The organism is Nannocystis pusilla (assembly GCF_020073745.1).
GTDB classification, from domain to species: domain Bacteria; phylum Myxococcota_A; class Polyangia; order Nannocystales; family Nannocystaceae; genus Nannocystis; species Nannocystis radixulma.
In genome coordinates, this window is sequence record NZ_JAIRAU010000052.1 from 1 (window position 1) to 115,343 (window position 115,343).

81 protein-coding genes and 1 pseudogene (1 of these 82 running past the window's edge) are annotated in these 115,343 nt (G+C 71.2%); 39 read left to right on the forward strand and 43 right to left on the reverse strand.

Annotated elements, in window-relative coordinates:
• Positions 1–2,015 (reverse strand): annotated as a pseudogene (locus K7C98_RS36780) (hypothetical protein); the annotation flags it as partial.
• A 347-nt stretch (positions 2,016–2,362) separates the two neighbouring features.
• On the opposite strand from K7C98_RS36780, the gene K7C98_RS36785 reads away from it, so the two are divergent.
• Together K7C98_RS36785 and K7C98_RS36790 are read left to right on the forward strand one after the other, a co-directional pair.
• On the forward strand, positions 2,363–2,866 hold the full coding sequence (locus tag K7C98_RS36785; RefSeq protein ID WP_224196557.1) for a PaaI family thioesterase: 504 nt from the start codon (positions 2,363–2,365) through the stop codon (positions 2,864–2,866).
• Positions 2,867–3,452: 586 nt separating this feature from the next.
• Positions 3,453–8,357, forward strand: a complete 4,905-nt coding sequence (locus tag K7C98_RS36790; RefSeq protein WP_224196558.1) for an AAA family ATPase — start codon at positions 3,453–3,455, stop codon at positions 8,355–8,357.
• Positions 8,358–8,441: 84 nt separating this feature from the next.
• Here K7C98_RS36790 and K7C98_RS36795 read toward each other — a convergent pair whose 3' ends face one another.
• A complete protein-coding gene (locus tag K7C98_RS36795; protein WP_224196559.1) occupies positions 8,442–9,581 on the reverse strand; it encodes a DNA topoisomerase IB in 1,140 nt (379 codons plus the stop codon).
• Between the two features lie 928 nt (positions 9,582–10,509).
• Here K7C98_RS36795 and K7C98_RS36800 point away from each other — a divergent pair.
• The 3 genes from K7C98_RS36800 to K7C98_RS36810 are packed head-to-tail and all read left to right on the forward strand — an operon-like array spanning position 10,510 to position 13,100.
• On the forward strand, positions 10,510–11,532 hold the full coding sequence (locus tag K7C98_RS36800) for a D-alanine--D-alanine ligase family protein (RefSeq protein ID WP_224196560.1): 1,023 nt from the start codon (positions 10,510–10,512) through the stop codon (positions 11,530–11,532).
• Between the two features lie 38 nt (positions 11,533–11,570).
• Complete coding sequence (locus K7C98_RS36805) at positions 11,571–12,617, forward strand: D-alanine--D-alanine ligase family protein (RefSeq protein WP_224196561.1); 1,047 nt, start codon at positions 11,571–11,573, stop codon at positions 12,615–12,617.
• A 9-nt stretch (positions 12,618–12,626) separates the two neighbouring features.
• Complete coding sequence (locus K7C98_RS36810) at positions 12,627–13,100, forward strand: hypothetical protein (protein ID WP_224196562.1); 474 nt, start codon at positions 12,627–12,629, stop codon at positions 13,098–13,100.
• A 15-nt stretch (positions 13,101–13,115) separates the two neighbouring features.
• On the opposite strand, the gene K7C98_RS36815 is transcribed toward K7C98_RS36810, so the two are convergent.
• Positions 13,116–14,339 carry a GNAT family N-acetyltransferase gene (locus K7C98_RS36815; RefSeq protein WP_224196563.1) on the reverse strand — a complete coding sequence of 408 codons (1,224 nt, stop codon included), beginning with the start codon at positions 14,337–14,339 and terminating at the stop codon, positions 13,116–13,118.
• A gap of 182 nt (positions 14,340–14,521) precedes the next feature.
• On the opposite strand from K7C98_RS36815, the gene K7C98_RS36820 reads away from it, so the two are divergent.
• The 4 genes from K7C98_RS36820 to K7C98_RS36835 all read left to right on the forward strand — a co-directional run bounded on the left by K7C98_RS36820 (position 14,522) and on the right by K7C98_RS36835 (position 20,388).
• Positions 14,522–15,919 (forward strand): CotH kinase family protein, encoded by a 1,398-nt coding sequence (locus tag K7C98_RS36820; RefSeq protein WP_224196564.1) that lies wholly within the window; start codon positions 14,522–14,524, stop codon positions 15,917–15,919.
• A gap of 24 nt (positions 15,920–15,943) precedes the next feature.
• Complete coding sequence (locus K7C98_RS36825) at positions 15,944–16,441, forward strand: hypothetical protein (RefSeq protein WP_224196565.1); 498 nt, start codon at positions 15,944–15,946, stop codon at positions 16,439–16,441.
• 460 nt (positions 16,442–16,901) lie between these two features.
• Positions 16,902–18,134, forward strand: coding sequence for a cytochrome P450 (locus K7C98_RS36830; protein WP_224196566.1), 1,233 nt, complete (start codon positions 16,902–16,904; stop codon positions 18,132–18,134).
• A 154-nt stretch (positions 18,135–18,288) separates the two neighbouring features.
• Positions 18,289–20,388, forward strand: coding sequence for a prolyl oligopeptidase family serine peptidase (locus tag K7C98_RS36835; RefSeq protein ID WP_224196567.1), 2,100 nt, complete (start codon positions 18,289–18,291; stop codon positions 20,386–20,388).
• Between the two features lie 22 nt (positions 20,389–20,410).
• Here K7C98_RS36835 and K7C98_RS36840 read toward each other — a convergent pair whose 3' ends face one another.
• Complete coding sequence (locus tag K7C98_RS36840) at positions 20,411–21,361, reverse strand: quinone oxidoreductase family protein (RefSeq protein WP_224196568.1); 951 nt, start codon at positions 21,359–21,361, stop codon at positions 20,411–20,413.
• A 363-nt stretch (positions 21,362–21,724) separates the two neighbouring features.
• Between K7C98_RS36840 and K7C98_RS36845 the strand changes: the two genes are divergently transcribed.
• Positions 21,725–22,573: an ATP-grasp domain-containing protein gene (locus K7C98_RS36845; protein ID WP_224196569.1), complete on the forward strand. Its 849-nt coding sequence runs from the start codon at positions 21,725–21,727 to the stop codon at positions 22,571–22,573.
• Positions 22,574–22,918: 345 nt separating this feature from the next.
• Positions 22,919–24,826, forward strand: coding sequence for an IgGFc-binding protein (locus K7C98_RS36850; RefSeq protein WP_224196570.1), 1,908 nt, complete (start codon positions 22,919–22,921; stop codon positions 24,824–24,826).
• 2 nt (positions 24,827–24,828) lie between these two features.
• Here the strand turns inward: K7C98_RS36850 and K7C98_RS36855 are convergent, their stop codons facing one another.
• Positions 24,829–25,392 (reverse strand): sugar O-acetyltransferase, encoded by a 564-nt coding sequence (locus tag K7C98_RS36855; RefSeq protein WP_346660331.1) that lies wholly within the window; start codon positions 25,390–25,392, stop codon positions 24,829–24,831.
• 302 nt (positions 25,393–25,694) lie between these two features.
• Between K7C98_RS36855 and K7C98_RS36860 the strand changes: the two genes are divergently transcribed.
• Both K7C98_RS36860 and K7C98_RS36865 read left to right on the forward strand, forming a co-directional pair.
• The gene (locus K7C98_RS36860; RefSeq protein WP_224196571.1) at positions 25,695–26,111 is read left to right on the forward strand and encodes a hypothetical protein; all 417 of its coding nucleotides are present in this window, start codon (positions 25,695–25,697) and stop codon (positions 26,109–26,111) included.
• A 446-nt stretch (positions 26,112–26,557) separates the two neighbouring features.
• Entirely contained in the window at positions 26,558–29,029 is a 2,472-nt protein-coding gene (locus K7C98_RS36865; RefSeq protein ID WP_224196572.1) for a PAS domain S-box protein, read from the forward strand.
• Between the two features lie 143 nt (positions 29,030–29,172).
• Here K7C98_RS36865 and K7C98_RS36870 read toward each other — a convergent pair whose 3' ends face one another.
• Both K7C98_RS36870 and K7C98_RS36875 read right to left on the reverse strand, forming a co-directional pair.
• Entirely contained in the window at positions 29,173–29,592 is a 420-nt protein-coding gene (locus K7C98_RS36870; RefSeq protein ID WP_224196573.1) for a hypothetical protein, read from the reverse strand.
• A gap of 364 nt (positions 29,593–29,956) precedes the next feature.
• On the reverse strand, positions 29,957–30,544 hold the full coding sequence (locus K7C98_RS36875) for a hypothetical protein (RefSeq protein ID WP_224196574.1): 588 nt from the start codon (positions 30,542–30,544) through the stop codon (positions 29,957–29,959).
• A 10-nt stretch (positions 30,545–30,554) separates the two neighbouring features.
• On the opposite strand from K7C98_RS36875, the gene K7C98_RS36880 reads away from it, so the two are divergent.
• The 3 genes from K7C98_RS36880 to K7C98_RS36890 all read left to right on the forward strand — a co-directional run bounded on the left by K7C98_RS36880 (position 30,555) and on the right by K7C98_RS36890 (position 34,296).
• A complete protein-coding gene (locus K7C98_RS36880; RefSeq protein ID WP_224196575.1) occupies positions 30,555–31,001 on the forward strand; it encodes a hypothetical protein in 447 nt (148 codons plus the stop codon).
• A 315-nt stretch (positions 31,002–31,316) separates the two neighbouring features.
• Entirely contained in the window at positions 31,317–32,438 is a 1,122-nt protein-coding gene (locus K7C98_RS36885; protein WP_224196576.1) for a hypothetical protein, read from the forward strand.
• A 385-nt stretch (positions 32,439–32,823) separates the two neighbouring features.
• Positions 32,824–34,296: a PAS domain-containing sensor histidine kinase gene (locus tag K7C98_RS36890; protein WP_224196577.1), complete on the forward strand. Its 1,473-nt coding sequence runs from the start codon at positions 32,824–32,826 to the stop codon at positions 34,294–34,296.
• Between the two features lie 268 nt (positions 34,297–34,564).
• Here the strand turns inward: K7C98_RS36890 and K7C98_RS36895 are convergent, their stop codons facing one another.
• The 3 genes from K7C98_RS36895 to K7C98_RS36905 form a co-directional block, all read right to left on the reverse strand.
• Positions 34,565–34,789 carry a hypothetical protein gene (locus K7C98_RS36895; RefSeq protein ID WP_224196578.1) on the reverse strand — a complete coding sequence of 75 codons (225 nt, stop codon included), beginning with the start codon at positions 34,787–34,789 and terminating at the stop codon, positions 34,565–34,567.
• A gap of 160 nt (positions 34,790–34,949) precedes the next feature.
• A complete protein-coding gene (locus K7C98_RS36900; protein ID WP_224196579.1) occupies positions 34,950–36,749 on the reverse strand; it encodes a c-type cytochrome domain-containing protein in 1,800 nt (599 codons plus the stop codon).
• A 139-nt stretch (positions 36,750–36,888) separates the two neighbouring features.
• Positions 36,889–38,265: a sigma 54-interacting transcriptional regulator gene (locus tag K7C98_RS36905; RefSeq protein ID WP_224196580.1), complete on the reverse strand. Its 1,377-nt coding sequence runs from the start codon at positions 38,263–38,265 to the stop codon at positions 36,889–36,891.
• A 162-nt stretch (positions 38,266–38,427) separates the two neighbouring features.
• Between K7C98_RS36905 and K7C98_RS36910 the strand changes: the two genes are divergently transcribed.
• Together K7C98_RS36910 and K7C98_RS36915 are read left to right on the forward strand one after the other, a co-directional pair.
• Positions 38,428–39,381: a tetratricopeptide repeat protein gene (locus tag K7C98_RS36910; protein ID WP_224196581.1), complete on the forward strand. Its 954-nt coding sequence runs from the start codon at positions 38,428–38,430 to the stop codon at positions 39,379–39,381.
• Between the two features lie 10 nt (positions 39,382–39,391).
• On the forward strand, positions 39,392–40,165 hold the full coding sequence (locus tag K7C98_RS36915; RefSeq protein ID WP_224196582.1) for a hypothetical protein: 774 nt from the start codon (positions 39,392–39,394) through the stop codon (positions 40,163–40,165).
• Between the two features lie 144 nt (positions 40,166–40,309).
• Here K7C98_RS36915 and K7C98_RS36920 read toward each other — a convergent pair whose 3' ends face one another.
• The 3 genes from K7C98_RS36920 to K7C98_RS36930 form a co-directional block, all read right to left on the reverse strand.
• Positions 40,310–41,416, reverse strand: coding sequence for a hypothetical protein (locus K7C98_RS36920; protein WP_224196583.1), 1,107 nt, complete (start codon positions 41,414–41,416; stop codon positions 40,310–40,312).
• A gap of 47 nt (positions 41,417–41,463) precedes the next feature.
• Entirely contained in the window at positions 41,464–43,623 is a 2,160-nt protein-coding gene (locus tag K7C98_RS36925) for a serine/threonine protein kinase (RefSeq protein WP_224196584.1), read from the reverse strand.
• A 551-nt stretch (positions 43,624–44,174) separates the two neighbouring features.
• Positions 44,175–44,873, reverse strand: a complete 699-nt coding sequence (locus K7C98_RS36930; protein WP_224196585.1) for a peptidylprolyl isomerase — start codon at positions 44,871–44,873, stop codon at positions 44,175–44,177.
• A 547-nt stretch (positions 44,874–45,420) separates the two neighbouring features.
• Here K7C98_RS36930 and K7C98_RS36935 point away from each other — a divergent pair.
• The 6 genes from K7C98_RS36935 to K7C98_RS36960 all read left to right on the forward strand — a co-directional run bounded on the left by K7C98_RS36935 (position 45,421) and on the right by K7C98_RS36960 (position 53,148).
• Entirely contained in the window at positions 45,421–45,792 is a 372-nt protein-coding gene (locus K7C98_RS36935) for a hypothetical protein (protein ID WP_224196586.1), read from the forward strand.
• 144 nt (positions 45,793–45,936) lie between these two features.
• On the forward strand, positions 45,937–47,184 hold the full coding sequence (locus K7C98_RS36940; RefSeq protein ID WP_224196587.1) for an MFS transporter: 1,248 nt from the start codon (positions 45,937–45,939) through the stop codon (positions 47,182–47,184).
• Complete coding sequence (locus K7C98_RS36945) at positions 47,153–48,463, forward strand: glycosyltransferase (RefSeq protein WP_224196588.1); 1,311 nt, start codon at positions 47,153–47,155, stop codon at positions 48,461–48,463. The genes K7C98_RS36940 and K7C98_RS36945 overlap by 32 nt, the downstream gene beginning before the upstream one ends.
• The gene (locus K7C98_RS36950) at positions 48,463–49,530 is read left to right on the forward strand and encodes an ABC transporter substrate-binding protein (protein WP_224196589.1); all 1,068 of its coding nucleotides are present in this window, start codon (positions 48,463–48,465) and stop codon (positions 49,528–49,530) included. The genes K7C98_RS36945 and K7C98_RS36950 overlap by 1 nt, the downstream gene beginning before the upstream one ends.
• A 514-nt stretch (positions 49,531–50,044) precedes the next feature.
• Positions 50,045–51,793, forward strand: coding sequence for a DUF1592 domain-containing protein (locus tag K7C98_RS36955; RefSeq protein WP_224196590.1), 1,749 nt, complete (start codon positions 50,045–50,047; stop codon positions 51,791–51,793).
• Between the two features lie 8 nt (positions 51,794–51,801).
• Positions 51,802–53,148, forward strand: a complete 1,347-nt coding sequence (locus tag K7C98_RS36960) for a DUF1552 domain-containing protein (RefSeq protein WP_224196591.1) — start codon at positions 51,802–51,804, stop codon at positions 53,146–53,148.
• A gap of 39 nt (positions 53,149–53,187) precedes the next feature.
• Here the strand turns inward: K7C98_RS36960 and K7C98_RS36965 are convergent, their stop codons facing one another.
• The gene (locus K7C98_RS36965) at positions 53,188–54,771 is read right to left on the reverse strand and encodes a hypothetical protein (protein ID WP_224196592.1); all 1,584 of its coding nucleotides are present in this window, start codon (positions 54,769–54,771) and stop codon (positions 53,188–53,190) included.
• A gap of 661 nt (positions 54,772–55,432) precedes the next feature.
• Between K7C98_RS36965 and K7C98_RS36970 the strand changes: the two genes are divergently transcribed.
• A complete protein-coding gene (locus tag K7C98_RS36970) occupies positions 55,433–55,840 on the forward strand; it encodes a hypothetical protein (RefSeq protein WP_224196593.1) in 408 nt (135 codons plus the stop codon).
• Between the two features lie 456 nt (positions 55,841–56,296).
• Here K7C98_RS36970 and K7C98_RS36975 read toward each other — a convergent pair whose 3' ends face one another.
• The 6 genes from K7C98_RS36975 to K7C98_RS37000 are packed head-to-tail and all read right to left on the reverse strand — an operon-like array spanning position 56,297 to position 63,302.
• Complete coding sequence (locus K7C98_RS36975) at positions 56,297–58,114, reverse strand: hypothetical protein (protein WP_224196594.1); 1,818 nt, start codon at positions 58,112–58,114, stop codon at positions 56,297–56,299.
• Positions 58,111–59,244: a class I SAM-dependent methyltransferase gene (locus K7C98_RS36980; RefSeq protein WP_224196595.1), complete on the reverse strand. Its 1,134-nt coding sequence runs from the start codon at positions 59,242–59,244 to the stop codon at positions 58,111–58,113. Before K7C98_RS36980 ends, K7C98_RS36975 begins: the two co-directional genes overlap by 4 nt.
• Positions 59,241–60,287, reverse strand: coding sequence for an acetylserotonin O-methyltransferase (locus tag K7C98_RS36985; protein WP_224196596.1), 1,047 nt, complete (start codon positions 60,285–60,287; stop codon positions 59,241–59,243). The genes K7C98_RS36980 and K7C98_RS36985 overlap by 4 nt, the downstream gene beginning before the upstream one ends.
• Positions 60,284–61,237 carry a TenA family transcriptional regulator gene (locus tag K7C98_RS36990; RefSeq protein WP_224196597.1) on the reverse strand — a complete coding sequence of 318 codons (954 nt, stop codon included), beginning with the start codon at positions 61,235–61,237 and terminating at the stop codon, positions 60,284–60,286. Before K7C98_RS36990 ends, K7C98_RS36985 begins: the two co-directional genes overlap by 4 nt.
• Entirely contained in the window at positions 61,234–62,127 is an 894-nt protein-coding gene (locus K7C98_RS36995; RefSeq protein WP_224196598.1) for an aminotransferase class IV, read from the reverse strand. The genes K7C98_RS36990 and K7C98_RS36995 overlap by 4 nt, the downstream gene beginning before the upstream one ends.
• 53 nt (positions 62,128–62,180) lie before the next feature.
• Positions 62,181–63,302 carry a Glu/Leu/Phe/Val dehydrogenase dimerization domain-containing protein gene (locus K7C98_RS37000; RefSeq protein WP_224196599.1) on the reverse strand — a complete coding sequence of 374 codons (1,122 nt, stop codon included), beginning with the start codon at positions 63,300–63,302 and terminating at the stop codon, positions 62,181–62,183.
• A gap of 192 nt (positions 63,303–63,494) precedes the next feature.
• On the opposite strand from K7C98_RS37000, the gene K7C98_RS37005 reads away from it, so the two are divergent.
• Positions 63,495–64,688, forward strand: a complete 1,194-nt coding sequence (locus tag K7C98_RS37005; RefSeq protein ID WP_224196600.1) for a pyridoxal-phosphate dependent enzyme — start codon at positions 63,495–63,497, stop codon at positions 64,686–64,688.
• A gap of 221 nt (positions 64,689–64,909) precedes the next feature.
• Here the strand turns inward: K7C98_RS37005 and K7C98_RS37010 are convergent, their stop codons facing one another.
• Positions 64,910–65,173 (reverse strand): hypothetical protein, encoded by a 264-nt coding sequence (locus tag K7C98_RS37010; protein ID WP_224196601.1) that lies wholly within the window; start codon positions 65,171–65,173, stop codon positions 64,910–64,912.
• On the opposite strand from K7C98_RS37010, the gene K7C98_RS37015 reads away from it, so the two are divergent.
• The 4 genes from K7C98_RS37015 (at position 65,172) to K7C98_RS37030 (ending at position 72,001) form a co-directional block, all read left to right on the forward strand.
• Positions 65,172–67,343 (forward strand): FG-GAP repeat domain-containing protein, encoded by a 2,172-nt coding sequence (locus K7C98_RS37015; protein WP_224196602.1) that lies wholly within the window; start codon positions 65,172–65,174, stop codon positions 67,341–67,343. The two genes, K7C98_RS37010 and K7C98_RS37015, sit on opposite strands and share 2 nt — an antisense overlap.
• Positions 67,344–67,848: 505 nt before the next feature.
• Complete coding sequence (gene roxB, locus K7C98_RS37020; protein WP_224196603.1) at positions 67,849–70,134, forward strand: rubber dioxygenase RoxB; 2,286 nt, start codon at positions 67,849–67,851, stop codon at positions 70,132–70,134.
• 262 nt (positions 70,135–70,396) lie between these two features.
• The gene (locus tag K7C98_RS37025; protein ID WP_224196604.1) at positions 70,397–71,059 is read left to right on the forward strand and encodes a DUF4360 domain-containing protein; all 663 of its coding nucleotides are present in this window, start codon (positions 70,397–70,399) and stop codon (positions 71,057–71,059) included.
• Positions 71,060–71,284: 225 nt separating this feature from the next.
• Positions 71,285–72,001 (forward strand): DUF4360 domain-containing protein, encoded by a 717-nt coding sequence (locus K7C98_RS37030; RefSeq protein ID WP_224196605.1) that lies wholly within the window; start codon positions 71,285–71,287, stop codon positions 71,999–72,001.
• A 33-nt stretch (positions 72,002–72,034) separates the two neighbouring features.
• Here K7C98_RS37030 and K7C98_RS37035 read toward each other — a convergent pair whose 3' ends face one another.
• From K7C98_RS37035 to K7C98_RS37050, 4 genes are all read right to left on the reverse strand, one after another.
• Positions 72,035–72,721 (reverse strand): DUF4360 domain-containing protein, encoded by a 687-nt coding sequence (locus K7C98_RS37035; protein ID WP_224196606.1) that lies wholly within the window; start codon positions 72,719–72,721, stop codon positions 72,035–72,037.
• Between the two features lie 137 nt (positions 72,722–72,858).
• Positions 72,859–73,527 carry a DUF4360 domain-containing protein gene (locus K7C98_RS37040; RefSeq protein WP_224196607.1) on the reverse strand — a complete coding sequence of 223 codons (669 nt, stop codon included), beginning with the start codon at positions 73,525–73,527 and terminating at the stop codon, positions 72,859–72,861.
• 365 nt (positions 73,528–73,892) lie between these two features.
• Positions 73,893–74,324 (reverse strand): VOC family protein, encoded by a 432-nt coding sequence (locus K7C98_RS37045; RefSeq protein ID WP_224196608.1) that lies wholly within the window; start codon positions 74,322–74,324, stop codon positions 73,893–73,895.
• A gap of 378 nt (positions 74,325–74,702) precedes the next feature.
• Positions 74,703–79,877 carry an AAA family ATPase gene (locus K7C98_RS37050; protein WP_224196609.1) on the reverse strand — a complete coding sequence of 1,725 codons (5,175 nt, stop codon included), beginning with the start codon at positions 79,875–79,877 and terminating at the stop codon, positions 74,703–74,705.
• A 96-nt stretch (positions 79,878–79,973) separates the two neighbouring features.
• Here K7C98_RS37050 and K7C98_RS37055 point away from each other — a divergent pair, with 96 nt between their 5' ends.
• On the forward strand, positions 79,974–80,699 hold the full coding sequence (locus K7C98_RS37055; RefSeq protein WP_224196610.1) for a gamma-glutamylcyclotransferase family protein: 726 nt from the start codon (positions 79,974–79,976) through the stop codon (positions 80,697–80,699).
• Positions 80,700–80,778: 79 nt separating this feature from the next.
• Here K7C98_RS37055 and K7C98_RS37060 read toward each other — a convergent pair whose 3' ends face one another.
• Entirely contained in the window at positions 80,779–81,528 is a 750-nt protein-coding gene (locus K7C98_RS37060; protein WP_224196611.1) for a hypothetical protein, read from the reverse strand.
• A 513-nt stretch (positions 81,529–82,041) separates the two neighbouring features.
• Here K7C98_RS37060 and K7C98_RS37065 point away from each other — a divergent pair.
• Positions 82,042–82,950 (forward strand): hypothetical protein, encoded by a 909-nt coding sequence (locus K7C98_RS37065; RefSeq protein WP_224196612.1) that lies wholly within the window; start codon positions 82,042–82,044, stop codon positions 82,948–82,950.
• Positions 82,951–82,996: 46 nt separating this feature from the next.
• Here K7C98_RS37065 and K7C98_RS37070 read toward each other — a convergent pair whose 3' ends face one another.
• Complete coding sequence (locus K7C98_RS37070; RefSeq protein ID WP_224196613.1) at positions 82,997–84,121, reverse strand: PAS domain-containing protein; 1,125 nt, start codon at positions 84,119–84,121, stop codon at positions 82,997–82,999.
• Between the two features lie 326 nt (positions 84,122–84,447).
• Entirely contained in the window at positions 84,448–84,744 is a 297-nt protein-coding gene (locus K7C98_RS37075) for a DUF4215 domain-containing protein (RefSeq protein WP_224196614.1), read from the reverse strand.
• A 779-nt stretch (positions 84,745–85,523) separates the two neighbouring features.
• Between K7C98_RS37075 and K7C98_RS37080 the strand changes: the two genes are divergently transcribed.
• The 3 genes from K7C98_RS37080 to K7C98_RS37090 all read left to right on the forward strand — a co-directional run bounded on the left by K7C98_RS37080 (position 85,524) and on the right by K7C98_RS37090 (position 90,017).
• A complete protein-coding gene (locus K7C98_RS37080; protein ID WP_224196615.1) occupies positions 85,524–86,684 on the forward strand; it encodes a hypothetical protein in 1,161 nt (386 codons plus the stop codon).
• A 94-nt stretch (positions 86,685–86,778) separates the two neighbouring features.
• Entirely contained in the window at positions 86,779–88,593 is a 1,815-nt protein-coding gene (locus tag K7C98_RS37085; RefSeq protein ID WP_224196616.1) for a Z1 domain-containing protein, read from the forward strand.
• Between the two features lie 20 nt (positions 88,594–88,613).
• Entirely contained in the window at positions 88,614–90,017 is a 1,404-nt protein-coding gene (locus tag K7C98_RS37090; RefSeq protein WP_224196617.1) for a hypothetical protein, read from the forward strand.
• A gap of 34 nt (positions 90,018–90,051) precedes the next feature.
• On the opposite strand, the gene K7C98_RS37095 is transcribed toward K7C98_RS37090, so the two are convergent.
• Positions 90,052–91,785 carry a serine/threonine-protein kinase gene (locus tag K7C98_RS37095; protein WP_224196618.1) on the reverse strand — a complete coding sequence of 578 codons (1,734 nt, stop codon included), beginning with the start codon at positions 91,783–91,785 and terminating at the stop codon, positions 90,052–90,054.
• Positions 91,786–91,790: 5 nt separating this feature from the next.
• Positions 91,791–92,624, reverse strand: a complete 834-nt coding sequence (locus K7C98_RS37100) for a hypothetical protein (protein ID WP_224196619.1) — start codon at positions 92,622–92,624, stop codon at positions 91,791–91,793.
• A gap of 292 nt (positions 92,625–92,916) precedes the next feature.
• On the opposite strand from K7C98_RS37100, the gene K7C98_RS37105 reads away from it, so the two are divergent.
• Positions 92,917–94,413 carry a hypothetical protein gene (locus K7C98_RS37105; RefSeq protein ID WP_224196620.1) on the forward strand — a complete coding sequence of 499 codons (1,497 nt, stop codon included), beginning with the start codon at positions 92,917–92,919 and terminating at the stop codon, positions 94,411–94,413.
• On the opposite strand, the gene K7C98_RS37110 is transcribed toward K7C98_RS37105, so the two are convergent.
• The 7 genes from K7C98_RS37110 to K7C98_RS37140 form a co-directional block, all read right to left on the reverse strand.
• The gene (locus tag K7C98_RS37110; protein WP_224196621.1) at positions 94,410–95,459 is read right to left on the reverse strand and encodes a hypothetical protein; all 1,050 of its coding nucleotides are present in this window, start codon (positions 95,457–95,459) and stop codon (positions 94,410–94,412) included. The two genes, K7C98_RS37105 and K7C98_RS37110, sit on opposite strands and share 4 nt — an antisense overlap.
• Positions 95,460–95,551: 92 nt before the next feature.
• Positions 95,552–96,529: a DUF4265 domain-containing protein gene (locus K7C98_RS37115; RefSeq protein ID WP_224196622.1), complete on the reverse strand. Its 978-nt coding sequence runs from the start codon at positions 96,527–96,529 to the stop codon at positions 95,552–95,554.
• An 8-nt stretch (positions 96,530–96,537) separates the two neighbouring features.
• Positions 96,538–102,405 (reverse strand): RHS repeat-associated core domain-containing protein, encoded by a 5,868-nt coding sequence (locus K7C98_RS37120; protein WP_224196623.1) that lies wholly within the window; start codon positions 102,403–102,405, stop codon positions 96,538–96,540.
• A 30-nt stretch (positions 102,406–102,435) separates the two neighbouring features.
• Entirely contained in the window at positions 102,436–102,876 is a 441-nt protein-coding gene (locus tag K7C98_RS37125) for a hypothetical protein (protein ID WP_224196624.1), read from the reverse strand.
• Complete coding sequence (locus K7C98_RS37130) at positions 102,873–103,124, reverse strand: hypothetical protein (RefSeq protein WP_224196625.1); 252 nt, start codon at positions 103,122–103,124, stop codon at positions 102,873–102,875. The genes K7C98_RS37125 and K7C98_RS37130 overlap by 4 nt, the downstream gene beginning before the upstream one ends.
• 7 nt (positions 103,125–103,131) lie before the next feature.
• Positions 103,132–106,968, reverse strand: coding sequence for a dickkopf-related protein (locus K7C98_RS37135; RefSeq protein WP_224196626.1), 3,837 nt, complete (start codon positions 106,966–106,968; stop codon positions 103,132–103,134).
• 98 nt (positions 106,969–107,066) lie between these two features.
• Positions 107,067–107,681 carry a hypothetical protein gene (locus K7C98_RS37140; protein ID WP_224196627.1) on the reverse strand — a complete coding sequence of 205 codons (615 nt, stop codon included), beginning with the start codon at positions 107,679–107,681 and terminating at the stop codon, positions 107,067–107,069.
• Positions 107,682–107,842: 161 nt separating this feature from the next.
• Between K7C98_RS37140 and K7C98_RS37145 the strand changes: the two genes are divergently transcribed.
• From K7C98_RS37145 to K7C98_RS37155, 3 genes are all read left to right on the forward strand, one after another.
• The gene (locus K7C98_RS37145; RefSeq protein ID WP_224196628.1) at positions 107,843–108,181 is read left to right on the forward strand and encodes a MerR family transcriptional regulator; all 339 of its coding nucleotides are present in this window, start codon (positions 107,843–107,845) and stop codon (positions 108,179–108,181) included.
• A gap of 4 nt (positions 108,182–108,185) precedes the next feature.
• On the forward strand, positions 108,186–108,476 hold the full coding sequence (locus tag K7C98_RS37150) for a hypothetical protein (protein WP_224196629.1): 291 nt from the start codon (positions 108,186–108,188) through the stop codon (positions 108,474–108,476).
• Positions 108,477–109,023: 547 nt separating this feature from the next.
• On the forward strand, positions 109,024–109,731 hold the full coding sequence (locus tag K7C98_RS37155; protein ID WP_224196630.1) for a hypothetical protein: 708 nt from the start codon (positions 109,024–109,026) through the stop codon (positions 109,729–109,731).
• 50 nt (positions 109,732–109,781) lie between these two features.
• Here the strand turns inward: K7C98_RS37155 and K7C98_RS37160 are convergent, their stop codons facing one another.
• The 6 genes from K7C98_RS37160 to K7C98_RS37185 all read right to left on the reverse strand — a co-directional run.
• The gene (locus K7C98_RS37160) at positions 109,782–111,734 is read right to left on the reverse strand and encodes a metallophosphoesterase family protein (RefSeq protein ID WP_224196631.1); all 1,953 of its coding nucleotides are present in this window, start codon (positions 111,732–111,734) and stop codon (positions 109,782–109,784) included.
• A gap of 91 nt (positions 111,735–111,825) precedes the next feature.
• Positions 111,826–113,082: a site-specific integrase gene (locus K7C98_RS37165; protein ID WP_224196632.1), complete on the reverse strand. Its 1,257-nt coding sequence runs from the start codon at positions 113,080–113,082 to the stop codon at positions 111,826–111,828.
• Positions 113,083–113,152: 70 nt separating this feature from the next.
• Positions 113,153–113,383, reverse strand: coding sequence for a hypothetical protein (locus tag K7C98_RS37170; protein WP_224196633.1), 231 nt, complete (start codon positions 113,381–113,383; stop codon positions 113,153–113,155).
• 36 nt (positions 113,384–113,419) lie between these two features.
• Positions 113,420–114,175, reverse strand: a complete 756-nt coding sequence (locus tag K7C98_RS37175; protein ID WP_224196634.1) for a tetratricopeptide repeat protein — start codon at positions 114,173–114,175, stop codon at positions 113,420–113,422.
• Positions 114,172–114,771, reverse strand: a complete 600-nt coding sequence (locus tag K7C98_RS37180) for an RNA polymerase sigma factor (RefSeq protein WP_224196635.1) — start codon at positions 114,769–114,771, stop codon at positions 114,172–114,174. The genes K7C98_RS37175 and K7C98_RS37180 overlap by 4 nt, the downstream gene beginning before the upstream one ends.
• Before the next feature lie 148 nt (positions 114,772–114,919).
• Positions 114,920–115,343, reverse strand: partial view of a hypothetical protein gene (locus tag K7C98_RS37185; RefSeq protein WP_224196636.1) — the end only. It continues 578 nt past the right edge of the window; the window shows 424 of its 1,002 coding nt (coding positions 579–1,002); the start codon falls outside the window, past its right edge; it ends in the stop codon at positions 114,920–114,922.

The following is a 115,343-nucleotide window of genomic DNA, read 5'->3' on the forward strand; positions in this document are numbered from 1 at the left end:
GGGACATGTCGTGAGAGACATGTGACTGCCGCGGCGCGCACGCGCGGATCGGGGTCGCGGAGGTGGCGGTGGAGGTGACGACGGATCTGCCGCCCCGGCAGCGAGGCGAGCGCGCGCAGCACGATGGCGCGGCTCTCGGGATCGAGCGGTCCGGCGTCGAGGTCGAGCAGCAGGTCGGCGAGCACGCGCGCGCCGGCGTCGGCCGCGTCGGCGGCGGCGAGCAGGCAGGCCGGGCGCACGGCCCCGCGGGCATGGAGACGTTCGCCGAGGCGGCGCACGGCCTGCAGGGCGAGCCCGGGGAGCTGCCGCTCGGCCTCGCTGGCGCGCAGGGGGCTCGGCTCGATCCGCAGGGGCTGGCCGTCGCGCTCGACCAACACGCCGGCGACGATCTCGGAGACGATCCGCGCCAGCAACTCGCGCGCGAGCGGCAGCTCGGCGGCCCCGCCGACGCGGCCGAGCCGCTCGAGCGCGCGGACGCTGACCGGCTCGGGCAGGCCGGCGAACAGCAGCTCGAGGTCGATGCGCGCCGGCGGGTGCTCGAGGTCGCGGAGGATCGCCGTGGGCAGCGCCGCGAAGTTCAGGCGCGCGCGCAGCCGGGCGCGCACGGGCGCGTCGGCGTCGACGAGGTGCCACAGCAGCGCGGCGGCCTCGCCCGCGACGTCGCACAGGTGCGGGCGCACGCCGGCCTCGTCGTGCAGCCCGAGGCCCTCGCTCAACGCGGCGATCGCCGCGGCGCCGCCGCGCCAGCGCAGCGCGGCGAGGCTGGCGGACGGCTCGAGTTCGAGGTGCGCGAGCACGACGGCCTCGCTGGTGTGGTCGCCGCGCGGGCCGAGCTCGCGGAGGATCTGCCGCCGCAGTGAACGATCGCCGGCGGCGGCCAGCAGCGCGTGCAGGCGCTGCGGCACCTCGTCGCTGTCGAGCGCGCACAGGAGGGGCAAGAGCCGCGGCCACCGCGGATCGTCGGCCGGCACCGCGGCGAGGCGGCGCAGCAGTGGTTTGCGCGCGGTGAAGCACAGCGCGGCCAGCTCCGCGAGGTCGAGCGTGTGATCGCCGGTCGCCAGCTCGAGCACCGCGGGCAGCTCGTCGTCGCCGACGAAGACGGCGCGGCGGTGCAGCGCGCGCAGGGCCTGCAGGCAGGCCGGGCCGAACAGCAGGAGGTCGCGGCAGGCGAGCGCGAGCCAGGCGGGCAGGGCGTCGCGCTCGCAGCCGGCCATGCCGCGGGCCAGGGCCTCGGCGCGCACCCGCGGGCCGGCGCTGTCGTCCTCGGCCAGCGCGCGGAGGTCGGCGCCGAGATCGCGGGCCGCGGCCACGCGCACCGCGGCGCACGCGACGTCCTCGTCGTCGTCGGCGAGCCGCGGCAGCAGCAGCCCGCGCGGGCAGGGGAAGGCGCAGGCCCACGGCTCGGCGAGCTCGCGCAGGGCGTCGCGGCGGAGCGCCGCATCGCCGCCGGCGAGCAAGGCGACGATCTGCTCGGCCGCCAGCGCCGGGGCGCACAGGCCCGCGTGCAGGCACTCGCGCAGCAGTCGCAGGCCCTCGCGCCGGACGTCGTCGCGCGGGTGACCGCACACGATCGGCAGCAGCGTCGCCGGATCGAGCAGCGCCGCGCCGGCGAGGCCGCGCAGGGCCGCGAGGTCGTGGGCGTCGGCCTCGCGCGCGGCGAAGCCGCCCGGCAGGGCCGCCAGCTCGAGCTGCAGCCAGGCGCGGGCGACCGCGGGCTCGGGGTCGACGGCGCGCCAGTCTGGGAGGACATGTTCTTCGCGCCATGTCCATAAGGTCCGGTACAGCGCCGCCAGGCGCAGATGCAGCGCCGGCGCGAGGCCGGCGAGCGAGGTCGGCAGCAGGGCGGCGAGCTCGGCCAGGGCCTCGGGCTCGCCGGTGGCGGTCAGGCGGGTCTGCAGGAGCAGCAGTCCGGCCGCGCGCGTCGCCGGGTCCGCGAGCGCGGCGCGCAGCCGCTCCGGTAGCGGCAAGGACTCGTCGGCGGGCTCGAACCTGACGTCGCGCGGGCTCGCGGTCACACGGGCATCGTCCCCGAGGTCGCGGCGGGGCGGAGGCCCGCCGCGCGTGAGCCGGCCCACGCGCGCCGCAGGAGATGTCCCCCAGGACAGGTGCAGAACCGCCGCGAGCCGCCCTCGAAGCGCGAGAGCGCACCGATCCCGCGGCGCGCCGGTGCACCTCGGCGATGAGCGGCGCGTCGGGCCGGGCTCGAGCGGCGGCTAAAGGAATGGATATGGCTGATAGAACATGTTTGAAAATGCATGGTGAATAGAACATGCGCGATGGGACATGCCCGCGATCGCCGCCGCGACCGCGCCGGCGCCGCGCGGCTTGCTGCGGCGGCGCGGGAGGGAGTAGGGTGGGAGCGATGACCGACGCAGGCCCGGCCCTCGCCGCCCTCGTCGCGGCCGGCAGCGACGCCGCCGCGGTGGTGGCGATCCTCAACGACCACCGCAGCGCGTTCGACCGCCTGATCGGCCTCCGGTTCACGCTGGCGAGCGCCGACGCGGTCGAGGCCGAGGTGCCCGTCACGCCGCAGCTGCTGCAGCCGTACGGGCTGGTCCACGGCGGCGTCTACGCGACGATCGTGGAGACGCTGGCGAGCTCGGGCGCGGCGCTGTGGGCGGCTGCACGCGGGCAATCGACGGTCGGGCTCGAGAATTCGACGTCGTTCCTGCAGGGCACGCGCGGCGGCACGCTGCGGGCCCGGGCCACGCCGCTGCAGCGCGGCCGTCGCACGCAGGTGTGGAGCGTCGAGATCCGCGACGACGACGGGCGCACGGTCAGCAGCGGCCGCGTGCGCATGCTGTGCCTCGACGGCGGAGCGACCGTCGCCGGCGAGTCGCTGGCCCTGCGCCGCGACGGCGAGTGAGTCATGCTGCGGCCCGGGTGATCCGGGCGTGAGCCGCAGCGCGGCCGGCGAGCCCGGCGTCGACGCAATCGCGGGTGCTGGATCTCATGCGGTCGCGAGCGCGGCGATCGGCGTGAGCCGTCGCGCGGCGGGCGAGCTCGGCGTCTCCGCATTCACGGCTGCCGGATCTCACGTCACCACGTATGCGACAAGTGCGTGCCCGCGGCACCGCGTGCGAGCTCGAAGCGACCTCGACGAGCGCCGCGACCGGAACGTGTTCTTTGCCGGCGACAAGCGAGTGTGTTCCGCCGAGGACGGCGCCCTCGCGGGCATATGCCACGAATGTGCGGTGGGATCGGGCGCGGCGGTAACCTCATGCATACCCCTGCGCGGGCGCATTCGCGGCCCGGGGTTCGCGCTCGCGGACGCGGTCCGCGAGACGCGCACGACGGCGGGCAGTCACCGCGTGGCGCTCGCTACATTCGCGACTCGTCACCGTCGATTCGCCCGGCGAGAGGGCGCTCTTGCGCTCGCTCGACCCTTGTAGGGATCGCGGCAATTGGCCGATGATCGCGCCGCGTTCGCCCACGCGTCGAAAGGATCGTCCTTGTCCACGACCCTGCTCGAGCTCGCTGCTCGCCCGCTCGCCCCGGAGCGCTCCGCCGTCCTGCTGCGCAGCGTCGCCGCCGCCGTACACGCGCTGCACCGCCGGGGTCGCGCCCATCGCCACCTCGCGCCGCGGTGGGTCCGGCTGGCCGGCGACGAGGTGAGCGAGCTCGACGGCGCGGACGAGGGCGCCGATTGGTTGGCCGCGCATCGCCCCGACGAGCTCGCCTACGCCGCGCCCGAATTGTTGCAGCCGACGCTGCACGCGGTCGACCACCGCGCCGACCTCTACTCGCTCGGCGCGCTGTTCTACGAGCTGCTGGTGGGCGTGCCGCCGTTCGCCGCGGTCGACCTGCTCGGCTGGACGCACGCCCATGTCGCCCAGGCCCCGCGCCCGCCGGTCGACGTGCGCCGCGCCGTGCCACCGCCGCTGTCCGACATCGCGCTGAAGCTGCTGGCGAAGTCGGCCGACGAGCGCTACCAGAGCGCGACGGGCCTGATCGCCGACCTCGACCGCTGGCTCGCGGCGGTCGGGCGCGGCGACGGCGACTCGCGGTTCTCGCTCGGCGAGCGCGACGTGCCCGAGCAGCTGCGGATCTCCCAGCGCCTCTACGGCCGCGACGCCGAGCTGCAGCTGCTCGAGGCGGCCAGCGAGCGCGTCGCCCACGGCGCGCCCGAGCTCGCGCTGGTGCGCGGGCCCTCGGGTATCGGCAAGTCGGCGCTCGTGCACGGGCTCGAGCGGCGACAGACCGGCCAGCGCGGCGTGTTCGTCGCCGGCAAGTTCGACCAGTACGACCGCGACATCCCGTACGCCACGCTGGTCAAGGCGTTCAGCGAGCTGGCGCGCCAGCTGCTCGCGGCCAGCGAGGAGCGGCTGACGGCCTGGCGTCAGCGCCTCCAGAGCGAGCTCGGCAACCTCGGTCAGCTCATCATCGACATCATCCCGCAGATGGAGCTCGTGATCGGGCCGCAGCCGCCGGTCCCGCCGCAGCCGCTGCTCGAGGCGCAGAACCGGTTCAACCGCGTGCTGCGCCAGTTCATCGGCGTGTTCGCCCAGCCCGACCAGCCGCTGATCTTGTTCCTCGACGATCTGCAGTGGGCCGACGCCGCCAGCATTCGCCTGCTGCAGCACATCCTCACCCACCCCGACGTGGAGCACGTGCTGGTCGTGTGCGCCTACCGCGACGGCGAGATCGGGCCGTCGCACCCGTGGACGGCCGCGCTGGCGGAGATCCAGAGCGCCGGCGTGCGCGTGAGCGACGTCGTGGTCGCCCCGCTGCCGCCGGTGCACGTCGCCTCGCTGCTGGTCGACACCCTGCGCTGCAGCCCCGAGGCGGCCGTCAGCCTGGGGAACCTGCTCCACGCCAAGACGGCCGGCAACCCGTTCTTCGTCGGTCAGTTCTTGACCATGCTGGCGAGCGAGGGCCTGCTGCACCTCGACCCCGAGCTCGCCGCGTGGCGCTGGGACCTCGCCGCGATCGAGGCCAAGGGCTACACCGACAACATCGTCGCGCTGATGCTCGAGCGCCTGCAGTCGCTGCCCGCGGCGGCCCAGCGGGCCCTCAGCCTGCTCGCCTGCGCCGGCGCCGAGATCGCCCCGGCGACCCTGGCCGCGCTGCTCGGCCGCGACGAGGCCGCGGTGCTGGCCGACCTCGCGCCCGCGCTGACCCACTCGCTGGTGGTCGCGCGCGGCGGGCAGCTGAAGTTCACCCACGACCGCGTGCAGCAGGCCGCCTACAGCCTCACGCCCGAGGCCGAGCGCGCCGGCGTGCACCTGCGGATCGGCCGCGAGCTGCGCGGGCCGCTCGCCAGCGACGTCGCGCCGGAGCGGCTGTTCGCGGTCGTCAATCACCTCAACGCCGCGGCCGCGCTGATCGCCGAGCCGGAGGCGCGCCTCGACCTCGCGCGCCTCGACGTCCAGGCCGGCCGGCGGGCCAAGCAGGCCAACGCCTACAGCTCGGCGCTCGTCTACTTGAAGGCGGCACTCGACCTGTTGCCCGCCGACGCCTGGGACGCGCACTTCCAGCTGACCTTCGACCTCCACCGCGACCTGTCCGAATGCGCATATCTGTGCAACGAGAACGACGTCGCCGAGCGGCTGTTCGACGCCGCCCTCTCGCACGCCCGTGACCCGCTCGAGCGCGCCGAGATCTTCGCGCTGAAGATCAGCCTCTATTACTCGGTCGGGCGCATGCAGGAGAGCATCGACGTCGGCATGCTGGCGCTGCGCGAGCTCGGCGTCGACATCCCGGCCACCTCGGAGGCGCGGCTGTCCGCGTTCGGGCCGATGATCGAGGCGGCGGTGGCGCGCTTCTCGGCGCTCGACATCGAGGCGCTCGAGCACGCGACCTCGGTCGCCGACCCGGCGCGCCGCGTCGCCGCGTCGGTGCTGGTCGGCCTTTTGCCGTCGAGCTTCTACCTCGACATCGTCCTGTTCTCGATCATCATCCTGCGCCTCGTCGAGCTGTCGCTGGTCCACGGCGAGACGCGCGACTCGGTGGTCGGCTACGCCTCGTTCGCGCTGCTGCTGGTGACCGTGCTCGGCGAGCACGACATGTCGGGGCGGATCGCCCGCATGACGCTGCGCCGGCTCGAGCACATCACCGACATGGGCGTGCACGCCAAGGTGCGCACGATCTACGGGTGGTTCACCGGGCCGTGGCACGAGCCGCTGCCGCAGATCCTGGCCCACCTGCGCGCCGGGCAGCAGGCCGGCATCGAGGCCGGCGACCTCTCGGCCTACGGCGCGTTCGCGCTGCTCGGCCAGGACACGCTGCTGCTGTGCCGCGGCGACAGCCTGAGCCAGGTCGAGGAGCAGTGGACGCGTCACCGCGCCAGCTACGTGCAGATGCAGCACGAGATCGCGGTGATGACCACCGAGGTCGTGCTGTCGCAGCTGCCGCGGCTGCGCGGCGCCCGGGTCGACGTCGACGACGCGGTCGAGCCGGGCCCGAAGGTCGTCGGCTCGGCGCTCGGCACCCACCACTATTTGCGCATGCAGCGGCTCTACCTGCTCGGCGACCTGCCCGGCGCGCTGCAGGCCGCGGAGCGGTTCGCCGCGACGAAGGGCAACGGTCTGCTCGGCACCTTCCTCGGCGCCGACGGCGACTTCTACGGCGCCCTCGTGGCCGCCGCGGTCGCCGACCGCGAGCCGATCCGCCGCGCCGAGATGCTCGAGCGCGTGCGCGTGCAGGCGGCCCTGAGCGAGCGGCTCGCCGCGCGCTGCCCGGCCAACTTCCGCGCCCGCGCCGAGCTGCTGGGCGCCGAGCTGCTGCGCCTCGAGGGTCGCAGCGCCGACGCCCTGCCGCGGCTCGAGGCGGCGGCCCGTGCGGCCGCGCAGGACTCGTTCCTCGCGATCGAGGCGATCGCCTGCGAGCGCGCCGGCGAGCTGGCGCGCGCGCTCGGGCTCGGCATCGCCGCGGTCGCCTACTTCGAGCGCGCGCGCGGCCTCTACGCCCGCTGGGGCGCGTCGGCCAAGCTCGCGCAGCTGGCCACGCGGGTGCCCGAGCTGGGGCCGATCACGCCGCCCGGCTCGCAGTGGCTGTCGGTCGACGCGCTCGCGGTGGTCAAGGCCACGCAGGCGCTGTCGGGCGAGCTGATGCAGGACAAGCTGCTCAGCAACCTCATGCACATCGTGCTCGAGCACGCCGGGGCGCAGAACGGCCACCTGCTGCTGCTCGAGCGCGAGCGCCTGGTCGTCGCCGCCGGCGCCCGCACCGGCGACCAGGGCGTCGAGGTCACGCTGCCGGAGCCGCGGCCGCAGGCCGGCGGCGACGGGCTCGCGCTGTCGATCGTGCAGTACGTCCGCCGCACGCGCGAGCAGGTGCTGCTGACCGACGCGCGCACGAGCCCGCTGTTCGCCGCCGACCCGCACCTCGCGCGCGGCCAGGTGCGCAGCGTGCTGTGCGTGCCGATCGTCCGCGGCGGCGGGCTCATCGGCGTGCTCTACCTCGAGAACAACTGGATGAGCGGCGCCTTCACCCCGCAGCGCACGGCCGTGCTCGAGCTGCTGCTGGCGCAGGCCGCGATCTCGCTGGCGGTGGCCTCGCTGTACGGCGACCTCGCCCGGGAGAACCGCGAGCGCAAGCAGGTCGAGCAGGGCCTGCGCGAGAGCGAGGACCGCATGCGCCAGCTCGTGGAGAGCGCCGGCGCGATCCCGTGGGAAGCCGACATCACGGTCGGCCGGATCACCTACATCGGCCCCCAGGTCGAGGCGCTGCTCGGCCACGGCGGCGAGCGCTTCACCGCCGACGCCACCTTCTTGCCCGGCATCACCCACGCGGACGATCGCGACGCGCTCGAGCTGCACCTCACCGGCAGCGGCGGCGAGGCGCGGGAGCTCGAGTTCCGCGTGCGCGCGCAGGGCGGCGAGGAGCTGTGGCTGCACAGCATCCGCGCGGCCCGGCAGGCCCGCGGCGAGGCCCACCTGCGGCGCGGCTTCTTCTTCGACGCCACCGCCCGCAAACGCACCGAGGCCAGCCTGCGCGACAAGCTCGAGATCATCGCCGCGCAGCAGGAGGCGATCCGCCAGCTCTCGACCCCGATCATCGAGGTGTGGGAGGGCGTGGTGCTGATGCCGCTGTTCGGCACGATCGACACCGGCCAGGCCATGCGCATGCAGGAGCTGCTGCTCGACGCGATCGGCCGCCTGCGCGCCCGCTTCGCCATCATCGACCTCACCGGCGTCGAGGTCGTCGACACCGGCACCGCCCAGCACATCATCGGCCTGGTCCGCGCCGTCCAGCTGCTCGGCGCCCGCGGGATCGTCGTCGGCGTCCGCCCCGACGTCGCCTCCTCGATCATCTCGCTCGGCGTCGAGCTCGGCCGGATCTCCACCCTGTCGACCCTGCGCGAGGCGCTGCTGGCCTGCATGCAGGCGGGGCTGCGGCGCAAGGCCGGGGCCTGAGCCGAAATGGCCTCGGGGGCATGACCTGGAGAGCATGCTTTGAAGGGCATGTTCCATGCGACATGTCCATTCGCGCAGCCATGATCACGCGGCCTGGCGCAGCGGCGGCGCGACCCGGCGGACCGGCCGGCGCCGGCGCTGCTTCAGCGAGGCGGCGAGGCGGGCCGGCAGCGTGCGCTCGCCGGCGGTCGCCTGCCACTGCAGCAGCAGGGCGACCGCGCGGCGCTCCTCGGCGCGCAGCGCCGTGTAGGCCCGGGGCCCGCGCGCGCCGGTCGGCAGCGGTACGCCCTCCTCGTAGGCCTCGAGCACGGACGGGTGGATGTAACACTTCTTGCATACGGTCGCGGTGTTGCCGAGGCAGTCGGCGACCCGCTCGATCGCCCGCGTGATCGCCTGCTTGCGCCGGCCCTTGTGCTCCGGCCGCGCCGCTCGCCACAGCTCCTCGGCCGCCAGCACCGTGCCGGCGAACGTGCGGAAGTCCTTGGCGCTGAACTCGCTGCCGGAGCACGCGCGCAGGTAGGCGTTGACGTCGGCCGAGCCGATCGCGTGGTGCTCGCCGGCGTGGTCGTAGAACTGGAACAGCTCCTGCCCGGGCACGTCGCGGCAGCTGCGGACGATCTTGGCCAGGCGGGCGTCGTCGAGGCCGACGCGGTGCAGCTTGCCGCCCTTGCCGCGGAAGCGGAACTCGAGGTGCGCGCCGTGGATCTTCACGTGGCGATCGAGCAGGGTGGTGAGCCCGTACGAATCGTTGGAGTGCGCGTACTCGGGGTTGCCGATCCGGATGTGCGTGGTGTCGAGCAGGCGCACCACCGCGGCGAGCACCTTGTCGCGGTCGAGCGCGGGGCGGCGGAGGTCGCGATCGACGCGGGCGCGGATCGCCGGCAGCGCGGCCGCGAACGCCAGCATGCGCTCGTACTTGGTGCTGTCGCGGACCTCTCGCCAGCGCGCGTGGTAGCGGTATTGCTTGCGGCCGCGGGCGTCGCGTCCGACGGCCTGGATGTGCCCGCGCGGGTCGGGGCAGATCCACACGTCGGTCCACGCCGGCGGGATCGCCAGCTTGCGGATCCGTGCCAGCTGCAGGTCGTCGCGCAGAGGTCGACCTCGCGGGTCGCTATAGGCGAAGCCCTTGCCGACGCGCCGGCGACGGATGCCGGCCTGGGCGTCGGTCACGTAGACGAGCCCGGCGTCGTCGGCGCAAGTCAGCGCATCGGGGGCGGCCGTCATGGTGTTTTCAGCGTAGTCGCCCCGCGGCCGCTGCTGGCTGTGGCGGCGTCGAGGCGACGATGCCGGCCGCTGCGGGAGCAGGGCGTCGCCTCGGGGGCCTGGTGGTCGCAATGTGCGCAGCGACCTCGTCCGCCGCCGCGTCTCATGGTTGTCCGGCGCCGGCGATCCGCGGCCGCGTCGCAGCGGTCCCGGGCGCCGGGTCCGCGACCGGATCTTCTCGAAGAGCCCTCGCCCCGGGAGCCTCCCGCCGGCACGGCGCGAATGGGACGAGCGACGGGCCGCCTGGGGAGAACTGGCGAGGCCGCTCGAGAGGGTCGGTGGCCGCACCTCTATATTAAGAAATTGTCGGCAGCGAGCCCCCGCGAGTCGGACCCGATCCTTCACGATCGGAGGGCGCCGTCGTCGTCGACTGGCGGTCGTGGACGTCCTGCGGGCGCCAGACCGCGTCGCCCCGCTGCCGGTCCGCGTCCGCCCGGCGGTCGTGCCGGCCGAGCTTAAGCGTCGATCTCCGGCTCGGCCCGGTGCCGCGATACCGCGGACCTCGCTCGGGCACATCCGTCGATTCGCGGGCGGAACAGCGTGCACGTCGGCCGCCGCGGTACCTACAATTGCAACAGCGCGCGCCCCGCCGAGAATGGTAAGACATGCGCGAACTCGCACCGGGATGCGCCGGCTCCTGCGTGACCTCCGGAAACCCGCGGTCATCCGGTGTCGCCCCGCGGCAGCGGGCGGCCTTGCGGTCTTGCAAAGTTTTTTCTTTCCACCGGCGGCGACTTGGCTATGGTTCTCGCCGCCGAGACGCCACATTGGAACCTCCGGGTGCATCGTCCGAGTTTTGTTCGCCTGCGGTCGCGGCCGCGGCGGTGGTAGGTCGTTCGTCCCGCCTGGCACAGGGCGTGGTTTCAGCGGAGGTCGTATGCGGCTCGGCTTGACCTTCAATCTCAAGCCCGAGCTCGGTCCGCAGCCCGGCGAGCCGATCGACCGCTTCGAGGAGTTCGACTCGGTGGAGACCGTCGACGCCATCGATCGCGCGCTGCGGGGCCTGGGGCACGAGGTCGAGCGGCTCGGCTGGGGCGCGGGGATGCTGGCCGCGCTCGAGGGGCGGGCGGCGGAGCGCCACATCGACGGCGTGTTCAACTTCGCCGAGGGCGTCGGCGGGCGCGGCCGCGAGTCCCAGATCCCGGCGGTGCTCGAGGTGCTGGGGATCCCCAACACCGGCTCGGGGCCGTTCTCGCTGGCGCTGGCGCTCGACAAGGGCGTCGCCAAGATCTTCGCCGCCGCCCACGGGATCCGCACCGCGCCGTTCCAGATCGTCGGCGCCGACGAGGCGCTCGGGGCGGTGGACCTGACCTATCCGCTGTTCGTCAAGCCGGTCGCCGAGGGCTCGTCGATGGGCATCCGCAAGAACTCGGTGTGCCGCGACGAGGCCGCCCTGCGCGAGCGGGTCGCCCAGCTGCAACGCGACTACCGCCAGGCGGTCCTGATCGAGGAGTTCCTGTCGGGCGACGAGTTCACCGTCGGCGTGATCGGCAACGGCGCCGCGGCCGAGGTGGTCGGCGTGATGCAGGTGACCCCGCGCGAGCCCGACGGCGAGGCGTTCGTCTACTCGCTCGAGGTCAAGCGCGACTACCTCAATCAGGTCCGCTACGTCATGGCCGACGAGCTGCTGCAGTCGGGGCGCCTCGACGCCGCCCGGCTCGACGCCATTCGCACGCTCGCGCTCGACGTCCACCGCGTGTTCGCCTGCCGCGACCTGTCGCGCATCGACATCCGCTGCGACCGGCGCGGCGACCCCAACTTCATCGAGGTCAACCCGCTGCCGGGGCTGCACCCGGTCAGCAGCGACCTCGTCATCATCGCCCGCGGTCACGGCTGGTCCTACGAGCAATTGATCGGCCGGATCATCGGCGCCGCCATCGCCCGCTGGTCCTGCCCCGAACACCCCCATTAGTCGCCTCGCATCCCTCGCATCCCTCGCTGGAGCCCCCCATGCGGATCGCCATCACCTATCACGTCGCGTCTCCCTCGCATCCGCACGGTCAGGCCGGGTCGTTCGGCGCCCACGAGCTGTCGGCGACCGCGCGCGACATCCACGCCGCGCTGGCGCCGGCGCACGACTGCACGCTGGTGCCGATCGGCGACTCGGTGCCCGCCGCGCTCGCCGCCGTCCGCGAGGTCGCGCCCGACGTCGTCTTCAACCTGTGCGAGGGGGCCGTCGGTCGCACCCGCTTCGAGGCCCACCTGTCGCTCGGCCTCGACATGCTGGGGATCCCCTGCTGCGGCTGCGATCCGGTCACGCTGGCGCTCTGCCAGGACAAGCCGTTCGTCAAGCAGTTCCTGCGCCAGACCGGCGTCGCCACCCCGTCCGGGTTCGCCGTCGCTCCGGGCTGCTCGGAAGGACATGTCCTGGAAGACATCCGCGAATTGCTGGCGCGCGCGGCCTCGGGCCGGGTGATCGTCAAGCCCGCGCGCGAGGGCGGCGGCGTCGGCATCGACGGCGACAGCGTGTGCGGCGAGGCCGAGGCCGCGCTGGCCCGGGCCCGCCTGGTGTGGGCGCGCCACCATCAGCCGGCGCTGATCGAGACCTTCATCGACGGCCCCGAATACAACCTCGCGCTCTACCACGCCGGCGCGCGCGGCCTCGTCGCCTTGCCGCCGGGGCAGATCGTGTTCGCGCCGACGCTGGTGCCCGAGCGCCGCGTGGTCGGCTGGACCGCCAAGTGGGACGTCGCCTCGCGCGAGGCCCAGGCCACCATCAGCCGGATCGTCCCCGACCTCGCGCCTGCGCTGCACGCCGAGCTCGTCGCCACGTGCACGCGGGCGGCCACGCTGCTCGGGATGACCGGCTATTGCCGCTTCGACCTGCGCCTCGCCGCCGACGTGGTCCAGATCGTCGACGTCAACGCCAACCCCGACCTCGGCCCGGGCTCGGGCTTCCGCACGGCGCTGGCGGCCGTCGGCATTCCGTTCAGCGAGTTCCTCGGCGAGCTGATCGCCGCCCGGATCCCCGCGGCGCGCCTGGCCCCGGCCGCGTAATTGCTCGCCATGCTGTTCGTGAGCGCGGTCCAGCACAGGCGTCGGCTGAAGGCGACCGATCACGGGCGGTCGGAGGGCTGGGACGTCCTGCTCGCGGACCGCGTGGTCGCGTACCTCGACGATCCACGCTTCGAGGACATGTTCTGGATCAGCTATCGCGTCACGCCGCTCACCGACGACGCCGACCTGGCGGCGCGATTGCTGACGCCGGAGTACTGGCGCTCGGACGAGGGGTGCACGCTGACCTTTCGCAGCCGCGCGCTCGGGGTGTTCGCCCCCAACGCGTTCGCTTCGCTCGGCATGGATGCGCCGGGCCGCGTGGCGATGCGCGCGCTCTACATCACTCCCGAGGTCCTGGCCGCGGCGCCGGGGCCCGCGACCCCGTCGCCCGACGAGACGCTGACCGAGCCGCGCCCTCGAGGCTGGTTCGCCCGTGCATTGCGCGGACTCCGGCGCTGCTTCGGCGGCTCACGGTCGCGGTAGAACTGAGGCACGCGGTCAGGTGCGCGCGAGCACCGGGAAGCGGTCGGGCAGCGCGGGCATGGTCAGGCCGCGCACGAACAGGTAGGCGTCGGCCTCCACCTCGACGGGCTGGGCCTGCGGCCACCACAGGTCGGGGGTGAAACCGAAGCGCAGCGCCCGGATCGGCCGATCGATCAGGCGCGGCAATTGTTCGCGCAGGTCGAACGGCGCGCGCGCGACGATGTCGTCGATGTGCAGGACGTCGCCCTCGATCCTGGCGAACACCCAGGCGTCCTCGCTCAACGCGCGCAGCGGGCTGGCGTAACCGTTGGCGGCGTACCAGGTGGCGATCGAGCCGTAGTCGCGCGCGCCGAAGCGGTCGCTGATCGGCGCAGCGCCGGCGGCCAGGGCCCGGAAGCTCGCTCGCCGGGCCGGATCGGCGAGGTCGACGACGGGCGCGGGAGCGGGGCCCGGGGCGGCGCCGTGCTCGGCTTTGAAGACGTGTTGCGGTCGCGGCGCGAAGCCGAAGCGCGGGTAGAATTGGAGCACCGTCTCGTTGGCGAACAGCAGCACCGGAGCATCGCCGCAATGCGCGAGAGCGGCGGTCATCGTCGCGCGCGCGAGGCCGCGGCCGCGACGCCCGGGCAGGCAGCCGACCGCGCCGAGTTGATAGCCGATGATGTCCCGGCCCTGCACGCGCAGGCGCATGCGGCTGACCGAGGTATTGGCGATCACGCGGCCGTCCTCGACCACCGCGAACGCGCGGTAGTCGTCGCTCCATTCGCCCCACTCGCACCAGCGGCGGAAATCGATCCCGGGGAAGACTTCGGCGATGTACTCACAATACGCGGCCTGCAAGCGCGAGCTGCGCTGGTCGATCATGGCAGGCCGGGCGGGCACGGGCAGAGATTGTGCCGGGACCCCTCGTCGATCAAGCTCATCGTCGGCCGGTTGGTGAAGCCTCACTCCGACGAGGCGGCCGCGAGCGGCTGCGCGGCCGTCCGAGCCACCCTCGCCGAGCGCCTGTGCGAGCGCCTCGGCCACGATCGCCGCCGCCAGCGCCTCGTCGAGCTCACCGTCCTCGAGGGCGCGGCGCACCACCAGAACCAGCGCGTCGATGTGCAGGCCGCTCCCCGGCCGGGCGGGCCTCGTTGTGCGCGAACGGACCGGGGCCCGTCCATCCAGGGAGAGCGGGGCGCGACCGATCCGGCCGCGGACGAGCGCCGGCCTACATGCAGCCGCCTCGGGCCACGCTCGCATGGATCGCCCACATCTCGACCACATGTTCTCACAGCGCAAGCCCCGGGCGGCTTCGCACTCATCACATTTGCCGGATCAATCATCGCACCACGCCCTCCGAGCGAACCCGCGTTCCGGCCCGACCGCGAGCCGGCGTGACGACGCTCCCTTGTCGCGCCCGGACAGTTGTACAGCCTGAGCGCATGCGTCGTGCATCCGCTCTCCCCGTGTTCGTGATAATCGCAGCTTGTACCACACAGGAGCCCCAATCGAGCGCTACCGACAGCGACGCCGCGACGACCTCCGGCGCCGAATCGACCGGCGGCACCACCATCGAGGACGCGACGGCCGGCGCCGCCACCCTCCCGACCGGGGGTACCTCGACCGGCGACGACGGCACCACCGGCGACCACCCTGTGAGCACCGGCACCGGCGCCCCGGACCCGACCACCGGCGGCGAGGATGTGTGGCAGCCGAAGGCGTGCCCGCGGATCTACGGCCAGGAGCTGTTCCCGACCTTCGAGCTCGAGATCGCCGCGGACGAGCTGGCGGAGATCGAGCACGAGTTCGCGGTCGCCGACGACAACAACCTCGAGGAGCACCCGCTGCTCGCGTTCAAGGTCGAGGACACCGTGATCACCGACGCCTCGGTGCGGCTGCGCGGCAACTCCGATCACTGGCCCGACGCGAAGAAGATGCAGTTCGAGGTCTCGTTCAACACCTACGACAAGAAGGGCCGGTTCGAGGGGCTCAAGCACGTGCTGTTCGACGCCGCCGAGTACAACCGCAGCTTCCTGCGCGACCGCCTGGCGCTGGCGATCCTGCGCGACGCCGGGATCGCCGCGCCGTGCGCCAACAACGCCCGCGTCGTGCTCAACGGCACCTACTACGGCCTCTTTACCAGCATCGAGAAGGTCGACAGCGAGTTCCTCGAGCGCAACTTCGAGGACAGCAGCGGCAACCTGTACAAGCGCGGCGGCGGCGGCTCGGGCTGGAAGAAGAAGACCAACGAGGAGGACCCGAGCGAGGCCGACGTCGAGCGGCTCAACGACGCGGAGACCGTCGACGACCTGCTCGCGGTGATGAACCTCGAGCAGGCGCTGCGCGAGTGGGCGGCCGAGGCCGTGATCCCGGACCGCGACGGCGCGTGGGGCGGGGGGCTCAATCAGTACGTCTACAACGACCCGAAGACCGGCTTCGTCGTGATCCCGTGGGACCTCGACGACACCTTCACGCGGCTCGAGCCCGACACCGACCCGTACACCTACATCAAGGAGGGCGACCACGGCCGGCCCTTCTACGACATCGCCACCGCCGACCCGGAGTGGTTCCGCAAGTACGTCGACGCGATCGCGTCCGCCGTGCAGACCGCCTACGACCCCGATGTCCTGCAGGAGCGGATCGACATTTGGGCCGCGCAGATCGCCGACGCGGCGGCCGAGGACCTGAACAAGCCGTTTTCGCTCGAGAAGCACCTCGACCAGATCGAGGACATGCGCGAGTTCGTGGCCGAGCGCCGGCTGTTCCTCGACGACTGGCTCGCCTGCTGGCGCGCCGGCGGGGTCGACGCGGATCACGACGGCCAGTGCGACGGCGCGTGAGCCCGGTTATGCTCGGCCGCGGCGATGGCGAGGCGGCGCGACGAGCAGGCGAATGCGGCGGTCGTCGCGGGCGCGCTCGCGCTGGTGCGCCCGGGGCTGACCGGCTTCGGCGGCAGCCACGATCCGCGCTGGAACCTCGCCTCGTTCCGCGCGGCCTGCCACGCGATGGCGCGCGCGGTCCCCCGCACCGCGCTCGGCGAGTGCGAGGGCCCGCACCAGTCCGCCGAGTACTACCGCGCCCGCGTCGATCACGAGGGCACGCCGCTGTGGCTGCTGCTCAACGCCGCCCAGCCGGTGCTGGCATTCGCGCGATGGGATCAGCGGCTCGACTATCGCTTCGTCGACGCGCCGCTGCTGGCGGCCGCGTTCCACGGCCCGCACGAGCTCGCCACCGCGGCCCAGCTCGAGACGCGGCTCGCGCCGCAGGACTGGGCGACGCGCCTCCACGGCCAGGAGCTGGCGCAGGCGCGGCACTGGCGGCCCGAGCGCGTCGGCGACCTCGTGTTCGGCTGCTGGGACTGAACGGCTCGCCAAACGGAGCGGTCACGCGTGTGCCGCGAGGTGGTCGGCGAAGCGAGTCGAGCCAGCCATGCCGACAACGTAACCGGTGTGCGCGCGCCTGGTGACCCTTCGTTTGGGGGCGAGCGGCCGCAGCAGCGAACGGCCAATCTGTCTTTCGAGACATGTGATTGTCTCGCCGATCGCGCGTGATGGATCTCCGGGGCGATGTCGTGGCGATCAATCACCACAGTTCTCCGCGCCCGCGATTGAGGTGTTCACCGCGGTCGCGCCGCACATCGGGCGCGGACGGTCGGGGAGGGTCGGGACGCATTGGACGGCCGAGCTCCGGGGCTCGTCCGCGCGCAGCGGCTGCCGCGCGCGCGCAGCGGAGCGGCGCTGCGCGCATGCGCGTGCGGTCTCCTGCGTGGCGCGCCGCAGGCTCGCTCTGTCGAGTCCTGCGGGGATGTGCTACGTCGGGCCAATGCTGGAAACAAGCGGCCCGTCCGAGTTGAAGTTCGATCCCTTCGACCCCGCGTTCGTCGAGGATCCCTATCCCACGTACCGTCGATTCCGCGAGCAGGCGCCGATCTACGCGTGGGAGCAGGTCAAGGGGCACGTCGTGTTCCGCTATCGCGACGTCATGGCGCTGATCCGCGATCCGCGGCTCGTCACCGATGGCACGCTGGGGTCAGGCTTCCCGGACGAGCTGCGGGCGGCCTATCCCGACTACGTGGCGATCCGCGAGAACGACCTGTTCATGATGCCGCCGTCGGCGCACGCGCGGGTGCGCAAGCTGGTCACGCCGCTGTTCGGGCCGCGCAACCTCGAGGCGCATCGCCCGCGGGTCACGCAGATCATCACCGACGTGCTCGCCGCGCTGCCGGAAGACGGCGTGATCAACGTGTTCCGCGACTTCGCCCAGACCTATCCGGTGCGCGTGATCGCGGCGATGCTCAACATCCCGTCGGGGTCGGAGCCGGAGTTCCTCGCGTTCGCCGACGCGCTGATCGCCACCATCTTCCCCGGCCTGCCGCCCGAGCAGTTCGCCGGGTACATGCCGGCGGTCTCGCGCGGGCTCGACATCGTGCGGGCGTGCATCGCCGACCGGCGTGAGCGGCCGATGGCCGACGACCTGATGACGCACCTCATCAGCGCCTGCGACGACGCCGATCGCCTGAACGACGCCGAGCTGCTGTCGCTCGTCGGCGGCCTCATCATCGGCGGCTCCGACACGACGGTGCACCTCACGACCTACACGATCCTCGAGCTGCTGCGTCACCCCGACCAGCTGGCGCTGCTGCGCGCCGATCCGTCGCTGGCCCGGCTCGCGCTCGACGAGACGCTCCGCTACAACGCGTTCGGCCGCGGCGGCGGGCTCGCCCGCTTCGTCGATCAGCCGTTCACGTTCGAGGGCGTCGAGTTCCACCGCGGTCAGCCCGTGTTCCTCAACACGCCGTCGGCCTTCCGCGACCCCGAGTTCGTGTCCGACCCCGACGTCTACGACATCCGCCGGCGCACCAATTCGAGCCCGTGGTTCGGCCACGGCCCGCACTTCTGCCTCGGCGCCTCGCTCGCGCGGCTCGAGGCCGAGACGGCGCTGCAGCAGTTCCTGGCCCGCTATCCCACGATCGAGCTGGTGAGCAAGCCGGTCTACGGCAATCACCCGATCTTCCGCGACATCCTCGACCTGCCGGTGCGAGTGTCGACGAAGTGAAGGCTCGCGCGCGCGCGGCCCGGTGAGCGCGCGGGCGGAGCCGGCGCGCTGACGAAACCGGGTTCGATCGACCTGCAGGGCGCGCAGGCCCCCGACGGGCTCCGCTGTCCGCAGCGCGCTGGACAGCGGGGCTGACCCGGGGGATCGTCACGGCATGCTCCGCGTCGCCGCGCTCGCCCTCGGCCTCGCTGCCGCGCCACCGGTCGCCCGCACGGTCGACGAGGTCGTCGTCACCTTGCACGGCGAGCCGCACCGCGACGAGTACGCGTGGCTCAAGGCCGGGCCCGACGACCCGGCCGTGCGCGCTCACCTCGCGGCCGAGAACCGCCACGCCGAGGCCCTGCTGCGCCCGCAGCGGGCGCTCATGCGCGCGCTCGAGCGCGAGATCGAGGCCATCGCCTACGTCGACGACGAGTCCGCCCCGGTGCGCCGCGGCGAATGGCTGTACTGGACCCGCCAGCGCCGCCAGGACGAGCACCCGGTGTATCTCCGCCGCCGCGTCGGCGCCGCGAACGATCGGCCGCCGCAGGTGGTCCTCGATCTGCAGCGACTCGCCCGTGGCCGCGATTTCCTCGACCTCGGCGTCTTCGAGGTCTCGAGCGACGGCCGCGCGCTCGCCTATTCGCTCGACGAGGTCGGCGGCGAGAACTACACGCTCTTCATCAAAAACTTGGAGACGGGGGTGGAGCGGCCCGAGCGGATCGATCGGGTCACCTCCGCGGCGTGGAGCGCCGACGGGCGCGAGCTCGTCTACACCGTGCGCGACGACACCTACCGCTCGTTCGCCCTGCGCGCCCGCACTCTCGGCGGCGACGATCGCCTGATCTTCGAGGAGACCGATCCGCGGTTCGACATCCACGTCGAGCGCAGCCGCTCCGGCGAGTGGCTGATCGCCCGCAGCAGCTCGGCCACCTCCAGCGAGGTCCGGGTCGCTCGCGCCGCCACGCCGGCCGGGCCGTGGACGGTGGTCGCCTACCGCCTGCCCGGACACCTCTACGACGTCGACCACGCGGGCGACGAGTTTTATATCCGCAGCAACCGCGGGGCCCCGCACTTTCGCGTGGTCGCGGCGCCCGAGAACGACCCCAGGCCCGCGCTCTGGCGCGAGGTCGTCGGCGAGCGGACCGGCGTCGCCCTGGCCCACCTCGACGCCTTCGACAGCCACCTGGTCCTGCTGCAGCGCGAGGGCGGCTTCCCGCGCCTGGTGTTCGTCGACCGGGCCACCGGCGCGACCGTGCGCGCCGGCCAGGCCGAGCGCAGCCGCGGCCTGTCCCCGCGGACAGGCGAGATCGTCGACATCAGCCCCGGCGACAACCCCGATCCTGCCGCCACGCACTACCGCGTGCACCTCACCACGGTGCACGCGCCGGACGACACCGTCGACCTCGCGTTCGCCGACGGCTCGGAGACGCTGGTCCACAGCCGGCCGCCGCCGACCGCGTGCGGGCTCAAGGCCGGCGCGTTCGCGTCGGCGCAGGCGAGCGACGGCACCGAGATCCTCTACATGTATTTCGCCGGCACCGGGCCTCACGACGGCCCGCGGCCGATCCTGCTCGAGGCCTACGGATCGTACGGCTTCGCCTGGGACCCCGACTTCGACGCCGCGCGCTGCACTCTGATGAATCGCGGGGTCGACTTCGTGATCGCCTGGGTGCGCGGCGGGGGCGAGCTCGGCGAGCCGTGGCACGAGGCCGGGCGCCGGCGCCTCCGTGACAACGCGGTCGACGACCTGCTCGCGGTCGCGGCCGACCTGATCGACCGCGGCTACACCACCCGCGACATGCTGGCGGTCGCCGGTGACAGCGCCGGCGGGGCGCTGGTGGCCTCGGCGCTCAATCGCCGCCCGGAGCTGTTCCGGGCCGCGGTCCTGCGCGTGCCGTTCCTCGACGCCGTGGGCACGATGGCCGACCCGAGCGCGCCGCTGACCACCACCGAATACGAGGAGTGGGGCGACCCGGCGGTGCGCGCCGACTACGACGCGATCCGCGGCTGGTGCCCCTACGCCAACCTCGGTCCGCGCGCCTATCCGGCCCTGCTGGTCGAATCGTCGCTGGCCGACGCCCGCGTCGCCTACCACGAGCAGGCCCGCTACGTCGCCCGCCTGCGCCGCCTGGCCAGCGGCGGCGGCCCGACGCTGCTGCGCACCGAGACCCACGCCGGCCACGCGGGGCCCAGCAGCCGCCGCGCGTGGCTGCACGGCCGCGCCTTCGAGGCCGCGTTCTTGCTGGCCCAGCTCGGCCGCGCCGGGCGGTGACAGGCTCGCCGGGGCCCGGGTGTCACGCGCTGAAGTCGAGCACCAGCCGACCGCGGACGCCCCCGGCTTCGAGCAATCGATGCGCCTCCGCGGCCTCCGCGGCCGGGAGCACCCTGGCCACGCGCAGGCTCAGCTGGCCGTCCTCGGCTTGCTGGCGCAGGCGCTCGAGCTTCGCGGTGTCGGTGAGCGCCGTGCCGACGAACACCGGGTGCACGACGACGCCGCGCTCCGTCGGACCGCTCCATCCGCGCACTGTCACGATCCCGCCGCCGTCGCGGATCGCCGGCAAGATCTGCTCGTGCAACATGGCCGCGTCGATCACGACATCGACCCCTTGCGGGGCGACCTCGCGGATCCGTCGGGCCAGGTCGTCGCCCCGCTCGAGGATGACATCGGCCCCGAGTCGCTCGACGAGCGCGTGATCGGCCGGCGAGGCGTCGGCGATCACGCGCAGGCCGTCGGCCTTGGCCAGCTCGATCGCGTAGCCGCCGACCGCCCCGGCCGCGCCCGTGACGGCCACGGTCTGACCGGGCTGCAGGCCGAACGCGTCGAGCCCCAGCCGCACCGTGAGCGCGTTCATCAGCAGCGTCGACGCGGCCGCCAGGCTGCTCCCCGCGGGCGCGCGGACGACCGAGGCCGCGGGGGCCACGATCTGCTCGGCGTACGCGCCCTTGTGCGGACCGTAGGGCGTGACGACGGCGACGACCTCGTCCCCGACCTTCAGCCGGCCGTCGCCGCCCGGCCCGACCGCGTCGATGACCCCGGCCGCGTCCATCCCGGGGATGTACGGCGGCGGCGGCAGCTGCGGCGCCAACCGCTTGATCTCTCCGGAGCGCAGCAACACGTCGGTCGGATTGACCGCGGCCGCATGCACGCGGATCCGGACCTCGCCCGCGCCGGGCCGCGGCTCCGGCAGCTCGACGACCTTCAGGACCTCCGGTCCACCAAACTCTTCGACGATGATGGCTCGCATGCGAAAGTTCATAGTCCGCCGCTCAGGTCTCGACAAGGCTCGCGCCTGAACGACTCGCGGATGGCCTGTCCGCACGCATTGATTCTCACGCTTCGAGTCGACGACGTCCGACGTACCGATACGCGCTCGGCACACGATGCTCCGGCGCCGCCGGACTCATCGACAGAATCGGCCGGCGACGGCTACCGGCTGTGACCGCGCACGTCTCCACCGAAGTGGCGGCGCTCGACGGCGACGGGCCGGTCGCGCGCCGGCCCGCCGGTCCCGCCGCGCGTGGCGGACGAAGCATGTGCCGGCAATGCGAGCTCCTCGACAGCGATCGCGGCGCCGACCGGACGCGCTCTCGGTTATGCTCCGCCGGTCATGCGCGTCGCCCTCGCCACCTGCGTCATCAAGCCCGAGCCCGACCCCGACGAGGCGCTGCTGGTCGCCGCCCTCACCGAGGCCGGCGTCGAGCCGCGGGTGCTGGCCTGGGACGATCCGGCGGCCGCCTGGCACGAGGCCGGGCTGTGCGTGATCCGCTCGACCTGGAATTATCCGCACCGCCCCGACGACTTCCTGGCGTGGGCGCGGCGGGTCGCCGGCGTCACGCGAATGTACAATCCGCTGGCGATCGTCGCCGGCAACTATCACAAGAGTTATCTGCGCGGGCTGGCCGATCGCGGCGTCCCCGTGGTCGACACGGTCCACGTCGCGCGCGGCGCGGCGCCCGAGCTGGCGCAGATCCTCGACGAGCGCGGCTGGGATCGCGCGGTCGTCAAGCCGGCCGTCTCGGCCGCGTCGCTGGGCACGTGGCGCCTCGAGCGCGCCGAGGCGGACGCCTGCCAGCAGCGCTTCGCCGAGGACGTGGCTCGCCGGGACACGATGGTGCAGCCGTACATGCGCGCGGTCGAGGGGCCGGGCGAGCGCGCGCTGATCTGGATCGACGGCGCGCTCACCCACGCGATCCGCAAGACGGCGCGGTTCGTCGGCGAGCGCGAGCAGGTCTCGCCCGCCGTCCCGATCGCCGGCGACGAGCGGCGCCTCGCCGAGGTCGCGCTGGCGCCGATCGCCGACCAGCTGCTCTACGCGCGCGTCGACGTGGTCCGCGACGACGACGGCGCGCCGCGGATCATGGAGCTCGAGCTCATCGAGCCCTCGCTCTACCTCGCGGAGCACCCGCCCGCGCTGGCGCGGCTGGTCGCGGCGATCGTCGCCCGGTCGCGCGGGTGAGCCGGCGGGGCGGCGAGAGATGGCGCCAAAGACATGTCTTGTGTGACATGATCGATGAAGCATGTACACGCGGCGGCCCGGCGCAGCTCGTGTTGAAGACATGTCTCATGAGACATGTGTAATGAGACATGTCATCGCGGCGGCCGCGCGGAGCGGTGCGCGGGCGGTTGCGCAGGACATCGGCGTGAATCGGCCTCCGGGCGCCCCGGCGAGGGGCGCGGGGACGAGCGGGCCCGGGCGTTCGCGCGCGGCCGTGACCCGTGCGTCCGCCGCGATCGCGCCGTTTCGCCGGCCCGCCGATGCCGGCCCTTGACCGTGCGCGCGAGCGCAAGGTACCTGCATGCGATGAATCGCGGGAGTGTCGCAATCCTCGGTGTCTCTGCGCTCGTCGTCCTCGCCTGCGGCGACGACGGACGGCCGGCCGACAGCACCGCGAGCAGCGCGCCGGGCACCTCGACCGCGACGATCCCGACCGGCACCACCGACGGCGACGCGAGCAGCGCGACCGCGCCGACCGGCAGCGACGCCACGTCGACGCCGACCACCACCACCGGCAGCACCGATTCGGGTCCGCTGTTCGACCTCGGCCAGGGGCTCGACGTGGCGAAGGCGCTGCAGTGCAGCGCCGACCTGCACGCGGTCGTCGACACGAGCGGGCAGGTCGTCGAGCAGTGCGCGGCCGACCAGGGCTGCGCCGACGCCGAGTGCGTGCCCGCCTGCGACGCGGCGGCCGCCAGCAAGGCCAACTTCGGCTGCGAATTCCAGGTGCCGACGCCGCCGACCTCGCCGTACTTGCCGACGCCGCCGTGCTTCGCCGCGTTCCTCACCAACAGCTGGGGGCATCCGGCCAAGATCGAGGTCACGCGCGACGGCGTCGCGTTCGACCTCGGCGCGTTCGCTCGCGTCGTCACGCCGGGGCAGGCGCCGGAGGACTGGTCGCCGGTCGCGGCCGCCGGCCTCGGGCCCGGCGAGGTCGCGGTGCTGTTCCTCTCGAGTCACCCCAATGCGATCCACCCCGAGACCATGCAGAACCTCAATTGCCCGGTGCCCGACGCCGCCGGCGCGGCGACCCAGGTCGACGCCTCCGGCCGCGGTCTCAGCTTTCACGTCACCTCCGACATCCCGCTGACCGCCTACGACATGGCCCCGTTCGGCGGCGCGTTCTCGTACATCCCGAGCGCCGAATTGCTGTTCCCGACCAGCGCGTGGGGCACCAACTATGTGGCCGTGATGCCGCCCGTGGGCACGCACGTGCCGCCGGGGCCGCTGTGGCTGCAGGTGGTCGGCGCCGTCGACGGCACGAACGTGGAGATCCGTCCGACCGCCGACCTCGAGGCCGGGCCCGACATCGAGGCGGCGCCGGCCGGGGTGGTCCAGGCATTCACGGTCGACGCCGGCGAGTATGTGCAATGGGAGGTCGCCGCCGGGGCGGGCGACGCGTCGGGCACGCTGATCCTCAGCGACAAGCCGGTCGCGCTGCACACCGGCAACCGCTTCTTGCGCCTGCAGCCGATGATGGCCCCCGGCGGCGAGGCGACGCACCAGCAGAACCACTCGGTCACCGCGCTGGGCTATGAATACGTGGCCGCCGCCTACGAGACGCGCCGGGCCGACCTGGCGCCGGAGGCGATCGAGTACCGGGTGGTCGGCGCGGTCGACGGCACGGCGCTGAGCTACGACCCGCCGGTCCCGGGCGCCCCGGCCGCGCTGGCGCAGGGTCAGGTGGTCGACTTCGCGGCCACCGGCTCGTTCCAGATCCGCAGCCAGGACCCCGAGCACCCGTTCGTGCTGTCGCAGGTGATGGACACCTGCAACATCCCCGGCGGCACCCGCCCCGGCGCGACGGCGATGGGGTTCATGCAATTGCTCGGCGACGAGGAGTGGGTGATCCTGCTGCCGCCGGCGCAGTTCCTGCAGGAATACATCTTCTTCACCGACCCGTCGTACGCGACCACCAACCTGGTGATCACGCGCGTCGACGACGGCGACGGCTTCCACGACGTCACCGTCGATTGCCTGGGCACGGTCGGCGGCTGGCAGCCGGTCGGCGGCGATGGCCGCTTCGAGGTCGCCACCGTCGATCTGATCCGCGCCGACGTCGGCGTGAACGGCTGCACCAACGGACAGCACACCGCCGGGAGCGACGGCAAGTTCGGCCTCGTGGTCTGGGGCCTCGACAGCTATTCGTCGTACGCCTATCCGGCCGGCGGCAACGCGATCGCGCTGACCGACCTGGTGATCCCGCCGGGCTGAGCTCAGCGCTCGTCGAGCCGGCGGATCACGCGACAGGGATGGCCGCCGGCGAGCACGCCGGCCGGGATGTCGCGGGTGACGACGCTGCCGGCCGCGATCGTGGTGTCGGCGCCGATGGTGACGCCCGGGCAGACGATCACGCGGCCGCCGAGCCACACGCGGTCGCCGATCCGCACCGGCCGCGCCGACTCGAGTCCCGTCATTCGCTCGGCGGCGAGCAGCGGGTGGGTGGCCGCGTAGATGTGCACCCCGGGCCCGCACAGCACGTGCGCGCCGATCTCGACGGCGGCGCAGTCGAGGATCACGCCGTCGAAGTTCATGTAAAAGCCGTCGCCGACGCTGATGTTCGCGCCGTAGTCGCAGCGGAACGGCGGCTCGATCTCGATGTTCGGACCGCACGCGCCCAGCAGCTCGCGCAGGATCGCCACGCGCGCCGCGGGCTCGTCCTCGCGGGTGGCATTGAACGCGTGCGTCAGCCGACGCGCCGACCGCCGCAGGGCCACCAGCTCGGTGTCGGAGGCCAGGTACAGCTCGCCGGACAGCATCTTCTCGCGTTCGCTCGCCACGCCGGCACTGTGGCCGCGCTCTCGCGCGTGGGCGCGCGAATCGTCGCCAAATGGATCGCGTCCGGCGATGAGTCGACGCGGCGGTCGGCCGGCGGGGCTGCGGCGCAGGGCGCGGAGCTCCACGGCCGGCGCGACGGGCCCGTCCGCGACCCGCGATCGCCCCGAGTCGCAACACGACGGGACTCGAGAGGAACGGCGTTCGATGACCTCGCGCGTGCAACGCCGGCTCGGGCCGACAATTTCATCACCGACGTGGTGACAGGCGTGGCCGCGAGTGGTGTCATAAGATCACGCCCCACGCCATGACGACTTCGCTTCCGTCCCTGAGTCTACCCGTCATCGCCGGGATGACGGCGCTGCTGCTGTCTGCGTGCTCCGAGCCGGACACTCCGCTCCTCGAGCGCGTCGTGCGGATCTCGCCGGACGCCGGCGAAGACGACGAGTACCTCGGTTGCAAGGGGGGCGGTGCGCTCGTCACCGCCGGTGGCGAAGGCTACGTGCTGAACATCGAGCGCGAGTTCGAGAGCGGCTGGTCGACGCGGTACCGCGTGTTCGCGATCACGGACGAGGGGGAGAAGACGGCCGTGCTCGTCGACCACAGCATCGGCGAGAATTTCCTCGCCGGCGAGGACGCGCTCGTGCTGCCGTTCTCGGCGCGAGGGACGAGCTTCGAGCTGCGGGTGAGCGTCGACGGCGACGGCGTCTTCGAGTGCGGCTGATCCGATGAGCGGGTGACCAGCGACGGTCGCGTGGTTGCGAGTCGGCGAGGTTCCGCGTGACCTGTCCGCGAGGACAGCAAGTGTGACGCTCGCTCGCGCAGGTGTGGCTGCTGCGCCTCCCGACTTCATGGTTGAACGAGCATGTCCGATCGAGCATGTGACGCGGGCTGCGCTGCCTGCGCAGATCGGCGCCGGCACGCGGTCTCGCCCGGGTGCCGGCGCGCTGCAGGCGACGCGCGGGCGCGCGGCGTCCTCGCCGGCCGGGAGCCGCGAGCATTCCTCCGACGGCGGCCGGCGAGGCCTCGTTTCGGCCGGGCGCCCGGGACGCACGCGCCCGTCGCGGCCGACGCGTCCGTGCGACGACTCGCAGGACGAGCGAGCGGACGATTTGCTGGGATTTTAACCGTGCCCGCGTCGCCCACGTCCGCAACTGTACAGGCGTCGTCGTGCTGTCGTTCGGCTCAGCAGGTCAACGGAGCGAATTGTTCGACGAGCTGGAACGAGTGGGGCCGTTCCTGTTCTCGCTGCTCGAGAACATCCCGGACATCGTGTGCATGATCTCGGGCGACGGCGTGGTGCACTTCGTCAACCGCGCTCGGCCCGACCGCGCCCCGCTCGAGATGGTCGGCGAGAGCATCTATGAATATTTGGCGCCCGAGTCGCACGAGGCCGCCCGGGCCTGCTTCGCCCGCGTGGTCGAGACGGGCTCGCCGGGGTTGTTCGAGGCGGCCGGCTTCTGCGGCCAGGGCGAGGCGGCACGCTTCGAGACGCGGGTCGGTCCGGTCGAGCACGGCGGCCGCGTGGCCGCGCTGACGCTGATCGCCAGCGACATCACGCAGCGGATCGAGATGGACCGGCGGCTGCGGGACAGCCGCGACGCGCTCGAGTTCGCGATCGCGGCGACCGGCCTGGGTCTGTGGCACGTCGATGTCGAGACCCGCGAATTGGTGTGGGACGAGGGTACGCTGCGGATCTACGGCCGCACGGTCGCGCCGCGCGACTACCGGGCGGGGATCGAGGCCGTCCACCCCGACGATCGCGCCGTCGTCGACGCCGGGGTGCGCGAGAGCCTGAGCACGGGGACGTTCGCCGACCTCGAGTATCGCATCATCCGTCCCGACGGCGGCCTCGTGTGGGTGCTCGCCCGCGGGAAGGCCATCCGCGACGCGAGCGGTCGGGTCATGCGGCTGCTCGGCGGGGTCATCGACATCACGGCGCGCAAGCGGATCGAGGAGGCGCTGCAGAGCAGCGAGGCGCGCTACCGGACCTCGATCGCGGCGCTCGAGGAGGGCATCGTCCTGCAGGACGCCGAGGGCACGATCCACACCTGCAACGCCAGCGCCGAGCGACTCCTCGGCCTCACGCAGGCGCAGATGTGCGGGCGGACGTCGCTCGATCCGCGCTGGCGGTCGGTCCACGAGGATGGCTCGCCCTTCCCCGGCGACACGCACCCGGCGAGCGTCACGCTCAGCACCGGCGAGCCGCAGTCGGGGGTGATCATGGGCGTCCACAAGCCCGGCGGCGAGCTGACGTGGATCTCCATCAATTCGCGGCCGCTGTTCCTGTCGGGGCCGACCGCGCCGAGCGCGGTGGTGACCTCGTTCTTCGACATCACCGAGCGCAAGCGGGCCGAGGCCGAGAACGCGCGGCTGCTGGCCGAAGAGCGGGCGGCGAGGTCGCGCGCCGACCTGCTGGCCGAGACCAGCAAGCTGCTGGCCTCGTCGCTCGACGTCGTCAGCGCGCTCGAGGAGGTCGTCCACCGCTGGGTGACGAGCGCCGCCGACCTGGCGCTCGTCGAGCTGCTCGACGAATGGGGCGAGTTCGGGCCCGCGCACGCGATCGCGATCGCGGCCGACGACGCGACGATCGAGGCGCCTTACCTCGAGCTGCGGCGGCGGGCGCAGTCCGAGCATTGTCCCCTGACCGAGGTCGTGCGCGAGGCCGCGGTGCGCCTCGTCGCCGGTCGCGGCGACGGCGTGGCCGACCCGCTGCCGGGGCTCCCGGCCGGCGAGGGCCTGGCCGAACGCATGCGCTATCGCTCGACGGTGATGATCCCGCTGACCGCCCGGGCCGAGCCGCTCGGGCTGCTGGTGCTCGCCGCGCGCACGCGGACGTTCGGCCCCGACGACCTCGCGCTCGGCGAGGAGCTCGGGCTGCGGATCGCCCAGGCCCTCGACGTCGCCCGCCTGTACGGCGAGATGCAGACATCGCTGCAGAAGCGCGACGAGTTCATCGCCGTGGCCTCGCACGAGCTGCGGACGCCGCTGACGCCGGTGGTGCTGCAGCTCGGGCGCCTGGTGCAGCAGACCCGGCGCAGCGACGCGCTGGCCAGCGCCGAGGTCGAGCCCAAGCTGGAGCGGATGCAGCGGCAGATCGATCGCATGCAGCGGCTCATCGAGGAGCTGCTGGACGTCTCGCAGATCACCCGCGGTCACCTCCACCTCGAGCTCGAGGACCTCGACCTCGTCCCACTCGTGCGCGAGACGGTCGACGGCTTCGCCGACAACCTGGCGCGCGCGGGCTGCCGGTTGCACCTCGAGATGCCGCCCGAGCTGCGCGGCCGCTGGGACCGCACGCGCATCGAGCAGATCATCGGCAACCTGCTCTGCAACGCGATGAAGTACGGCGCGGCCCAGCCGATCGACGTGATCGTCCGCGAGGAAGAGGACGACCGGGTGTCGCTGTCGGTGGCCGACCGCGGGATCGGGATCTCGCTGCAAGACCAGGCGCGGGTGTTCCAGCGGTTCGAGCGTGCGGTGTCGGAGCGGCACTACGGCGGATTCGGCCTCGGGCTGTGGATCACCCGCCACGTCGTCGAGGCGATGGGCGGGACGATCAGCCTGACGAGCACCCCGGGCGTCGGCTCGACCTTCTGCGCGTGCATCCCCCGCCACGGACCGCCCGCGGCGACGACTTGATTCGCGATTGCTCGCGGTCGCGAGGGCCCGCGCGAAAGCGGGCGAGTCGACGCATTGGCGCGCCGTGACGCTTGTTTGCTGCCTGTCTTGACGCGCGACCGGTGTGTGATTGCCTCGCGGCGGTCGTTCGCGGGCGCGATAGGTCAGAATCGGGCGCCGAGGACGAGGGTGCCGCCGTCGAGGAAGCGGGTGGGCGCGACGCCGAGACGCAGCCGCTTCCCGAGCCTGAAGCCGTCGGCGCCGACTCGCTGCGGAAGCCGGCCGTCGCGCACGTACTGCACCGTGCCGACGATGGCCATCGTCAGCGCCGACAACTGCAAGACCCCCGGCAGCGCGATCAAGGACCGTATTCCGTGTTTCCACCCCGCGGGGATCGCCATGAAGGGGCCGACGACCGGGATGTACAGCCGGTAGACGCGTGGGTCGGTCTCGGGTTCCGAGTAGCAGCTCGACTCGAAGCAATACCCCGCGTCGGGGCCACCGGAAACGTCGACCGTCGTGATCGCGGTGGCGCCTACAGTGGCGAGATAGAACGCGCCGAATACGGTCCAGCCGGCGATCATCAGGCCCTTGCGGCGGATTCGCGGCGCGGGGGGCGGGGGGAGCGGGCCTGCGGAGGGCAACGCGTAATAGGACCCCGGCGGCTCCGTCGATGGCGTTTGGACCATGTCCAGAGGAGCATGTGGTGCAGGAGCGGCGAGCGCGTCGGCGGGCGTGAGGCCGAGGGCGAGCGAGACGGCGAGCGGCGCGGCGCGGTGGTGCACGACAGGCCCCGAAGCTGCCCCGAGCGTGCCCCGGGGCCGCGACCGCGTCAAGCGCGTACGCGGTCATGTTCCTCGTTCGACAGCGGGAGCCTCGGAGGGCCCGGCCGTAAACCACCGACAGCGGGTGTGCTCGACATCGGTGCGCGGCTGCCGATCGCGGGTCTCAGCCCGGCGCGGTGCAGCACACCGCGGTGACCGTCGCCGCCGCTCGATACCGGACACGTCCCGGCAATCGCCTTCCCGCGAGCGCGTGTCCAGTGTAGCATGACGGGATGAATTGCTGGCTTCGGACTCGCTGCGCTCCCGCTCTTTGCTGTTTGTTCACTGTCGCCGTCGCCTGCGGTCCGACCCCGGCCAGCGAGACGACGGCCGACACCTCGAGCGGCACCACGCCCGCGGAGTCGAGCAGCGGCGGCACTCTCACGGGGCCGACGACGGGTACGAGCGAGACGAACGCGACGACGCTCGCACCGACGAGTACGACGACGAGCGGCACGACCGGCGAACCGACGGGCACGACGACGGTCGACCCGACGGGTGCGACCACGGCGATCTCGACGACCGGGCCCGGCACGGGATCGACCACCGAGTCGGTGGATTCGACGACGACGGCCGGGTCCAGCAGCAGCAGCACGACGTCCGACACCGGGCTCCCGGCGGTCTGCCCGACGGCCGTCGATTGTCTGCCGGTGTTCTTCGAGGACGAGAACGGCCAAGATACGGACGAGGTGTCGGGCTGATTGCTGTGCAACGAAAGGACCGTGTATTACCGCGAGGTGGCGCTGGACTGCGCCCACGAGGTGTTCTGGCCGGCCTGTGACGGCCAGCCGGGTAGCTGTGCCACCGACGCCGACTGTCCCGGCAACGAGGTGTGCGCCGATGTTTGGGGGTCGTGCGAGTGCGAGAGTCAATGCATGTCGGACAGCGATTGCGAGGACGGCCAGATCTGCATGTGCGCCGGCGGGGGTAACGGCGGCTGGCTCGCGCTCAAGAACTGGTGCGTGCCGGCCGGCTGCGCCGGGCCCGAGGACTGCGCCGACGAGTGCGGCTGCCGCGGCTCCCAGTTCTTCTGCGGCACGCTCGATATGGCCGCCTGCCCGACGCCAGCCGACGAGTGCCACGACAACGCCGATTGCGGCGGCCAGAACTGCGCGTGGGAGCCCCAGGAGCAGCGCTGGACCTGCCAGGAGTGGGGCTTCTGCGAGTGAACCGGCGATACCGGGCGATGCCCCGTTCGCGCGGGGCCATGCGTCCACAATTCAGGAGCGACAGGTAGATATGGGGTCGCGGGCCGTTCACCCGGTGCCACGATAGGATGACAACCTCGTCATGCGCCGAGGCTGGCATTGGGCCCGGGTGCGAAAGCGCTCGGAGTTGCCAGCGGCGCCTGTCCTCGTGAGGTTTATAGGGGGGTCGTCCGGCGAACCGCGCCGCTGCGCCCGTAGCTGCCCGAGAGGCGCCCGGGCCGTACTCGCAGGTGCACTCGACATCGGGCCTCGCGTCTGGATATGGTGTGGGGGACCATGCGATACCCCTCGACTGCTCGTCTCTGTACTGCGCTGCTCGTCGTCGCCTGCGGCGAGACTGACGACAACCGGAACCCGCAACAGACGTCTGCGGGCTCGATCACGGCGGTCCCGGGGATCACGGTGACCGCGCCGGGGACCAGCGAGACGACGGATCCGGGCGGGACGATGGGGGGGACCTCGGACTCGGGCGAGGTGACGGAGACGTCGCCGGCCAACCCGACGGGCAGCGAGGGGGTCAAGTTCGACGTCGGCGAGGAATCCGGCGGTATCGACCCCAACCCGATGACGGGCGAGCCGATGGGCGGCTGTCAGAAGATCGACTTCCTGTTCGTGGTCGACAACTCGGGCTCGATGGCGGAGGAGCAGGCGGCCCTGGCCGCCAGCTTCGACGGCTTCATCACGTCGATCCAGAACACCGTGATGGCGGAGGACTACCACATCATGGTGATCGACACGGACGCGGGGAACGCGTTCCTGCAGGAGTGCCTGGTGCTCTGCTCGTTCTTCCCCGAGTGCGAGGGCTACCCGTGCAACAACCTGCCGCAGCCGACCGGCTGCGACGCGTCGCTCGGGGTCGGGCTCACCAAGGACCCGAGCGACAACGAGTGCGGGATCGTCGGCGGCAACCGCTACATGGTCGACGGCCAGCCGAACCTCGCCAGCACCTTCGAGTGCGTGGCCAAGGTCGGGACCAACGGCGACGGCAGCGAGCGGCCGATGGAGGCGATGGTGACGGCGGTGGGGACGCTCAACAACGCCGGTCAGTGCAACGAGGGCTTCCTGCGCAAGGACGCGCTGCTGGTCGTCACGTTCATCACCGACGAGGAGGACGACGCGGAGTCGAACGGCAACCCCGTCGGCTGGAACGCGGCGCTGGTGGCGGCCAAGTACGGGCTCGAGCAGAACATCGTGGTCCTCGGCCTCATCGGCGACCCCGACCAGCCGAACCCGGTGTGCACCGGCCAGGCCGAGGCGTCGCCGCGGCTGCGACAGTTCGCCGAGTCGTTCACGTACGGCAGCTGGGGCTCGATCTGCTCGCCCGACTACGCGCCGTTCTTCGACGCGGCGGTCAGCGTGATCGACACGGCCTGCGAGCAGTTCGAGCCGCCGGGCTGAGGCCGGCCGGCGAGGGGAGCGGTCCTCCACGAACACGAGCCGCAGGTCTTGATCGCCCTCGCGTACTCGCCGCGAGGTCGCTCTCTCTGCGGGGGTCGACGAAAACACGGACAGCGGCGATGGCAGTTCGCGGTCTCGGGGGCGCGAGGAGCGGCCTGGCGGTGTGCGCCGATTCGTGGTCTCGCTCGCCGGGCGTTTGCCCCGCGCCCGGCGGGCCGCGGTGAATCGGTCGAGATCATCGTCGCCGGTCGCTCGACGACGAGGGCGGCGAGTCGCCCGGGAGCGATGTACCAGTGGCGCCCGAGAGCCGCGGCGTCCGCGGCGCCGCCGCGGCGGTCGCGTGAACTTGCGGCGCTGCCGGACGCGAGGATACTCCTCGACGATGATGGACCGGCAGCACCTGCTGGAGTTCACGCATGAGGCCGTCATTGCGCTCGATGAAGCGGAGCGCATCACGTTCTGGAACCGCGGCGCCGAGCGGTTGTACGGCTGGGCCGCCGCCGAAGCGCTGGGCCAGCGCTTGCCGGATCTCCTCGGCGCCGAGGCATTGCGCGACGCGTCGGTCGCCTTGCGGTCGCTCGGGGGCGGAGAGACGCTGACGCGCGAGTTCGTGTCGCGGCGGAAGGACGGGACGACGAGGTGGGTCGAGGGCAACCGGCGCGCCCTCGTCGACGACGCGGGCCGGCTCGTCGGTTGCGTGGCGGTGCATCGAGACGTCACCGCCCGGAGGCTCGCCGAGACCAAGCTGCGCGAGAGCGAGGCCCGGATGCGCGCGCTCGTCGACGCCTCGCCGCTCGGCATCTCGGTCATGGACCTCGCGGGCCATCCCGTGTTCTACAACCCCAGGTGCGAGGAGCTGCAGGGCCGGAGCTATGCCGAGTCCCGGGGCCGGGGCTGGACGGAGGCGATCCATCCCGAGGACCGTGAGTGGGTGGTGTCGTCCTGGTACGGGGCCGCGAGCGGGGGACAGCCGTGGGCCGAGACCTACCGCTTTTTGCATCGAGACGGCCGCGTGGTCTGGGTGAGCGGCCGCGCGGCGCCGATGTTCGTCGAGGGCGAGCCGGTCGGCTACGTCGGCACGCTCGAAGACATCACGGCGCTGAAGCAGGCGGAGGCGGACCGCGAGCGGCTGCTCACCGCCGAGCACGAATTGCGTGTGCACGCGGAGCGAGCCACCCGCCAACGCGACGAGACGCTGGCCGTCGTCGCGCACGACCTGCGCAACTTCATCAGCGCGATCTTGCTGTCCGTGGCCCGCCTCGAGCGGCCGACCCTCGCGGAGGACGAGCGCGCCCGGCGAGTCAGCGCCATCAAGCGCTCCGCGGAGGCGACGGAGCGCCTCATCCGCGACCTGCTCGATGTCTCGAGGATCGAGGCGGGCACCTTCGCCATCGAACCCGCCCCGGTCGACTTCGCCGCGCTGTTCCGCGGGGTCGTCGAGCTCATGCAGCCGCGAGCCATCGAGCGGGGGGTCGCGCTGGAGTACGTGATCGCCGACGGCGATCTGACGGTGCGCGGCGATCGCAGCCGGCTCACGCAGGTGCTCCTGAACCTCCTCGACAACGCGCTCAAGTTCACGCCGGCCGAGGGGCGGGTGAGCCTGCGGGCCCGCCGGATCGCAGGCCAGGTGGAGGTCACGGTCGAGGACACGGGCCTGGGGATCGAGGCGGAGGTCCTGCCGCACATCTTCGACCGCTACTGGCAGGTCCATCGCACCTCCCGCGCCGGCGCCGGCCTGGGGCTGGCGATCGCCAAGGGCATCATCCAGGCGCACGGCGGCGAGATCTGGGCCGAGAGCACCCCGGGACGCGGGACGGCGCTCCGCTTCACTGTACCCGGTGCTCCCGCGCCGGCGTGACCCCGGGTGAATGTCGATCCACGGTCGTCGGGCGACGTCGTGCGGCGCTCGTGTCGACGCACCGTCGAGTCCATGTATTTTATGACATGTCGCAATGGACATGCCTGAATAGACACGTACACAGACGGACGCGCTCCGTCGTCGCGGGGAGCATGGGCGAAGCCTCGCGCGATTCACACGGCGGGCCACGAAACCGCGCCGGCGTGCGCGCTCGAGTGCCACGAATTGTCGATCGACGACGAGGATCGGACGGCCGTCGACGCGCGGCTCACCGGTGCGCCCGGTGTGGGTATTCGTGGGGGTCGGTGCGGGCGAGGCGGTGGACCGATTCGTTGTGCGCCCTGGCCAGCGCGTCCTTGCTGGCAGCCAGCGCGCGGCTGGCGTCGGCGATGTTGACGACGGTCATGTAGAGGACGAGGAACACGGCGATGGCGCCGAGGAGGCCGCCGACCGAGAACCGATGAGTCGTGGGGCGCGGGTTCCGGGACGTCATGGGATTGCTCGTGGAATCTCCAGGGTAGTCGCCGGGTGAGCGTCGTCAGCTAAAAATACTCTCAACATTCGCGAGCGAGCCCCGCGTGGCCAAGAGGCCCTCGAGCGGCCTCGGGGCGCGGCGGGGCGGGCGCGGCGCCGTGTCGGCCTCGCCTCCTCGGTCACGCGGGAGTGCAGCCGGCGGGCAGGACGTCCTCGCCGGGGAGGAGGACGCACAGGCTGGCCCGGTACAGCCCGGCGAGCTCGTCGCGCGTCATGGTGCCGGCGCGCAGCTTGTCGAACACGCCGTCGAGGGCTCCGAGCTCGAAGCTGAATTCGCGGGGCGTCATGCCGACTTCGGCGGCGACGCGCTCGAGGCCGAGGTTGGCCTCGAACTGCAGCGACAGGCCGTAGATGGGCTCGGGGGTGGGGGAGGTGACGCCGAGCCGGAGCAGGCGGTCCTGGAACTGACGGGCGTCGGCGCCCTGGTCGGCGACGGCGCCGTCGGGGTCGGCGAACAGGAGGTCGATGAGGTCGCGCTCGCCCTGTTGAAAGTTGTTCTCGACCCCTTGATAGAACGCGTAGAACTCGTCGGCCCTGGTGATGATGCCGGCGGAGTGGCACGACATGCACGACACGCCGACGCGGACGACGGCGTCGCGCTGGCCGAGATCCTTGACGACGTTGGTCGGCGCATCGGGGATGAGCTCGTCGGCGGCGTTGGAGATGGCGTAGCCCTGGAGGCCGTTCGGCAGGGTGAAGATCATCTCGCCGCCGTCGGCGACGAAGTCGGTGGGGTTGGTGAAGAGGTTGGCCGCGCCGCTCTCGCCGGCGAAGTCGAAGCTGCGGTAATAATAGGAGCCGAACGAGGGGCCCGAGTAGCGGTCGAAGGCGCGGTTGTTCTGCGAGACGCCCGAGTCCTGGACGATGACGCGGGAGACCTCGCCGGCGGTGACCGCAGCTGCTCGATCGGTCAGGCCGATGAAGGGCAGCCGCTCGAGCGCGGCCACCGAATTGTCGGGCGCGCCGGCGTGCGGGAGCTGCAAGATCTTGTAGTAGAGGTTCAGATCGGGGTCGACGCCCGCGAGCGCGCCGCCGGCGGCGACCTGCAAAAAGCTGTCGGCCGGCTGGAAGGCGAAGGCGCTGCCGGCGAGCGCTCGCAGGTCGTCGGCGGGCCCGCGCTCGAACCCGACGGCGAACGGATTGAACGCGGCGACGGTGTCCCACAGGTCGCTGGTGACGAAGTTGGGGTTGGCGTCCCAGCCGTAGTCCCGCAGGTCGATGCGGAAGATGGTGCGGCGCTCGTCGATCGCGACCGGCTCGGCGAGCGTGGGCTGCAAGGACAGGCTGTTGACGCCCTTGGCGATGGCGGTCCGGTAGAGGTCGAGCTCGCGGTCGCACATGCCGGCGTTGTGGAGATGGGTGAGGGTGAGGTAGCGCGTGTGGATCCGGTCGGCGTCGTCGACCTGCTCGAAGATGTCGCGGCTCATCGCCGCGATCATGTCGTCGAAGCCGACGAAGCCGTTGTCGCAGGCCTGCTCGCCCGGCAGCGCGCCGGCGGTGATCCAGCGGCGCACCAGCTCGATCTCGGCGGCCGAGGGGCGGGCCGCGACGCCGGCGGGCGGCATCGGGTTGGCCTCGTCGGTCAGGCGTTGGTAGATCTTCGAGGCCGCGGGGTCGCCGGCGACGACGAGGCCGCGCTCGACGATCGCGGCCAGGTCGTCGATGATGCGAATGTTGCCGCTGCCCGGGCTGTCGGGCCCGTGACAGTCGACACAATAACTGGCGAACACGGCGCGGGCCTCCTCGGGCAGCGGCGCGGGCGCGTCGGGCAGCTCGGGTTCGACCGCGGTGGTCGAGCCGAGCTCGCCGGTGTCGGTCGCGTCGTCGTCGAGCGGCGCTCCCATGGCGCAGCCCGAGGCGACGACGACGTGCAGCAAGAACGATGAGGCGGCGAGGCGGGTCGAGCTCTGGTCACTCATTCGCGGGACTCCTGTTAGGCCCTGCTTCAGCAAGACCGGAGCCCGGCATTCGCCTGCAATTCTCGGCAGATCGAAATGGTGGCAGGAGCGGGGCCCAAGCGGGCTTGGGGTCCGGCGCCAATGCGCGTTGGGTCGGCGCTCAGGGGCGCAGGCCGAGGCGCTTGAGGGCCAGGCGGAGGCCCTCGGGGGTGAGGCCGGCGGCGCGCGCGGCGAGCACCTTGGTCGGGAAGCGCGCCAGCAGCTCGGTGAAGTAGGCGCGCTCGAATTCGCCGACGGCGGCGGCGTGGGGGTGGAGGAACCACTCGTTGGCGCTGCCGCGCCCGCGCGGCTCGGCGATCAGGTCGAGGTCGGCGGGGGCGATCGCGTCGCCCTCGGCGAGCCAGTAGGCGCGCTCGATGACGCTGCGGAGCTCGCGGACGTTGCCGGGCCAGGTGTGGGCTTCGAGCGCGCGACAGGTCTCCTCCGTCAATACGCGGTGCGCGCCGGACTCGGCGATGCAGGCGGCCAGGAACGCCTCGGCGAGGAACCGGACGTCGCCGTCGCGCTCGCGCAGCGGCGGGACCGCCACGGGGAAGCCGTTGATCCGGTGCCACAGGTCCTCGCGGAATTGGCCCTCGCTGACCATGTGCTGGAGGTCGCGGTGGGTGGCGAAGACGACCCGCACGTCGACGGGCCGCGGCCGGTGCTCGCCGACGCGGACGACCTCCTTCTGCTCGAGGACGCGGAGCAGCTTGGCCTGCAGCTCGAGCGGCAGCTCGCCGATCTCGTCGAGGAACAGCGTGCCGCCGTGGGCCTCCTCGAAGCAGCCGCGGGTGTCGGCGACGGCGCCGGTGAAGGCGCCGCGGCGGAAGCCGAACAGGATGCTCTCGGCCAGCTCGCGCGGGATGGTGGCGCAGTCGCGGGCGACGTACGGCCCGGCGCTGCGCGCGGAGCGGCGGTGGAGCGAGCGCGCGACCAACTCCTTGCCGCTGCCGGTCTCGCCGCTGACGAGCACGCGCGGGTTCTTGTGCTGGGCGATCCGCTCGAGCCGCGCGAACATGGCCCGCATCGCCGGGCTGCGCCCGAGCAGCTCCTCGAACTGGTCGGTGGTCGCCAGCGGCACCTCGACGGCCTCCGCCGCGACCAGCTGGATCTGGGTCTGCCCGGCGCGAAAGACCGTCCCGGGCTCGATCCAGGCCTCGCGCACGCGGTGGGACCCGAGGTAGATGCCGTTGAGGCTGCCGAGGTCGCGCAGGAGGACGCCGCGGCTGGTCCGCACCAGCTCGAAGTGACTGGTGCTGATGTGGTCGTCGGCGAGGACGAGCTCGTTGACCGCCCCGCGGCCGCCCTTGATCGAGAGCTTCTCCTCGAGGTCGACGCTGAGCTCGCGCCCGCGGTCCGGACCCTCGCACACCCGCAAATTGACGCGCCCGAGCCGTCGCATGCTGCGCCCGGGGCCGCGGCCGGTGAGCGGCCGGGTGGGGAGACCTTCGCCGGGATCGGCGCTGGCCGGAGGATCGTCGTCGTGGGTCGTCATGCGTGCTCTCGAACCCCTGTCCTGGTTGGGGCGGCGGCCCAACTCGCGTTGGGTCCGGCGCCGGCGCGGTCTCCCACCGCGTATCATCTATTCGTAACTCATCGATAATTTTGCGCGCGTCGCCAGCTCGAGGGCTGCAACGAGGTCCGGTGAGGTCCCATGATGTACACCGACTTCGAATACCAGCCCACTCGAGCCTTTCGTCGCGACGAGCTGCCGGGGCTCTGCGCGGTGATGGACGGCGAAATTGCCGACGAATCGGCGAGCGCACCGCCGCCGGACAGCCAGGCCGACCGCGATCTGGCGTTCGCCGATTCGCTGGACGCGCAGGGCCGAGCCGAGGCGTCCCGCGGGCGATTTCGAGCGGCCCGCGCCTTTCACGAGCAGGCGATGGAGCTCCGTCGCACGCACCACGGCGAGGCCGACCCACGCCTGCTGTGGTCCTTTACGTGGCTCGGCGAGCTGTCGTACCGCGAGGGGCTGGTCGAGGAGGCGCGGTGGTTGCTCGCGCAGGCCCACCAGATCGCCTGCAAGCGGTTCCAGCCCGATGACCTGCAGTTCGCGGTGACGCTGCACAACCTGGCGGTGGTCGCCCGCAAGGCCGGAGACCACGTCGAGGCGACCCGCCTCGGCGAGCAGGCCCTGGCGATCAAGGTGGAGCGGCTCGGCTGGGAGCACGCCTCGGTGGCGCGCACGCTGTGCACGCTCGGCAATCTGGCCCGCCTCACCAAACGACGCCGGGTCGCCCTGTGCTACTTCGACCGGGCGCGCACGATCTACGAGAAGACCGAGGGCGGGGTGAATGCCGGGCTCGCCACGGCGCTGGTCGGAATGGCGCGAGTCCACACCAGCATGGGCTCGAAGGTGTCGGCGCGGTTCCTGCTCGAGCGGGCGCTGCAGATCCGCGAGGCGGTGTCGGTGCCGCCGGCGCAGAGCGCAGGGGTGCGGGTGCTGCTCAGCCAGGTCCTCGACGACGACGACCGCACCGCGGCGCACGAGCTGGTCCACGCGGCGCTCGACGAGTACGAGCGCCACGAGTCGGCCCGGCCGGAGCTGCTCGAACACCTGCGAGGCCTGGCGCGTGACCACGAATCGCGGCGCAAGGCGGCGAACTGAGGCGACGGCCATGCGCAGAGTGTTCTTCTACACGGTCATCGCGGCGGTCGCGTGGTCCATGGCGGCGCCCCGCGGCGCGCTCGCGCAGGAGACGAGGCCGCCGCCACCCCCGCCTCCGCCGGCGCCGGTCACGGAGGCACCGCCCATCTCGGTGTCGGCTGCTCCTCCGCCGGCGCTGCCGGCGAACGCGGCCGCGCAAACCCCGGCGGCCGCGGCCAGGCCCGCGATGGTCTCGCCGCGCGACGATTCGCGTCGTTCGCTGCGCACGGGGCTCCTGATCGGGAGCGTGGTGACGCAGGCGATCGGGGTGGGCCTCGACCTCGCGACCGCCCGCGCGGTGGCCGACCGCTGCGAGCGCGCTGGCGAGGCGTGCCGACCCGGCGGCGGCGAGATGCTCGGGGTCGGCCTCGGCGCGCTCGCCTCGTACGTGACGAGCTTCGGCCTGGCCGCCGGGCTCGGCTACGTGCAAGGAGGCCTGCGCGCGGCGAGGTCGCCCGCGACCACGATCGGCCGCACCCGCGCGATCGCGTGGGTCGGCGGACTGCTGGTGGGCGCGGGGCTGGTGGGCGCGGCGTGGTCGGGGTTGGAGACCCAGGCGGCCTGTGACAAGGCCGGCTGCGACCCGCAGCGCGCGCTCACGGCAAGCCTGGTGCGCGGGGCGTCGACGCTGTCGGCCTCGCTCGGCGTCGGGATGCTGAGCTGGCGCGAGGGGATGCGTCGGGTCCACACCGGGCTCGCGCTGGGCCCGGGGCGGATCGGGGTCGCGGTGCGGCTGGCGTTCTGAACGAATTTGCGTGGTCTTCGGCGATGTCTGCGCGAACCGACAGGGTCCGCGCAGACATCGTCGCGAGCGCATCGTCGTTGCGACAAGACGCCTCGCGTGTCGCGGGCCGGCGCGGCCGATTCGACGTCGCGCCGCGCTCCCGAGTCATCGTGTCGCCGGCGTCTTCTTGGGGTTTCGCTTCTGCTTGCGGGCGACTGCCGCGACCACCACGTCCGCGATGCGGAGCAAGTCGACGCCGAGTCCACCCTGGATCATCGGATAGGCCTTCCGATAATGGACGGGGGTCGACGTGAGGCGCAAGGTCGGGCACAGCATTCCGCTCAAGAAGCAGACATGGAGGCCGCCTCCGCCGTACGCCCCGGCGAAGTTCGGCTCGTTCATGACGTCGACGCTGACGAGGCCCATGCCGACGGTGACGAACGGGTTGATGGAGAAGCCGGGAAATCGCTTGAACGGGACCAACTGCAGCTCTGCCACGGCTCCAAAGCTGGTCATCCCGCCGTTTCCGGGCCAGTCAGGCTGAGCCGTCACGAACTTGTCCAGGCTCATGCGGCTGAAATACGGGCCGAAGAGGACACCTATCCGTGTGGACCCGCCCGGGAAGTACCTCGCCAGGGCTTCGAGGCGAAGGTACCAGCCACGGTGCGTGAGATGATTGCGCGCGATGTCGTTATCGACGAAAGCAGCGGTGCCTCCCCCCGCCTCGACCCGGAGCGCCAGGTGCCCGAGGGATGTGTTCGTCAGCGGCCCCTTCGGGGTGACCTCGCCGTCGTAGACCACCGAGCCGACGCTCGTCCGCGGGCGCCCCGGCTCGGTCCTGGGGGACTTCCGCTCGTGCTCGGCGAGTTCGGCCTCACCCTCCTTGATCCGTGCGTCGAGGGTCGAGAGCGTCTCCGTTCGATCGGGCGGCACGTGCCTCCTCAATCCTCGCAGCGCCGCGAGGGCCTCGTCCAGCGCCCTCCGCGAGCGTGGATCGCAGCGATAGGATTGACGGTATGCCTCGACCGCCTGAATCACGAGGGGAACCAGGTTGTCCGTCTTGATCTGGAGCTCGGCGCGGGCGATGTCGATTCGCGTGATATGGATCAGCGCTATTTGCTCGGCGATGCGCGCACCCTCCGGATCGGGGACTCCGGGCTGTGTGCAGTGCTTCTGCAGCCGCGCCTCCTCGACACGAGCGGCGCTGTCCAGCGCCTGCACCTGGGCGAGGGCGTCGTTCCCCGCGGCGCAGGCGCGCTCGGGCCAGAGCACGAGGGCGCAGAGGACAAGCGCGATTGGAATATGAGGCGACCATGATTTCATTGCTTCACCGTGTAGCTATAGGAGAACTTGGCCTGGAGGTCTGTCGCGCCCTCGAACGAGCCCACGAGGCTCCTGGCCAGCTTCTCGACGCATTTGTCCTCGTCCAGGGGCACGTGCGGGCCGTTCGGCTCGACATCGAGGATTGCGCCGGTCTTCGTGTCGACGTGGAAGACGATCTGGTACTCGGCGCGATCGAGGCTCGAGAGCACGCTGATCTTGCACTCCGAGCGGATCTTGCCGGCGATACGCCCGGCCATCGTCTTCATCGTCTTGCTGACGGGCGCGGGGGCGGCGGGAGGTTCTTCGTCGATCGCCGGCGGCGATCCAGGGGTGGCTGGATTTGTCGGGACGGTCTTCTCTGGCGGCGTCCGACTGGCGGGCGGGGGCGGTTCGGCGCCCCGGCCCTTGCCTCGGGTCACCGTTCGCCTGGTGTCGGCGCCGGTCGGCTCCGGCTCGACCATCGGAGGCTGGGCCGGCGGCTGGGTGGGCTGGGTGCCCGGCTCTGCGCTCGCTGGGGGCTCGGGCTCGGGGGGCGTCGGCTCCGAGGGCGCCTCGTGGGTGGTTCGAGGATTCGCGGCAGTCGAGGCGGGTGCCGGCTCCGACGGACTCGTCGCGAGTGAAGACGGCGAGCCGGACGTGAGCAGGGCCGAGTCGCCGGGACGTGCGGCCTCCGGCGCGGCTTCGCCTGCAGCGTAGGACGACCAGAGCGTCCACAGGGCGGCGAGGAGGCCGAGACCGCCGATGCCGAACACGACGGCGGCGATCCGTCGCCTCGCGCCGCCGGTGCGCACGAGCCCCGGGACGGTGGCAGAGTCGATGGACATCGACGCGCGCGGGGCCGACTCGTGCGCGCCGGGTCGCGGAAGGTCGGGGGAATCATCCGCACGCGCGATTCGAGGTCCCTCGCGGAGGGGTAGGGGGACCGCCGCGGCTGGCCCGCGGGGATCCTTGATCTGCGTCGGGTCATCGAGCTCCTGGGCGGCGCCGCTCGAGGGGTGGGCAGAGTAGACGAAGACGGACGCGTCCTCGGGTCGGGCGATGATTGGCGCCGCGATGGTGGCGCCGGGGAGCCGCGGGGCGGGCGGTCGCGCCATCACCGTGGGCGAAGATTCGGCGTCCGCGTCGAGGACGCCGACCGGGTCGCCCTCACGGCGGGTGACTGCTTGTGCGTGGTCAGGAGAGCTCGGGAGCGGCGGGGCGGGTCGTGGCGCGGTCTCGGTGGTCGACGGCGGGGGCGGGGGCGACGGGAGGGGCGGCACCGCCTTCGCGGTGGACGCCAGTTCGGGCGCGCGAGAGCGGACGCGGACCGTCGTGGTCTCGTCGCCGTCGACGGGCGAATCCTCGGGCAAGGCCGAGAGCGCGGCAGCGACGCCGCGGGCCTCGTCGAATCGAACCGTGGGCTCGCGCGCCAGGGCGCGGAGGACGATGTCCCGGGCCGCGGACGTCAGGCCGATCTTCTGCAGCGTGACCGCGTTGGCGGCGGTGTTGGCCGCGGGTAGCTGGCCGGTGAGGAGCTCGAACGCGATGACCCCGAGGGCGTAGATGTCGATACGGCGATCCGGGTCCGCGCCGCACAGGTATTCGGGGGCCATGTATGGCAGCGTGCCGAGCAGGACGCCGGCCTGCGTGAGTTCCTGGCGATCCTCGCCGATCGGCTTGGCGACGCCGAAGTCGAGCAGCTTGACGAAGTCGGGGCGACCAGGACGCGGGTCGAGCACGATGTTTTGCGGCTTGAGGTCGCGGTGGATGACACCGCGGTCGTGCATGGCGTCGAGGGCGTCGCAGACCTGCAGGACGATCGCCCGCGTGCGCGCCCACGGGAGCGGGCCGTCGCGCTTCAGCAACGCCCGCAGGTTGGGGCCGCGGAGGTGCTCCATGACGAAGTAGAGGTCGCCGGAAGGGGTCTTGCCGGTGTCCTGGACGCGGACGATGTGATCGTGGTGAAGTGAGCCGATGAGCCGCGATTCGCGGTAGAAGCGGGCGATCTCGGAGGCGTCGAGCCGCGCGGTATTCTGCAGGACCTTGATCGCCACGTCGGTACCGAGGTGGACGTGCCGGGCGCGATACACGGCGCCCATGCCCCCGCGGCCGAGCTCGTCGAGCACCTCCCACCGCTCCGCGAGCACGGTGCCGATCAGCGCCTGGTTACCCGTCATGGGGCGAGAGTAACCGGAGCGCCCGTTCCGGGCCAGGTTCTCGCATTCGGCCGGATCGCGGTCGCAACCCGCATCGCGCCGCCCGTGCTGGCCGGTTCGAGCGCGACCGCGATGGTCGTTCGCTTCGGGGCGAGCGATGGTCCAGACGGGTCGGAGAACGGCGGACGTCATGCTTCGGCTCCCGTGGAGGCGCGGTCAGTGTCGGCGGGCGTTGGGGGAAATACGGCGGCGGTGTCGTTGCATGCGATCGGCGAGGGCGGGAGGCGGAGGAGGCGACGGGTGTGGGCGCGGGGTCGTGCGCATGCTGCGTCCCCGGTCTTTGCAGCGCTCATGCTGCAAGGACGAGCCGGAACTGCCTGGAATTCCGGTGGAAACGGGCGATGCGTGGGGCCGGCGGAGGGGCGGCCCCAAGATGCATTGGGTCGCGGACCCAACCGGCGTTGGGGTAGGCCGGCTGTATTGCCCGGCCAGCGCCGACGGGCCCTCCGTCCGCGTGTGCCGGGCGACGGGCCGTTCGAGACATGTACTTCAGGACATGTCCCGAGAGGGACTCACTCGCACGACGCGGCGGTGATGATGACGTCGGTGACCGGGACGTCGTCGTAGTCGCCCTCGCTGCCGGTCTGCACCGCCGAGATCGCGTCGCGGACGTCGAAGCCCTCGACGAGCACGCCGAAGACGGCGTAGTCGCCGTCGAGGAAGTGCTGCGGGCCGTCGCAGATGTAGAACTGCGAGGTGGCACTGTTCGGATCGTCGGTGCGGGCCATGGCGATGGCGCCGTCGACGTGGGTGAGCGCGGGGCTGATCTCGAGCGGGATCGGCGGGTCGGTCGGCTTCTCCGTCAGGTCGGGCAGGAGGCCTCCGCCCTGGAGGACGAACCCGTCGAGCACGCGGTGGAAGATGGTGCCCTCGAAGAAGCCGGTCTCGATGTAATGGATGAAGTTCTCGGTGGTGAGCGGGGCGTTGACGGCGTCGAGCTGGACGACCATGTCGCCCATCGTCGTGACCAGGCGAACCCGCGGGGCCAAACCATCGCAGAGGCTCGGCCCCGGTCCGGTCGAGGGTTGGTGGGTGGTCGAGGTGGGCGCGTCGGTGGTGCCCGTCGACTCGACGGTGGTGGTGCCGGTAGTGGTGGCGCCGTCGGTGGTTGCCATGGTCGCGCTGACGTCCCCGGTGGTCTTTTCGCCGCCGTTGCAGCCGGAGACGAGGATGAGGAGGACGGAAGCGAAGGACAGGGCGCGGACGGGCATGGGCGGTAACGATGCCGGGCGGCGATCGGGGGCACAAGCGCCGGGCCGCGGGAGGGCGGTGCGCGGGGCGACGTCGAGGGGTGCGCGACGATCGGTGGCACGAGGGGCCGCGCTGCGAGGAGCCGGCGCACGGAGGCGGCGAGGTGAAGTCGCGCGGCCATCGGCAACACCCGGATCCGGACGGCGGGCCGCGGGGCCGAGACGAAGTTGCGCAGGGGCCGGCGGCACGAGGTCGGCGCCGGCGCGACTCGCCGAGTTGCGGAGGCGACGGCGCGCATCGCCGAGTTGCGGAGGCGACGGCGCGACTCGCCGCGTTGCGGAGGCGACGGCGCGAATCGTCACGAGCCTGGACACGCGAGGCGGGCGGGCGCGGGGCCGGCGAGCAGACGGGTCGGGGCGCCGCGGGGCGACGGCGGCGCCCGCGGAGTCGCGCGGCGGCGGCTCGCGCGACGCGGGGAGGCGCGAGCCGGAGCGGGTTGAGAGATGGATCGCAGCGGGCGGGCGCGCGGGCGGGCGCCTCCGCGGGGCGGTGCTATCGTCGCGGTCGATGTCTTACTCGGTGCGCGCATTCCCGTTGTGCAGGCCGGTCGACGAACTGATGGCATTCGTGGCCGAGCTCCAGGGCCCGCGCCGCGCCGAGGCCGAGGCCGCCTACCGCCGTTACGGGGTGCTCTACGACAGCTGGCACCTGCAGCACACGCCGCACGGGCCGTGGGTGCTGGTGGTGACGATGGTCGAGAGCCGGGCGAAGATCGCCGAGTACGCGGCCAGCACCAGCCCGTTCGACGTGTGGTTCAAGTCGACGATCCTCGAGCTGTCGGGCTGCGATCCCAACGAGACGCCGTTCGGCCCGCCGACGACCGAGATCTTCGAATGGGCGAGCGCGAAGATGGCGGCGACCTGCGCCGGGATCGAATGACGACAGTCGGGCGCGGACCCGCTGTCTGATGTCCCAAAGGACATGTGGTCCGCCGGGGCGCGGCGATCGCGGGGCGGACGATCGTGCGCGCGTGGTTCGTCGCCGCCGTCGCCGCGACCTCTGGCATGATGGCCGCGGCGGGCGATGGGGGACGGGAGCACGAGCGTTCGGCCCGGAGGCGGGACCGCAGGGCCGGACGCGACGGAGCTGCCGTGGCGCGACGCCCGGTTCGCCGGCTTCTTCGTCGCGGCGAGCCTGGGGCCGATCGCCTCGATGGCGCTGCGCTTCGTGCCGGGGCACCTCGAGCGCGGCGAGCATTCGCCGGCGATCATCGGCGAGGTGATGGCGGCGTCGACCCTGGGCGGGCTGGTCGCGCTGCCGCTGGCGGGCTGGCTGGCGCACCACCGCCTGCGGGCGATGCTGATCGGTGGCGCGCTGCTGCAGGCCGTGGGGCTGGTGTGCGCGGGGACGGCGGCCGACAGCGTCGGCGGGCTGGCGGCGAGCGTGGCCCTGATGAGCCTCGGCACGGCCCACCTCGACGTCGGGGTGATGGCGGCGGTGGTGGCGTCGGTGCCGGCGAACCGCAGGCCGCAGGTGCTGGCGTATTACTTCGCGTTCGTCAGCCTGGCGCGCAACGTGGTCGGCTCGGCGCTGGCGGAGTGGCTCGGCGCGCGCTGGGGCTTCGCGGCGATGTGCCACGCGCTGGCGGGCCTGGCCGCGGCGCACGCGATCGTCCGCGTGCGCATGCCGGCGCCGGCGGTGCTGGCCGAGGAGACCGAGGGGACGAGCCGCGAGTTCTGGCGCGACGTCACCCGGCCGCGCGTGCTCGTGCTGGTCGCGGTGTTCACGCTGCTGTCGATCCACTACGTGGCCCAGGAGTCGTTCATCACCGCGCTCGCGGCCCGGCGCGCGCTCGGCAGCGTGACCCCGTTCTTCGCGGCGTACTTCGCGGTGATCGCCTGCGGTCGCGCGGCCGCGGGACACCTGGTCGATCGCCTCGGGCGCGGTCCGGTGGTGGTGGCCAGCGCGTTGCTCCTCGTGGCGGTCGGCGGCGGGCTGGCGGAGGTCCACACGCAGGTCGGGACGATCGCGCTCGGGATCGTGACGGGGCTCGGCCATCTGCTGTTGTGGCCCGCGCTCTACGCGACGTTCTACGACCGGGTCCGCGGGCGCGGGATGGTCAGCGCGGCCCTGAGCGCGGCCCTGGCCCTGGCCGGATTCGTCGCCGAGCTCGGCCTCGGCGAGGTCGCGGCGCGGGGCGGTTACAGGGCACTCTATTGGGCGACCGCCGGCTGCGCGACGCTGGCCGCGGTGCTGGTGCTGCCGCTGGCGCGCTGGATGGCGCCGACGCACGAGGAACATGGCGCGGATCCTGATCCACACGCTCCGTGAACACGGGCACCTGCTGCCGACGCTGAAGCTGGCGCGCGGGCTGATGGCGGCCGGACATCGCGTCGAGTACCTGCTGACGCCGGCGTGGCAGGGCTTCGCCGCGGCGCGAGGGATCGTGATGCGGCCGTACCTCGCGGACATCTTCCCGGCGGCGGCCGAGTCGGCGTGGCCGCAGATGAGCCGCGAGGCGCGCGAGGCCGACGCGGCCCGCCGCAACGAGGCGCGCGTGCAGTTCATCGTCGGCGGCGGACTCGACGCGGTGTACGAGGCGGCCCAGCCCGACCTGATCCTCGCCGACGCGTACGACGTGTCGATCCCGATCGTGGCGCGGCGGCTCGGGATCGCGGTGGCGTCGCTGTCGCCGTCGTGCTTCCAGGGGCGCGAGCCGGGGGTGCCGCCGCTGTGCAGCGAGGTCGCGTGGGGGCCCGACGCGACCGCCCAGGCGGCCGCGGAGGCGGCGTGGCAGCGGCTGGCGGAGGAGCGCCGGCGGGCGACGGACGGGTGGTACCCGCGCTACGTCGAGGCATTGCTGGCAGCGTACGAATTCCCGCGCGAGGAATTGTCGTGGGACGGGGCGATCGCGCCGGACTTCCCGCGACTGCCGCAATTGATTCTGTGCCCGCGGGCGTTCGAGTTCCCGCGCGCGTTGCCGCGGCGCTGCCACGACGACATCGCCAGCGTGACGATCGACGACGAGAGGCCGGCGCCCGAGCTGGACGAGTGGCTCGCGCGCCGGCCGCTGGTCTACTGCGCGCCCGGGTCGCAAGGCTTGTGGCGGCCGCAGCACCATTCGCTGTACGAGCAGGTGTTGACATTGGCGGCGCACCGACCGGACCTGACGTTCGTGCTCGCGTGCGACGCGGAGGCGCGGGCCCGCCACGCCGGCTCGGCCCCCGGCAACGCGCTGGTGCTCGGCTGGGCGCCGCAGCACGCGCTGCTGCGCGCGGCCTCGGCGATGATCTCGGTCGGCGGCATGGGGACGATCAAGGAGTGCCTGTGGCACGCGGTGCCGATGGTGCTGGCGCCGCAATTCAACCCGTTCGACGCGCAGGGCAACGCGGCGCGGGTGAAGCACCACGGGCTCGGGGCGGTGATCGGAGGGGAAGAGGTCATGGCGGCAGGGCTGGAGGCGGCGATCGATCGCGCGATCGCGGGGCAATATGCGGAGGGGCTGGCGCGGATCCAGCACCAGCTGCGCGCGGTCGAGGCGAGCGACCGCGGGGTGGTGCTGGTGGAGCGACTGCTGCGCGGCGAGTCGCTGGCGGCGGAGGCGTCGTGATGGACGCAGGATTCACGGTCGCGCCGGGGCAGCCGATCCGCTTCGGCTGCCACGCGCCGCTCAGCGGGCCGATGGCGATGTTCGGCGAGATCGCCGCGGCCGCGCAGGCGCTGTTCGCCGAGGTCAACGCGGCCGGAGGGGTGCACGGGCACGCGATCGAGCTGATCGTCGGCGACGATCGCTACGATCCGGCGGCGACGCCGGGGGTGGTCGAGCGCCTGCTCGCGGAGCACGCGTTGTCGGGGTTCTTGATGTGCGTGGGGACGCCGCCGCACCTGACGGTGATCGATCGTCTGACGGCGGCGCAGATCCCCGACCTCGCGGTGGTCACGGGGGCGTCGTCGATGGCCGAGCCGGCGCGGCCGAACATGTTCGTCGCCAACGTGCCCTACGAGGCGAACGGACGCGCGCTCGGCCGGCACGTGGCCGGGGTCGCGTGCGTCGGGGCGATCACGTATGACACCGACTTCGGCCGCGACTGGATCGCCGGGTTCGCCGCGGGCCTCGGCCGCGCGCCCGAATGTGTGCAGTGGTTGGCCCCGGGGGAGCCGATCGAGCCGGCGGTCGAGCGGGTGCAAGCGTCCGGGGCGGCTGCGGTGCTGGCGGTGGTGCGGCCGGAGCAGGAGGCGCAGGCGATCCGGCACGCTGCCGGCCGCGGGTTCCGGCCGCGCTGGCTGGTCGGCTTCGTCGACGGGCTCGACGCGATGCTCGGGGCGCTGGGGGAGGGGATCGTCGGTTCGCACTGGCTGCACATGGCCGAAGGGGCAGATTCCCCGGCGATCGCGGCGCACCGCGCATTGATGGCACGCCGCGCGCCGCGGAGCGAGGTCACCGGGACGACGGTGGGCGGGCAGGCGCTGGCCGAGCTGACGGTCGAGTTGCTGCGCCGCGCCGGACCTTCGCCGAGTCGGAGCGCCGTGCTGGCCGCCCTCGACACGTTTGAAAAGGGGGACTGGCGCAGCCCGCTGATGCGGGTGAGCCCGCGCAAAGATCGGCGGCGGCCGGTGATCTTCGGCGAGGTGGCGCTGCTGCGATTGACGGCGGGGGCCTGGGTCGAGGCGCTGTGAATGGATGAGCCTCGCGCAGGCACGGTGTCGGACAGCGTGGTCATCAGGTGGACACCGCGCGGCTCGATCGGGAACCCACCGATCCCGACGCGTTCATCGGCCGTTGCTCGTGTGGGTCAATGCCGGTCGGATCCACGGGAATCGCCGCGACCCTCGTCCTGGTCGGCGGGACCCCGCCAGACGAGACCACGCCGTCGTGTCTGGAAAGGCGAGCGATGTCACGGGCGAAGTCCTGGGGCCACGGAAGGCCGGCGAGCGGATCGACTGCGCGTCCGTCTCCTCGAGAGCCGTCAACGGGCCGGTAGCGATGGACGCAGGACGGGGCGTCATGCCGTCCGGCTTTTCGCGTTTGCTCTTGCCATGATTGTCGAGGAGCTCGTGCCGAGCACCCGGCGGAGGTGACCCGCAGCCAGTCGGTGCTCCTGCGTCAACAGCGCGGTGGCGACGCGGTTCGCGGGCAGAAGCTGTATTCTTTCTCGCGGTCGCGGTACTTGTACCCGTGGGAGCTGCGATGATGCGTTTAGTTTTGCCGCTCGGCGGTTGTCTCCTTCTCGCTGCCTGTTCGTCCGACCCTGTCACCGATCCGTCGATCGGGACGGCGACGATCTCGACCACCACCGCGACCGGCACCGGCAGCTCCGGGGATGACGCGAGCGCCGGACCGCCGACGGGGAGCAGCGGGGACGGTACCGACAGCAGCGGCGAGCCGACGACGGGCGAACCCGAGGAGGTCTTCGAACCCGCCCCGGGCGGCCTGCGCCGGCTGCAGAGTCACCAGTACGTCGGGTCGGTCCGCTACCTGTTCGGCGACGCGGCCGCGGGGGCAGCCGCTCCGCCAGACGACTACTCGCTGCACGGCTTCGACGCGATCGGTGCGGCCGAGCTGTCGCTGCAAGAGAGTGCGATCGAGCAGCTCGAGGCGTCGGCGCGGGCGGTGGCCGTGGCGGCGGTGGCCGATCGCAGCACCCTCGGCGGCCATGTCCCGTGCGTCCTCGAGGGCGATCCGGGCGACAGCTGTTACGACGCGGTCGCCGTCGATCTCGGGCGTCTGGCCTGGCGCCGCCCGCTGACGGCGGAGGAGGTCGCGCCGCTGGTCGCCATCGCCAAGGACGCGCGCGCCTGGGGCGGCGGCGACTTCGGGGTCGGCCTGCAGTACGAGCTGATGGCGCTGCTGCAGTCGCCGTACTTCATCTACCTCGTCGAGGTCGGCGAGCCCGACCCGGACGACCCGGACGTGCGCCGGCTGACGGCGACCGAGCTCGCCGCGCGGATGTCGTTCTTCCTGCTCGGGCAGACGCCCGACGCCGAGCTGCTCGCGGCCGCCGAGGCCGGCGAGCTCGTCACCGACGACGACGTGCGCGCGGTGGCCGAGGCGATGCTCGCCCGCCCGGAGGCGCGCGCGACCCTGTCGACGTTCTACTCGGAGCTGTTCCAGCTGCGCGACCTGTCGACGCTGAACAAGAACAACGACCTGTTCCCGCAGTTCACCCCCGAGCTCACGTACGCGATGACGTACGAGACGCTGCGGCTGATCGCGGACATCGTGTGGGAGCAGGACGGCGACTTCCGCACGCTGCTCGACGCCGACTACACCTTCGTCAATCCGGCGCTGGCGAGCCTGTACGGCCTGCCGCCGCCGCCGGGGCAGGGCTTCGCGAGGGTCGACCTGCCGGCCGAGCAGGGCCGCGCCGGTCTCCTGGGACAGGCGAGCTTCCTCGCCCGCTTCGCCCACCCGGCCGAGACCTCGCCGACGCGCCGGGGCCTGTTCATCCGCACCAAGCTGCTGTGCGAGAAGGTCCCGCCGCCGCCGCCCGGCGTCGACGCCAGCCTGCCGACCGAGGACCCGAACAAGCCGCAGACGATGAAGCAGAAGCTCGTCCAGCACATGGAGGACCCCAGCTGCAGCGGCTGTCACACGCTGCTCGACCCCTTCGGCTTCGCGCTCGAGAACTACGACCCGATCGGCGCGTTCCGGACGCTCGACGGCGGCCTCGCCATCGACCCGAGCGCCAACATCCCCGACCTCGGTGAGGTCGCGTCCGCCCGCGACATCGCCGACCTGCTCGTCGCCGACCCGCGCGTCACCGCGTGCGTGATCAAGAACTTCGTCCGCGGCTCGCTCGGTCACCTCGAGCGCAGCGGCGAGGTCGCCGTCCTCGACGACCTCGAGGCCGAGTTCGTCGCCAACGACCACCGCCTGCAGCACCTGCTCGTCGAGCTGACCGCCAGCCCCGTGTTCCGCGCCGTCGGTGCGCCCAAGTGAGATCCGCCATGAGCAACCGTCGCACCATCCCCCGTCGCACCTTCCTCCGCGGCCTCGTCGGCGGCTCCGCGGCCGTCGTCGGCCTCCCCCTGCTCGAGGCCATGCTCGACAACCACGGCGAGGCGCTCGCCGACGGCTCGCCGCTGCCGACCCGGTTCGTCACCTGGTTCTTCGGCAACGGCGTGATCCTGCCGCGCTTCGAGCCGGCCGCGACCGGCCCGAACTACCCGCTGAGCGAGCAGCTGCAGCCGCTCGCCGGCGTGCGCGACTACGTCACGGTGCTGACCGGCCTGCGCAACCGCTGCGAGGTGACCGTCACCCACCACGAGGGCATGACGGTCTTCAACGGCTACACGATGGCCGAGCTCAACGGCCTGTTCTCCAAGGCCGGCGGCCCGACGATCGACCAGCTCATCGCGGCGAAGATCGGCAAGGACACGCCGATCGCGTCGGTCCACCTCGGCGTGTCCAAGCACCTCAGCGTGATGGACTCCGGCACGACGATGCACGCCCTGTCGCACAAGGGCACCAACGAGCCGCAGTACCCGCAATTCAACCCGCAGCAGGCGTGGACCGACCTGTTCGGCGCGTTCGCCCCCACCGCCGACGACCGCCCGCTGCGGTCCAGCATCCTCGACGCCGTCCGCGACCAGACCGCCGCGCTGCGCACCCGGCTCGGTACGCTCGACAACCAGCGCCTCGACGCCCACCTCGACGGCGTGAGCGCGCTCGAGAAGAAGATCGAGGCGACCGTGCCGCTGTGCACACTGCCCCCGAAGCCGACCGAGACCAACACCGACGTCGGCGGCGTCGAGCCGATCACCGCCGTCAACGACGTCATGAGCGAGCTGCTCGTGTACGCGTTCCAGTGCGACATCACCCGCGTCGCCACCATGCTGTTCCACGGCGGCGCCGCCGAGACGGTGTTCTCGGAGATCGGCCTGCTGAGCGGCCACCACAACAACTCCCACGCCCAGGACTCCCCGGAGCTGCAGGCCGGCATCCTCCACATCATGGGGCGCTTCGCGGACATGCTCGAGAAGTTCAAGGCCTCCGTCGACATCGACGGCAAGAACCTGCTCGACACCTCGATCATCTACTGTAGCAGCGACTGCGCCGAGGGCTGGACCCACTCGATCCAGCGCCAGCCGATCATCCTCGCCGGCCACGGCCGCAACCAGCTCGTGTTCCCCGGCATCCACGTGCAGGCCGCCCCCTACCCGCAGAGCGAGGGCAACACCTCCGACGTCCTGCTGACCGTCCTCCAGGCGTTCGACAAGACCGCGACCTCGATCGGGGCCGGCGCGCCGATGTCGACCACGCCGATGGCGCAGATCATGGGCACGATGTTCTGACGCGACGACGCGACCGGCCCCGCGTCATATGACGCGGGCTCAGCCGCACATGCCGCAGCCGAGCGACTCGACCTCGGAGACGCACAGCCCGTCCCACTGCACGTCGCAGCAGAAGGGGTCCTGGGCGCACACGCACTGGGTGATCGCCGCGTCGTCGCACTCGGGCGTGCCGTGCTCCTCACAGCAGGTGGTCTCGCTCGGCGCTTCGCACATGCCGCAGCCGAGCGACTCGACCTCGGCGACGCACAGCTGGTCCCACTGCACGTCGCAGCAGAAGGGATCCTGCGCGCAGACACACTGGGTGATCGCCGCGTCGTCGCACTCCGGCGTGCCGTGTGTCTCGCAGCAGGTGTTCTCGCTCGGACCGCCGCACATGCCGCAGCCGAGCGCCTCGACCTCGGCGACGCAGCCCTGGTCCCAGGCCCCGGCGCAGCAGAAGGGATCTTGCGCGCAGACACACTCGGCGATCGTGGCGTCGTCGCACGACGGCGAGTCGTGCGGCTCGCAGCATTCGGCCTCGCCCGGGACGCCGCACAGGCCGCAGCCGAGCGGCTCGACCAGCGCCGCGCAGGCGTCGGTCCACTGCTGCTGGCAGCAGCTCGGCGCGACGGCGCAGACGCACGCCTGCACGGCAGGGTCGACGCACCCGGGGCCCTCGCCCGCCACGCAGCAGTCGCCGGGCCCGGCCTGGCACACGCCGCAGCCGAGCGCCTCGACCTCCTCGGCGCACACGCCGTCCCACTGCTGTTGGCAGCAGAACGGATCTTGCGCGCAGACACACGTCGCGATCTGCGGCTCGCCGCAGCCGGGACCGTCTTGCGGCATGCAGCAGTCGCCTTCGCCGACCTCGCACGTCCCGCAGCCGGACTGATCGACGAGGGCCACGCAGGCCTCGGTCCACGCGCCGGCGCAGCACTCCGGCGCCAGATTGCACACGCAGCTCTCGACCGCGACGTCGAGGCATCCGCCGCCCCGGTGCGCCTCGCAGCACTCGCCCTTCGGCGGCTCCTCGCAGGCTCCGCAGCCGAGCGTGTCGACCGCGGCGACGCACTCGGCCCCCCACACGCCCCCGCAGCAGTCGGGGAGCTGTGCGCATACGCAGCGCTCGATCGCGTCGTCGGTACAGCCGGGACCCGCACCGACCTCGCAACACGGACCCTCGGGCGTCGGACACCAGCCGCACCCGAGCTCGACGACCAGCGAGGCGCACTCGCCCGTCCACGGCCCCTGGCAACACGACGGATCGGAGGCGCACACGCACGCCTCGATCGACGGGTCGCCGCACAGCGGCGGCTCACAGCAGACCGCCGCGGGCTCGCCGGTGGTCGAGGTGCCGGTCGAGCCCGTGCTCGTGCCATCCGTCGTCTCCGTGGTCGCGGCGGTCGTCGCGGTGAGCTCCGTCGTCGAGCCGGCCGTCGTCGTCGTCGTGGTCGGATCGGTCGAGGTCGGCTCGCCGGTGCTGGTGCCCGGGTTCGAGGTCGAGGTGCCGGGCTCGGTCGCCGCCGAATCGGCGGAGCTGCCCGAGGTGCTCACGCCGTCGGTCGACTGGGCGACCTCGTCGGAGCAGGCGGAGAACAGCGAGGATGCGACGAGGACGAGGGTGAGCGAGGCGAGGCTGCGCAAGCGTGCGGCTCCTGAGGACGGCGGCGCCGCCGGTCCTCACCGCCACATCGCAGCGCACAGGACCGGCACCTTGGGCAAGGTATCACGAGGAGACGCGCCGCAGTTGCGCAGCTCGCCGCGACGTGAGGCGGCGTCGCGTGCCCGCGGCCCGACACAGCGCGACCCGCTGGCAGCCGCGTGAGATCGCACGCGACGTCGCTCCGGGCCATGGGCTCCCGCTTCCGGCGAGCACAGGGACCCACACGCCCGCCCCCGCGCGGTCGAGGCAGTCGCCAAACTCGACCGGCTCGTCGGCGAGGCAGGCGAACGGCGGGTCGTGGACGCCTGTCGGCGAGCGTGTCGTGGTCCGACCATTGGAGCGGGGTAGAAGCGGGTGTCCTGCGAGGTGCGGCAGGCAGTCAGGGGACCGGCGGGAGCGCGGCGATCGGCGGCGGTGGCTCCGGGCTCGAGGCGCTGTCACCGTGGTCGGGGCTCGCGCCGATTGGAGGGGCGTTGACGCTGGCAGACTGTGTGTCATGGACGCGACATGCTCGTCGCCTCCATCCTCACGTTGTGCTTCGCCTCCAGTCCGACGACTCATGCCAGGCGGATCGAAGTCGAGTGTACCTCGGAAGCGACAGATCGCGTGTCCGAGTCCGTCTTTCTACCCGGAGGAGGGGAAGTGGAGACGATCATCGTCGGCTCCACGGTGAGCATGAACTTTTATCTCGACGGAGAACGCGTGCTCACCGTGAGGGAAGCCGACGGACGCGGAGACGCCGAGCTGACCGAGTACGGCTTGGCGCTCGATCCGGCACGCGCGGCCGAGTTCGGCGACGAGGTGGTGAGCCATGCTCGGGCGATCCTGGAATCCCCCGAGGGCTGCTCCGGCCCATTGCGCAGCAAGGCCGACGAGAACGCGAAGTGTGGCCTCCTCGGGCTCGGTGCGGGCGCCCTCGGTGCAACAGCCGGGTTCCTCCTCGGGGGCCCGCCCGGAGCCACGGTCGGCGGATTGGCCGCGAGCAGCCTCGGTGTCCTCTGCGGCTGGCTCGTGGCCAAGGTGTGCGAGGAGAACTCCGAGGGCTGCTGAGCAAAGGTGCAGTTCCTCCGCCATGCCCCGAAAGCGTCACCACCAGCGTACCGTCGAAACGCTCATGGCGGCGCGTGCGTGTGCGGCCATGGAGCGTGACGCGCGTCGCCCTCGTCCGCTCGTCAGCAGGCCGCAGCGCCTCGGCGTCCTCCCATCGTATTGGTTCTGGAATGAACTTTGGCGGACGGACCCGCGGCTTAGCCAGTTCTTCGCGGTGCTGTGCTGGCTGTTGAGCGCGCCTTTCATCTACGTCTGCATCGTGTACCTCCCGCCATCCTGGCTGTCGGTGGGCCTGATAGGCGTATCGTCCGTCCTCTCGATGGGTCTCGCCGAGCGGTGGCTGCGCCGTATGATCGCCCGCAGGAGGCGTCAGTTGGCCGCTCGTTCGCACGACCTGCGAGGAGAACTCGCCGCGGAGCCTGATGGTGAGAGCGTCGGACTCGACCGGTGGCAACGCTAGCGCAGCGGGGCAGCGAGCGGGTGGCCGGCGTCGGCGAGCTCGCGGGCGGTGGCGACGATGTCGGGCCATTGCGCGAGGAGGTCGCCGAAGCGGCCGACGAGGCGCTGGGCGAGGGCGAGGGCGGCGTCGGGGTCGCGGGTGTCGCTGACGAGGTCGCGTGGGGCGGGGTACTCGGGGCGCGCGGCGTGCTCGGCGATGGCGTCGAGGTGGCGCCGGACGTCGTCGGCCCACGCGCTCGGGCGGGCTTTGTGGTCGGCGAGCAGGCGCTCGAGGTGGGTGATGTAGAGCTCTTTTTGCCGCCAGAGCCGGAGCGAGACGATCGCCCGGAATTCGGCGGGCGCGAGCCGGCCGAGGCCGCGCAGGTGGGCGGCGAGGCCGGGGAAGTCGGTGGTCGAGGCGAGGGCGCGGATGCACTGGACGACGAGCTCGCCGAGGCGGACCCAGCTGCCGGGGCGCCAGATGTCGCCGGGGGCCCAGCGGCGCTCGGCGGGTGGCTCATGGACCAGGGCCGAAGGGACATGTCCGAAGAGCGCGGCGTCGTCGAGCGCGCGCAGGGTGGTGCGGAACACGCCGTCCTCGTAGCGGCCGACGGGGAAGAAGGGCGGCAAAAGGTCGCGGTGGTCGAGGCCGAGGATAGCGCCCTGGCAGAAGCGGCCGTCGCCGACGGTGGCGCGGCGGACCAGGCGGAGGGCCTGGCGGGTCGAGGTGATGATGCGCCGATACGATTCGTCGCCGGCGAGGAGGCGCTCGCGATTGGCGCCGTCGAACAGCAGCAGCCAGGTCGGGGCGTACCAGCCGAGGTCGCCGAGCAGGCCCTGGAAGGTGACGCGCACGCGGCCCTGGCCGGCGCGCAGGCGGCGGAGGATCGCGCGGTCGAGGCAATCGTCGAACTCGACCGGCTCGTCGGCAGGGACGCCGGCGATCAGGGCCGGCAGCGAACGACCGAGCATGGGCGCGTGCCCGGCGAGCGCCTCGTCGTCCGACCAGCAGGCGTCGGCCAGGGCGGCGGCGTGATCGGGGTAGAAGCGGATGTCCTGCGGCTGATAATGGTCGTAACCCTCGCCCTCGCCGGTGAATACGGTGAGCCCGGGGAGCGGGTCGTGCGGGCGCACGGGGCGGGCGATCACGTCGTCGTCGACGCAGACGAAGCGGCGGCCGGCGGCGTGGAGCAGGAGGGCGTTTCGACCTGTCCCATAGGTCATGCCGGTGCGCTCGGGGTCGTCGAGGGCGAAGGCCACGAGCGCGGGATCGTGGCCGCGCGCGGCCATGCGGGCGAGGAACTCGCGGCGCTCGTCGGCGCCGATCAGGTGCACGCGGGCGCCGTGCTGGCGGGCGAGGTCGGCGAGGCGGTCGCGGTAGGCGGCGCGCACGGACGGATCGGCGGAGCCGTCGGCGACGACGAGCTCGCGCGTCAGGCCGTGACGGGCGGCCCCGGCGAGCAGCGAGGCGGCGGCGCGCGCGGCCTGGACGGGGCGATCGGCGCTGGGGATGGCGACGAGGTCGATGGGCGGGGGCTCGGGGTCGCGGGCGTCGGGGCGGCGCAGGGCGTCGCGGGCGACGAACATGCCGGCGGCGGCGAGCCGCTCGAGGCCGGAGGCGATGTCGGCGGCCTCCTCGGCGGGGCGGCCCGCGGTGGCGCGGGCGATGTGCTCGCGCAGGGGACGGAAGCGGCGCGCGGCCAGCAAGGCGTCGGCGGCCGCGCGCGGGACGACGATGGCCTGGCGCGCGTGGACGCCGTAGACGAGGGTGAGGTCGCGGGCGAATCGCCGGCAGACGACGTCGCAGCAGCGGACCGGAGACCCAGGCGAGGTCATGGGCGGGTGGCCTCGACGAGGGCGAACGGGGGGACGACGCTGCGCGAGCGGACGTCGCGGAAGCCGACCCGCGCGAGCAAGGCGGCGAGCTCGTCGCAACGCCACGGCGAATTCCAGCCCCAGGCGTGGCGATCGTCGCGCGGATCGGTGGGCGGGTCGCGGGCGAGCTCGTGGTGGTTCCAGGCCATCCACAGCGACAGGAGCGCGGCGAGGGAGCGATCGTGGGCGGGCTCGCCGGTGGCGAAGAAGTCGACCAGCGCGAGGGTGCCGCCGGGCGCGAGGGCGGCGAACAGCCGCCGCGCCCAGCCCTCGGCGCCCTCCCGCGAGAGGCCGGAGAACAGGCGATTGGCGGTCAGCAGATCGATGTCGGGGGGCAATGATCGGTGCAGGACGTTGATCGCGTGGAGCTCGACAGGTATGTTCAATGTCTGCAGGGCGGCGGCGGTGGCGGCGAGGTAGTCCGGATCGGCGTAGTTGACCTCGGCGGCGTGGACCCGCAATTGCGGCGCGGCCTGCTTGAGGATCGCGGCGAAGGCGGCCGGGCCGGCGCCGACGTCACACACGATTCGGTGGGCGTGCAGATCGCGGTCCGCGTGGGCGCGCGCGAGCAAGGCCGCGGTGTCCCAGAAGTAGCTGCGGCTGGCCTCGTTGAAGGCGCCGCGCGCCTTGAAGTAGGCGGCCTGCTCGCGCGCGTCGGCCTGATCGGACCACAGGCGGCGGTCGGCGCGGCGAGTCTCGCGCAAGGCGGCCGGCAAGGCGCCGATCGCCGCGAGGTAGCGCCGGTGGCGGTCGACGAGGCCGAGCAGCCGCACCTGCGAATTTTTCAAATAGAAGGTCCGCGTGAATGTCGTGAGCTCGAGGCGCTGGTCGCGGAGGGCGAGCAGGCCGAAGGCGCAGGCCAGCTCGGCGGTCATCTGCAGCGATACGGGGGTGGCGAGATCTGCGACCTCGTCGGCGAGCCAGGCGAGGCTGGCGGGGCCGCGGGCGAGCCGCTCGAGCAGGTCGAGGTCGAGCAGGCGCGCGAGCACCGGGAAGGCGGCGGCGTCGAGGCACACGCCGACGGCGGCGGCGAGCTGCTCGCCGGGGATCCGGGCGATCTCGGCGAGGGTGGGCAGTGAGGAGGAGGTCATGGGCCGGCGACGAGGATCCGCATCGACTGGAAGAACTCGTAGGGGGCGCGCGGCGGCTCGAGCTCGGTGATGGCGGTGAAGCCGGCGGCGCGCAGCAGGGCGACGTGCTCCTGCGGCGAGCGGTAGCGGGTGCTCTCCGACTTGGCGAGGAAGTAGACGCCGCGCAGGTACATCGGCAGCGCCTCGGGCAGCACGCGCGCGGGCAGCATGCGCTCGATGACGAGGAAGCGGCCGTCGGGCGGGAGGGCCTCGCGGGCGCGGCGGTAGACCTCGACCATCTTCGCGTCGCCCCAGTCCATGGCCGAGCGGCACATGGTGATCACGTCGAAGCCGGGCGGCAGCGGGGTGCGGAACAGGTCGCCGGCGATCGCGTCGACGCGGCCGGCGAGCTCGGGGCGCGCGGCGAGCTGGCGGCGTCCGATGTCGACGCAGGCGGGGACGTCGAGGAAGGCGCCGGTGAGGCCGGGGGTGGCGGCGACGATCGCGGCGCAGAAGCTGCCGGTGTTGCCGCACAGGTCGAGGAGGCGGCGGTGCTGTCCGAAAGGATAGGTGGCGAGCACGACCTCGACGATCCGGGCGATCGTGGCGTCCATGTAGCGCGAGTACTCGGCGGCGACCTGCGGGTCGATAGCGGCGACGTCGTCCTTGAAGTAGTCGCGCAGCTTGAACGGCGAGGTGGCGCCGTCGCTGCGGACGAGCGCGTCCATGTCGTTCAGGGCGCGGTAGACCTCGTCGTAGTATTCGAGCAGGTAGGTGGTGGTCTGGAACGGGCGACCCTCGGCGCGCACGAGGAACGGGGCGAGGGCGGGGGGCGTGACGAGGCCGCGCTCGTCCTCGTGCAGCAGGCCGAGCGCGACGCAGGCGTCGACGACGATCCGGAACGAGCGCTCGGGCAGATCGAGGGCGGCCCGCAGGGCGTCGCGGGCGATCGGCTCGCGCGCGGCGGTGAACAGGTCGAGCTTGTAGGCGGTCATCAGGACCTTGCTCGCCAGAAAGCCGTCGAGGAGTTCGAGGAGGCGCTTCTCACCGGTCGCGGTCGTCATCGTGTGGCCTGGATCTCGCGCCAGATGGCGTCGAAGTAGCGCCGCCCCAGAGCGCGGTGGTAGCGGAGCGAGGCGAGGAGCGTCGCCTGGTCCTCGGAGCTGGTGACGAGCTCGCCGATCAGGCCGGCGGTCTCGCGCGCGTGCTCGACGTCGGCGGTCATGTGCACGCGGTGGAACTCGCGCGCGTGGTCGGGGACGCCGAAGCGCTGCAGCAGCGCATAGATGTTGCCGTGGGTGGCGGGGGTGCCGGCCTCGAGCGAGTAGAGGACGGCGAGGCCCCACGCGCGGCTCGGGTGGCGGGCGCAGCGGATCCGGTTGTTGAGGTAGGCCTGCGCCTCGGGCAGCTCGGGCCGGTCGTGAAAGCCGTGCGGGACGCCGAGGTGCCGCAGGAGGCGCTGCAGCAGGAAGGGGTGGGCCCGCTCGCTGTCCTCGCCGCCGGTCTCGTCGTGGAGGTTGCGGTGGAGGACGCTGGCATGTCTCAAGGGACATGTCAGCGCGAGCTCGGTCAGCTCGCGGTAGAACAGGCGCGAACGGTGCCAGTGGTGCCGGAGGTAGATGGCGAGGTCGGCCGCCGTCGGGTCGCCGTGGAACATGTGCTGCGACAGCGGGTGGGCGAGGCCGTCGCGCTGCTGCTGCTCGGCGGCGAGGCGCGCGAGCAGGTCGTCGGGGCCGAGCGCGGGCTCCGGCGGGACGGGCGGGACGCAGGCCTCCTCGACGGCGTAGCCGGCCTGCACGAGCCACAGGCGCAGGGGATAGGTGCGGTGGTCGGGGTCGGCGTGGAGGTCCCAGACGAGGCCGTGATAGGCGGCAGCGGCGGCCCCGTCGGCGTCGACGAAGGCGCGCGCGGCGAGGTCGTGCAGGGCCGTCGCGGCGGCGGCGGCGAGGTGCGGGGCGCGATCGCGGAGGGCGGCGCGGACGACGTCGACGAGCGCCTCGATCGCGGCGGTCATCGCGGATCCTCCACGCGGGCGATCCAGCCAGGACGGCGCGGATCGGCGCCGCGCACGGCGGCGCGGTAGGCCTCGACGAGGCGCGCGGTGAGGGGGCCGGGCGCGGGGAACCGCCGACCCTCGACGAGGACGACGGGGCGCAGCTCGGCGGCGCTGTTGGCGAGGAAGACCTCGTCGGCGCCGAGCAGGTGGTGCCGCGCGATCGGTGCCTCGACCGCGGGGATCTCGAGGTCGGCGGCGAGGGCGAGCACGCTGGCGCGGGTGATGCCCGGCAACAGCGGCTGACTGTCGGGCGGGGTGACGAGGCGACCGCCGCGGACGATGAAGAGGTTGGCGCCGGTGGCCTCGACGACGCTTCCGTCGTCGCCGAGGAACAAGGCGTCGTCGTGCCCGGAGGCCTCGGCCTCGCGCAGGGCCAGGAAGGCGCGCCCGTAGTGGCCGGCGTGCTTGGCGGTGGGGATCCATCCGCCACCGTGGCCGAAGGAGGCGATCCGCACGCGGGTGGCGGCGCCGGGCGAGCTGCCGGGCTCCCACGCGAGGACGGCGACGTGGACCGGGTTGCGCGCGCCGAGGCCGATCCGCTGGTCGCCGTAAAAGGCGAGCTGACGGACGTAGCCGTCGCCGCGGCCGCCGGCGCCCACGACCGCGAGGGTGGCGTCGATCAGCTGCTCGTGTGAATACGGCAATTGCATCCACAGGCTGGCGGCGCTGGCGTGGAAGCGGCGCACGTGCTCGTCGAGGCGGAACACGCCGACTCCGCCGTCGACGAGCCGATAGTGGCGACCGCCGTCGAACACGGCCGTGCCGTAATGCAGCGAGTGGGTCAGCAGGCCGACGCGGGCGGCGTCGGCGGCGACGAGCTCGCCGTCGAACCAGACGCGCTCAGGCATGGCCGACCTCGGGGGCAAGGAATGAATGGAGATGTCCGGATGGACATGTCCTGTCAAACGGCATCGGCGGTCTCCGGCAGCGCGGCGCGCGCGGGGCAGGCGCGCCTGCGGCTGTCCTCGAGGACATCTGCGACGCGGGCGGCGACGCGGCGCTCGACGTGGGCGAGGACGTCGGCGGGCCCGGTCGGGTCGCTGGCGTAGAGGGCCTCGACGGCGAGCGAGCCGCCGGCGCCGGCGAGCAGGTCGGGGACGACGAGGACGCCCGCGGCGTGCAGGGCGTGTTCGACGGCGGGCGCGAGCGCGAGGTTGGCGGCCTCGACGATCCCGCCGCAGCGCAGGCCGGCGATCGCGGCGACGTCGAAGGCGCGCGAGACGGCGGCGAGGATGAGGATGTCGCACTCGGCGGTCAGCACGGCCGACGAGGGGCGCGCGTCGGGCAGGTCGGGGAGGCGGCCGCCCTGGCGTCGGGCCAGCAGCGCGGGGACGTCGAGGCCGGCGCCGGCGACGAGGCAGCGGACGTCGTCGGCCCAGGCGATGACCCGGCAACCTGCCCGATCGAGCAGGTAAGCCGCGCCGCCCCCCATGGCGCCGGCCCCCTGGATGGCGACGCGCAGGCCGCTCGCGCGGCCGAGGGCGCGGGCGAGCGCGAGCGCGGCGGCCCGCACGGCGGCGGGTGCCCGCAGCTGGTGCACGGACCAGCCGTCGAGCGCGGCGTCGAGGAATTCATAGCGGCGGAGGAACTCGCGATCGGGCAGGCCGCGGCTGCGGCCGACGGCGATCTTGAGGCAGGGCAGGCCGACGTCGGCGCCGGCCCGCTGCAGCTCGGCCATGGTGGTGTTGAGGTCGGGGCCGACCGACCACGTGCGCTCGACGAGCGGCGCCAGCGTGGCGAGGAAGCGGCGCAGGACGGCCGCGCGCGCCGGATGCTCGGGCGCCATCGCCAGCCCGGCCTTGGCGCCGCCGACGGGCAGGGCGTACACGGCTTGCTTGCGGGTCATGTTGCCGGCCAGCGCGGCGATCTCGTCGATGTCGACGTCGGCGGCGATCCGCAGGCCACCGGCGCACACACCGTCGACGAGGCGGTCGATCACCAGCACGCCCGTGACCGGCTCGATCGGATCGCAATATTCGATCTTGAGGAGCGCCACCCGTCCGCACCACCCGCGCGAGATCATCGTATCGGAGCAGGCGACGCCTGACCATGCGCGAGCGCTGACGTCGCGACCTCATGCGGGGCCTGAGAGGAGTCCTCGCGCGCGAACGCCTCGCTCGCGCTCTCGCTCGCGCGGCCGCGTTGACACCGCCCGCGCCGCCGCGGACCATGGAGCGCGGCGGTGGGCGTGGGGATGGCTGAGGCGTGGCGATCCTTGATCGATCGGCGGTTTCCGGCGGCGCAGAGCGTGCTGCTGCGCTATCACCGGGTGCTCGCGCTGCCGGAGCTGGCGCCCGGGCTGGAGCTCGCAGACCTCGAGCGATGCTCGCACGGCGAGGGGGCGACGACGTTCGCGCTGGCGGACCGCGGGGCCAGCGAGGTGATCGTCTGCGACGAGTCGAGCCGGATGATCACGGGCACGTACAAGGCGCTCGACGCGTGCGTGTCGCTGGCGCTGCTGCGCCGGGCGAAGGTGTCGCGGCTGGTGGCGTCGTCGGGCGGCAACCTGTGCGCGGCGCTGGCGGCCTACGCGTCCCGGCAGGGGATCGAGGCGTTCCTGTTCCAGCCGACGCGCACGCTGTACAAGCAGCGCAGCGATCACTTCGGCGCGGGCGTGCACCTGATCGCGGTCGATCTGCCGGAGCCGGAGGTGAAGCGGCTGGCGCGAGCGTTCGCCACGCGCTTCGGCGTGGCCCACGTGCCCGACATCCGCTGGCGCCTGGCGGCGTCGGCGGTGCGGGCGATGTTCGTGCTCGAGACGACGGCGGACGAGATCGGGGCGGTCGACTGCCTGGCGCAGACGGTGTGCGCGGGCTTCGGACCGGCGGGCATCTACCAGTGCTTCGCGGCGCTGCGCCGGCGAGGGCTGCTGCGCCGCAGCCGGGTGCCGCGGTTTTTGGGGTTCCAGCAGGAGGCCAACGCGCCGATGGTGCGCGCGTGGCAGGCGGGCGAGCCGGCGCTGGCGCGCGAGCACGTGCGGCCCGAGCCTTCGCGCTACCTCGAGCCGGGGCTCTACAACACCGATCCGGCCCGCGAGTACGCGCGGCTGGCCGCGCTGCTGCGCGAGGTCGGCGGCGACATGCTGGCGCTGTCCGACGACGACTTCGGTCGCCACGGGGCGGAGGTGCTGGCGCAGATGCGAGCGGCGGGCTTCGAGTTCTCGAAGCTGCCGGGCAGCGACGAGGTGGTCGAGAAGACGGGGCTGCTCACCGGGGTGGGGCTGTTCAAGGCGATCGACGACGGTCGCGTGGCCCCGGGCGAGCGGGCGCTGTGCATGTTGACCGGCGGGGTGCGCGAGCTGGCCGGCAGCGAGTCGCCGACGCCGGCGCTGACGATCGACGCCAGCCGCAGCGAGGCGGAGTGGGTCGAGGCGCTGGGCCGCGTGTTCGGCCTGCGGGCGGTCGGGTGAGCGCCGCGCTCGTGGGAGGCGCCAGCGCGCCCGGCGCGGGGAATTGGACGGGCGCTGCGTGAATCACCTGATGTGAGGTCGGCTCAGGCCCCCGACGTGGCGACATTCGATCGCCAACGACCTCGCCACGCGGCCCGGCGTGGTCCTGGGAGGCTCCGCGAGATCGAACGCGACAGCTGCCGGCGTCTGTGGTTTCCTACGGGCATGAGCTTCGTCTTTCGCTATTCACTGATATCGAGCGCGATCGCCTGTACGGGCCTCATGACGGCGGGATGCGGCGACAACACCGGCAATGAGACGGCCACCGACACGACGACGACGACGACGACGACGTCGAGCTCGACGGGCGAGACCATGGAGCCGACCGGCACGACCACGGCAGTGCCGACGTCCGGCGACACCACCGGCGAGGTCACCACCGGGTCGACGACCGGAGACTCGACGAGCACCACGTCGTCGACCAGCGGCGGCGCCGAGGTGTGCATGACGCTGCTCTGCGGTCTGCCGGCCGGTTGCTGCGAAGCGGGCGAGGAGTGCATGAGCGGCGCTTGCGTCCCGGCGTGCCCCGGCGGGGTCCGCTGCGGCGCCGACGACTCGATGTGTTGCGGCGAGGGCGAGGTCTGCCTCGACGACGCGTGCCAGCTCCCGCTCGGTGCCTGTCAGGACGCGAGCGAATGCGAGGCCGGGCAATTCTGCGATCCATCGCTCGGTCAGTGCCTGCCGCTGCCGGGCCAGCTCGGCTGCGAGACCGGCCCGCTCGAGGTGGCGCTCGAGTGGGAATGGACGACCGACGAGGTGGCCCACACGCCGATGATCGCCGACGTCGACGACGACGGCGTGCCCGACGTCGTCATCTCGGCCAAGACGGGGGGCTGGGGTACCGGCGCGCTCGTCCTCCTCGACGGGGCGACCGGGGCCGAGAAGTGGCGGATCGCGCACGACCCCGTCAACATGCAATTCGGCTCGCTCGTGCGCTCGACCCTCGCCCTCGGCGACGTGAGCGGCGACGGCGTCCCCGATATCATCTACGCCGGGGGGACCGAGGTGAACTCGTCGCTCGCGCCGGTCCACGCGGTCGACGGCCAGGGCCAGCTGCTGTGGACGTCGCACCTGGCGAACGACGAGATCGTCAAGGTCCGGATCGACAACGCCTCGGTGACGGTGGCCAACCTCGACGACGACCCCGAGGCCGAGGTCGCGCTCGGGGCGATGATCATCGACCACGACGGCCTCGTGGTGTGGAACCCGAACAACAACGGGGTCCAGGTGGGCACGCCGCTCAACAACAACACGCCGATCTACTTCGGCGGCCTGGCGACGGTGGCGGACCTCGACGGGGACGACAAGCCCGAGCTCGTCACCGGCCGCGAGGCGTGGAAGATCGAGTGGGTCGCGGGCGATCCGCCGACGGTCACGCTGTCGGAGTTCTGGGCCAACGACATGAACCCGGTGATGGCGCACAACAACGACGGCTGGCCGTCGGTCGCCGACCTCGACGGCGACGGCAAGCCGGAGGTGGTGCTGACCGCGTGGCCGACGATCCGCGTGATCAACGGTCAGACCGGCCAGCTGTGGTGCGGCGTCGATCCGACCGACGCGGCGTGCGTGATGAACCCGGCCCTGCGCACGCAGCCGATCCCGATCAAGGGCGGCAACCTCGGCGGGCCCGCGACCATCGCCGACTTCGACGGCGACGGCCGACCGGAGGCGGCGGTCACCGGCGGGTCGGCCTTCGCGGTGTACGACTTCAATCGCCCGGACGAGCAGGTCGTGAAGCCGAACGCGGACCCGATGCCGGCCGCCGGGGCGATGTACGCCCGCTGGACGGCGCCGGTGCAGGACAACTCGTCGGCGGCGACGGGCGCGTCGGCGTTCGACTTCCAGGGCGACGGGGTGGCCGAGATCATTCAGCAGGACGAGTGCTTCGCCCGCGTGTTCGACGGCGCGACCGGGGCCGTGCTGCTGGAGCTCATGAATTCGAGCGGCACGATCCACGAGTACCCGCTCGTCGCCGACGTCGACGGCGACGGGGCCTCCGAGCTCGTCATGGTCGCCAACCTCGCCGAGCCGCAGAACGTGACCGATTGTACGGTCACGACGCCCGGCTTCCAGCCGCGCAAGGGCGTGTTCGTCTACCGCGCGCAGGGCAACAACTGGCAGCCGGCGCGGGACCTGTGGACGCAGCACACGTATCACGGCACCGACGCCGACGCGGCCGGCAACCCGCCCCTCGTCGAGCAGGCCAACTGGACGGTCCCGGGCCTCAACAACTTCCGTCAGACCACCACGGCGGGGCCGTTCCACCCGGCCGACCTGACGCTCTCGCTGGCGGCGGACGTCGCCCAGTGCCCGGCCGAGTTCGTGCTCGTGGCGACGATCCACAACGAGGGCTCGCTCGGCGCGCCGGCGGGGATCGACGTGCGCTTCTACGAGGGGCTGAACGACAGCGGCGCGCTGCTCGGCACCGTGCCGACCACCGAGGCCATCGTCCCGGGCGGCTCGACGCAGGTCACCCTGGCCGTCCCGGCACCCCCGGCGGACATGCCGGGGAACTTCTTCGCGGTGATCGACCCCGGGCCCGACGGCGGCGTCATCCAGGAGTGCCTCGAGAACAACAACGACGCGCTCCTCACCCAGGCCGCCTGCGCAGAATGAGGCGAGCGTCGCGGCCGGGGCGCGACCGCTCTCGAGCCTGACACGCCGGCATCGGCGCGGCCGCGGTCGCGGGCGCCGGCTGTCGCGGCCACGGAAGGTCCGCAGCGCGCCGACGCGTCGGACGAGTCGCGGGCCGGCGACGACCTCCGCAGGGCGGACGACGGGCGACGCGACGCAGCGGGGGCTCCACACCCGACCGAGCTGCCCCAGGCGCGCCCCGTCGAGCGGCGCGAGAGGTCGAACGACGTGGAGCGGCCCGTGGCGTCGCCGGCCGGGCTCCGGACCGGAGAAGCACGAATTTTAAGGATCGTTCAAAAAATATTCGCAAGACAATTGGTTTTTCAGGGTCTGTAGGCCCCATGTCGGTTATATTTTTTAATCCATTGTAAAAATTTACCGCGTCTGCGATCGTGACGGGATGGTCCGGTGGCGGGTCCATCGATGCGGCGATGTGCCGCTCTGTCCGCCTGCGCCCACCGCCCGCACACCTCGAGGAGGCCCTCCGATGCTTCGATCGCAACCCACCGCGTCACGCTGTTCCTTCGTCCTGTCCACGCTGCTGCTCCCGGCGCTCGGGTGCGGCGGCACGCCGCCGGCCGAGAGCACCGGCACCGGCGAGGTCGTCACCTCCGGCGCCGTCACCGAGGGCGGCGCCACGACCGACGAGGACGTCCCGACCACCGGCGAGCCCACCACCGGTGGCAGCAACAGCGACGGCAGCAGCGGCAGCACTGGCGACGACAGCAGCACCGGCAGCACCAGCGGCGGCGAGGTGGAGGGCTGCGACGAGTCGAGCCCGTATTACGTCGAGCCCTACTTCGACCCGACGCCGCCGGCGCCCGACGAGCTGCTGTGGAGCAGCCACGGCGGCTGGGCGCTGTGGGACTTCTGTCAGTGCAAGCCGGACGACACCGTGCTGCCGGAGGATCCGCGGGCGATGGTGCAGCCGGGCATCAGCGACGGTCGGGCGGTCGCGTTCAACGCGTTCTGGAAGGACTGCCACGTCGATCCGGCGCTCGTGAAGGAGGTCGGCGCGGCGAAGACCTGCGGTGAGCTGCGCGCGCGCGCGAAGCGGGGCCGCCTCCTCCTCTCGCCGAGCACGGTCGGCACCGGCGCGCTGTTCTCGGGGACCGAGCCGCAGGACATCTCGGCCGGCTTCGGCATCGCCACCTTCCCGGCGGAGCAGTACAACAAGCTCTGGCAGATCTGGGGCTTCCAGTCGCGGCCCGACAACTTCGACGAGCTGGTGTCGCAGCGCTACGGGGCGCCCTTCGGCCACACGCCGAACCCCTATCCGCTGCCGGGCGAGGACCCGAACGCGACGAACGGCGGCTCGGGCCGGCTCCCGCAGTTCTTCACCCACCTGCGCGAGCCCGACGGCACCTGGACCGGCAAGATCGGCATCACCTGCCAGGGCTGCCACTCCGGCAGCATCGGCGCCCCGGAGGACGGCCCCGGCCTCGGTCTGATGCTCGGCAGCGGCAGCCCGCTCGCCGACCACAACCTGTTCCTCCGCGACATGCTGCCGCTCGGCTACCTCGCCTCGTTCGCGACGATCGCCAACCTCAACCGCACCCGCGGGGTCAACAACGCCAGCGACGTCAACCTCGCGTTCCTGTTCCCGGACGACGGGCAGTTGTACGATCTCCAGACGCTGTGGGGCGTGCTCACCTCCGGCTCGACCGCGGGCATGAACACGCCGTCGTGGTGGAACATGGGCCACCGGGCGCTGAAGTTCGTCGACGGGACCTTCCCGATGGACGCGCCGCGCGTCGACATGGTGTTCTACACCCCGTTCTTCGGCCTCTTCGGCGGGATCCTCGGCCAGCTCAGCGAGTCCGGGCAGGACTGGATGCGCCAGCACGGCCCCGACGCGAACGACTGGATCGTGACGCTCAAGGCGCCGAAGTACCCGTTCCCGATCGACGAGCAGCTGGCGCGCGACGGGGCCGTCCTGTTCCACCTGCTCGACCTGTGGGCGCCCGCGCGCAACAACCCGGTCAAGAACCCCAAGGCCGGCAACGGATCGTGCTCGAGCTGCCACGGGGCGTACTCGCCGCGCTTCTTCAACGATCCGGCGTGGCTCGCCCGGCCGGAGCTCGAGGGCGTCGCCAGCTACATCGTGCCGCTCGACGTCATCGGCACCGACCCCGTGCGCATGGAGACCAACAACGAGGCGGTGCAGGTGGCCGGCTCGAAGAACTTCTTCGGCTACCCCGAGACCTCGGGCACCGAACAGGACTGCGGCCCGCAGAACCGCGCCGACCTGCGCGGCGATCGCGAGCTCGGCTACCTCGCGCCGCCGCTCCACGGGGTGTGGGCCACCGCGCCGTACTTCCACAACGGCTCGGTGCCCAACGTCTGGGAGGTCCTGAAGCCGTCGGAGCGCAAGAACATCTGGCTGCGCCTGTCGACGCCGCCGCGGCCCGACCAGGCCGACGACGTGGTGATGGGCTACGACACCAGCCTGACCGCCTACGACACCGAGCGGGTCGGTTGGTACTACAAGGAGCTCCCCTGCGAGGTCGGTGTCGGCGTGACGCCGTACATCAATTGCACCCCCGGCAGCGACCAGGACCCGCTGGCCCAGTTGCTCCTCAGCACGCTGTACTCGAACTTCGTCGGGGTGTGGAACATCCTCTATCCGCCGATCCTCACCCAGCAGCAGATGGAGGACCGGAAGATCTACAACACGCACATGCACGGCCAGGGCAACGAGGGCCACGAGTTCACGTCGGTGCTCACCGACGACGAGCGGCGGGCGATCCTCGAGTACCTCAAGACGCTCTGACGTCGCGGTACGAGCTCGAGCTCGAGACGTGGCCGGCCGGGCGAGCCGGGCGCTCGGCGGGTCGACAGCGCGTAGCGACGGTCTCGAGGCGCGACGGGTGGTGGCGGGTGAGCGAGCGTCCTCGTCGGACCTCGCCGTCATCGCGCCGCGTGACGCCACGCGGGCCGCTCGCACCGCCCGAATTCGCACCGGAGCCCGCTCGACCGCGCACGCGATCGGTTTCAATGTCTCCTCAGCATTGATGCAATAAAAGGAGGACGCAATGCTGATTGTGAGCGCTTTCACCGAGCTCCAGGCGGCAGTTCTGGGCCTGCTCGCGTCGTTGGCCGCGCCGGCAGGCGGGGAGCCGCGCGAATTCACCGCGCCCGCCGAGGTCACCGCGAACGACCTCGAAGAGGTGTACATCGAGGATGTCAAGTACTTCGGGACCGGCTGCTCGGAAGACACGGCCGAGGTCGTGCTCGCCGAGGACAAGAAGAGCTTCATCCTCATCTACCGTGAGATGATCATCGACCGCCAGGACGAGTCGGACCCCGAGCTGCAGACCAAGAATTGCGTCGCGGCCGTCAGCCTGCACATCCCGGAGGGCCTGAAGACGGCCGTCTCGACGGTGGTCATGCGCGGGTCCGCCGTCCTGGACAAGGACATCCGCCTGGAGCTGAGGTCGAAGTACTTCTACGCCGGAAACCCGACGTCGGTCGGCGGCCGGTTCGAGCTCGTCGGCCCCTACGACGACTCCTTCGACTTCCCCGACACCGAGCCGTTCGGGCCGTGGTCGAACTGCGGCGAATCGGGTCTGTACGGCATCAACACGTCGATGCACCTCGACGCGGGCGACAACGACGAGGGCAGGGCCCTGGTCAACATGGAGGTCACCGACGTCGGCCTCAAGATCGAGTGCGACTTGAAGTGGGAGAAGTGCTGATCCGGGAGCCTCCTGGACCGGGCGCGGGGCGAGCTCGAACGGCGGGCTCGCCTCGCGCCCGTTCGAGCGCCGCCTCGCCCGTGCGCGCGCCTCACCGCCGCCCGCTCTCCGCGGCCGGTCGCTCGCCGGAGCAATTCGCCGCACACCCGCCCTGGAGTCCGCTCGACCACGCACGGGATCGCGTTCAATGTCTCGCCCGCTTTCATGCGCTGAGAGGAGACGAGAATGCCGATCCAGAGTACGTTCCACACCCTTCAGGCCGCGCTCCTGGGCGTCCTCGCGTGGCTCGCGGGCCCGGAGGACATCGATCCGCCGGAGCTGGCCGACGACCCGGAGGCCGCTCGAGCCGAGCTCCTGGACCCCCTGGCGCTGGTCGACAACCCCGACGTCACCGCCGCCGACTTGCATGACGTCTATGTCGAGGACATCGAGGTCTTCGGCCCGGGATGTCCGAAGGGGACGGTCTCCTCGACGGTCGCGTCGAACCGGCGCAGCTTCCTCGTCAGCTACAGCAGGATGGCCCTCGCGCACCCCTCTCCCGCCGGGGGCGCGCTGCAATCCACGAGCTGCAGCCTGGCCCTCAAGCTCCACATCCCGCAGGGGGTTCAAGTGTCGGTGGCGACCGTGGTGACGCGAGGCTACGCCTACCTCGATCCGGGGATCCGCGCGCGACAGACGTCGAAGTACTCCTTCGGTGGCACGGCGATCCGCATCCGCCGCGACCTCCCCGCCGGCTTCGACGGCCACTACGACCTCGCCGACCACCTGCCGTTCTGGTCGCAGGGCTGGTGGTCCTCCTGCGGCGGCTCCGCCGTGTTCGTCATCGACAGCCGGCTCCAGCTCGACGCGCAGGCGAACCCCGCCGGCGAGGCGTTCTTCAACACCGTGGCGACCGACGGCAGGTTCAACACGCGGTACCATTTACGGTGGCGGAGATGCTGAGCGCAGCACAGCGGCCGCGCGGCGCGACCCGGGTCAGTCACACTCCTGAATCTTCCAGCGGACGAGCTGGCTGAAGCCGACATCGGTGTCGACGAGCATGATCTCGGACTCCTCCTCGGGGTTCTTCGTGGCGTTGAGGGACAGCAGATTGTCCAGCGCGAACACGGCCGGTTCACCGCACGGCGACCAGACCAGCGAATGGAGCGGGACGTCGCGGTGGTAGTCGAAGACATCGTCGTGAGGGCCGGTGAACCTGAGGCCGTCGCGGCTGCCGACCGGGTCCCCGGCGTACCAGTAACGCGACGTCGCCCGCGCCGTGACCTTCTCCGCGAGGGTCGCGCTGCCGCGCGAGACGACGCTCGCCATGGCGATCTGGAGGCCCCCGGGGATGTGGAGGCGGACGCTGACGAGGCAATTCTTGCTCTTGAGGTGATTCTCGTCGGTGGGCAAGTTCGTCAGCTTCATGTCGTTGTAGATGATCATGAAGCTGTTCTTGTCGGAGTCGATCACCACCGAGTACTTGTCCTCGTCGTCGCAGCCCGTGCCCTCGGCCACGACCTCCTCGATGTACATCGTGTCGGGATCGGGCTCGGGCTCGGATGCGACTACCTCGCCCGCCGGTGGCGCGTCGAGCCCGGACGGACCGCCCGGGGGAGCGAGCGACCCCAGCAAGCCGACGAGGTACGCCGGGAATTTGGCGAGAGTGTCGAGGATCAGCATGTCTAGCTCCTTCCATCCATTGCGCGGCCCGCAGCACAGCCGCTGCCGCGGCCGCGCGACGACCTGGGGTCACGCGCGTCGGCGCCGCGGAGCGCTGCCCCGTGGCGCGGCTGCGAGCTCGGACGAGGCGGCGCGCGTCAGCACTTTCGCCAGCGCCACCTGGAGATCCGCTGCGCCTTGACGCGCACCTCGCCGTTTCCGTCCTCGTTCTTGGTCGCGTTGAGCTGCAGGCTGGCGTTGAAGGCGAAGATGGTCGGCTCGCCGCACGGCGACCATACGAGCGAGTCCTCCGGGATCTTTTCGAAGTGCACCTCCTCGTCGTCGTATTTGCCCCTGAATTCCCGCTTGAGCGTGACCGAGAGCGGGTCGCCGGCGAAGAAGTACTTCGAGGTGACCCGGGCGGTGATTCGATCGGCGAGGTCCGCGGAGGTTCGTATCCCGACCTCGGCCGGCGCGAACTGCCAGCCCTCGGGAATCCGCAGGGAGAGGCTCACCACGCAATGGGTGGACTGGAGGGCCGGGCCCTGCGGGTTCTTGAGGACCATTGTATGGTAGACCGCACGGAACCGCTTCTTCTCGACGGTCACGTCGCTGTCGTTCGGACAGCCCGAACCGCCGACGGTGACGCTCTCGATGGCGAACCCCTTGGGGGGCTTCGCTTCCAGGGGCTCGGACTCCAGCTCGGGCTCGGCCCCGCTGTCTCCGGCGTCGAACGGCTCATCACCCTCCCGATCGGGCGCGCCGAGCGACGCGAGTAGCCCCAGCAGCGCGGCCTGAGCCTTGAGGAACGTATGAATGCTCAACATGGTGTCAACCTGCCCGGAGGTTGAACCCGAATGCACACCCTGTCGAGCGAGCTCGGGTTCGATGGTCCTCGCTCGACCCGCCCCGGTGGCGAATGCGACGACACGGACGCGGCAGATCCGACCCGTCGCGCCACGGCGCAGCGCTCGTCGCTCTCGCCGCTTGCACGGCCGCGGTGCTCCGGGCGGGCGGCTCGCCCGCGTACCCGCCGGCGGCCCCCGGACATTCACGCTGCCGGGTGGCCCGAATGGGGCGAGCGCTCCGGCGCCCTCCCCGGTCGACGAAGAGGTGCCGCCGGGCACCTCGACGCCGGGCGGCTTCAGGCGAAGGAGCGGAGCACGCCGATTCGGCGCCTCGCGGCTGGTCGCTAGGCGTGCACGAGCTCGAGCTTGATGCCGTCGGGATCGGAGAAGAAGAGGGCGTAGTAGCCGGGCGAGTAGGGGTACTCGGCGGGAGCGTCGAGGATCTCGACGCCGTCGGCGACGAGACGGCGGTGGACCTCGTCGACGGCGGCGCGCGAGTCGAGGGCGATGGCGAAGTGGTGGAGGCCGACGCTGTAGCGGTCGAAGGCGCGACCGCGGTGCTCGGGCGCGGCCTCCCACACGCCGAGAGCGAAGCCCGGCGCCGCGAGCAGCATCATGCGGCAGCCGTCGTGCTTGTGCGGAGGGCCGACGACGTCCATGAGGACCTGACCGCCGAGGATCTCGAACAGCCTGGTGTAGAACTTTCGCGAGCGGTCGAAGTCGTTGACGGTGATCGAGACGTGATGGACCCCGACGGGCCTGGTCGAGACGGTCATGCGCAGCCTCCTACGAGCACAGGATCCTAGCTCCGGCGGCCGAAGCCTTCCATCCGGCGCGTCCGTAGCCGCGAACGACGAGGGCGGCGGCGGGCCGGCAGGGCAGCTGTGGTGCTCGCGGGCGACACATGCCTGCGGCCGAGCGGCCCGGTCATGCTGCGGCGCGACCTGGCGATGAGGACAGGTGGATCCCGCGTGCACGCGGGTGTGCACCGCGGCGCACCACCGCGGCGGTGCGCATTCCCGCTCTCCGCCACCGATGCGACGCGGCGAAGGGAGGCGGTCGCTCCGGCGGGTTCGCGCGGGGTATCAACATATGTCCGATCGGGCATCGGGCCCGATGGGCGAGGCGTTCCTGGCGGGCAAGCGCCGGCCTCGCTAGCGCACCGGGCCGACGACGAGCGGGAGCTCGATGGTGAAGGTCGAGCCGGCGCCCAGCTCGCTGACGACGGAGATCGAGCCGCCCATGAGCTGACAGAGGCGGCGGCAGATGGCGAGGCCGAGGCCCATGCCGCCGTACTTGCGCGTGGGCGAGTCGTCGGCCTGGCTGAAGGCGTCGAAGATCGTGGTGCTCTGCTGCTTGCTCATGCCGATGCCGGTGTCGGCGACCTCGACGAGCAGGCGGTCGCCGCGGCGGAGGACGCGGAGGTCGATGGTGCCGCGCTCCGTGAACCGGGCGGCGTTGCGCACGACGCTGCCGATGACCTGGACCAGCTTGGTGCGGTCGTTGACGACGTCGCCGAGCGCGGGGTCGAGGTGGGCCCGCAGGGTGGAGTGGTTGCGCTCGACCTCGGGGGTGTGGGCCTCGACGATCTCGCGCACGACGTCGGCGATCGAGAAGCTGCTGGCGGCGAGCACGAGGCGGCCCGACTCGAGCTGGGTGATGTCGAGGACGTCGGAGATGATGGCGAGCAGGCCGCGGCCGGCCCGCGAGATCTTGTCGAGGTCGCGGGCGATGACGTCGAGGCCGTCGTCGCCGGCCTCCTCGGCGAGCATCTCGGAGGCGCCGATGATCCAGTTGAGCGGGGTCCGCAGCTCGTGGCTCATGTTGAGCATGAAGCGGCTCTTGGCGACGCTGGCCTCCTCGGCCGAGCGGCGGGCCTCGTGCAGCGCGGTGAACATGCGCGCGTTCTCGATGCCGATCGCCAGCTGGGTGGTGAGGAGGCGCAAGATCTCGAGCCGGTGCGGGGTGAAGGCGCCCCAGATCGCGCGGTTCTCGAGGTAGAGCGCGCCGATCCGCTGGCCGCGGCTGAGCAGGGGGAAGCACGCGAGCGACAGCGGTCGCACGCGCAGGAGATAGCCGCCGAGGAGGCTGGGGTTGCTGTCGACGTCGTCGGGCAGGAGCACGCGACCGCTGCGCTGACACACGCGCAGGAGGCCGGCGGGGACGTCGGCCTCGCTGATCGGGAGGTCGTCGTGCAAAACGACGCCGTGCTCGGCGGAGTAACTGGCGACGAGCACGAGGCCGCCGCCGTGCGCGAGGGCGAGGGCGCCCCGCTCGGCGCCGGCGTTCTCGACGAGGATCGCCATGAACTTGCGCAGCAGGGCGGGGCGGTCGACCTCGACGGCGAAGGTCTCGGCGGCCTTGATCGCGCTCGAGAGGTCGAGGCGCGGGTCGACCGACGTGGCGGTGACGATCGAGGTCTCGAGCGACTCGCCGGCGGCGAGCGGCCTGGCGACGGCGCGCGGCAAGTAGGTGCGGAGCAACTCGCCGTGCACGGCCAGCAGCGCGTCGGCCCGCGGGACGGCGCCCCAGCGGCGCCACACGGCCTCGGCGTCGGCGAGCAAGCCGGCGGCGAGGCTGTCGCGGCCGCCGCGGACGTGAAAGGCGGCCGCGAGCTCGGCGGCGAGGGCCTCGGTGCCGAGGTGGCCGCCGCGGTGCGAGCCGGCGATCGCGGCGTCGTAGGCCGACATCGCGGCGAGGGCGTCACCGGCGAGGGCAAACCGCTCGGCGTCGATCAGCGCCAGCTTGTGGGCGAAGTTGTCCGGGCACGAGTCGGCCCACGCGGCGTAACGCGCCCGCAGCTCGTCGAGGCGCCGGCGCGCGGGCGCGGCCTCGTCGCCGCCGCGGCGGGCGATCGCGGCGTGGACGAGCGCGGCGTAGAAGGCGAGCTCGGTGGTGAGGTACCACGAGGAATTGAGGAGCCGCTGCTCGGCGGCGGCGATCCACCGCGTCGCCGCGTCGAGCTCGCCGTGCACGAGGCAGAGGTAGAGCTTGGCGATGCAGTACCACAGGGTGGCGAAGGTGAGGCGGTCGCGCTCGGCGGCGGCGAAGAAGGCGTCCTCGTCGAATTCGGGGCCGCCGAGGCTGGTCGGGCCGGCGGTCTCGCCCTGCAGGCAGGCGACGAGGCGCCGCACGACTCTCAGCGCGGCGGTCGAGGAGGCGACGCGGGTGCGCCGCATGAGGTGGAGGTACTCGTCGGTCTGGGCGGCGAGCGAACGCAGCGGGGCGCCGGCGCCGAACTGGACGATGGCGGAGTGCGAGCAGGCGTACGAGACGAAGATGTAGTCGCCGGTCTCGAGGCCGTGGTAACGCGCGCGCTCGAGGTACTCGAGGACCTCGGGCAGCGGGCGGTAGTAGTGGAGGATCGAGCCGAACACGAAGCTCAGGCGCGGGACCTGGTCGGCGTTGCCGAGGCGGTCGTTGACGACGAGCGCGGCCTCGCCGAACTCGTGGGCCAGGCGCACGGCCCCGCGCGAGGTGGTGAGGTAGAAGGCGTAGACGAGGTAGCCGTACGGCGAGGCGTCGGCGTGGCCGTGCTCGAGGCTGAGGTTGATCTGCTTGAGGCAGAGGTACTCGAACAGCGGCTGGCGGGTCAGCTGGGCCGGGGCGAGCAGGTCGGTGATCAGCTTGATGACGGAGCAGAACTCGGGGTCGGCGGCGCGCGGCCGATCGACGAGGGCGGCGATCGGGGCGTCGGTGAGGCGGCGCTGCAGGTCGGCGCGCTCGGCCTCGGCGGCGGCGCGCAGGGCGTCGTCGCCGTCGGGGACGTCGAGGCCGGCGAGGCGCAGGGCGGCGACGCCGGTGGTCAGCGCGTCGCCCGAGCGGCCGATCGTGACGTAGAGGACGACGCGCAGCGAGCGAGCCGCGAGGGCGTCGCGGCGCGAGGCGGCGCGCTCGAGCAGGACGTCGAACACCTGCTCGGCGCGGGCGAAGTCGCCGCACAGGTACTCGCACTCGGCGAGCTCGAGGTGGAGGGCGTGGATCAGGTGGTAGTGCGTGCGCCAGTGGGCCTCGCCGAGCAGGCCGGCGCCGACGCGCAAGAACCCGAGTGCGGCGTCGTGGGCGGTGGCGGCCTTGGCCCGGCGGCCGGCCTCGAGGTCGAGGGCGGCGAGCTCGAGCTGCTCGCCCGGGCCCTCGAGGTGCGCGCGACCGAGGTTGAGGTGCGAGACGGCGGCCGGCAGCTCGGAGCGGTCGCGCACGACCGCGGTCGCCAGCAGGTGGCGGCCGATAGCGAGGTGCACGCGCGGGAGCTCGTCGGCGTCGAGCAGCGAGTAGGCGGCCTGGCGCACGCGATCGTGCAGGAACCGCAGGCGCACGTTGGGCAGCTGGCCGCCGGCGCCGTAGGGGAGCAGGCGGTACTCGGGGTCGATCGGGACGACGAGGCCGCGCTGGATCGCCTCCCACAGCGCGGGTCCGATCGCGTCGGTCGGGCGGCCGGAGGCGGCGGCGAGGGTCTCGAGGTCGAAGCCGACGCCGATGCACGCGGCGCAGGTGAGCAGCGCGCGGACCTCGGGCCCGAGCTTGCGCACGCGGTCGAGCAGCAGCTCGGCGACGTCGTCGGGGATGCTGGCGGCGCGCAGCTCGGCGAGGTCCCAGGTCCAGCGCCCGAGCTCGGGCGAGAAGCGGATCAGCTCGTCGCCGTGGATCACGCGCAGGAACTCGCGCACGAACAGCGGGTTGCCCTCGGTGCGCTGGTGGATCTCCGCCGCGAGGTCGGCCACCGCGGCGGCCGGCTCGGCCAGCGCGTCGGCGACGATCGCCGCGACCTCGCCGCGGCCGAGCGGCGCCAGCTCGATGCGCTCGATCGTCGCGCCGACGGCGTCGAGCTCGGCGATGGCCTTGCGCAGCGGGTGGCCGACGTCGACCTCGTGGTCGCGATAGGCGCCGATGACGAGCACGTGGCGCAGGTCGTGGTCGTTCATCAGGGCGACGAGCAGGCGGATCGTGGCGCCGTCGGCCCACTGCAAGTCGTCGAGGAAGACCACGAGCGGGTGGTCGCGGTCGGCGAACACGCCGATGAAGCGCAGGACCGCGAGGTGCAGCCGGTTCTGCGCCTCGGCGGCCGAGACCGGCGGCGGCGGGGGTTGCTCGCCGACGACGTGCTGGAGGTCGGGCAGGGTGTCGACGAGCACGGCCGTCTGCGCGCCGAGGGCGTCGACGAGGCGCCGGCGCCAGCGCTCGACGTCGCCGGCGGTGCCCGCGAGCACGAGCTCGACCAGCTGGCGCAGGGTCTGCAGCAGCGAGGCGAACGGGTGGCGATTGTATTGATCGAACTTGCCGGCGATGAAGTTGCCGCGGCGGGCGACGATCGGCTGGTGGAGCTCGTGGACGAGGGCCGACTTGCCGGTGCCGGAGTAGCCGGAGATGAGGGCCAGCGCGCGCGCGCCGGCGGCCGCGAGCTCGAAGGCGGCGAGCAGGCGGGAGCGCTCGTCGGCGCGGCCGTAGAGGCGCTGCGGCAGGCGGAACTCGGCGCTGCGGCGCGGCCTGGGGGGGACGAGCTCGGGCGTCGCGTCGCCGCCGAGGGTGGAGCGCAGGTACTCGAGGTCGGCCCGGAGCGCGTGGGCGCTGCGGTAGCGCTCGTCGACGTTCTTGGCCATCAGCTTGAGGACGATGGCGGACAGCTCGCGGCCGATGCCGGGCTCGATGCTGTGAGGCTCGGGCGGGCTGCGGGCGAGGTGGGCGTGTACGAGCTCCATCGGGTCGCTCTGGGCGAACGGGCGCCGGCCGGTGAGCAGCTCGAAGAAGGTGACGCCGAGGGCGTAGAGGTCGGCGCGCTGATCGATGCCGCGGCCGACGCGGCCGGTCTGCTCGGGCGCCATGTAGGCGAGCGTGCCGACCAGGCGATCGGGCGCGGCGAGCGAGACCGACTCGGTGGCGAGCCGCGAGGCGATGGCGAAGTCGGTCAGCTTGACCTCGCCGGTGCGCGGGTTGAGGATGATGTTGGCCGGCTTGATGTCCTTGTGGATCACGCCGTGCTCGTGGATCGCCGCCAGCGCCTCGGTGACCTGCAGGGCGATGTTGAGGAAGCTGCCGACGCCGACCTTGGACGGGAAGCACTGCGTCAGCGACAGGCCGCCGAAGTCCTCGAACACGAGGAACGGCAGGCCGCGCTCCTCGAGCGCGAGCGCCTGGACGACGCCGCCGAGCTTGAGCCGCACGGCGACGTCGTACTCGTGGCGCAGCTCGGCGAGCCGCTGATGCGTCACGCCGTCGGTCCGCGGGACCTTGAGGATGACGAGGCGGCCGTCGGCGACTCGCGTGGCCCGGCGCACCTCCGACTTCATCCCCTCGTGGAGGACCTCGACGGTGATGTAACCGTGGAGCGACACCGGAAACATGATACACGCGCGGCGATCCGCGGTCAGCGGGCGCGGGGTGCACGATCGCGCTATGGGGCGTGGCGGCAAAACTGATAGCATCCGGCCGTGGTGGAACGGGGGGTGGCCGACACGACATCGCGATCCTCAGGAGATGTCTGGTACTTCGCCTACGGCTCCAACCTGCACCCGCAGAGGCGCGCGACGCGGGCCGAGTTGTCGCCGATTGCGCTGACGCCCGGGACGTTGTGCGGCTGGCGTCTGGTGTTCGATATGCCCGGGGTGCCGCCGGCGGAGCCGGCGATGGCCAGCATTCGTCGCGACCCCGGGAGCGAGGTCCACGGGCTACTGTTGCACCTGCGCGCCGTGGATTTCGCGGCGCTGATCGGCAGCGAGGGCGGCGACCGCTTCTACGTCCGCGAACAGGTCCGGGTGATCACCTACGACGGACGCGAGGTGCCCGCCGAGGTGTTCGTCGCGGCCCCCGGGCGCCGGCTCCAGCGCGAGCGGACGCCGTCGCGGCGCTACCTCGAGCTGATCCGCGAGGGCGCCCGCCTCAGCGCGCTGCGCCCCGAGTACTGCGCCTGGCTCGAGGCGCTGCCCCACGCGGAGGCCTCGCCGGCGGCGCGCTGGGCCTCCGACCTGTTCCTCGAGGTGTTCATGCGCGCCAGCCGGGGCTCGCTGCGCGAGCTGGCCCACGGCTGGCTCGCGGCGCTGCAGCGCACCGAGGAGCTCGCGGGCCTGCGGCGGCGCGTGGCCCAGGGGGTGCTGCTCGCGCCGGTGCTCGGGGTCGGGCTCGGGCTGCGCATGGGCGGCCGCACGCCGCGATCGTGACTGCCATCATTGAGGCGGACCGACGCTGCCGCGAATGACGGCGGCGCTGCCGTCATTCGCGGTCGTGGGTCGGGCGGCGTCACGTTCGCGTGAGACGGGCGCCGGCCTGGCTCGCGGCGTAGATCGCCGGGCGCATGGCCTGCAGCACGCCCACGGGCACCAGGCCCATCGCCGAGGTGCCGGGATTGAACTCGATCGCGTCGTCTTCGATCTCGAGCTGCTCGCGCAGTTCGACGGTGGCGAGCGGCCGCCAGGAGTCGTCGCCCAGGTCGGGCGCCTGCAGCTCGAGCTCCAGCTCGGCCTTGCCCTGCGCGACGGCGAGGGCGAGCCGCTGGCGGCGATCGGGGCCGGCCGGCGCAGGCTTGGGCGTGACGATCCGGAGGTAGACGCGACCGACGCCGGCGAGCCGGTACGGCACGAGGGTGTGGTAGCGGTTGTCGAGGAAATCACCGGTGTCCGTGGCCAGCGCGGCGACGGCGACGCCGAGCAGCGAGCCCGCGGTGACGAACAGCAGATCCTGGTCACCGGGCAGCAGGCGCGGAGTGACCTCCTTGTTGCCGCGGACCCGCAGCGCGATGCCGAGGATGTCGGGGCGGCGGCGCCCCGCCGGCCACGACCACACCGCGCCGCTGAGGCGCACGAGCGCGGTGCCGGCGAGCCGCTGCGCGAGCGGTTTGAGCAGGGTGTCCTTCGCGGTCGCCCGCACGTCGGCGCGATAGATCACTCCGTCGGGGTGGAAGATCGGGTCACGCCGGATCGCGCTGGCGAGGAACGCGATTGGCGCGAGCGACAGGCCCAGTGCACGTCCGATATATTCCTGGATACTCATGACTCTCCTCCGCGGGAGAACCATGCGACCGCGCCGGGCGTCCGCACGGTGCGAACTCGCCCGCGGGCTCTCTCTGCGGTGTACGTCGGGCTCCGTGGCGAGGAGGGTCGAGTGCACCGCGAGCGACGGACATGAACGCGGCGCAAGGCGAGGGCGGCGCTGCGTCGTGCGGCCCGCCCGCCCGGCTCCGACGAAATCGCGCGGGAGCTGCCCTGTCGACTGTCGACATTCATGCCAGCCCGATTCGGCTCGCCGCCGATGCGCTCGCCGAGCGCCTGGTAGAGCGGCCGCAGCGGAGCGGCGGCGGGTGGCCTTCATCGCGGAGACCTGGCGCGTCGCCCTGGCCCGGCCGAGCCCCTCGCGGGCATATACGACACAGAGAACGCCGACTGCGCGTCGCGCTGCTCGTGACGGCGAAGCTGCGGCGGCGCGCGGGCGCAGCGACGGCTCCGCGCTCGCCGGCGGGCGGATGCATTTGCGCCCGGGCGGCCGCATGCGCTATCGTCGCGGGACATGGCTCCGTCCGGCGAAGTGCTGCGCTATCTCGATCAGGTGGTCGATTGTTACGACCCCGAGATCGGGCTGACGCTGCCGGAGCAGATCGCGTGGCTGGTGTCGGTCTCCCAGCTGCCGCCCGGTGATTGGGCCGACGAGCCGGAGGCGACGTGGTTGCGCCTGCTCGCGGCGCTGCTGCGCGATCGCGGGGCGCCGCGGGTGCGCGCGCTGATCCTCCACGATTGCAGCGAGTACACGGTCGACGGCTGCGACATCCCGTTCGAGGACTGCGACCCGCTGCCGCTGCTGCGCCGGCACGCGGGGCGGCTCGCGAGGCTCGAGCGGCTGCACGTCGGCGTGTTCCCGGCCGTGCTGCCGCCGACGAGCGGGTTCTGCCAGGGCGTCGGGCCGGCGCTGGCGGGCCTGCCGGCGCTGCAATGGTTGCACCTGGTGGGCGAGCGCGGCTGGGAGCTGCTGCCGCCGGGCGGCCACCCCGGGCTGCGCACGTTGCTGATGCACGTGACCGAGCCGGACGACGATCCGCTGGCGGTCCTGGTGGAGGCGCGGTTCCCGGCGCTGGAGCGGCTCGACCTGTGGCTCGGGCCCGCCGTGGTCGACGGCCGCGACGAGGGGGCGCTGGGCGCGGCGCTGGCGAGCGAGCGGTTCGCGGGGCTGCGCGAGCTGGCCCTGCGCGGGCTCGAGTCGGGCGAATTGCTGGCCGAGCTGGCGCAGCAGCGCGACCTCGGCGGGGTGCAGGCGCTGGCGGTGACGCACGGGCCGGCGCTCGCCGACGAGGCGCTGGCCGAGCTGCTGGCGGCGCCGTGGCTGGCGCGGCTCGCTCGCCTCGACCTGCGCGGGACGGGGGCGTCGGCCGAGCTGGCGGCGGAGCTGGCGGCGCGCGGGCCCGAGGTCGTGCGCGAGCGCTGAGTGCGAGAGGACATGTCCGGATGGACATGTCTTCGAGGCCCGGCGATTACGCGTGACGGACATCGCCGGAGGCGGCGAGGCAGTGGCTCAGGGCCTGGCGCAGGGTCGCGTGGACGACGAAGCCGCGCAGGTCGACGCCGAGGGTGACGATGGTCTGGGCGATGCCGGGGTGGATGCCGGTGAGGATGCCCTCGGCGCCGAGCAGCCGGGCGGCGCGGATCATCGCCAGCAGGTGGTTCGCGGTCGCGGTGTCGACGACCTCGATGCCGGTGAGATCGAGGATGGCGAAGCGGGCGCGCAGGCGACCGATGCTCTGCAGCAGGCTGTCCATGATCTCGCCGGTGCGCATGCTGTCGACGAGGCCGATGATCGGCATGACGAGCACGCCCTCCCACACCTCGATGATCGGGGTGGAGAGCTCGCGGATCACCCGCTGCTGGCGCTCGATCAGGTCGAGCTTGGTCCGCAGCTCGCGCTCGCTCGCGTGGGCCTCGGTGACGTCGAGCGACATGCTCACCATCGCCGCGCGGCTGGCGACGGGGGCCGGGATGTGCCAGCTGTCCCACCAGCGGCCGAGGGATTCGACGGTCATGCGCGTGGGGACGCCGGCGAGGCCGCGGCGGATGAACTCCAGCGAGTCGGAATTGTCCTTGAACATCTCGAGCGGGTTCTTGCCGATCATCTGCTCCGGGGTCATCGCGGTGGCGGCGAGGCCCTGGCCGCCGACGTAGACGTAGGTGCCGTCGGCCGCGTAGGCGCAGACGACCACCGGCAGGTTGTCGACGAGGACGCGCAGCATGACGTGCTCGAGCTCGCTCTCCCGGGCGGCGGCGGCCCGCGTGGTGATGTCGGCGCCGTAGCAGACGACGTGCGCGACGCCGTCGCCGGCGCGCGCGGGCGCGACGGTCCACTCGAAGGTGCGGCCGTCGGCGTGGACCAGCCACACCGGGGCGGCGTCGTCCCGGTCGGTCCAGAGGTCGCGCCAGTCGCCGCCGGCGAGCGGCACGAGGTCGGCGATGCTGCGGCCGCCCGCGTGCGCCGGGGCGTGGCCGAATTGCTGCTCGGCGCGGTGATTCCATTCGCAGACCCGCAGCTCGCGGTCGAAGCCGACGAGCACGAAGGGGACGCGGTGAGTCGCCGTCGACCCCCCATCTTCACGAGGCGTGTGCATGACGACAGTGAAGCACGCCCGACGGCGATTGTCTGCAGTCCGCGAAACGAGTGGCAGAGGGGTCCACACGCCGGTGCAGTCGATGAACACGGGCACGTCGGAGAATCACCGATCAACCGTCGCGACGATGCCCGCCGAATCGCAACAGTGCGGGCGACGGGCTGATTCGCGGGCGAAGTATCGACGAGAGGGTGCCTAGCACGCGCGGCGGGGTGGTGCACCTGAAGAGGCATTCATGCGCGGCGCGCCGCGTGCGGCTCGTCGTCGAGCGCGCGCGGGGGGGTTGATTCTTGACTACTCTTAACTTGCGCCGTGGGTGGGCGTGGTCAGCCGTCGAGCGTGCAGGTCGCCGAGCAGCCGTCGCCGCCGACGTTGTTGCCGTCGTCGCACTGCTCGCCGTTCTGCGGCTGGACGATGCCGTCGCCGCACAGACCCTGGCCCTCGAGCGTGCAATTGGCGGTGCAGCCGTCGCCGTCCTGGCCGTTGCCGTCGTCGCACTCCTCGCCGGGGTGGAGGACGCCGTCGCCGCAGGCGCCCTGGCCCTCGAGCAGGCAGGTGGTGGCGCAGCCGTCGCCGTCGATGGCGTTGCCGTTGCTGTCTACATGGCCCGCTAACGGGCCCAATTCTCGCGTAAACGGCACTTTGATCCGCCGGTTCGAGAAATCGAACCAGGAACGACCCAAATTCGTCCCGTGGAGGGAGATCGCGTTTTCGCTCGATGCGCCGTATTTTCTATCGCCGAGCGGCCTGGCCGCGCGGCCGTGCGGCCGCCGCAGCACCCTTCAGTGAGGGATGCCCATTCCCCAGGCGGCCCCAGTAGGCGCCTCAAAAGCATGCGCGCCTCTGAGCAGCACCTGCCCCTTCGGTCAGCTCAACCACCGTCACGATCGCTGGCTCATCCCCCAGCTCGCTAGAGTAGTTTCAGGCGCTGCACTCGGAGCGACCTGCCTGGCGCAGACTGGACCTTGCCCTTGCGCTGCGCGCTGTACGGCAGCGTTGGGGTGCGCGGACCGACCGCGGCATCGACGGACGCGACCAGCACGCCACCCACGACTGGAACTTCGTTGGTCCAGGGTCCAGCGCGAACTTCGCTGGCGCAGAAGGTCGCCTCGATCGCAGCGTGGCAGTCAAGCATCGAGCCTGCTCCAACTCTCGTCCGCGCGTTCGCCCATGGCAACGGCACTAGCGGTGCGTGGTCCGGGAGAAAGTCGAACCCGAGGAGCCGGCATCGTCGAGCGGTGCTCCTGCGTCCGGCCGGTCGCTTCGACCACGGCCCTCGTCCGCGCGTTTGTGTTACCCTCCCAAGCGCCCCGACGCCGTCAGCCCAACGCCCATGGCAACTCAGCGAAAGACCATCCGAGAGATTCTAGGCCGCGAGTCTGTGCACCCGTTTCCCGCACGCATGGCGCCAGATATCGCGCTCGACAACCTTGCGCCGTCCCCGAAGCCTCTTCGCGTCCTGGACCCTATGATGGGTTCCGGCACGGTTCTCGCTGTTGCTCGTTCCCGCGGCCATAAAGCCCATGGTATCGACATCGATCCGCTCGCAGTTCTACTGTCACGGGTATGGACATCGAACGTCGAAGGCGATGACGTTAGGCTAAAGGCGAAGGAGGTACTTCGACGTGCGATGCGCTTACATCCTGGCATGCGCGCCGACACTGCCTTTCCTCCAGACGCGGATCGCGAGACCATCGATTTCCTAAGATACTGGTTTGATGCGCGTGCCCGCAAACAACTGTTTTGCTTGGCAACCGCAATCCGGGGCGTTCGTTCAGTTCTGGTACGCGACGCTCTTTGGTGCGCGTTCTCGCGACTGATCATCACAAAACAAGCGGGGTGCTCTCTTGCATTGGACCTTTCGCACAGTCGGCCACATAAGGCTTTTACTGTTGCGCCGTCTGTTCCGTTCGAACGCTTTTTAAGTGCCGTGGAGCGAGTCGTTCAGGGGATCGTTGTCCCAGTCGTTACCAAGGCGCCTCATTCAACTCCACGCCACGGTGACGCTCGAAAGCTTCCGTTCAGCAGAGAGACAATCGACCTCGTCCTGACATCTCCTCCCTACTTGAATGCAATCGATTACATGCGCTGTAGCAAGTTCACACTCGTTTGGATGGGGCACCGCCTAGTCGATCTGCGGAACTTGCGTTCTGTCAGCATCGGAAGCGAGGCTACAAGAACGGGCATCGAACAGGACAAATTTATCCTCGACGTCATTTCCAAACTTTCGCTCTCTCCACCCCTTAGTCGTCGGCACAACGCGATGCTGGCGCGATATACAGACGACATGCGAAAGTCTGTTGGGGAGGTAGCGCGAGTCTTGGTGAAGGGCGGGAAGGCCATCTACGTGATCGGCGAGAACACGATTCGTGGGACGTACATCGGTACGTCAGAGATTCTTCGTGCGGTCGCGGAGTTCGCGGGTCTGGAACTTAGCGAGAGAAGCGACCGGGAGTTGCCCCCCAACAGACGCTACCTGCCCCCGCCGCAAAGTCATCAAACACGGGAACACCTCGATGCGCGCATGCGCCGCGAGGTTGTTCTCACCTTCCAGAAATCCTAGCTTGAGAAACCTCCGTTCTGCTCGACCCACCAGGAAGTGCTTTATGACACAACTCCCGAACTCGTCGTCCGTGAACATTAGGGAATTAATTGCCATGGCCATGAAGCAAAATGGCCGCTATTCGAAGCAACTCGAGCGTCTCCAGGGTCAAAAGCCGCCCGTGGACACCAAGCAGATCGAGGATGCTGTGGCTGGCACGATGCGCAACCTTGCCAGTTCTAGAAGCGCGTCGTTCGTTATCTACGGCGAGCCGCAAAGCGGCAAGACGGAGATGATGATCTGCCTTACGGCGAAGCTGCTCGATAACGGCCATAAAGTCATCGTCCATTTGATGAACGACAGCGTGGACCTGCTCGCGCAGAACCTCAAGCGGTTCAAGCAAAGCGGGCTGTCGCCTGCGGCGAAGGTCCTGTCAGAATTGCCGACGACCACCTCCCTGCCGAGCGAGATGGTCGTTTTTTGCAAGAAGAACTCAAAGGATCTGGAGAAGTTGATCAGACGGCTGGCGAATGCCGGGATCACTCAGGTCATCGTAATCGATGATGAAGCCGACTTCGCCACGCCGAACGCGAAGATCAATCAGGGCAAGATCACGAAGATCAACCAGCACGTCGCTACCCTCTTGGGCACAGACGGCATCTACATCGGTGTTACGGCCACCCCCGCCCGGCTCGACTTGAACAACACGTTCAACAACAAGACGGAACTGTGGGTCCAGTTCAAGCCTCATGCCAACTACACGGGATGGGAGGTGTTCTTCCCGCTCAAGATGTCGCGGGTCCAATACCGCCTGACCCGGCTGGGGCAGGGTGGGAGCGCTGCCGACGCTACGGCTGCTCTCGTCCGGTTCTTGGTGACCGCGAGTTACCTAAACACGCATACGGATAAGGGCGAGCAGAACTGGACCATGCTAGTCCATACTAGCGGGAAGAAAGCGGACCACAAGGAAGATCAGAAGACCATCGAAGAGGCTGTGGACGCACTTCAGGACCCCATGAGCCCCGCATTCGCTGCGCTCATGGCCGTGATCGGGGAAGAGGCCGCGAAGCTCTATCCGGCCGCCGATGTGCATACTGTTGCTAGCTATGTCGTCTTGAATCGGCAGAGGATTAGTCTCACTGTCCTCAACAGCGAGCGTGAGCGGCTTGGTGAGAACGCCACCGACCCCACGTCGCCGTTCACGATCATCATTGGCGGAAACATCGTGTCTCGTGGGGTGACGTTCCCGAACTTACTCTCGATGTTCTTCACGCGCGACGTGACGACGAAGTTGCAGCAAGACACATACATTCAGCGTGCCCGTATGTTTGGAGCCCGGGGTGGCTACCTCAAGCATTTTGAGCTGACGATCCCTACCACTCTGTACGCGGACTGGCGAAAGTGTTTCATCTTCCATAAACTCGCCCTAGAGACGATCAACAGTGACCTAGGTGCCCCGGTGTGGCTCGCAGGCAGAAGGGTCACCGTCGCGGCGAGCGCCAGCATCGACCGCTCCACGGTCACCCTCGATAGAGGTGAAATGGCATTCAAAGTGTTCGACTGGGATCCGCGCATCGACACGATCATCAAGGGCGACCAGACCGGCGTGGACACGCTATCAAAGCTCCGGACGGCCGTCGGGCCAGAGGCCCTACCTCAGTTCCTGATCGACTACATCCAGACTATCGAGCCCAACGGCCCCGGCTCACTCGCCATCCACGTGTCCCTAAACATCGACGGATACCGGGACGCCGACAAGACCCAGATCACCCGTGCTAAGGGCTTCATCGGCACTAATGACCTGGAGCGGCACAAGTTCCCGTCCGCCGCGCACCACATCAAGGTCTATCGGAGTGAGGGCACCGGCAAGGCGCGCGTATTCTACAAGTTCACCGAGGACAGCGTGCATTTCGTGCAGAATAGGGCATAAGCTGGCGGACGAGATCTACCATGGCAACGAACGCCATCGGCGCGGTTCTTGTTATCGATCCCGCTCTGCACGGGCGCATCGAACGCGCGCTGAGGGTCAATCGGACCTATACGACCATCGTCACATTTGACGGCCCGCGACGCATGCTTGCAGTCGCGTTCTTTGCAGGGACCATCCTCTTCGCCGCGATACTGCAGTCCACTGGCCATGGAGTGACGGGCGGGCGCCGGATACGAGTCCACTCGACTGTGCCTTTGAACATCCCTGCGGCAGCGATTTCACGTCATTTCGAAAGGATGAGAACCGCGGACGCCAGTAAGATCATGGCTTCACTGGCGCAGGAAGGCATCCTCACAGGCTCGTCATGGTCCCTCTTTTGGGAATACCTTAAATCCTGCTCGACCGCTCGACGCGACCTCGAGGAATTGGAGCGCAAGGTCAAAGCTACTGATGAGCCTCAGGACACTCAAGCAAAAGAAGTATACCGCCTCGAACGTGATGCTTTGGGCTTAGCTAGCGAACTGAGCGGGTTGGATCGGCGGTCGATTCTCGCAAAGATTCCATCGACCCTTCCGGATGAGCCAAATCCAGCAGTCTTGAAATTTGCTCAGAAGGCAGCGATCGAAGATGCATATATTTCTTATGATGTGACAAAATTCCCAGGGCTCGATTGCTTGCGTGAGAGCCCTTCTGGTGTTGCCACGTTCACTAACAAGACGGGCGAGCAACTCCACGTCGTCAACGTAAACCGCACACGACGGGAGACGACGACAGGTGTTGATCTCATATATCTGGCGGACTCGTTCGAGTCGGCGATATTTGTCCAGTATAAACTGTTCAATATTAACAACGACCCCAGAGTCAAGAGCCCGAAGGCCGCGTATCGTCTGGTCGACCGAGACAAGGATCAATGCAAGAAAATGCTGGCCGTGCAAAGCGTTCTGCACGCGCGAGGAGACAGAATGGACGTGCGGGACTATCGGCTGGGGCCTGAGTGCGTGTTCTACAAACTTTGCCATCGTTGCGAACCGGATACCCCGTCCGATCTGGTGCCCGGTATCTATTTCTCAGTCGAGCATTGGCGGAGGCTGCTTGAAGATCCTCGCACTGCTAGCCCCCGAGGGGCTGAGGTAATAGGCTACGAGACGTCGGACCGTTACCTTAGCAATACGGAGTTTGTTGCCCTCGTCCGTGGGGGCTGGATCGGCGCTCGAGATACGGCGGTGGAGCGGCTCGAACACATAATCGAGTCCCTGTTGGAGGACAACCGATCCGTCACGATCGCCCGCAAGTCCCGTCGCGCGCCGAACGTCTCGTCCGAACTGTTCAATGTCATTGATGCGGGGGGTACAGAGGAGTTCCAGCTTCGGGTGCCCGACCCAGACTCGGGCCGAAATTCTGGCAGAAAACGGAAGAAGCCATGACCGAGTACGCGAACGCGTCGGCTTTCGCCGACGTTCAAAGCAGGAACTTCAACACGCCGTCGGGGCCGAGCGCCGCGGTCTTGGCATAGTCGGCGACGCAGCGGCCGAACGTGCCCTGGACGCTGCGACCGTTGAATGTCGCGTCGACCGAGCCGTTGGCGAGGCGTTTGATCACGACCGCGGCGTTGGCGAGGACGCCGTCCGGATTGCACTCGAGGATGCTGCGGCGGGCCTTGCGGATGAGTCGTTGCTCGGCGGTCACCTGCACGCGGTGCCGCGCCTGCTGGCCTACCACTTGGCTGTTGACGCTCGTCATGGTGGCTGACGCGGTCGAGGGCTCGAGCGGCGCGGGTGTCGGGGGGGACGCGGCCGGTGCTTCCTCCGGCGGCGCGGGGGGAGGTAGTTCGGGCTCTTGCGCCAAGGGTTGGGGCACCACCGGCTGGGCCGGACCGCTCGCGGGCGGATGCACCTCGAGGTCGCGGCGTGGCGGCTCGCTGTTCATCGCTGCGAGCGTTGCGGTGGAGGGCTGGGTAGCGAGGAGCAAGCCGCCGACCAGCAAGCCGCCGATGATCGCCCCGCCCGCTCCGATGACTGCTGCGGGCCGCAGCACGCGACGACGGGTCGCCGCCTCGGCGTCAGCCTCGACCTCGGCGAGCGCGGCGCGGATGGCCGCGGCCATCTCCTCCGCGCTGGCGAACCGCACGCTGACGTCGCTGAGCGCGCGCAGCACGATTGCGTCCACGGCCTCGGGGATGTCGTAGCCGGGCGCGAGGACGCGGAGCGGCGGCACGGCGAGGTTTCCGAAGCTGCGGCCGTAGTCGATCATTTCGAGGCCGGTCAGCAGCTCGAACATCAGGACGCCGACGCTGTATACGTCCATGCGTGGGTCCGGGGGGCAGCCCGCGAGGGTCTCCGGGGCGACGTAGCTGTGCATGCCGTAGATGGTGCGCGTCGGCTCGGGTGCCTGCGTGATGCGCCGGCCGGGCATGACTGCGGCGAACCCGACGTCGATCACGACCGTGAAGTCGTCGCGCGACTCGTCGACGAGGATGTTCGAGGAGTGCAGGTCGCGGTGGACGATGCCGCTCTTGTGCAGCACGGCGAGCGCTTCCAGCACCTGCAGGATGATCCGACACAAGCGCTGCCAGGGCAGCGGCGTCGACGACACCGGGCCGCTGTTGCCGGCGAGCATGACTGCGGCGAACCCGACGTCGATCACGACCGTGAAGTCGTCGCGCGACTCGTCGACGAGGATGTTCGAGGAGTGCAGGTCGCGGTGGACGATGCCGCTCTTGTGCAGCACGGCGAGCGCTTCCAGCACCTGCAGGATGATCCGACACAAGCGCTGCCAGGGCAGCGGCGTCGACGACACCGGGCCGCTGTTGCCGGCGAGGTGGCGGAGCGGCTTGCCCTCGGCGAAGTTGAACACGGTGTAGGTCGCGCCGCGGACCTCGCCGAGATCGATGGCCTGGATGAGGTGCGGGCAGTTGTGCCGCGCGGCGATCCGCCCCTCCTGACCGAAGAAGTCGCGCAGGGGTTCGTAGAGGTCGCGGCGCAGCACCTTGACCGCCAGCCGGGCGCCGGTCTTCTCATGGCGCGCCTCGTAGACGCTGGCGGTGGCGCCGGCGCCGATCCGGCGGATGAGCTTGTAGCGCTTGTTGAGGATCTTGCCGGTCCGGTCGGTGTCCTCGGCGAACTCGGTGGTGAAGACCGCGAGCTCCGGGTCGGGGGCTTGCTGCGGCGGGTACCAGACGGCCTTGGTCTTCATGACGATCAGAACCGGAGCGAGAGGTGGCCGCCGGCGGGCCATACGACGGGGGCAATGGAGAGCCGTTGCCCGCGACGACGGTGCGCGTCCACGGCGAGCAGGACGATGCTGGTGACGATGGCCGCACCGGAGGTGATCGCGGTGCCGACCGCGAGCCGGTTGGCGCGGGTGCCGAGGCCATCGAGACGATCCGCGAGGGCGTGACCTTCGGGTCCTACGGGTTCTGGCGCGTTCGTCAGCCTGTCGCGCTCGTCCCTGATGCGCGCGCCGTAGGCGAGCGCTCCAGCCGCGACGAGCCCGAGAGCAATGCCGGTGCCCAGGGTCACGCCGCCGGCGATCCGTAGGCCGCTGCCCGGCGTCGGTGGCGGCGCTTCCTGCTGTGGCTGCGGCCGCAGGACGACCGGCAAGAGGTCTTCCTGCCTGGGCAATGGCTCGACCACCGGCTCGCTGCACTTTTGATCACCGCGTCGGGCCGCGAGCTCGGCGAGATCCTTCTGCGCGTCCTGGCGGTCGTCGGGACGCGCCTCGGCGGGTAGGCGCGCGTCGAGGTAGGCGAGGTATTCGGTGAGCAGCTCCTCGCCGGCGCAGAGGAACACGATGTCGTTCGTCGCCTCGAAGGCTTCCAGGTAGGTGTTGTAGCCGTCGAATACGATGAGCGAGCGGGCGTTGAGCGGGGGCTCGCGCGTGTCGTCGGGGAGCGCGTCGTAGGCGGCCCGGCAGTGCGGGGCAGCCTCGGCGAGCTTGCCGGCGTCGCGCAGCTCGACGCAGGTTCGGTGCTCGCGGCGGGAGATGCTCTCCTCACTCGCGCGAGCTGGTCGCGACGGTCCGAGCACCGTCATGCTGCAGCACGCGATGATGCAGAGTCGCCGGCCAGGGGGATGCGCAGCGGCCACGGCGTCACCGTATCTCGACCCTCCGCGACTGACAAGGACGAGGAGCTCTGCTATCTTCGCGGGCGTCATGGCCGTGTGCTCGAGGTGGGTCTTCGGGGGCGTCGCACTCGCGCAAATTTTGACGGGTTGCTACCAACGGAGCCCATGGGGGCCCTGCGCGCTCGGCCTGTGCCAGGACGAGACCGACAGCACCGAAGGCGGCGAGCCGGAGACTACGGGGACCAGTGCCCCCAGCGTCATGACGACGACGCTCGACGAGCCCACGCCTGGCGAGCCTACCGCCGGTGAAACGGCGAGTAGCTCCGCCACCGAGCCGGGCGAGGCGCTGCCTCCGACGATCTCGGACATGAAGGTCGCGCCCAAGCTGCTGGAATCGGCGGGGTTGATCACGGTGGAGGTGGAGGTCGAGCACGCCGACGTGGTGACCATCACCGTCGACGGAGGCGAGCCGGTGGCGCTCGCGTCGGTGAGCGACACGCTGTTCACCGGCGACATCGCGGTGTTCGGCGAGTCGTGGAACGGCGATCACGTGGTCGAGGCGATCGCTGCGCGGGACGCGGAGACGAGCGAGCCGCGGACGGACACGTTCACGGTGGTGGCGCCAGCCGCCGGCGGAGAGTTGTGGCTGAAGAAGAGCCCGCTCGTGCCGAGCTACGGCAACGCAGTCGACGTCGACGACCAGGGCGACGTGCTGGAGCTGTTCACGCACGCGACGCCGCAGGGCCAGGAGTGTTTCCTCCGCCGGCGCGACGACAAGGGCGTGCCCGTGTGGATCGGTGACTCGCGCTGGATCGCCCAGGGGTCTGACTGCGTCGGCGAGGACGTCAGGTTCGCCCCGGACGGGACGATCTGGGTGCTCGTGAACGTCTACGAAAACGGCTTCGGGCGCTGGCAGCTCTGGCACCTAGACGACGAGGGGCTGCCGCTCGGGCAGACGCCGGAGGACGGCAGCTTGACGCACCTGGGCCGCGGGCTCGACGTGAACGACGCCGGCGACGTGCTGCTGTGCGGGACCTGGCCGGCGACGCAGGCCGATGACGACGCGTGGGTCCGGCTGCAACGCGCGGTCGGCGAGCCGTGGACCGTACCGTGGGACTACCGCTCGCCCTTCGAGCCAGACAAAGAGCACCAGTTTAGCGAGCGGACGCGGGACTGCGCGTTCGTCGAAGACCGGATCGTGGTCGTCGGCGAGGCATGGGGTGCGCACCAACAGGGCAACCAGGAGGGCCAGAACCGCGGGTTCTCCGTGGAGTTCAGCTTCTCAGCAATGACCCTCGCCGAGGTTGTCAACCCAGGAACACCCGCATGGCACAGCGGACATCTGGCCGTGGCGGCCGACGAACTCGGCGGATACGTGACGGCGGGCTACAACTGCGGCGCGATGATCACTCCTTGCAACGACACCAGAGGTGGCTTGCGTTGGTTTGCCCTGGGGGCAACGGAGGTCGACATGAAAGCCATGCCGGAGGCGCGACGGGTCATGGACGTGGCGCGAAGCCCATCGGGATATGTCGTCGCCGCGGCGGAAGGGCTGCAAGCGGACGAGGGGTTTATCGTGCAAGGCTGGTTCAGCGGCGCAACCGATCCGGTCGTGAACTACACGGGCGCCAAGACCAAGCTGCAGGTGGCTACAGGGATCGCGGCGGATCCGGTCGGGTTCATCCTCGCAGGCGGGTACTACCAGGAAGCTGACGACACCCTCGCCGCGGGGATCGTGAAGCTGCACCCCTACTAACCCGGCACGAACGAGTTGCAGGTCTCGATGGCCAGGGCCGCGGCGTCCTTGAAGATCGAGCCGTAGTCGGGGCTCGTCAGAAGCTCGAGCATGCTGTGCGGGAACTCGGGGACCATCCGGCACAGACGGTAGTCGGGGTCGGTCAGGCCGGTGCAGTCGTCGGTGAGCGCGAGCATCACGATCGCGTCCAAGTCGCCGCCCTTGCGCTCGACGACGGCCTGCATCCACTCCTGCCAGGTGCCAGTCGAGCCTCCCGGAAGGCCGGTGGTGTCGCCGGGCCCGATGATGGTGACCATGAGGAGCGCGTCGTCACGGACAAAACCCTCGTTGCACCCGCCGACCTTGTTCAGCTTGGGGCTCATCGCGGCAACGAGCGCGTTGCCGATTTGGTTGTAGCCGACCGTCCCGACGCGCGCGAGGCACTCGAAGGTGGCAGGGATGTCGGGCGTGTCGGCGGTGATGTAGCGGCGCGGACCATCAAGGCACGGGGTGTTGGTGGTGTACTGGCCGACGTTCATCACAACGCCCGCACCCATCGTCGTGTCGCAAGTGGTCGGCCAGTAGTCGCACGGGTAGTCGGGCGCTTCCACGCACGGGTCGGGGCAGTCGTCGTCGCACGCGGGCGAGCCCCACTCCGGCTCTGTGTCCGTGACGAGGACCTGCACGTCGAATTCGCTGAACTGGCTCTGGATCGTCTCGATGAACTGCGGGAACGCGGCGATGAGCTTGTCCTGGTGCGGCTTCATGAAGCCGTGGCGCGAGATGATGAAGAGGAAGTCGATCTTCCCCTGGCAGCCCACCGGCGGCCCCGTGTCGAAGTCCGGCGGGAGACCCATGTCCCACATCATCGTGGTCGAGCTCGACGCCGCGGCGCTCGAGTCCGAGTCGCCGCCCGAGCCGGCGATCGAGCTGGTCGACGAGCTGCCGGAGCCGCTGGTGCTCGTGTCGCCGCTGGTCGTCGACGCGGGGGCCGTCGTGATCGGCGGCGTCGTGAAGCCGGTCGTGTTGTCGGCCGGCTCGTTGCAGGCGACGAGACCCGCGAGCATGAGCGCCGAACCTGGACGCGCGGAAGGCACAGTCCAGCCTAGCGCGCGTCGAGGGCATCGCCAAGCCTTGGCGTCTTGGGGGCCAAACGGCGTCACCGACCGCCCCCGTGGCATAGAACGGCCTCCTCGAAGCCCCAGCGCTCTTGCTGTTCTCCGGCGACCAGGCGGTCGCGAAGTGGTCCGTAGTCCACGTGCGCGGGAATGTTGACCGCGACGAGCCGACCCAACGCCTCGGTGTCGCACCCTAGTTCCTCGAGCATGCGCCGGACGTTGTCGACGTTCTCCGCACTTTTCACGATGATGCGGATCACGCTGTTGCCGGATTCGTGGAGTAGCGCGTCAAAGAACAGCTCGCCGTCCCCTTCCTTCACGGAGACGATGTCGCCACGAGCCGCGTCGTAGCTGTAAAAGGGGATGTTGGCGATTTGGTACGTGCCATCCGCGCGAGGGATCGCCCACAGGCTCTCGCGCTGAAAGTCGGGATAGCCGTCCTCGTCGGGCACCAGCCGAAAGATGACGGGGCATTGGCCCGCCGTTGTAGGCCCGGCGGCATGCCGCACGGTGAGGAACCGCTCGGGGCTCGAGTCCAAGTCGCGGGACGAATCCTCGATAAAGCGACGAGCTTGTCGCGCGTTGGCTTGCGCCGCGTCGTGGTCCGCGCGCCAACAGCCGGTCTCCCAATCCCAGACTCCATCGGCGCCGCCCTTCTCCAAGAGATCGGCAACTCGCTCGAGGTCAGCACCTCGTGGAGCGTCCACCGCGTAGAGTCGTTTTTTTGCCTGCTCCCAGGTGCATCCGAGCGCCTGCAAAGGCTTCCAGTAACGTTCAAACATCGCCGGATCGGTGTCCTCGCGGAGCATGAGCCGGAACGTGGATGAACCGCTGGGCTGAACGACCTCGACGAACTCCAGCATCCCATCCGCCGCCGGACGAGCACGGACGACATCCTCGAAGCTGACCCCGTACATGAACCACGGGGAGTTGCGCAGCTTGTACTGACCATCGCCCAGATCTTCGGCCCACAGGCTCTCTGGAGACTGGTCGTCCGGGTAGAACAACACCTTGACCATGCGCTCGCTCATTCGATCTTTGTTCCTTTCGCACGGTTGCACGTACCGCAGAGGAGCTGCCCGTTGGTGGGCGACCCGTCACCGCCGCGGACCTTGGGGATGACGTGGTCGTGTTGCCGTTCGTTCCCCGGGGGGGTGACGTTCGCCGTGTGCCGCTGTCCGGGCACGAGAGGCGTCTTGCACTTCTCGCACGTCTCAACGCCATCATACCGCGCGCGGTTCTCGGCTCGGATCTCTTCTTTCCCCTTCGGCGTGAATTTCTTGCTCGCCCGCGGACCGCCAGAGGTACCAGCCTTGACACCGCTGCGGAGCTCATCGAACCGCTTTACGGCCTCGCGTTGTGCCTTTGCCGAGGCCGCCGCGTCGACGACGCGGTCGGCGCCGCGGGCCCAGCGGTAGGCGCCCTTGATGTCGCCCGCGCTGACGGGCAAGGCCTCGCTGGCGAGCGAGAGGGCGGACAGGACGCGGGCGCCGATGCCGGCCTCGGCGCTGGCGATCGTCAGAGCGTCGTCGACGACGCCGCTGAACTCGTCGACCTTGTCGTAGCCCTTGTAGGCGGCCTTGAACGTCGCTTTTGCGCCCTTGATGATCCAGGTGACCCAGCCGTGGCCGGTCGGGTCGACCTTGCCGATCGGGTTGTTCGCGGCGTAGCGGTAGAGGTTGCGCTCGCCGGGCTCCTCCAGCCGAGCCGCGGGGTTGAGCAGGTGGTAGGGGTCCGGGCTCGCCCAGCGGCCGAGCTCGGGCAGGTAGTGCCGGGCGCCGATGGCGATGGCGCCGCTCAGCGGGTCGTCTTCCTTGCCAGTGAAGCGGTAGGTGGGTCCCGCGGCGCTGTCGTCGGTGCGCCAGGCCAGTCGAGCCGCGCCGTAGGGGTCGGCGGCGTCGCGGGCGAGCGGGCGACCCTCGTGGTCGAGCACCAGGGCGGCAGAGCCGAGGCGATCGGCAACGTGGTAGCGGGTGTGCTCGTCGGGGACGAGCTGGCGCGCGGCGTCGTCGTGATGGCGGCAGCTCAGTGCGCCCGCGAGACCGGCGATGGCGAGCGCTGCTGCGATGGGCCGCGGGAAAACCGGAACTGTTCCGGTCGAGCCCTGCTGGCGGCCGAGGCGCCACGCGAACGCGAGCAGCAACAGGAGCGCCAGCAGGAGCGCCGCGGGGGCGGTGCGGGGCGTGTGGACCGCCGCCACGGTTGGGGCGTCGAGCTCGGGGTAGCAGCCGCTCGGCATCGGCACGGCGCTCTCGGCGATCCGCTCGCCGGCGAAGTGAACCCAGCGGACGAGCTGGCCGTCGCGGACCTCGACGTTCGGGGTGACGTAGAGCGTCTCGTGGGCGAGCTGGCCACGCGCGTCGTATTCGCGGCGGACGGCGCGCTCTCCGGTGTAGCTGTAGACGTGTTCGACGCGGCGACCGTCGCCCGCGACGAACGACTGCACGCGGCCGTGCGGGTCGAAATGCCACGCGCCGCCGGCGAGCGGGCCTGCGCCTGTGACCTCGGCGAGCTGGCCGGCGTCGTCGTAGGCGAGGTGCTGGCCGTCGAGCTCGATCGCGGCGTGCGGGCGCGCGTCGTCGTACCCGAGGAGGCGGCCATCGTGCTCGAGGAGGTTGCCGTCGTCGCTGTAGCGCCAGCGGTGGGTCACGCCGTGTGCTTTGCTGGCGACCAGGCGGTGCAGGTCGTCGTAGACGTAGGTCTGCGCGAGGGAGAAATTCTCCGCGGCGAGGTGGTCCCGGGTCTCAGCGAGCTGGCCCGCAACGTCGTAGCGATGCACGAGGTCGAGTAGCGCGGCGTCACCCTTGGCGCGCTGGCCGAGGACGCGGCCGGTCGTGTCGAGCTCGCGCGTCAGCATCACGCCGGGTGCGAGGGTGAGGCGTCGCCAGCGGGCGAGTGCGTCGTAGTCCGCAGCGGTGGCGAAGAGCCCGGGCACTTCGAGGCCGCGCGCGGTGTAGGCGTGATCGAGGGTGCTGCCGTCCGGGTACACGTCGCGGAGCGGCCGGTCCTGGGCGTCGTAGAGCTGGGCGGTCGAGAGAGTGACCGGGGCGCGTGGACCGTCGAAACGACGGGTCGCGCGGATCACCCGGCCGCGGGCGTCGTGGGTGAATTCGACGCGGCCGGCGTCGTCGTCGACCGCGACGAGCTGGCCGCCGCGATCGTAGGTGCGACGGACGTCGCTAACCTGCGCGCCGGCGGGATCGAACGCCTGCTCATGGAGCAGCCGGCCGAGCGGATCGAACGACCACGTGACGCGCGCGCCGGTGGCGTCGATCCGTTCGACGAGCCGGCCGGTCGCGTCGAAGCGCTGGATTACGTCGCCCGCGTCGGGCGAGTCGATGGCTTCCAGGCGACCGCCGCCGTCGTAGCGGTAGGTGGTCGCATGGCCCTCGGGGTCGATGTGCTCGACCAGGCGATCGGCGGCGTCATGCTGGTAGCGGTGAGTGATGTCGCGGCCCGCGAGGCGGCTCGTGATACTCGCTATTCGGCCGAGGCCGTCGTGCTGCGTGCGCTCCGGCGCGTCGGTGTACGGCGGCGCGGGGTGCAGGTCCTCGTGATCGCGGCGTTCCAGCGCGAGCGGGCTGTAAGTCGTCGCGGACTCGTAGCCGTCTGCGTCGCGCGTCCAGGCGACACGGCCGAGCGCGTCGTGATGCGTGACGCTGCGGGGCCAGGCGCCGGCGAGCGTCACCTGTACGCCGGGCATGAGCGTGGCGGCGGGGAGCACCTGGCCGACGAGCAGCTCGGCGACATGGCCGGCGGCGCTGTAGCGCCGCGCGGCCCGCAAGATGGCGCCGGTGCCGGCGTCGTCTTGGGTCACCTCGGCGACCGCGCGGCCGAGGCTGTCGAGGTGGCTGACGGCGAGTTCGACTGCCACTTCGCCACTCACGCGACGCAGCTCGGTGACGATGGACGGGCGCGCGGCGGTGCCGTCGAGGTAGTAGCGGTAGCGCGTCGTCGGCAGCTCGGGCGTGTCGCCGGGCTCGATCTCCGCGACCAGGCGGCCGAGGCCGTCGTACTCGGCGCGCGTCATGGCGCCGTTAGGCGCGGTGACGACGAGGGGATGCCCCGTTCGCGCGTCCCAGGTCGCCGTCGTCACCAGATCGTCGGCGCTGGCGAGCTGGAGACGCTCCTCGATCGGGAACAGGCCGTCGTCGTCGAAGTGGCGCTCCAGCGTGCCGTCCTCGGCGTCGCGGATCCGCGTGATGTTGCCGCGCGCGTCGACTGACTGACGCAGCGTCGGGACCCAGGTGTCGCCGGCGAGCCAGGTCTCGACTCGAGCGACGACGCCGCGGGCGTCGAGCTGGCCGAGCGGGACGCCTTGTTCCGGCGGTCCGTCGTAGTAGGTCCGGGTCGCGGTGATCTGTGCGCCGTCGCCGTCGCTGATCACTTGCTCGGCGACGCGGTCGCGCGGTGCATCGTCAGCGGCGGGCTCGGCGTAGACGTAGGTCGTGATTCGCTCGTCGCCGGGTAGGTCTGCGCCCGATTTCGCGTCGACGCGACCGAGGGCCCGTTCCTCGAGGACATTTCCCCACGCGTCATAATCCCACTCGGTGCGAACCCGGACGGCGGCTGCGTCGGGCCCGGCCTCCACGTGATCCGTGTCGGTGGCGACGCGGCGGGCGGCGAGCACACCCGGCGCAGGGTTCTCGACCTCGATCGTGTGCGACTCGCGGACGAGTACGCCGCGCGGGCTCGCGGTCTCGCTGCGGAGAAGCTGGAGCTTGCGGGCCTCGTCCGTCTGGCCGAGGTCGTAGCGGGTCGTGGTGGTCGCGGTCTCGCTGAAGGTGTCGCCGACGCTGGTCTCGCGCAGCTCGGCGAAGCCGCGGAATTCGCCGCGGTCCGCGTCGAACCAGCCGTCGCGCACGTGGTGCTCCGCGGTGTGCGACCAGGACGTGTGCTCGTCGGTCTCGCGCGATCGCGTCAGCACCGGCAGCGCGGTCGGCGGCGTCGACGTCCAGGCGTCGCCGGTGTCGGCGTCGGCGTCGGCGAGCGCGGCGGCCGACGCATACGTGAACTCGCGGCGGTAGCCGAGGCCGGTGCTCAGCTCGGCGAGGAGGCCCGGCTGCTCGGCGAACGACCACGCCCGCCACGGCTGCGAGCCGTCGATATCGACGCGGAGCACGTCGACCGTCCCGCTCGCGTCCACGTCGCTCAGGAGGACGACCTCGTCGGCTTCGAGGTCGGGCCAGGCGACGCTTGCGGCAGGGGCCACGGAGCCGTCGTGCTGATAGGTGTAGAGGTCGAGCGACGCGCCGCCGATCCGCACGAGGTCGGCGGCGCCGTCGCCGTTGAGGTCGCCGAATTCCCAGCGCTGGCCCTCTGCCATCGGCGGCACGCCCGCGAGATCGACCGGCTCGGCGAACAGGCCGAGGCCCTCCCCCGCAGCGACGAGAACGCGGCTCTCGCTCGGCAGGACGCGCACGAGATCGGGCAGCCGATCACCGTCGAGGTCGGCGACCTGCATGCCCGGATCACCGAGACGCATGCCGGCCGGCGGCGGGGGAACCGGCTCGGCCGGGAGGTAGCCGGGCGCGTCATGGTGGCGGATCCAGATCCAGCCGTCCGCATCGTCATGCCGCAGCACGTCGACGCGGCTGTCCAGGTTGAGATCGACGAGCGTGACGTTCGGCGCGGTGAGGTCGAAGCCGACGTCGAGGGCGATCGGCGCGGCCTTGCCGAACGGGATGCCGCCGCCAGTGAACGCCCACAGCTCGCCCTCGCCGGGTTGCGCGAGGAGATCCTCGATCCCGTCGCCCGTGAGGTCGGCGAAGCGCGCGGTTGTGGTGAGCGTGACGGCCGGCGTCGGGACGGCGGTCCAGTTGGGTGCGAGCGCGGCCCCCCGGCCCTTCCGGTAGCGCCAGCCGTCGAGCGTCGTGTCAAGCAGGTCGGGCAACGCGTCGCCGTCGATGTCGACCCAGGCACGACCGTCTGCGGTGGGATCGAGCGCGGGCGCCTCGGCGATCGCTGTCTCGCGCGGATTGTCGAGCGCGCCGCCATAGCGGAGATGCCAGGGCGGCAGTGCGGTGCCGTCACTCGCGGCGGTGTCGATCCTGACGAGCACGCTCGCCGGGTTCATGACGGTCTGCTCGTAGGTGAGCGTCGTGGTGCGAACCGGCGCGCCGTCGACCTCGGTGACGATCGTGCGGAGCCTGTGGCGCAGCTCGACCGCGAAGCCTGGCGCGCGCGTGCGGACGACGTCCGTGCGCGTCTCGTAGACGAAGCGGACGGCGGCGCGGCCGTCGTTGTAGGTGATCGCGGCGAGCAGCGGCGCGGTGGAGCCGGGCTCGCGCGTGTAGTGGAAATCGAGGCGGTTGCCGTGGACGTCCGTGATGGCGGAGAGCTCGAGGTGGAAGTCGCCGGCGTTGCCGCTGAGGCGCGCGTCGTCCGCGAGGCCGAACAGATAGCCGGTGCCGTCCGTGCTGACGGCGGACATCGCCCCGCCCGGCAGCGCGCGGACGACGACGGGCGCCCCCTGTTCGATCCGCTCGCGGTAGACGCCTGGCGCCACCTCGACGAGCTCCTCGCCGCCCCCGAGGCCGCGGAGAACCCACGCGTCCGAGACGTCGTAGCGGGGGATGCCGGTCCGCAGCGAGCGCTCGATCGCCGGCAGCCCGAGCGACCAGCCGAGCCCCAGCACGCCCGCGCCTTCACCGGCGCTGTAGTGCAGCGCGAGCTCAGGCTGAAGGCCCGCGCGGCCGAGCGGGACCTCGAGCGGGTAAGACAACGACGGAAGGCCGCTCGCGGGGCTCACGTCGTAGCCCTGGCCGAAGCCTTCGATCGAGGCCGGGCCCTTCGGGAGATTGATGGCGGTGGCGAGGGTCGCGCTGGTGTCGGCGCGGGCGGTGCCCGCGGTGAGCGCGAGCGCGACCAAGATGGGACCTGTTCGCAGAGACATGTGAACCTCACGGGAATGTGGGGACCGGAATCAGAGGCCCATGAGCGTCGTCAGGGTCGTTCCGAGCTCGGGGGGTGGAGATGAATCGGTGGATGAGTCTGGCGCGGCGGTAGACCGCGTCGCGGCGCCCCGGTGGAAGCGGAGCGCTGGCTTGGCCAACAATCGAGGCTTCGTCGCGTCCCCGACGCGCGGCACGAGCCCGCTCCGTGCCGCGTGCCGGTACATGGCCGCGTGCTCCTCTTCGAGGTACGTGCGGAGCAGGGCCGCGCCGGTCGGGGATAGCCGGCGCTCGTGGTTCAGGATGCTGGTCAGCGCGGCCACCACGCCGCGCTTCATGCCGCGGAGCGACCACCAGATCCGCTCGAAGGGCGCCCGGTCCTGCGTCTCGGCCAGGTTGATCAGGCGCACTACGCCGGCGATGCATCGGTCGATGCCGGCGAGCGGATGATCGTCCGGAGCTTCCGGCGTCATCGAGTGCCTCGCTCCGAGGTGTCGCGCCGCGACGTCCGGATGGTGCAGTTCACGATCCGTCCGACCATCGTCCGGTCGCTCAGACTCAGGATGTGGCCGGAGGCGAACGCCACCTGCACAGCACCGTAGTCGTGGTGCTGCACCATGACGGCGCGGCTGCGGAGCGTCGGTTGGCCGGGAATTCGGACCACGATGGTCGCGAGCCCGGGCTCCAGCTCGCGCGCGGGGATGATGCTGTGGATGCGCATGAACCCCTCAGTTGCCGCAGCTCGGCGTGAACGTGCCTTGGCCCGCGGGGGCGATCGAGCCGGCGCGGTGGTGCAGGCGCAGCACCACGTCGGCGAGGTGGCGGAGGTTGAGGTCGCGGTTCGCGGGCGCCTTGTCGGCCGGCGGGATCGTGAGCGTCCACTGCTCGCCATGGACGGGCCAACCCGCGTAACCCGCGTTCCCGCCAGCGGTGCCCCACTCGCCGACGCCGGCCTGGATCACGACCTGCTCGCGCTCAAAGCTGTAGGGCACGTAGGCCGACCAGGACGGCAGGTCCGCGCCGTCGCAGCGGCGGACGCCAGCGAGGCCCTGTCGCGTGAGCCAGATTTCGGCCTCGCGGTCGCCGAGGTAGTCGCCGACGAGCTTGGCCTCGATCTCCTCGATCCGGTCGTCGCAGAGCGCCGGCGAGAACAGCGTGTGCTCGAAGGCGGAGAGCGCGAACGGCAACGCGACGGCGCCGTCCGGCTGACGGTGCAGTGGGTCGCGCAGCAGCGCGGCGAATTGTTCGCCCGGCGTGACCACGGAGCCGTTCAGATCCGGCACGTCGAGCGTGATGCCGAAGATGTCCGAGCGCAGGCTGACCTCGGTGACGTAGGGCTGGCCGAAGCCGTGCTCCAGCCGATAGTCCTCGTAGATGCTGTCGAGGCACACAAGCAGGGCGTCGAAGTCGGCGGGCGAGCGCGCGGCGGCGAGGCTTTCGCGCAGGGTCGGCAGGTCCTGGTTCAGCTCGTATTCGAGGGCGCGCAGCGCGAGGTAGGCGCGGCGCATCGTCTGCTCGCGGACCGGAAGGACGCGGCGGGCGGCCTCCAGGCGCGCCTGTAGGAAATGCGGGCGCGTCAGCGCGTTGTCCGGGTTGTCCTCGAGCATGAGGCCGACCGCGCGCGTCTTCTCCTGCACGAGCGCGCCGACCTCCTGGTAGGCGCTCCACATGGCCGTGATCGCGGCGGCGCGGGCGAGCTCCGCCTCCTCGACCTCGATCTGCAGCAGGAGGCCCTCGGCCCGGATGTTCTTGATGAGCGCCACCGACGCCGCCCGCCGGACCTCCAGGTCGCTCGCGCGGATGGCCGCGTCGATCTCGGCGTTGATCGCCGTGATCTCCTGCTGCTCGTTGCGCGCGAGTTCGTCGCGCGCCTCGTCGAGGCCCGCCTGCCCGAGGATGCTTTCGCACTGGTTGTCCGTGCGCGTGGTGAGGCTGTTCGCGTTCGCCTCGCACGAGACGACGGCGCCCGCGAGCGCGACCGGGTTCGGCAAGGCGTTGCCGAAGATGGACGGCCCGGAAAACAGGCTTGAGCCGATCTGCTGCATGCAGTCGCCGATAAGCACCTCACCCTCGGCCTGGGCGTTCTCGCGGACGCGGGTGCATTCTGCAGTGGCCTCCGCCTGCGCAAGCGCGGCTCGCTGCTCGCCGGCGGCGTCCTGCACCTTGAAGATCTCGCCCTGCGCCGCTTCGATCTCGGCCTGAAGGTCCAGGGCGAGCGCGACTTCCTTCCCGAACCGCTCCTCCTCGACCGCGATCGCGTGGAGGTTGTTCTCGACCGCCTGGCCGGCGTGTCTGATCCGCAGACCCGCGGCGAGCACCGCGGATTTGAGGTCGGCGATCTGGCCGCCGTGCTCTCCGCAGTGCTCCAGTGCCGGCGCAGTCTCACCGGGCAGGCTGCCGCAGAGCGCACGCAGCTTGCCGTCGTACTCCGCCTCGATCTGGAACGCGGTCGTCTGGAGCGCGTGCGTCTTCTGCTCGTAGTCGCGGACCGCCTGCCACGCGTCCTCGGCGACCTGTTCGAGCTGCGCGAGGTCGTCCGCAGCGAGTGCGTGGACGGCCTCGAAGTTGCTGCGGTGCTGCGCGATGTCCTGTGGCCCGAGCGCGAGCGGGACGTAGGCGGTCGGATAGCCGAACGAGGTCTCGGGGGCGAGCTCGGCGTGGGCTGTTGCGAGCGACTCGAGTGCCTGCCCAAGCGCGTGGAGGCCGAGCGCGGCGTCGGGGTTGTCGTGCAGCCGCGCGTGCAGCTCGACGCTGGCGGCGTGGGTAGCGATCGTGGCGAGGCGGACGGCGGCGCGGGCATCGGCGAGGCTCGTACCGGCCCGGCGAGCGAGGCGGGACCACTGGTTCGTGGTTCGCGCGAAGGCGGCGACGAGGTCGAGGGGCGCGAGGTGAGCGCGCGCGGTCGGGGCGTCGGGAAATTCCTCGTCGATCGACGCGAGGCTCAGGGCATAGGCGGGCGCGAGGAGGGGCGCGAGCGCGGCGGCGAGGCGCGCGCGATCGTCGGCGAGGATGTCGAGCTCGCGCGCCAGGACGTCGGACACCGGCTCGCCGATGGCGTCCTTGTAGGCGAAGGCGGCGTCGACCTGCGCCTCCGTGGCGAGCAGCGCGGCAGCCTGCGCCTCATCCGCGGCAAAGAGCGCGCTGGACTTGCCGATCGCCTCGCCCCACGCACCTCCGAGCTCGACGCTGCCGCGACGGATGAGCGCGTGAGCGCAGCGAAGCGCGGCGATGTCCAGGCACGTGACGCCGTCGTCGTAGATGGGCGACGACGCTGTGCAAGCGTCCCAGGTCCAGATGCTCGGCGGTTTGACCTCCGCGCCGCCGCTCAGCGCCGCGAGGACGCTCGGGAGGTTGTAGGCCGAGGCCCGGAGGTCCCCGCCGCACTCGAGCTTATCCTCCGGCGAGCAGCTTCCGCCCGCACAGGCCTCGCATGCCGGGCCGGGCTCCGCGAGCGTGTCGGGCGTGCCGTAGGCGGTGCCGAGGCCGTCGCATGCGTCGGCGTCGAGGCCAGGCGGCGCGAGCCAGGCGGGTGCGAATGCGTCGCCCGGGACGTTCTCGGCGGCGTGGACGAGCCCCGTCAGCGGCCCGTGTCGGCGCAACGTGAAGGCGCCGCCGACCTGCACGGGAGCGTCTTGCAGGCCCGTGATCGACTCGACGAGGGTGCCCTCCAGGCCGTCGCCGTTGCGCGTTCCGGTGAGGACGAGCTCGCGCCCCAGCTCGCGCGCGATCGGGCTGCTGCGCCAGTTGTCCGCCGGCAATCGGTCGCGGATCGTGATCGAGATGTCGCCCGCCGGCGTCCACGTGCCGGTGAGCGCGAAGGGTAGCGGCCACAGGAGGCTCGCGTCGGTGTCGACCCGGCCGGCGATGGTGCCGTCGTCGCGGAAATCGAGATCGAGGATGAGGTCGCTGCCGCCGAGACTGAAGCCGCCGGCGTCGAAGGCGAGCGCGCCACGGAAGCGGCCGGAATCGGGCGCGGCCTCGATCTCGATCGACCACAGGATCGCGCCGCCGCTGGTGAGGATCTGGACCGGCAGCATCCGATCTTCCGCCGACATCGCGGCGAGGTTGACCTCGGCCGTCAACTCGACGGTTTCGCCGGCCGCAAGCTCGGCCGGCTCAGTGTCGATGGTGAGCGCCGGGCTGGCGGTCGTGAGGCGGTAGGCGAGCGGATCGGGCCCATCGTTGCGGAGGACGGTGCGCGCCTGGGTCTCGCCGAACGCGAGGATGGTGAAGCGCTCGACCAGCACCGGCACGCCGACGAGCGGGGCCGATTCCTCACCCGCCGCGCAGCGGCCGTGGGGATCGCAGCTCGATCCGTCCCCGCACTCGCCGTCGCTGGAACAGCCGTCGACGCAGATCCGCAGCTCGCAGAAGCGGCGCGCGCCACAGTCGGCGTCGACGCGGCACGCATGGCCCGTCGACGCCTCGGTGTCGGGCGGCGTGGACGACGGCGGATCGGCGGCCAGCGGTGGCGGCGATTCCGGCGGCGCGTGGGCGGTCTCCTGGTTGCAGGCAAACGAAAGCAGCAGGGCAGTAGCGGCCCGATAAAGGGTTCCACGTCTCAAGGCACACCTCTCCTGTGGCGCTCGTGCGAGCGCATTTTCAGCGCGGGCAAGTTCGGCGGGCGTCCGCCGTCAAGCGCCTGCAAGAGGCGCGGCGAGGATCAGGAGGCCGGCGCCTCCCGTGGAGCGAGGGCGTCGGGCGCCGGCCGCTCACTTGCGAGAATGAGATCGGCGCCGCTACCCGGCCGACCGAACACGTGGACGGCGCCCTGGTGCTCGAGGGTCCAGATGTCGCCGTGCAGGTGGAGGTTGCGCGCGATGGCCGTGCGGTCGGCGATCGTGAGGCCCGAGACGATGCCGAGGGCGCTGCGGAGACAGTTTCCGAGCTCGGACATCGAGCCGAACGCGCCGCGGTAGTTGCCGCGGTGGCGATACGCAGCGATCGACGCCGGCAGCGGCGCCGAGTCGGCGTAGAGGGTGTTACGGCGAGCCCGCAGACTGATCCGCGCGACGTTGAGGGCCCGCTGCGCCTCGTCGCTCCGCCTGACGGCGGCGTCGAGCTCCGCCCGGATCTGCTCCGGGGTCCGCGGCGTCTTGACGGCGATCACCCGGCGAAGCGCGTCGACCAGGGCTTCGGCGACGAGCTCCTCGTCGCGGCGGATCTCGGCGAGGCGCGCCGCGCGGCGCACGGTGCTCGCCGCCAGAAACTCCTGCCCCGAGCGGGCTGGCGGTCGGGATGCGGGTGGCGCTGGCGGGGAAGCAAAGTGAGCGTCCATCGTGGCGTCTCTACCGGTGGCCTTTCTATAATTGATAAAAACAACCAGCAACGTCTGTTTTCGCGCATGCCGTGCGCGAATTCGACCCAAGTCCCAAGGGCGCCCACAGCTGGGGCCCTGGCGCCATGGCAGCTATCGAAAGGACCGGTTAGGCTCGGGTGGTGCCCCGGACCAAGCCGTTGCCGAAAATTGCCACCACGGATGACCTCGTGAGGGTCACCGGGCTCACGAGCGCGACCATGTACGACTGGGCCGACAAGGGCCTGCTGCCCGCGCCGGAGGTCGTGTCAGACGGGAGCCGCGGCATCAAGGCGCGCTGGCCGTTCGAGTCGCTCGAGCGGGCGCGCTTCGTGATGCAGAAACGTGCCGAGATGCACACCCTGCCGGAAATCGCCGCGATGATCGCCGAGAAGTGGGGCCCGCCGACCGAGGAGGACAAGGCGCGGCGCGCGGACACCCGCGCGAAGCGGGGCCGGAAGAAGAAGGAGCCGGAGACCTGAGCTGATGGCGCGCCCGAAGTTCGTCACCAACGAGGAGCTGATCGCCGTCACCGGCGTGTCGCGGCAATCGCTCAACCTGTGGGTCAAACGCGGCCTGCTGCCGGCGCCGACGATCTTCTCGGACGGCAAGACCGGCGTGCGCTCGCGCTGGCCGGCCGAGGCGCTCGAGCGGGCGAAGTTCATCGTCGAGGCCCGCAGGTTCTACGCGCTGCACGAGATCGAGGGCCTCGTGCGCGAGCGGTGGGGCGACGGCGGCGAGGCGCCCGCAGCGTCAACAACAGGGGCGAAGGAGTGAGCACGGGTGCTCCACGGTGCCGAGCTGCTGGGGGCCGGAAATGAGCGACGACGCCTGCGTTCCGCCGCCTCGCGTGCTCGCGCCTGCCTCGCCCCGAGTCTCGTTGAGCCGGGCGGCCGGCCCGGATGCGCAACACTGCACAACCTGATATCCGGACCTGATGTCTGTGATGTCCCAAGGGACAGCACAAGAAATGCCGGTGATATTTTAAAGGCCAGCAATTCGGCCGACTCCGCGCCCGGCCGCGAAGATGGTCCAGTGGCGCGCCAGCGGCAGCGTTTCGGGCCTCTTATTGCTCCGAACCGCGCACGCCCGAACTTGGGGGCACAGAATTGAGCGTGAGGACGCGCAATGCTGCACAATGTGATGTCCTAAAGGGCATGTGATGATGTCCAAAGGGACAGCACCAGAAATGGCGGTGATATTTTAAGGGCCAGCAATTCGGCCGACTCCGCGCCCGGCCGCGAAGATGGTCCAGTGGCGCGCACGGATAAATTCCTTCGGGCCGCGTATTGACGCTCGCCGAGGCGTGCTACGGTGCGTCGTCGTGAAGCTGCTAAAGGTGATATGGGCGATCCTGCGCGGCATCTTCTGGGGGATCGTGGACGACGATCTATTCAGCAGCCGCGAAGAGCCGGCGGCCAACAAGGAAGGCCCGTGGTGGGAGGACAAGGCGAGGACGCCGAAGGAGCCCACCGCGAGCTCGACCGCTCCCAAGGCGGAACCGAGCGCGCACAAGGCGACAACGCCGGGCTGGTGGGCAGCTCCCGCGCCACCTGCGACCCCACCGACGATCAAGGTGGAAACGGACGCGGGCACGTTCATCGCTGCGACCACCTTCTCGGGGCCAAACCTCATGGGGATCCGCCGTGTCGAGCGGCCGCGACAGGAGGGTGAGAGCCGCCGGCGCCGCCGCAGCACGACCCCTCCAACTTCGCCCGTCACGCGCACAGACATCAAGTTGGAACCATGGGAGCCGGCCATCCCCCAGCAGGTCGCCAGCGAGCCCACCATCCGCCAGGGCGCCGCCAGCGAGCTGCCCACGACGGGCATCCAGCTCCGACCGCGCGAGCCGGCTGTTCCTCAGAATGCCGCCAGCGAGCCAAATGGCCCCGACGCCGCAGTGCCGATCGAGCCCGCCGACGTACCGCGAGTCGCGCGAGCACGACGCGTGCGAAGTCGTTTCGGTGGAGCGCCGCAGTTGGCGACCACGCTCGCCACTCGGCTCGCGCTCGCCGCCAGCACCCAGAGTTAGCCAGCCCCACGGCCGAGAACAAGTCTCTCGGAATGAGGCGACGACGCGGATCAGCGAGTCCGACGCGTCACCGGTACGACGTAGGTGACCGCCCCAGAGTCGTCGAGATCGTAGTGGTCCTGGTCGCGGTTGATACGACGCCCGAGGTAGTTGTCGAGCATCCGGCGCGGGAAGAAACGCAGGCTCGCGTTCGTCCCGAGCAGTTCGATTCGACCTGCGCTGTAGCCGTGGATCCGCTTGAGTTGGCGGCCTTCCCGGTCCTTGTACTGCTCAAGACCGAACAGCGAGGCGCCTTGCAGGGCACGCCGTTCGGGTGCGCCGCCGATGCTGATCGCGGTGGAGGTGCCCTCGTGCATGTGGCCGAACAGATGCGCGGCGAAGCGGCCTGGAATATCGATCTCAGCGGAGAATTCCTGTCTGGCGCGGGGATGTAGCCAGGTGGGCGGATGGTGCGTCAGTAGGAAATTGACGTCGTGGCGCCTCAGCCACGCGGGGGCGTCGTGCCCGCAGACCTCATGAAGCTGGCGTGGATCCACGTCCATTCGCTCAAAGAAATCTCCCTCGGCGAGCTGCAAGAATGCGGAGTTGAGGCCGACGACACCGACATCGACGCCACCGACGCGCAGCGACAACGCGACGTCGCCGGGCAAGAGCCCACTGAGGCTGGTTGCGGTCGTCCACCGACGACGAGCTGCCCATGCGCTGTAGGCCCCGAAGGCAGTCCGCAGGCCGGCGAGGTACGGGTTGTCGTGGTTGTTGAGGACGTGATCGCGCAGGTCGTGGTTGCGATGCCACTGCTCGAGCGCGAGCACGATCGGGTCGAAGCGAGGCGGGCGGGTTAGATCGTGGTTGCCGGGCACTGCGACGAGCTGCGGCTGCGATCCAAGCCGATCAAGGCATCTCCACAACTGCTCCAAGGTTCGGTCGAGTTGATCGAACTCCTCCGGCTCCCCGCGCTGTGTGAGATCGCCGGTGAAGAACACGACGTCCCAGCGACCCGTGTGCTCCGCCAGGCGCTCGAGGTCGGCAAACATCTTGTCCTTCACGTTGGGCCATAACCAGCTCGTGCCGCTCATCCCTTGGTGAAGATCGGTCAGGTGCAGCCAGCCAAAAGACGCCGGGGTGACGGGCATGGGCGTTGGCTGGCTTCGGACCTCGACGCTCGGAAGCGTGGAAGCCAGGGAGGTGGGTGCCACATGGACGGACCGCGGCGAAGGGGCCGCAGGCTCGCGCTCGAAGGCAATTTCGATGATGCTTCGCAGGGGTGAGGATGGGGCCCGCCCGGAGGGGCTTGGGAGGAAGTTCAGCGATGCGGGAACAACGTCGGCCGGGCCAGGCGCCCCGGCAGCAGGGGCCGGCAGCGTCGGCACGGGGCCGTCAAGCTCGTCCTCGTCGACTGACGCGGCCGCGCCAGCGGCCCGCGCGAGACGAAACCCGCTGATCAGCAAGACATCGGCGCCGTGCGGATCGATATGGTGCGCGACGAGCAGCGCATGGACGCGACGGCAGTACTCGAGATAGTCCGCTCCGGTCTGCAACGCGAGCACGGGCTTGCCCTCGAGCGCGGCGAGCCCGTGCGCCATTGAGGTACTGCGCGGGACGAAACGCCCAGACTCGCGGACGTGGAGCACCATCGACAGGAACAACCAGCCGCCACCGGGGAGCCGGCCGCCGCGTCGCAGCGCGACGAGGTTGGCAGCCAACCACGCGTCATCGGCGCGCCACAACTGGGGTACGATCTCGTTGACGTTGTCGAGGCTGCCGACGAGGAGGTTAGCGTTGCGACCGACGAGGCCGGTGGCGAAACGGCCCTGGACCTCGCGCCCGTTGCTGACGTCCTGGTTGAACAGCTCGAGCACGCGACGCAGCGCAGTCTCGTCGAGGCGACCGAGCCGCTCGCCCAGGAGCGCGCGAGCCTCGGCGGTCGCCCTTATGCGCCGCTCCAGGCGCGCGGGCGGGAGATGAGCGAGGGCGTCGCGGATGGCCTGAGCGCGATCGTTCATGAGACGGGACGCCACTCTAACCGAATTGCACCCCGCGCTGGGCCGCCTGCCGGGGTCCGGACGGGCTCACCGCCGGGCGCGCAGGGCGGCGCTACCGGGAGCGCGGGCGGGTCGGCGACCCCTTCGGCGGCTTCGCCTTCGCGCCGGAGCGGCCGGCGCGGACGATCACCTTGCTCGTCAGGTTGACCGCGTCGCGCAGCACGTAGTCGGCGATGTGCGCGTAGCGCTGGGTCGTCCGGTAGTTCTTGTGGCCGAGCATCTTGCCGACCACCTCGAGCGGCACGCCGTTCATGATCGCGTCGCTGGCGACCGAGTGCCGGAGGTCGTGCAGGCGCACGTCGGGGATACCCGCCAGCTTGCGCGCGTTGGCCCAGCTCCGGTCCAGGCTGTACAGCTTCTTGCCGTTCTTCGAGCAGACGACCAGGCCGCGCTTGGGGTTCCCCTTCGCCGCCGCGATCGCCCCGAGCAGCGCCATCACCTCGTCGGCGACGATGACGTCGCGCTTGCCGCCCTTGGAGTCGGGCAGGCGCAGCATCTTCTGGCGCCATGCGACCTGCTCCCAGCGCAGGTCGCGGATCTCGTCGCGCCGCATGCCGGTGAGCATCAGCAGCCGCACGCCCCAGATCGCCTCGCGGCCGATGTGCCCCGGCTTGCCGGATCGGATCTTCTCGGCCGCCGTCAGCACGCGCTCGAGCGCCTGCCGCTCCTCGGGGGTCAGGAAGCGCTCGACCTCCCTCTCTTCGAATCGCTGCACCGCGGTTGCCGGGTTCCGGTACGCCGTCCGATCCCACAGCTCCCACTTCGAATACATCACGCTGAGCACGCAGCGCATGTAATTGGCGGCACACGGCATCGGCTTGAGCTTGTTGTGCGCCCGCTGGACGTCGGCCGGTGTGATGTCGTCCATCCGCTTGCTGCCGAACTCGGGAAGGACATACAGGCGTAGCACCCTGCGGTACTTCTCGGCCGTACGTGGCTTGAGGTACATGTCGACATGATCCTGTTCGAAGCGCCTGGCGAACTCGCGGATCGTGGGCGCCTTCGAGCCACTCGACAGCGCGGTCTCGGACGTCGGCCCGGCGGCTTTCGGAGCGCCGACGCTCGCGCCAGGGCCCTGCTGTGCCAGGACGACCATTGCGATCTTGCGCGCCTCATCAGCTCCAAACGCCGGGGTCAGGAGCCCGAGCCGGTGCCGATGGTCCTTGTTGGCCGGGTCGCGGTACCTGGCGAAGAACACCTTCTTGCCACTCGGAAGCACCCGCAGAACGAATCCGGGCAGGGAGTCGCAGGTGATCTCGTACTTGACTTCGCGCGGCTTGGCCTCGCGCGCTTGCGTGTTCGTGAGCATGGCTAGCCTCCAGACCCACAACCAAATCGATCCAAAAACGAACCGGCGCAAGGGTGTTTAACGCCCTGGCCTAAGAGACATGAAATCTCGAATTCGAGCCATAGGGGCTGATTTCGATCATGTATATGACATTGCCGTCGTCGCACTGCTCGCCGGGATCGACGACGCCGTCGCCGCACAGGGCCTCGTCGCCGTCGGTCAGCTCGCCGAGGTCGCCGGGCTTCTGTTCGCAGGCGCCGAGCGCCAGCGTGACGAGGGCGGACAGGAAGATGGTCGAAAGGACAGACTTATGGAGCGTCATGGGTAACCTCGAGATGCAGGCACGCCGCCCGATCTGTCACTCGATCTCGCGGCAGATCTGGCGCATGCGTTCGGCGAGGTGCGAGCTCGGACGCTCGCGCAGGAACTTCTGCCGCGCGGCGCTCGCGGCCTCGCGGTCGCCGAGCTTGCACAGCGCGGTCGCCCGCGAGACCTGGCGCTCCTCCTCGAACACGCCGCCGGGGAAGCGACGGCCGTGCGCGTCGAGGGCCGCGAGCGCGTCCTCGTGGCGGCCTGCGGCGAGGGCCGCCTGGGCGCGCTGGAACGAGGCGACCTCCTCGGGCCGCAGCGACGGATCGGCATCCGGCCGCGGTCTCCGCCGCGGGCCGGCGTCGCGGTGTGATGATTGGACCACCTTCGGGGCAATGATGGGAGGCGATGCGTCGATCGTCGGCGGTGGATCGAGCGCGGCGGCGGGAGCGTCGGTGATCGATGGGTCGAGCGCCGGCGAGGCCTGGATCGAGGGCGCGGTCGTTTCGCGCGGCGCGAGCGGCTGCGGGGCGGACTCGCCGGGGGCTTGATGCTCCGCCTCGACGTGGCTGGCCGTGCGTCCGCGCCAGGCGGTCGCGGCGGCCAGGCCGACGCACAGCAGGAGCGCTGCGGCCATGGCTGCGAGGGCCCAGGTCGTGCGGGGGCGCCGGGGCGGGGCGGCCGGAGGTGCGAGCCGGGCGTCGATGGCGGCCCAGGTGGCGGCGCGGGTGGCCGCGCTCGGCCGATCGACGGCGCGCAGGGCAGCGGCGTACTCGCGGAGCTCGTCGTCGAGTGGTTCGATCACGGGGTCCTCCTCGCGGCGCGCGCGTGGTGGCGGGCGATCGCCTTCTGCAACAATTGGCGCGCGGCCCGGACCCGCGAATACGCGGTGTTGAGGTTGATCTCGAGGCACTCGGCGACCTCCGGCATGGGCATGCCCTCGATGTCGGACAGCACGAAGGCCATTCGCTTGTCCTCGTCCATGGCGTCGAGGGCGCCGCGGACGACGGCGGCGGCCTGGCGGCGCGCGAGCTCCTCCTCGGGGCAGGAACCGGCGGGCTCGGGCTCGACCACGAGCTCGAGGTGCCGCGCGGCGCGCTGGCGATAGCGGCGGGCGATCCGTCGCGTGATGCCGTAGAGCAGCGCGCGCACGGAGCCACGGACGTCGAACTCGTCGCGGCGTTGATGCAGGACGACGAACACGTCCTGCACGGCGTCGTCGACGACGGCCGCGGGCACGCCGAGGCGGCCGGTCAGGCGCCACACGAACTCGTAGTGATCGCGGAACAGCTCGGCGATCGCGGGCAAGGCGGCGGCGCGCGGGCTGGCGTGCGCGCGCGTGTCGGGGTCGCCGAGGGCGGCCGATGGGACGAGGACCGGCGGGATGCTCCGGTCATGCAACGAGGGGCCAGGTTCTGTCAGACAAAAAACAGGGAGACGACGGCGGGCGAACCCGCGCCAGGAGTCAAGAGGCGCGTCGTGCGCGATGCGGCGCGTTCCGCTGTATTGATGGAACCGCGCCGGTGCGCAGCGACGAGTCGCGGGGCGGTCAGAAGAACCGCAGCTCGAGCGCGAACAGGCCGCGGAACGCGACGGGGGCCGCGCGATGGACATCCGTGTCCTGGCCGCGCAGACGGAAGCGCGCGGCCAGCAGCGGGACGGCGACGCCGAGCTGCAGGCCGAGCGCGAGCCGGGGCACCGGCACCCATTGCACGCGAGCGTCGGCCAGAGCGGCCAGCCAGAACACGCGATCGACGGTGGGCGTGACGACGCCGACGCCCGCGCCGCGCATCGCTCCCAGCTCGAGGCCGGCGCACAACGGCAGCTCGACCTTGCGGAGGGCGAAGCGCGGACAGACGCCGAGCTGGGCTGCCGTGAGGCGCAGGTCGCCGCCGCCGCCGGTGCCCGCGACGCGGGCAGGTTGCTCGAGCCAGTGACCGGCGCCGACCTCGGCGCGCACGCGGCGAGCGAGC

Bases quoted from the DNA above. Each gene is read 5' to 3' on its own strand.
- K7C98_RS36785 (WP_224196557.1), top strand. From the start codon at position 2,363: ATGACCGACGCAGGCCCGGCCCTCGCCGCCCTCGTCGCGGCCGGCAGC.
- K7C98_RS36795 (WP_224196559.1), bottom strand. From the start codon at position 9,581: ATGACGGCCGCCCCCGATGCGCTGACTTGCGCCGACGACGCCGGGCTC.
- K7C98_RS36805 (WP_224196561.1), top strand. From the start codon at position 11,571: ATGCGGATCGCCATCACCTATCACGTCGCGTCTCCCTCGCATCCGCAC.
- K7C98_RS36810 (WP_224196562.1), top strand. From the start codon at position 12,627: ATGCTGTTCGTGAGCGCGGTCCAGCACAGGCGTCGGCTGAAGGCGACC.
- K7C98_RS36815 (WP_224196563.1), bottom strand. From the start codon at position 14,339: ATGCGAGCGTGGCCCGAGGCGGCTGCATGTAGGCCGGCGCTCGTCCGC.
- K7C98_RS36820 (WP_224196564.1), top strand. From the start codon at position 14,522: ATGCGTCGTGCATCCGCTCTCCCCGTGTTCGTGATAATCGCAGCTTGT.
- K7C98_RS36825 (WP_224196565.1), top strand. From the start codon at position 15,944: ATGGCGAGGCGGCGCGACGAGCAGGCGAATGCGGCGGTCGTCGCGGGC.
- K7C98_RS36830 (WP_224196566.1), top strand. From the start codon at position 16,902: ATGCTGGAAACAAGCGGCCCGTCCGAGTTGAAGTTCGATCCCTTCGAC.
- K7C98_RS36835 (WP_224196567.1), top strand. From the start codon at position 18,289: ATGCTCCGCGTCGCCGCGCTCGCCCTCGGCCTCGCTGCCGCGCCACCG.
- K7C98_RS36840 (WP_224196568.1), bottom strand. From the start codon at position 21,361: ATGCGAGCCATCATCGTCGAAGAGTTTGGTGGACCGGAGGTCCTGAAG.
- K7C98_RS36845 (WP_224196569.1), top strand. From the start codon at position 21,725: ATGCGCGTCGCCCTCGCCACCTGCGTCATCAAGCCCGAGCCCGACCCC.
- K7C98_RS36850 (WP_224196570.1), top strand. From the start codon at position 22,919: ATGAATCGCGGGAGTGTCGCAATCCTCGGTGTCTCTGCGCTCGTCGTC.
- K7C98_RS36860 (WP_224196571.1), top strand. From the start codon at position 25,695: ATGACGACTTCGCTTCCGTCCCTGAGTCTACCCGTCATCGCCGGGATG.
- K7C98_RS36870 (WP_224196573.1), bottom strand. From the start codon at position 29,592: ATGATCGCCGGCTGGACCGTATTCGGCGCGTTCTATCTCGCCACTGTA.
- K7C98_RS36885 (WP_224196576.1), top strand. From the start codon at position 31,317: ATGCGATACCCCTCGACTGCTCGTCTCTGTACTGCGCTGCTCGTCGTC.
- K7C98_RS36890 (WP_224196577.1), top strand. From the start codon at position 32,824: ATGGACCGGCAGCACCTGCTGGAGTTCACGCATGAGGCCGTCATTGCG.
- K7C98_RS36895 (WP_224196578.1), bottom strand. From the start codon at position 34,789: ATGACGTCCCGGAACCCGCGCCCCACGACTCATCGGTTCTCGGTCGGC.
- K7C98_RS36900 (WP_224196579.1), bottom strand. From the start codon at position 36,749: ATGAGTGACCAGAGCTCGACCCGCCTCGCCGCCTCATCGTTCTTGCTG.
- K7C98_RS36905 (WP_224196580.1), bottom strand. From the start codon at position 38,265: ATGACGACCCACGACGACGATCCTCCGGCCAGCGCCGATCCCGGCGAA.
- K7C98_RS36910 (WP_224196581.1), top strand. From the start codon at position 38,428: ATGTACACCGACTTCGAATACCAGCCCACTCGAGCCTTTCGTCGCGAC.
- K7C98_RS36915 (WP_224196582.1), top strand. From the start codon at position 39,392: ATGCGCAGAGTGTTCTTCTACACGGTCATCGCGGCGGTCGCGTGGTCC.
- K7C98_RS36925 (WP_224196584.1), bottom strand. From the start codon at position 43,623: ATGACGGGTAACCAGGCGCTGATCGGCACCGTGCTCGCGGAGCGGTGG.
- K7C98_RS36930 (WP_224196585.1), bottom strand. From the start codon at position 44,873: ATGCCCGTCCGCGCCCTGTCCTTCGCTTCCGTCCTCCTCATCCTCGTC.
- K7C98_RS36935 (WP_224196586.1), top strand. From the start codon at position 45,421: ATGTCTTACTCGGTGCGCGCATTCCCGTTGTGCAGGCCGGTCGACGAA.
- K7C98_RS36940 (WP_224196587.1), top strand. From the start codon at position 45,937: ATGGGGGACGGGAGCACGAGCGTTCGGCCCGGAGGCGGGACCGCAGGG.
- K7C98_RS36945 (WP_224196588.1), top strand. From the start codon at position 47,153: ATGGCGCGGATCCTGATCCACACGCTCCGTGAACACGGGCACCTGCTG.
- K7C98_RS36950 (WP_224196589.1), top strand. From the start codon at position 48,463: ATGGACGCAGGATTCACGGTCGCGCCGGGGCAGCCGATCCGCTTCGGC.
- K7C98_RS36955 (WP_224196590.1), top strand. From the start codon at position 50,045: ATGCGTTTAGTTTTGCCGCTCGGCGGTTGTCTCCTTCTCGCTGCCTGT.
- K7C98_RS36960 (WP_224196591.1), top strand. From the start codon at position 51,802: ATGAGCAACCGTCGCACCATCCCCCGTCGCACCTTCCTCCGCGGCCTC.
- K7C98_RS36975 (WP_224196594.1), bottom strand. From the start codon at position 58,114: ATGACCTCGCCTGGGTCTCCGGTCCGCTGCTGCGACGTCGTCTGCCGG.
- K7C98_RS36980 (WP_224196595.1), bottom strand. From the start codon at position 59,244: ATGACCTCCTCCTCACTGCCCACCCTCGCCGAGATCGCCCGGATCCCC.
- K7C98_RS36985 (WP_224196596.1), bottom strand. From the start codon at position 60,287: ATGACGACCGCGACCGGTGAGAAGCGCCTCCTCGAACTCCTCGACGGC.
- K7C98_RS36990 (WP_224196597.1), bottom strand. From the start codon at position 61,237: ATGACCGCCGCGATCGAGGCGCTCGTCGACGTCGTCCGCGCCGCCCTC.
- K7C98_RS36995 (WP_224196598.1), bottom strand. From the start codon at position 62,127: ATGCCTGAGCGCGTCTGGTTCGACGGCGAGCTCGTCGCCGCCGACGCC.
- K7C98_RS37000 (WP_224196599.1), bottom strand. From the start codon at position 63,302: ATGATCTCGCGCGGGTGGTGCGGACGGGTGGCGCTCCTCAAGATCGAA.
- K7C98_RS37015 (WP_224196602.1), top strand. From the start codon at position 65,172: ATGACGCTGCTCTGCGGTCTGCCGGCCGGTTGCTGCGAAGCGGGCGAG.
- K7C98_RS37010 (WP_224196601.1), bottom strand. From the start codon at position 65,173: ATGCACACCTCGGCGCCGCCGCTGGTCGACGACGTGGTGCTCGTCGAG.
- roxB (WP_224196603.1), top strand. From the start codon at position 67,849: ATGCTTCGATCGCAACCCACCGCGTCACGCTGTTCCTTCGTCCTGTCC.
- K7C98_RS37025 (WP_224196604.1), top strand. From the start codon at position 70,397: ATGCTGATTGTGAGCGCTTTCACCGAGCTCCAGGCGGCAGTTCTGGGC.
- K7C98_RS37030 (WP_224196605.1), top strand. From the start codon at position 71,285: ATGCCGATCCAGAGTACGTTCCACACCCTTCAGGCCGCGCTCCTGGGC.
- K7C98_RS37035 (WP_224196606.1), bottom strand. From the start codon at position 72,721: ATGCTGATCCTCGACACTCTCGCCAAATTCCCGGCGTACCTCGTCGGC.
- K7C98_RS37040 (WP_224196607.1), bottom strand. From the start codon at position 73,527: ATGTTGAGCATTCATACGTTCCTCAAGGCTCAGGCCGCGCTGCTGGGG.
- K7C98_RS37045 (WP_224196608.1), bottom strand. From the start codon at position 74,324: ATGACCGTCTCGACCAGGCCCGTCGGGGTCCATCACGTCTCGATCACC.
- K7C98_RS37060 (WP_224196611.1), bottom strand. From the start codon at position 81,528: ATGAGTATCCAGGAATATATCGGACGTGCACTGGGCCTGTCGCTCGCG.
- K7C98_RS37065 (WP_224196612.1), top strand. From the start codon at position 82,042: ATGGCTCCGTCCGGCGAAGTGCTGCGCTATCTCGATCAGGTGGTCGAT.
- K7C98_RS37070 (WP_224196613.1), bottom strand. From the start codon at position 84,121: ATGCACACGCCTCGTGAAGATGGGGGGTCGACGGCGACTCACCGCGTC.
- K7C98_RS37080 (WP_224196615.1), top strand. From the start codon at position 85,524: ATGGCGCCAGATATCGCGCTCGACAACCTTGCGCCGTCCCCGAAGCCT.
- K7C98_RS37085 (WP_224196616.1), top strand. From the start codon at position 86,779: ATGGCCATGAAGCAAAATGGCCGCTATTCGAAGCAACTCGAGCGTCTC.
- K7C98_RS37090 (WP_224196617.1), top strand. From the start codon at position 88,614: ATGGCAACGAACGCCATCGGCGCGGTTCTTGTTATCGATCCCGCTCTG.
- K7C98_RS37095 (WP_224196618.1), bottom strand. From the start codon at position 91,785: ATGAAGACCAAGGCCGTCTGGTACCCGCCGCAGCAAGCCCCCGACCCG.
- K7C98_RS37100 (WP_224196619.1), bottom strand. From the start codon at position 92,624: ATGACGGTGCTCGGACCGTCGCGACCAGCTCGCGCGAGTGAGGAGAGC.
- K7C98_RS37105 (WP_224196620.1), top strand. From the start codon at position 92,917: ATGACGACGACGCTCGACGAGCCCACGCCTGGCGAGCCTACCGCCGGT.
- K7C98_RS37110 (WP_224196621.1), bottom strand. From the start codon at position 95,459: ATGCTCGCGGGTCTCGTCGCCTGCAACGAGCCGGCCGACAACACGACC.
- K7C98_RS37115 (WP_224196622.1), bottom strand. From the start codon at position 96,529: ATGGTCAAGGTGTTGTTCTACCCGGACGACCAGTCTCCAGAGAGCCTG.
- K7C98_RS37120 (WP_224196623.1), bottom strand. From the start codon at position 102,405: ATGTCTCTGCGAACAGGTCCCATCTTGGTCGCGCTCGCGCTCACCGCG.
- K7C98_RS37125 (WP_224196624.1), bottom strand. From the start codon at position 102,876: ATGACGCCGGAAGCTCCGGACGATCATCCGCTCGCCGGCATCGACCGA.
- K7C98_RS37130 (WP_224196625.1), bottom strand. From the start codon at position 103,124: ATGCGCATCCACAGCATCATCCCCGCGCGCGAGCTGGAGCCCGGGCTC.
- K7C98_RS37140 (WP_224196627.1), bottom strand. From the start codon at position 107,681: ATGGACGCTCACTTTGCTTCCCCGCCAGCGCCACCCGCATCCCGACCG.
- K7C98_RS37150 (WP_224196629.1), top strand. From the start codon at position 108,186: ATGGCGCGCCCGAAGTTCGTCACCAACGAGGAGCTGATCGCCGTCACC.
- K7C98_RS37160 (WP_224196631.1), bottom strand. From the start codon at position 111,734: ATGAACGATCGCGCTCAGGCCATCCGCGACGCCCTCGCTCATCTCCCG.
- K7C98_RS37165 (WP_224196632.1), bottom strand. From the start codon at position 113,082: ATGCTCACGAACACGCAAGCGCGCGAGGCCAAGCCGCGCGAAGTCAAG.
- K7C98_RS37170 (WP_224196633.1), bottom strand. From the start codon at position 113,383: ATGACGCTCCATAAGTCTGTCCTTTCGACCATCTTCCTGTCCGCCCTC.